110 protein-coding genes (2 of these 110 cut by a window edge) are annotated in these 113,250 nt (G+C 65.0%); 70 read left to right on the top strand and 40 right to left on the bottom strand.

All coding sequences use genetic code 11. The annotated features are described in order from the left end of the window. The 3 genes from ACPTTF_RS30550 to ACPTTF_RS30540 all read left to right on the top strand — a co-directional run. Window positions 1–161 carry the 3' portion of a CsbD family protein gene (locus ACPTTF_RS30550; RefSeq protein ID WP_166954979.1) on the top strand. 31 nt of this gene lie to the left of the window's left edge, so 161 of the gene's 192 nt are visible here — the last part of the coding sequence; its start codon lies beyond the left edge, outside the window; its stop codon occupies window positions 159–161. Window positions 162–589: 428 nt separating this feature from the next. Continuing rightward, window positions 590–1,741: a branched-chain amino acid ABC transporter substrate-binding protein gene (locus ACPTTF_RS30545; RefSeq protein WP_423369431.1), complete on the top strand. Its 1,152-nt coding sequence runs from the start codon at window positions 590–592 to the stop codon at window positions 1,739–1,741. Between the two features lie 195 nt (window positions 1,742–1,936). Then, window positions 1,937–3,109, top strand: coding sequence for an NAD(P)/FAD-dependent oxidoreductase (locus ACPTTF_RS30540; RefSeq protein ID WP_423369430.1), 1,173 nt, complete (start codon window positions 1,937–1,939; stop codon window positions 3,107–3,109). 90 nt (window positions 3,110–3,199) lie between these two features. Here the strand turns inward: ACPTTF_RS30540 and ACPTTF_RS30535 are convergent, their stop codons facing one another. Then, window positions 3,200–4,381, bottom strand: a complete 1,182-nt coding sequence (locus tag ACPTTF_RS30535) for a serine hydrolase domain-containing protein (RefSeq protein WP_423369429.1) — start codon at window positions 4,379–4,381, stop codon at window positions 3,200–3,202. Window positions 4,382–4,716: 335 nt separating this feature from the next. Here ACPTTF_RS30535 and ACPTTF_RS30530 point away from each other — a divergent pair, with 335 nt between their 5' ends. Together ACPTTF_RS30530 and ACPTTF_RS30525 are read left to right on the top strand one after the other, a co-directional pair. Then, window positions 4,717–5,844 (top strand): aminotransferase class V-fold PLP-dependent enzyme, encoded by a 1,128-nt coding sequence (locus ACPTTF_RS30530; RefSeq protein WP_423369428.1) that lies wholly within the window; start codon window positions 4,717–4,719, stop codon window positions 5,842–5,844. Window positions 5,845–6,112: 268 nt separating this feature from the next. Beyond that, window positions 6,113–6,424, top strand: coding sequence for a GNAT family N-acetyltransferase (locus tag ACPTTF_RS30525; protein WP_423369427.1), 312 nt, complete (start codon window positions 6,113–6,115; stop codon window positions 6,422–6,424). 61 nt (window positions 6,425–6,485) lie between these two features. On the opposite strand, the gene ACPTTF_RS30520 is transcribed toward ACPTTF_RS30525, so the two are convergent. Together ACPTTF_RS30520 and ACPTTF_RS30515 are read right to left on the bottom strand one after the other, a co-directional pair. Beyond that, window positions 6,486–8,216, bottom strand: coding sequence for an ABC-F family ATP-binding cassette domain-containing protein (locus tag ACPTTF_RS30520; RefSeq protein ID WP_423369426.1), 1,731 nt, complete (start codon window positions 8,214–8,216; stop codon window positions 6,486–6,488). 114 nt (window positions 8,217–8,330) lie between these two features. Further along, on the bottom strand, window positions 8,331–8,657 hold the full coding sequence (locus ACPTTF_RS30515; RefSeq protein WP_423391194.1) for a hypothetical protein: 327 nt from the start codon (window positions 8,655–8,657) through the stop codon (window positions 8,331–8,333). 31 nt (window positions 8,658–8,688) lie between these two features. On the opposite strand from ACPTTF_RS30515, the gene ACPTTF_RS30510 reads away from it, so the two are divergent. Continuing rightward, window positions 8,689–8,895 (top strand): hypothetical protein, encoded by a 207-nt coding sequence (locus ACPTTF_RS30510; protein ID WP_423391193.1) that lies wholly within the window; start codon window positions 8,689–8,691, stop codon window positions 8,893–8,895. A 197-nt stretch (window positions 8,896–9,092) separates the two neighbouring features. On the opposite strand, the gene ACPTTF_RS30505 is transcribed toward ACPTTF_RS30510, so the two are convergent. The 3 genes from ACPTTF_RS30505 to ACPTTF_RS30495 form a co-directional block, all read right to left on the bottom strand. Then, the gene (locus ACPTTF_RS30505) at window positions 9,093–9,842 is read right to left on the bottom strand and encodes a hypothetical protein (protein WP_423369424.1); all 750 of its coding nucleotides are present in this window, start codon (window positions 9,840–9,842) and stop codon (window positions 9,093–9,095) included. Window positions 9,843–10,121: 279 nt separating this feature from the next. Further along, window positions 10,122–10,379 (bottom strand): PAAR domain-containing protein, encoded by a 258-nt coding sequence (locus ACPTTF_RS30500; protein ID WP_166954963.1) that lies wholly within the window; start codon window positions 10,377–10,379, stop codon window positions 10,122–10,124. A 9-nt stretch (window positions 10,380–10,388) separates the two neighbouring features. Continuing rightward, window positions 10,389–11,843 carry a virulence factor gene (locus ACPTTF_RS30495; RefSeq protein WP_423369423.1) on the bottom strand — a complete coding sequence of 485 codons (1,455 nt, stop codon included), beginning with the start codon at window positions 11,841–11,843 and terminating at the stop codon, window positions 10,389–10,391. A gap of 382 nt (window positions 11,844–12,225) precedes the next feature. Between ACPTTF_RS30495 and ACPTTF_RS30490 the strand changes: the two genes are divergently transcribed. The 4 genes from ACPTTF_RS30490 to ACPTTF_RS30475 are packed head-to-tail and all read left to right on the top strand — an operon-like array spanning window position 12,226 to window position 18,596. Further along, the gene (locus tag ACPTTF_RS30490; RefSeq protein WP_423369422.1) at window positions 12,226–14,730 is read left to right on the top strand and encodes a type VI secretion system Vgr family protein; all 2,505 of its coding nucleotides are present in this window, start codon (window positions 12,226–12,228) and stop codon (window positions 14,728–14,730) included. Between the two features lie 60 nt (window positions 14,731–14,790). Then, the gene (locus tag ACPTTF_RS30485) at window positions 14,791–17,733 is read left to right on the top strand and encodes a pesticin C-terminus-like muramidase (RefSeq protein ID WP_423369421.1); all 2,943 of its coding nucleotides are present in this window, start codon (window positions 14,791–14,793) and stop codon (window positions 17,731–17,733) included. A 5-nt stretch (window positions 17,734–17,738) separates the two neighbouring features. Continuing rightward, complete coding sequence (locus tag ACPTTF_RS30480; protein ID WP_423369420.1) at window positions 17,739–18,311, top strand: lysozyme inhibitor LprI family protein; 573 nt, start codon at window positions 17,739–17,741, stop codon at window positions 18,309–18,311. A gap of 33 nt (window positions 18,312–18,344) precedes the next feature. Next, complete coding sequence (locus ACPTTF_RS30475) at window positions 18,345–18,596, top strand: PAAR domain-containing protein (RefSeq protein WP_423369419.1); 252 nt, start codon at window positions 18,345–18,347, stop codon at window positions 18,594–18,596. A gap of 724 nt (window positions 18,597–19,320) precedes the next feature. Here the strand turns inward: ACPTTF_RS30475 and ACPTTF_RS30470 are convergent. Then, a complete protein-coding gene (locus tag ACPTTF_RS30470; RefSeq protein WP_423369418.1) occupies window positions 19,321–19,779 on the bottom strand; it encodes a GNAT family N-acetyltransferase in 459 nt (152 codons plus the stop codon). Window positions 19,780–20,033: 254 nt separating this feature from the next. Between ACPTTF_RS30470 and ACPTTF_RS30465 the strand changes: the two genes are divergently transcribed. The 11 genes from ACPTTF_RS30465 to ACPTTF_RS30415 all read left to right on the top strand — a co-directional run bounded on the left by ACPTTF_RS30465 (window position 20,034) and on the right by ACPTTF_RS30415 (window position 29,003). Further along, a complete protein-coding gene (locus tag ACPTTF_RS30465; protein WP_423369417.1) occupies window positions 20,034–20,912 on the top strand; it encodes a helix-turn-helix domain-containing protein in 879 nt (292 codons plus the stop codon). Window positions 20,913–20,999: 87 nt separating this feature from the next. Beyond that, window positions 21,000–21,914, top strand: a complete 915-nt coding sequence (locus ACPTTF_RS30460) for an alpha/beta hydrolase (protein WP_423369416.1) — start codon at window positions 21,000–21,002, stop codon at window positions 21,912–21,914. A 423-nt stretch (window positions 21,915–22,337) separates the two neighbouring features. Then, window positions 22,338–22,724: a hypothetical protein gene (locus ACPTTF_RS30455; RefSeq protein WP_423369415.1), complete on the top strand. Its 387-nt coding sequence runs from the start codon at window positions 22,338–22,340 to the stop codon at window positions 22,722–22,724. Window positions 22,725–23,015: 291 nt separating this feature from the next. Further along, window positions 23,016–23,390, top strand: coding sequence for a VOC family protein (locus ACPTTF_RS30450; RefSeq protein WP_423369414.1), 375 nt, complete (start codon window positions 23,016–23,018; stop codon window positions 23,388–23,390). A gap of 115 nt (window positions 23,391–23,505) precedes the next feature. Beyond that, a complete protein-coding gene (locus ACPTTF_RS30445; protein ID WP_423369413.1) occupies window positions 23,506–23,733 on the top strand; it encodes a hypothetical protein in 228 nt (75 codons plus the stop codon). A 135-nt stretch (window positions 23,734–23,868) separates the two neighbouring features. Further along, the gene (locus ACPTTF_RS30440) at window positions 23,869–24,423 is read left to right on the top strand and encodes a hypothetical protein (protein WP_423369412.1); all 555 of its coding nucleotides are present in this window, start codon (window positions 23,869–23,871) and stop codon (window positions 24,421–24,423) included. A gap of 151 nt (window positions 24,424–24,574) precedes the next feature. Then, window positions 24,575–25,018 carry a hypothetical protein gene (locus tag ACPTTF_RS30435; protein ID WP_166954939.1) on the top strand — a complete coding sequence of 148 codons (444 nt, stop codon included), beginning with the start codon at window positions 24,575–24,577 and terminating at the stop codon, window positions 25,016–25,018. Window positions 25,019–25,078: 60 nt separating this feature from the next. Beyond that, window positions 25,079–25,621, top strand: coding sequence for a GNAT family N-acetyltransferase (locus ACPTTF_RS30430; RefSeq protein ID WP_423369411.1), 543 nt, complete (start codon window positions 25,079–25,081; stop codon window positions 25,619–25,621). Between the two features lie 67 nt (window positions 25,622–25,688). Then, a complete protein-coding gene (locus ACPTTF_RS30425) occupies window positions 25,689–26,156 on the top strand; it encodes a hypothetical protein (RefSeq protein WP_423369410.1) in 468 nt (155 codons plus the stop codon). Between the two features lie 169 nt (window positions 26,157–26,325). Further along, complete coding sequence (locus ACPTTF_RS30420; protein ID WP_423369912.1) at window positions 26,326–28,218, top strand: SAM-dependent methyltransferase; 1,893 nt, start codon at window positions 26,326–26,328, stop codon at window positions 28,216–28,218. A 107-nt stretch (window positions 28,219–28,325) separates the two neighbouring features. Next, window positions 28,326–29,003 (top strand): hypothetical protein, encoded by a 678-nt coding sequence (locus tag ACPTTF_RS30415; protein ID WP_423369409.1) that lies wholly within the window; start codon window positions 28,326–28,328, stop codon window positions 29,001–29,003. Between the two features lie 86 nt (window positions 29,004–29,089). Here the strand turns inward: ACPTTF_RS30415 and ACPTTF_RS30410 are convergent, their stop codons facing one another. Further along, on the bottom strand, window positions 29,090–30,061 hold the full coding sequence (locus ACPTTF_RS30410; protein WP_423369408.1) for a LysR substrate-binding domain-containing protein: 972 nt from the start codon (window positions 30,059–30,061) through the stop codon (window positions 29,090–29,092). A gap of 136 nt (window positions 30,062–30,197) precedes the next feature. On the opposite strand from ACPTTF_RS30410, the gene ACPTTF_RS30405 reads away from it, so the two are divergent. From ACPTTF_RS30405 to ACPTTF_RS30395, 3 genes are all read left to right on the top strand, one after another. Further along, the gene (locus ACPTTF_RS30405; RefSeq protein ID WP_166954929.1) at window positions 30,198–32,498 is read left to right on the top strand and encodes an NADP-dependent malic enzyme; all 2,301 of its coding nucleotides are present in this window, start codon (window positions 30,198–30,200) and stop codon (window positions 32,496–32,498) included. Window positions 32,499–33,035: 537 nt separating this feature from the next. Next, window positions 33,036–33,416 (top strand): hypothetical protein, encoded by a 381-nt coding sequence (locus tag ACPTTF_RS30400; protein WP_423369407.1) that lies wholly within the window; start codon window positions 33,036–33,038, stop codon window positions 33,414–33,416. Between the two features lie 536 nt (window positions 33,417–33,952). Then, entirely contained in the window at window positions 33,953–34,855 is a 903-nt protein-coding gene (locus ACPTTF_RS30395; protein WP_423369406.1) for a hypothetical protein, read from the top strand. Window positions 34,856–34,894: 39 nt separating this feature from the next. Here the strand turns inward: ACPTTF_RS30395 and ACPTTF_RS30390 are convergent, their stop codons facing one another. Further along, a complete protein-coding gene (locus tag ACPTTF_RS30390; protein WP_423369405.1) occupies window positions 34,895–36,589 on the bottom strand; it encodes an NfrA family protein in 1,695 nt (564 codons plus the stop codon). After that, the gene (locus ACPTTF_RS30385; RefSeq protein WP_423391192.1) at window positions 36,586–38,544 is read right to left on the bottom strand and encodes a glycosyl transferase family protein; all 1,959 of its coding nucleotides are present in this window, start codon (window positions 38,542–38,544) and stop codon (window positions 36,586–36,588) included. Before ACPTTF_RS30385 ends, ACPTTF_RS30390 begins: the two co-directional genes overlap by 4 nt. A gap of 974 nt (window positions 38,545–39,518) precedes the next feature. On the opposite strand from ACPTTF_RS30385, the gene ACPTTF_RS30380 reads away from it, so the two are divergent. The 7 genes from ACPTTF_RS30380 to ACPTTF_RS30350 all read left to right on the top strand — a co-directional run bounded on the left by ACPTTF_RS30380 (window position 39,519) and on the right by ACPTTF_RS30350 (window position 45,056). Next, window positions 39,519–39,815, top strand: coding sequence for a hypothetical protein (locus tag ACPTTF_RS30380; RefSeq protein ID WP_166954919.1), 297 nt, complete (start codon window positions 39,519–39,521; stop codon window positions 39,813–39,815). 12 nt (window positions 39,816–39,827) lie between these two features. Continuing rightward, window positions 39,828–41,468, top strand: coding sequence for a DUF2334 domain-containing protein (locus tag ACPTTF_RS30375; protein WP_423369403.1), 1,641 nt, complete (start codon window positions 39,828–39,830; stop codon window positions 41,466–41,468). A gap of 106 nt (window positions 41,469–41,574) precedes the next feature. Next, complete coding sequence (locus ACPTTF_RS30370) at window positions 41,575–42,540, top strand: hypothetical protein (protein WP_423369402.1); 966 nt, start codon at window positions 41,575–41,577, stop codon at window positions 42,538–42,540. Window positions 42,541–42,853: 313 nt separating this feature from the next. Further along, entirely contained in the window at window positions 42,854–44,053 is a 1,200-nt protein-coding gene (locus tag ACPTTF_RS30365) for a PLP-dependent aminotransferase family protein (RefSeq protein WP_423369401.1), read from the top strand. Between the two features lie 12 nt (window positions 44,054–44,065). Beyond that, complete coding sequence (locus tag ACPTTF_RS30360; protein ID WP_423369400.1) at window positions 44,066–44,257, top strand: hypothetical protein; 192 nt, start codon at window positions 44,066–44,068, stop codon at window positions 44,255–44,257. 95 nt (window positions 44,258–44,352) lie between these two features. Next, window positions 44,353–44,949 (top strand): pyridoxamine 5'-phosphate oxidase family protein, encoded by a 597-nt coding sequence (locus tag ACPTTF_RS30355; protein ID WP_423369399.1) that lies wholly within the window; start codon window positions 44,353–44,355, stop codon window positions 44,947–44,949. Then, complete coding sequence (locus ACPTTF_RS30350) at window positions 44,934–45,056, top strand: hypothetical protein (RefSeq protein WP_407062412.1); 123 nt, start codon at window positions 44,934–44,936, stop codon at window positions 45,054–45,056. The genes ACPTTF_RS30355 and ACPTTF_RS30350 overlap by 16 nt, the downstream gene beginning before the upstream one ends. A 41-nt stretch (window positions 45,057–45,097) precedes the next feature. Here the strand turns inward: ACPTTF_RS30350 and ACPTTF_RS30345 are convergent, their stop codons facing one another. Together ACPTTF_RS30345 and gcvA are read right to left on the bottom strand one after the other, a co-directional pair. After that, complete coding sequence (locus ACPTTF_RS30345) at window positions 45,098–45,379, bottom strand: hypothetical protein (protein WP_423369398.1); 282 nt, start codon at window positions 45,377–45,379, stop codon at window positions 45,098–45,100. Window positions 45,380–45,450: 71 nt separating this feature from the next. After that, window positions 45,451–46,383, bottom strand: coding sequence for a transcriptional regulator GcvA (gene gcvA / locus ACPTTF_RS30340; RefSeq protein WP_423369397.1), 933 nt, complete (start codon window positions 46,381–46,383; stop codon window positions 45,451–45,453). 134 nt (window positions 46,384–46,517) lie between these two features. Between gcvA and ACPTTF_RS30335 the strand changes: the two genes are divergently transcribed. Further along, complete coding sequence (locus tag ACPTTF_RS30335) at window positions 46,518–47,222, top strand: SDR family oxidoreductase (RefSeq protein WP_059732361.1); 705 nt, start codon at window positions 46,518–46,520, stop codon at window positions 47,220–47,222. A gap of 203 nt (window positions 47,223–47,425) precedes the next feature. Next, entirely contained in the window at window positions 47,426–48,703 is a 1,278-nt protein-coding gene (locus ACPTTF_RS30330; RefSeq protein ID WP_423369396.1) for an epoxide hydrolase family protein, read from the top strand. A gap of 75 nt (window positions 48,704–48,778) precedes the next feature. Here ACPTTF_RS30330 and ACPTTF_RS30325 read toward each other — a convergent pair whose 3' ends face one another. Next, window positions 48,779–49,120, bottom strand: a complete 342-nt coding sequence (locus ACPTTF_RS30325) for an NIPSNAP family protein (RefSeq protein ID WP_423369395.1) — start codon at window positions 49,118–49,120, stop codon at window positions 48,779–48,781. A gap of 59 nt (window positions 49,121–49,179) precedes the next feature. Then, window positions 49,180–50,154, bottom strand: a complete 975-nt coding sequence (locus tag ACPTTF_RS30320; protein WP_423369394.1) for an alpha/beta fold hydrolase — start codon at window positions 50,152–50,154, stop codon at window positions 49,180–49,182. 158 nt (window positions 50,155–50,312) lie between these two features. Between ACPTTF_RS30320 and ACPTTF_RS30315 the strand changes: the two genes are divergently transcribed. The 6 genes from ACPTTF_RS30315 to ACPTTF_RS30290 all read left to right on the top strand — a co-directional run bounded on the left by ACPTTF_RS30315 (window position 50,313) and on the right by ACPTTF_RS30290 (window position 56,489). Next, the gene (locus tag ACPTTF_RS30315) at window positions 50,313–50,600 is read left to right on the top strand and encodes a hypothetical protein (protein ID WP_423391191.1); all 288 of its coding nucleotides are present in this window, start codon (window positions 50,313–50,315) and stop codon (window positions 50,598–50,600) included. A gap of 249 nt (window positions 50,601–50,849) precedes the next feature. Beyond that, window positions 50,850–51,659 carry an enoyl-ACP reductase FabI gene (gene fabI, locus ACPTTF_RS30310; RefSeq protein ID WP_423369392.1) on the top strand — a complete coding sequence of 270 codons (810 nt, stop codon included), beginning with the start codon at window positions 50,850–50,852 and terminating at the stop codon, window positions 51,657–51,659. Between the two features lie 61 nt (window positions 51,660–51,720). Continuing rightward, on the top strand, window positions 51,721–54,069 hold the full coding sequence (locus tag ACPTTF_RS30305) for a DUF3141 domain-containing protein (RefSeq protein WP_423369391.1): 2,349 nt from the start codon (window positions 51,721–51,723) through the stop codon (window positions 54,067–54,069). Window positions 54,070–54,088: 19 nt separating this feature from the next. After that, window positions 54,089–55,027 (top strand): phosphate acetyltransferase, encoded by a 939-nt coding sequence (locus ACPTTF_RS30300; protein ID WP_423369390.1) that lies wholly within the window; start codon window positions 54,089–54,091, stop codon window positions 55,025–55,027. Window positions 55,028–55,031: 4 nt separating this feature from the next. Continuing rightward, entirely contained in the window at window positions 55,032–56,210 is a 1,179-nt protein-coding gene (locus tag ACPTTF_RS30295; protein WP_423369389.1) for an acetate/propionate family kinase, read from the top strand. A gap of 24 nt (window positions 56,211–56,234) precedes the next feature. Continuing rightward, entirely contained in the window at window positions 56,235–56,489 is a 255-nt protein-coding gene (locus ACPTTF_RS30290; RefSeq protein WP_166954888.1) for an RNA-binding protein, read from the top strand. Between the two features lie 229 nt (window positions 56,490–56,718). On the opposite strand, the gene ACPTTF_RS30285 is transcribed toward ACPTTF_RS30290, so the two are convergent. Next, window positions 56,719–57,114 carry a hypothetical protein gene (locus tag ACPTTF_RS30285; RefSeq protein WP_423369388.1) on the bottom strand — a complete coding sequence of 132 codons (396 nt, stop codon included), beginning with the start codon at window positions 57,112–57,114 and terminating at the stop codon, window positions 56,719–56,721. Between the two features lie 349 nt (window positions 57,115–57,463). On the opposite strand from ACPTTF_RS30285, the gene ACPTTF_RS30280 reads away from it, so the two are divergent. The 4 genes from ACPTTF_RS30280 (at window position 57,464) to ACPTTF_RS30265 (ending at window position 60,576) form a co-directional block, all read left to right on the top strand. Then, entirely contained in the window at window positions 57,464–58,507 is a 1,044-nt protein-coding gene (locus ACPTTF_RS30280) for an alpha/beta fold hydrolase (RefSeq protein WP_423369387.1), read from the top strand. Beyond that, the gene (locus ACPTTF_RS30275) at window positions 58,507–59,061 is read left to right on the top strand and encodes a cytochrome P460 family protein (protein WP_423369386.1); all 555 of its coding nucleotides are present in this window, start codon (window positions 58,507–58,509) and stop codon (window positions 59,059–59,061) included. The genes ACPTTF_RS30280 and ACPTTF_RS30275 overlap by 1 nt, the downstream gene beginning before the upstream one ends. A 313-nt stretch (window positions 59,062–59,374) precedes the next feature. Continuing rightward, window positions 59,375–59,701 (top strand): DUF4148 domain-containing protein, encoded by a 327-nt coding sequence (locus ACPTTF_RS30270; RefSeq protein WP_423369385.1) that lies wholly within the window; start codon window positions 59,375–59,377, stop codon window positions 59,699–59,701. 83 nt (window positions 59,702–59,784) lie between these two features. Beyond that, window positions 59,785–60,576: an alpha/beta fold hydrolase gene (locus ACPTTF_RS30265; RefSeq protein WP_423369384.1), complete on the top strand. Its 792-nt coding sequence runs from the start codon at window positions 59,785–59,787 to the stop codon at window positions 60,574–60,576. Between the two features lie 57 nt (window positions 60,577–60,633). On the opposite strand, the gene ACPTTF_RS30260 is transcribed toward ACPTTF_RS30265, so the two are convergent. Genes ACPTTF_RS30260 through ACPTTF_RS30250 form a run of 3 tightly spaced genes read right to left on the bottom strand, consistent with a single transcriptional unit; the run spans window position 60,634 to window position 62,567 of the window. Next, window positions 60,634–61,242, bottom strand: a complete 609-nt coding sequence (locus tag ACPTTF_RS30260; RefSeq protein ID WP_423369383.1) for a disulfide bond formation protein B — start codon at window positions 61,240–61,242, stop codon at window positions 60,634–60,636. A gap of 11 nt (window positions 61,243–61,253) precedes the next feature. Beyond that, the gene (locus ACPTTF_RS30255; RefSeq protein ID WP_423369382.1) at window positions 61,254–61,430 is read right to left on the bottom strand and encodes a DUF5993 family protein; all 177 of its coding nucleotides are present in this window, start codon (window positions 61,428–61,430) and stop codon (window positions 61,254–61,256) included. Between the two features lie 12 nt (window positions 61,431–61,442). Further along, on the bottom strand, window positions 61,443–62,567 hold the full coding sequence (locus tag ACPTTF_RS30250; protein WP_423369911.1) for a TDT family transporter: 1,125 nt from the start codon (window positions 62,565–62,567) through the stop codon (window positions 61,443–61,445). A gap of 106 nt (window positions 62,568–62,673) precedes the next feature. On the opposite strand from ACPTTF_RS30250, the gene ACPTTF_RS30245 reads away from it, so the two are divergent. Beyond that, entirely contained in the window at window positions 62,674–63,567 is an 894-nt protein-coding gene (locus ACPTTF_RS30245) for a LysR family transcriptional regulator (protein ID WP_423369381.1), read from the top strand. Window positions 63,568–63,653: 86 nt separating this feature from the next. Here ACPTTF_RS30245 and ACPTTF_RS30240 read toward each other — a convergent pair whose 3' ends face one another. Further along, window positions 63,654–63,905 (bottom strand): DUF4148 domain-containing protein, encoded by a 252-nt coding sequence (locus ACPTTF_RS30240; protein WP_423369380.1) that lies wholly within the window; start codon window positions 63,903–63,905, stop codon window positions 63,654–63,656. A 697-nt stretch (window positions 63,906–64,602) separates the two neighbouring features. Here ACPTTF_RS30240 and ACPTTF_RS30235 point away from each other — a divergent pair. The 5 genes from ACPTTF_RS30235 (at window position 64,603) to ACPTTF_RS30215 (ending at window position 69,316) form a co-directional block, all read left to right on the top strand. Beyond that, complete coding sequence (locus tag ACPTTF_RS30235; protein WP_166954869.1) at window positions 64,603–65,073, top strand: rhodanese-like domain-containing protein; 471 nt, start codon at window positions 64,603–64,605, stop codon at window positions 65,071–65,073. Window positions 65,074–65,101: 28 nt separating this feature from the next. Further along, window positions 65,102–66,040 carry a serine O-acetyltransferase EpsC gene (gene epsC, locus ACPTTF_RS30230; RefSeq protein ID WP_166954867.1) on the top strand — a complete coding sequence of 313 codons (939 nt, stop codon included), beginning with the start codon at window positions 65,102–65,104 and terminating at the stop codon, window positions 66,038–66,040. An 8-nt stretch (window positions 66,041–66,048) separates the two neighbouring features. After that, window positions 66,049–66,270, top strand: coding sequence for a helix-turn-helix domain-containing protein (locus tag ACPTTF_RS30225; protein WP_011356215.1), 222 nt, complete (start codon window positions 66,049–66,051; stop codon window positions 66,268–66,270). A gap of 138 nt (window positions 66,271–66,408) precedes the next feature. Next, a complete protein-coding gene (locus tag ACPTTF_RS30220; RefSeq protein ID WP_006479760.1) occupies window positions 66,409–67,341 on the top strand; it encodes a family 2A encapsulin nanocompartment shell protein in 933 nt (310 codons plus the stop codon). Beyond that, entirely contained in the window at window positions 67,316–69,316 is a 2,001-nt protein-coding gene (locus ACPTTF_RS30215; RefSeq protein ID WP_423369379.1) for a family 2A encapsulin nanocompartment cargo protein cysteine desulfurase, read from the top strand. Before ACPTTF_RS30220 ends, ACPTTF_RS30215 begins: the two co-directional genes overlap by 26 nt. Before the next feature lie 57 nt (window positions 69,317–69,373). Here the strand turns inward: ACPTTF_RS30215 and ACPTTF_RS30210 are convergent, their stop codons facing one another. The 9 genes from ACPTTF_RS30210 to ACPTTF_RS30170 form a co-directional block, all read right to left on the bottom strand. Further along, window positions 69,374–70,267, bottom strand: coding sequence for an acetylglutamate kinase (locus tag ACPTTF_RS30210; RefSeq protein WP_423369378.1), 894 nt, complete (start codon window positions 70,265–70,267; stop codon window positions 69,374–69,376). 48 nt (window positions 70,268–70,315) lie between these two features. Next, complete coding sequence (locus ACPTTF_RS30205; protein ID WP_423369377.1) at window positions 70,316–70,837, bottom strand: PTS sugar transporter subunit IIA; 522 nt, start codon at window positions 70,835–70,837, stop codon at window positions 70,316–70,318. A gap of 132 nt (window positions 70,838–70,969) precedes the next feature. Next, window positions 70,970–71,188, bottom strand: coding sequence for a hypothetical protein (locus tag ACPTTF_RS30200; protein ID WP_423369376.1), 219 nt, complete (start codon window positions 71,186–71,188; stop codon window positions 70,970–70,972). 58 nt (window positions 71,189–71,246) lie between these two features. Then, window positions 71,247–71,618 (bottom strand): DUF6697 family protein, encoded by a 372-nt coding sequence (locus ACPTTF_RS30195; protein WP_043178447.1) that lies wholly within the window; start codon window positions 71,616–71,618, stop codon window positions 71,247–71,249. Between the two features lie 544 nt (window positions 71,619–72,162). After that, entirely contained in the window at window positions 72,163–73,455 is a 1,293-nt protein-coding gene (locus tag ACPTTF_RS30190; RefSeq protein ID WP_423369375.1) for a hypothetical protein, read from the bottom strand. A gap of 46 nt (window positions 73,456–73,501) precedes the next feature. Further along, a complete protein-coding gene (locus ACPTTF_RS30185) occupies window positions 73,502–74,116 on the bottom strand; it encodes a LysE family translocator (protein WP_423369374.1) in 615 nt (204 codons plus the stop codon). Window positions 74,117–74,318: 202 nt separating this feature from the next. Beyond that, the gene (gene groL, locus ACPTTF_RS30180; RefSeq protein WP_166954854.1) at window positions 74,319–75,959 is read right to left on the bottom strand and encodes a chaperonin GroEL; all 1,641 of its coding nucleotides are present in this window, start codon (window positions 75,957–75,959) and stop codon (window positions 74,319–74,321) included. A 12-nt stretch (window positions 75,960–75,971) separates the two neighbouring features. Further along, a complete protein-coding gene (groES, locus tag ACPTTF_RS30175) occupies window positions 75,972–76,262 on the bottom strand; it encodes a co-chaperone GroES (protein WP_048248265.1) in 291 nt (96 codons plus the stop codon). 142 nt (window positions 76,263–76,404) lie between these two features. Continuing rightward, the gene (locus tag ACPTTF_RS30170) at window positions 76,405–77,688 is read right to left on the bottom strand and encodes a lipase family protein (protein WP_423369373.1); all 1,284 of its coding nucleotides are present in this window, start codon (window positions 77,686–77,688) and stop codon (window positions 76,405–76,407) included. Window positions 77,689–78,068: 380 nt separating this feature from the next. On the opposite strand from ACPTTF_RS30170, the gene ACPTTF_RS30165 reads away from it, so the two are divergent. After that, window positions 78,069–78,749, top strand: a complete 681-nt coding sequence (locus ACPTTF_RS30165; RefSeq protein ID WP_423369372.1) for a class II aldolase/adducin family protein — start codon at window positions 78,069–78,071, stop codon at window positions 78,747–78,749. 130 nt (window positions 78,750–78,879) lie between these two features. Further along, the gene (locus ACPTTF_RS30160; protein WP_423369371.1) at window positions 78,880–80,007 is read left to right on the top strand and encodes a sigma-54 interaction domain-containing protein; all 1,128 of its coding nucleotides are present in this window, start codon (window positions 78,880–78,882) and stop codon (window positions 80,005–80,007) included. On the opposite strand, the gene ACPTTF_RS30155 is transcribed toward ACPTTF_RS30160, so the two are convergent. From ACPTTF_RS30155 to ACPTTF_RS30140, 4 genes are read right to left on the bottom strand one after another with little or no spacing between them, the layout of a single operon-like run. Then, window positions 79,998–80,786, bottom strand: a complete 789-nt coding sequence (locus ACPTTF_RS30155; protein WP_423369370.1) for an ABC transporter permease — start codon at window positions 80,784–80,786, stop codon at window positions 79,998–80,000. The two genes, ACPTTF_RS30160 and ACPTTF_RS30155, sit on opposite strands and share 10 nt — an antisense overlap. A gap of 15 nt (window positions 80,787–80,801) precedes the next feature. Beyond that, complete coding sequence (locus ACPTTF_RS30150) at window positions 80,802–81,617, bottom strand: ABC transporter permease (protein ID WP_423369369.1); 816 nt, start codon at window positions 81,615–81,617, stop codon at window positions 80,802–80,804. Further along, a complete protein-coding gene (locus tag ACPTTF_RS30145; protein ID WP_423369368.1) occupies window positions 81,617–82,723 on the bottom strand; it encodes a PhnD/SsuA/transferrin family substrate-binding protein in 1,107 nt (368 codons plus the stop codon). Before ACPTTF_RS30145 ends, ACPTTF_RS30150 begins: the two co-directional genes overlap by 1 nt. A 43-nt stretch (window positions 82,724–82,766) precedes the next feature. After that, complete coding sequence (locus ACPTTF_RS30140; RefSeq protein ID WP_166954840.1) at window positions 82,767–83,843, bottom strand: ABC transporter substrate-binding protein; 1,077 nt, start codon at window positions 83,841–83,843, stop codon at window positions 82,767–82,769. A 466-nt stretch (window positions 83,844–84,309) separates the two neighbouring features. On the opposite strand from ACPTTF_RS30140, the gene ACPTTF_RS30135 reads away from it, so the two are divergent. The 8 genes from ACPTTF_RS30135 (at window position 84,310) to ACPTTF_RS30100 (ending at window position 93,518) form a co-directional block, all read left to right on the top strand. Beyond that, a complete protein-coding gene (locus ACPTTF_RS30135) occupies window positions 84,310–85,482 on the top strand; it encodes an LLM class flavin-dependent oxidoreductase (protein ID WP_423369367.1) in 1,173 nt (390 codons plus the stop codon). A 44-nt stretch (window positions 85,483–85,526) separates the two neighbouring features. Beyond that, complete coding sequence (locus ACPTTF_RS30130; RefSeq protein ID WP_423369366.1) at window positions 85,527–86,573, top strand: ABC transporter substrate-binding protein; 1,047 nt, start codon at window positions 85,527–85,529, stop codon at window positions 86,571–86,573. Between the two features lie 33 nt (window positions 86,574–86,606). After that, the gene (locus tag ACPTTF_RS30125) at window positions 86,607–87,422 is read left to right on the top strand and encodes an energy transducer TonB (RefSeq protein ID WP_423369365.1); all 816 of its coding nucleotides are present in this window, start codon (window positions 86,607–86,609) and stop codon (window positions 87,420–87,422) included. 41 nt (window positions 87,423–87,463) lie between these two features. Further along, on the top strand, window positions 87,464–88,180 hold the full coding sequence (locus tag ACPTTF_RS30120; RefSeq protein WP_166954832.1) for a MotA/TolQ/ExbB proton channel family protein: 717 nt from the start codon (window positions 87,464–87,466) through the stop codon (window positions 88,178–88,180). Further along, window positions 88,180–88,590 (top strand): ExbD/TolR family protein, encoded by a 411-nt coding sequence (locus ACPTTF_RS30115; protein ID WP_423369364.1) that lies wholly within the window; start codon window positions 88,180–88,182, stop codon window positions 88,588–88,590. Before ACPTTF_RS30120 ends, ACPTTF_RS30115 begins: the two co-directional genes overlap by 1 nt. A gap of 34 nt (window positions 88,591–88,624) precedes the next feature. Next, on the top strand, window positions 88,625–89,701 hold the full coding sequence (locus tag ACPTTF_RS30110) for an ABC transporter substrate-binding protein (protein ID WP_423369363.1): 1,077 nt from the start codon (window positions 88,625–88,627) through the stop codon (window positions 89,699–89,701). Beyond that, entirely contained in the window at window positions 89,698–90,993 is a 1,296-nt protein-coding gene (locus ACPTTF_RS30105; protein WP_423369362.1) for an MFS transporter, read from the top strand. Before ACPTTF_RS30110 ends, ACPTTF_RS30105 begins: the two co-directional genes overlap by 4 nt. A gap of 212 nt (window positions 90,994–91,205) precedes the next feature. Next, complete coding sequence (locus ACPTTF_RS30100; RefSeq protein ID WP_423369361.1) at window positions 91,206–93,518, top strand: TonB-dependent receptor; 2,313 nt, start codon at window positions 91,206–91,208, stop codon at window positions 93,516–93,518. A gap of 61 nt (window positions 93,519–93,579) precedes the next feature. Here the strand turns inward: ACPTTF_RS30100 and ACPTTF_RS30095 are convergent, their stop codons facing one another. Then, window positions 93,580–94,539, bottom strand: coding sequence for a LysR substrate-binding domain-containing protein (locus tag ACPTTF_RS30095; protein WP_423369360.1), 960 nt, complete (start codon window positions 94,537–94,539; stop codon window positions 93,580–93,582). A gap of 184 nt (window positions 94,540–94,723) precedes the next feature. Here ACPTTF_RS30095 and ACPTTF_RS30090 point away from each other — a divergent pair, with 184 nt between their 5' ends. Genes ACPTTF_RS30090 through ACPTTF_RS30080 form a run of 3 tightly spaced genes read left to right on the top strand, consistent with a single transcriptional unit; the run spans window position 94,724 to window position 97,953 of the window. Then, window positions 94,724–95,857, top strand: coding sequence for a M20 aminoacylase family protein (locus tag ACPTTF_RS30090; RefSeq protein ID WP_423369910.1), 1,134 nt, complete (start codon window positions 94,724–94,726; stop codon window positions 95,855–95,857). Between the two features lie 50 nt (window positions 95,858–95,907). Then, the gene (locus ACPTTF_RS30085; RefSeq protein WP_166954820.1) at window positions 95,908–96,705 is read left to right on the top strand and encodes an ABC transporter substrate-binding protein; all 798 of its coding nucleotides are present in this window, start codon (window positions 95,908–95,910) and stop codon (window positions 96,703–96,705) included. 51 nt (window positions 96,706–96,756) lie between these two features. Then, window positions 96,757–97,953, top strand: coding sequence for a porin (locus tag ACPTTF_RS30080; protein ID WP_423369359.1), 1,197 nt, complete (start codon window positions 96,757–96,759; stop codon window positions 97,951–97,953). A 50-nt stretch (window positions 97,954–98,003) separates the two neighbouring features. Here ACPTTF_RS30080 and ACPTTF_RS30075 read toward each other — a convergent pair whose 3' ends face one another. Continuing rightward, window positions 98,004–99,023 carry a zinc-dependent alcohol dehydrogenase family protein gene (locus ACPTTF_RS30075; protein WP_423369358.1) on the bottom strand — a complete coding sequence of 340 codons (1,020 nt, stop codon included), beginning with the start codon at window positions 99,021–99,023 and terminating at the stop codon, window positions 98,004–98,006. Window positions 99,024–99,149: 126 nt separating this feature from the next. On the opposite strand from ACPTTF_RS30075, the gene ACPTTF_RS30070 reads away from it, so the two are divergent. Next, window positions 99,150–100,061 carry a LysR family transcriptional regulator gene (locus ACPTTF_RS30070; protein ID WP_423369357.1) on the top strand — a complete coding sequence of 304 codons (912 nt, stop codon included), beginning with the start codon at window positions 99,150–99,152 and terminating at the stop codon, window positions 100,059–100,061. 20 nt (window positions 100,062–100,081) lie between these two features. Here the strand turns inward: ACPTTF_RS30070 and csgH are convergent, their stop codons facing one another. From csgH to ACPTTF_RS30040, 6 genes are all read right to left on the bottom strand, one after another. Next, complete coding sequence (gene csgH / locus ACPTTF_RS30065; RefSeq protein WP_423369356.1) at window positions 100,082–100,402, bottom strand: curli-like amyloid fiber formation chaperone CsgH; 321 nt, start codon at window positions 100,400–100,402, stop codon at window positions 100,082–100,084. Window positions 100,403–100,473: 71 nt separating this feature from the next. After that, on the bottom strand, window positions 100,474–101,847 hold the full coding sequence (locus ACPTTF_RS30060; RefSeq protein WP_423369355.1) for a hypothetical protein: 1,374 nt from the start codon (window positions 101,845–101,847) through the stop codon (window positions 100,474–100,476). A gap of 130 nt (window positions 101,848–101,977) precedes the next feature. Continuing rightward, window positions 101,978–102,517, bottom strand: a complete 540-nt coding sequence (locus ACPTTF_RS30055) for a hypothetical protein (protein WP_423369354.1) — start codon at window positions 102,515–102,517, stop codon at window positions 101,978–101,980. Window positions 102,518–102,549: 32 nt separating this feature from the next. Beyond that, window positions 102,550–103,488 carry a CsgG/HfaB family protein gene (locus ACPTTF_RS30050; protein ID WP_208101883.1) on the bottom strand — a complete coding sequence of 313 codons (939 nt, stop codon included), beginning with the start codon at window positions 103,486–103,488 and terminating at the stop codon, window positions 102,550–102,552. A 25-nt stretch (window positions 103,489–103,513) separates the two neighbouring features. Then, window positions 103,514–103,951, bottom strand: a complete 438-nt coding sequence (locus ACPTTF_RS30045; RefSeq protein ID WP_423369353.1) for a curli assembly protein CsgF — start codon at window positions 103,949–103,951, stop codon at window positions 103,514–103,516. 31 nt (window positions 103,952–103,982) lie between these two features. After that, window positions 103,983–104,549, bottom strand: coding sequence for a CsgE family curli-type amyloid fiber assembly protein (locus ACPTTF_RS30040; RefSeq protein ID WP_423369352.1), 567 nt, complete (start codon window positions 104,547–104,549; stop codon window positions 103,983–103,985). Window positions 104,550–105,048: 499 nt separating this feature from the next. Between ACPTTF_RS30040 and ACPTTF_RS30035 the strand changes: the two genes are divergently transcribed. The 7 genes from ACPTTF_RS30035 to ACPTTF_RS30005 form a co-directional block, all read left to right on the top strand. After that, window positions 105,049–105,768: an SDR family oxidoreductase gene (locus tag ACPTTF_RS30035; protein ID WP_423369351.1), complete on the top strand. Its 720-nt coding sequence runs from the start codon at window positions 105,049–105,051 to the stop codon at window positions 105,766–105,768. A gap of 201 nt (window positions 105,769–105,969) precedes the next feature. Further along, a complete protein-coding gene (locus tag ACPTTF_RS30030) occupies window positions 105,970–107,928 on the top strand; it encodes an arylsulfatase (RefSeq protein WP_423369350.1) in 1,959 nt (652 codons plus the stop codon). 224 nt (window positions 107,929–108,152) lie between these two features. After that, window positions 108,153–109,202 carry a formylglycine-generating enzyme family protein gene (locus ACPTTF_RS30025; protein WP_423369349.1) on the top strand — a complete coding sequence of 350 codons (1,050 nt, stop codon included), beginning with the start codon at window positions 108,153–108,155 and terminating at the stop codon, window positions 109,200–109,202. Further along, window positions 109,199–110,026: a MetQ/NlpA family lipoprotein gene (locus ACPTTF_RS30020; protein ID WP_423369348.1), complete on the top strand. Its 828-nt coding sequence runs from the start codon at window positions 109,199–109,201 to the stop codon at window positions 110,024–110,026. Before ACPTTF_RS30025 ends, ACPTTF_RS30020 begins: the two co-directional genes overlap by 4 nt. Continuing rightward, on the top strand, window positions 110,020–111,006 hold the full coding sequence (locus ACPTTF_RS30015) for a flagellin N-methylase (RefSeq protein WP_423369347.1): 987 nt from the start codon (window positions 110,020–110,022) through the stop codon (window positions 111,004–111,006). The genes ACPTTF_RS30020 and ACPTTF_RS30015 overlap by 7 nt, the downstream gene beginning before the upstream one ends. A 65-nt stretch (window positions 111,007–111,071) precedes the next feature. Then, window positions 111,072–111,398, top strand: a complete 327-nt coding sequence (locus tag ACPTTF_RS30010; protein ID WP_046549265.1) for an antibiotic biosynthesis monooxygenase family protein — start codon at window positions 111,072–111,074, stop codon at window positions 111,396–111,398. 197 nt (window positions 111,399–111,595) lie between these two features. After that, a protein-coding gene (locus ACPTTF_RS30005) for a hypothetical protein (RefSeq protein ID WP_423369346.1) crosses the window boundary here: on the top strand, window positions 111,596–113,250 show its 5' portion. The gene runs 46 nt beyond the window's last position; the window shows 1,655 of its 1,701 coding nt (coding positions 1–1,655); the start codon lies at window positions 111,596–111,598; its stop codon lies beyond the right edge, outside the window.

Here is a 113,250-nt window from a genome sequence, read left to right as displayed (position 1 = left end):
AGCAGGTCAAGGGTTCGGTCAAGGAAGCGCTCGGCAAGGTGACGGGCGACCGCAAGACGGAAGCGGAAGGTGTCGCCGAACAGCAGGCCGGCAAGCTTCAGGAGAAGGCCGGCGAGGCGGCTGATGCGGTGCGCAAGCAGACGGGCACCGATCGGCACTGACCGATGACGCGGCGCCGCGGGCGTCGCGGCTGTCGCGACGGCCGGCCGGGCCGTCATCGCAACGATGATGCGCCGCCGGCATGACCACGACCGGCCTTGATGGGCGGGCGCCGGCGCGGTATTCCTCGGCAACGATTTGCCCGCGGCCCACCGATGCGCGGGCCGCGGGCCGGCCGCGAACGCGGAACTTGATGACAAATCCTCACTACATAGTTCCGATATTTCGTTTGCTGCACGGGTATTGGCTGCCCACAATCCATTCACCTCTTTCGCGATGAAAGGCTCTTCGGAGACGGAGCCGCGGCGATCGATCGGCCGGTAGGGACGTTGCATGACGCCCCGGTGGCGGACGACATGACCGGCACGCGAGAGGTTGCCGACGCGCGGCAGTCGCGCGTTGCATCCCGGCCCCCAGAACAAGGATTGTCATGACGTTCCGCATTCGTTCGCTTTCCGGCGTCGCATTGACCGCCGCGATCCTCGCGCTCCAGACGGGCGCGGCTCACGCGCAGGAGACGGTCGTCAAGGTCGGCGTGGCCGGCCCGCTGACGGGCGGTGGCGCCGCGTACGGCAAGGACATCGAGAACGGCGTGCGCATGGCGGTCGACGAAGCGAATGCCGCGCATACGACGGTGGGCGGCAAGCCCGTGAAGTTCGTCGTTGCGTCGCAGGACGACCAGAGCGATCCGCGCACCGGCGTGCAGGCCGCGCAGCAACTCGCCGACGCGCAGGTGGCCGTCGTGATCGGCCACTTCAATTCGGGCACGACGTTGCCCGCGTCGAAGATCTACGCGAAGGCCGGCATTCCGATGATCACGCCGTCGGCGACCAATCCCGACATCACGCGCGCCGGGCTCGGCACCGTGTACCGCGTGATCGCGACCGATACGCAGAACGCCGGCAACGCAGGCGCCTATGCGGCGAGCGTGACCAAGGCGAAGCGCATCGCGATCATCGACGACCGCACCGCGTTCGGCCAGGGCGAAGCCGACGAATTCGAGAAGTCCGTGAAGGCGAACGGCGGCACGGTCGTCGCGCGCGAATTCACGAACGACAAGGCGGTGGACTTCAGTGCGCAGCTCACGAAGATCAAGAGCACCAACGCCGATCTCGTGTTCTTCGGCGGCCTCGACGCGCAGGCCGCGATGCTCGTGAAGCGCATGCGCCAGCTCGGCATCCGTGCGCAGTTCCTCGCGGGCGGCGGCGTGATGAACGCGAACTTCATCAAGCTGGCCGGCAATGCGGCGGAAGGCGCGGCCGTGTGGGAATACGGGCAGCCGCTGTCGCGTCTCGCGAAGGGCAAGCAGTTCGAAACGAAATTCAAGCAGAAGTACGGCATCGACATGCTCGCGTATGCGCCGTTCGCGTACGACGCGACGTGGATCGCGATCAACGCGATGCAGAAGGCGAACTCGACGAAGCCGGCCGATTTCAACGGCGCGCTGAAGGGCACGCGCTACGACGGCATCACGGGCACGATCGCGTTCACGAACACGGGCGACCTGAAGAACCCGAGCTCGACGCTGTATGAGGTGAAGAACGCCGCGTGGCAGCCCGTCACGACGAAATCGGCGGATTGAACGCAACAGGCGCGCGCGGACTTTCGCGGCGCTGCCGGACGTGCTGAAATGCCATCAGCGATCGGTTGCGATCGCGGCGCACGCCGGTGTTGCAGCCGCACGAGTCTGCCCGCGCGACGCCGCGTGCGACGCGGCACGAACAACCCACGGGCGTGGCCGGCTGGCCGCGCCCACCATGTGCAACTGGAGTCAGTCGTGAGTTCTCAAGTCGTCATCGTCGGCGGTGGTGTGATCGGCAGCTCGATCGCCTATTTCCTGCGCGCCACCGATCCCACGGTATCCGTGACCGTGATCGAGCGCGACCCCACCTATGCGAGATCGTCGTCGGCGTTGTCGGCCGCGTCGATTCGCCAGCAGTTCTCGACGCCGCTGTCGATCGAGATGTCGCTGTTCGGCATCGACTTCCTGCGCACGATCGGCGAACGGCTCGAAGTGGACGGCCATCAGCCGTCGATCGACCTGCACGAAGGCGGCTACCTGTTCCTCGCGACGCCGGCCGGCGATGCGACGCTGCGCGAGAACCATGCGCTGCAGACGAGCCTCGGCGCGGATATCCGGTTGATGGACCGCGATGCGCTGCGCGCGAAGTTTCCGTGGCTGAACGTCGACGATCTCGTGTCGGGCGCGTATGGCGTGAGCGGCGAAGGCTGGTTCGACGGCTACGGGCTCGTGCAGGCATTGCGCAAGAAGGCGCAGGCGCTGGGTGCGCGCTATGTGTCGTCCGATGTGAAGGCGGTGGTGCGCGAAGGCCGCAAGGTCACGCAGGTGGTCACGGCCGACGGCGAACACTATGCGTGCGACACGCTCGTCAACGCGGCAGGCGCGTGGGCCCGCACGCTGTCGTCGATGATGGGCATCGACATTCCTGTTTATGCGCGGCGCCGCAGCATCTTCAACGTGTCGTCGCCGGCCCGGCTCACGGATTGCCCGCTGCTGATCGACCCGACCGGCGTGTATTTCCGGCCGGAAGGGCGGACGTACATTTGCGGGACGTCGCCGAGCCCGGATCGCGACCCGGACGACCTGCCGCTCGACGAAGTCGACCACGACCTGTTCGACGAGGTGATCTGGCCGACGCTCGCGAACCGCGTGCCGGAGTTCGAGGCGCTGCGCGTGGAGAACTGCTGGTCCGGATACTACGAGTACAACGTGTTCGACCACAACGCGATCATCGGCTATCACCCGGAACTCGATAACGTCGTGTTCGCAAACGGCTACAGCGGCCACGGGCTGCAGCAAGGGCCGGCGACGGGGCGCGGGGTCAGTGAACTCATTCTGGGCGGGCGTTACGACACGCTCGACCTGTCGACGCTCGGCTGGGCGCGCGTGCTGGAAAACCGGCCGATCGTCGAAAAGAACGTCGTGTAGCGCGGCGTACCCCGCCCGGTGTGGTGGGCGGGATTCTCCTTGTGTCTCAACTCATTGGCCCGACTGTGTCGGGCTCTTTTTTTGCGCGTGTCAGCCGACGCCGTAAACCGCGTCGCGCAGATCCACCGTGTACTGGCCGTTCATCCCTTCGTAAAGCGTGTTCGACAGCGATACGACGGTGAGCCCGCGTGCGCGGTCGACGAACCACGAATGCCCGTACACGCCTCCCCAGCGCCAGGTGCCCACGGATTCCGGCGATGCCGCCGCGTGCGGGTCGCGCAACACGGAAAACCCGATCCCGAAACCCGTGCCGGGCAGGTCGGGCAACTCGAGGTTGCCGGTGTGGACGCGGCCCATCTCGTCGACCAGGTCGGCCGGCAGCAGCGTGCCGCCGCCCGCCCGCAGCGTGTCCAGCACATTCAGCACGTCACCGGCAGTGCCGACCATGCCGGCGCCGCCCGATGCGAAGGCGTTCGCGTCGAGCGCGCGCGACGGCGAGTACGTCACGCCGACGGAGCCCTCGAAGATGGGCACGGCTTCGTTTTCGGCAAGCCGGTGCGGTTGCGGCGTGTCATTGACGTAGGGCGTCGCGAGCCGCGCGGAGTCGCGTGCGACGAATCCCGTGTCGCGCGTGCCGAGCGGGTGGAGCACGAGCGTATCGATTGCGTCGGCGAGCGGCAGTCCGCTGACCGCCTCGATCAGCGCGCCGACCACGTCGATGGAGAGCGAATAGTTCCAGCCGGTTCCCGGCGCGTACTGCAGCGGTACGCTCGCGATCCTGCGCACGTTTTCGGCGAGCGTGATCGAGGCGGCATCGAGCCCGTCGGAGACGCCCGCGCGTGCATAGGCGCCCGTCGCGTCGGCTTCCGCGAAGCGATAGCCGAGGCCGGCGGTATGCGTGAGCAGGTGACGCACCCTGATCACCGGCACGCTGCCGTCACGCAGCGCCGGGCGGAACTCGGGCAGCCAGCGCGTGACGTCGTCGTCGAGCGACAGCTTCTGCTGGGCGACGAGCGCCATCGCGGCTGCGGCTACGATCGGCTTCGTCACCGACGCGAGCCTGAACAGCGTGTCCTCGCGCATCGGCGTGTGCGCTTCGCGGTCGGCGAACCCGGCCGCGCGGCGATAGACGAGTTCGCCGTCGCGTGCGACCAGGACGACCGCGCCGACGAGGCGGTGCGTTTCGAGTTGACGGGACAGTACCGCGTCGACGCGCCCGGCGAGTGCGGGATCGGTCGACGGCTGCTGTGATGATGCGCGGTTGGGGATCATCGAGGACTCTGTCGTGAAGGGGGAGCCGACATGTTAGGCGGCGCACGCGGAAAGCGCCGTTAATCCACACATGGAACAGGGCTTCGTGCGCCGCACCGACCGGCGCTGACGGCCACGGGGCGGGGGATTCAGCCGGGGGCCACGGCAGCCCCGTTGCGGCGCACCACGTCGGGCCTGCGCCGGTTAGCTGACAAAATATGCCCCAAGCGGCGCGCGGCGTTCGTTAGAATCTGCTGTCGTCGAGGAAATAACGCAATTGCATTGGTGCAGGGCGGTATCGCGTCACGGACACTGCTTGCCCAGAATCCATCGTTCATCTTTCACCGGAGGCGAGCATGCCTGGTTTACTTCCCGATGTTGACCGCGAGGGGCTCCTCGAATATTCGGTGGTGTACACCGATCGCTCGGTCAACCATATGTCGCAACGCTTTCAGGGCGTCATGCGCGACATCTCCGGCACGCTGAAAAAAGTCTACAACGCGAAGTCGGTCGTGATCGTTCCGGGCAGCGGGACGTTCGGCATGGAAGCCGTCGCGCGGCAGTTTGCAACGAACAAGAAGTGCCTCGTCATCCGCAACGGCTGGTTCAGTTTCCGCTGGTCGCAGATTTTCGACATGGGCAGCATTCCGTCCGAGACGACGGTGCTGAAGGCGCGCCCGGTCGAAGCGGGACGGCAGGCCGCGTATGCGCCGGCCCCGATCGACGAAGTGGTCGCCGCGATCAAGGAACACAAGCCGGATCTGGTCTTTGCGCCGCATGTCGAAACCGCGTCCGGGATGATGCTGCCCGATGGGTATCTGCGCGCGGTGGCCGACGCCGTGCATGCCGTCGGCGGCATGTTCGTGCTGGATTGCATCGCGTCCGGCACGGTGTGGGTCGACATGCAGGCGAGTGGCGTCGATATCCTGATCAGCGCGCCGCAGAAGGGCTGGAGCGCGTCGCCGTGCTGCGCAATGGTCATGTTGAGCCCGCTCGCCCGCGAACGCATCGATGCGACGACCAGCACCAGCTTCGCGTGCGATCTCCGCAAGTGGCTGCAGATCATGGAGGCTTATGAGGGCGGCGGGTTCGCGTACCACGCGACGATGCCCACGGACAGCCTCACGACGCTGCGCGACGTGATGAAGGAAACCGAGGCATACGGCTTCGACAAGGTGAAAGCGGAGCAGCTCGAGCTCGGCAATCGCATTCGTGCGCTGCTGGCCGACAAGGGCTTCCGGAGCGTGGCGGCTGAGGGCTTCGAGGCACCGGGTGTCGTGGTCTGCTATACGGATGACGACGGGATTCGATCGGGGAAGAAGTTCGCCGACGTCGGCTTGCAGATCGCGGCCGGCGTGCCGCTGCAATGCGACGAGCCGGAGGATTTCAAGACCTTCCGTTTGGGCTTGTTCGGGCTGGACAAGCTGCATGATGTCGACGGTGCGGTTGCACGGTTCGCCGACGCGCTGGAGCGGGTTCTTTAAGACGCTTTGCGGATTGGGTGGGGCAGTGGGCTGTGGGTGGCTGCACCTGTGGCCCGCCGCCTCGCGCTGTTCATGGTCTTGTTTGATGCGCACTCGGGTTCCGGGCTCGACGTGCTCATGCGCAGCGGGGTCGATCCATCTGCCTGTACCGCTAACCTGAAAGGCTCGCATGGCATACATCGTTCGACAGGAAGTCCCGTCGGTATCCGCATACATCGACATTCGTCTCGCCGCAGGGTTGAGCAGGAAGTCGGAGCAGGCCGCGACGATGGGGTTGAAGAACGGGCTCTTCAGCGTCGTGGCCTACTGCGACAGTGTCCCGGTCGGAATTGGCCGGGTCATCGGCGACGGCGGCTGCTTCTTCGAGATCGTGGATATCGCGGTGTTGCCCGCTCACCAGAAGAAAGGCGTGGGCGACCTGATCATGCGGGCGCTGATGCGCTACGTTCACGAGAATGCGCCGCCGACCGCGTATGTCAGCCTGATGGCGGATCACGGGACACCGAAGTTCTACGAACGCTACGGTTTTCAGCCGTCGTTGCTGCCGGAGAAGGCGGGGATGTTTTTGCGGATTGCGTAGCGCGTGGGTGGCCGATGTGAGTTGGTAGATGTGCTGGTGCACGATCTACCAACGCCAGTTCTCAGAAAGGCCCGAGCGCTTGCTCCAACTGCGACATCTCTTCACGCCACTTCTGCTGCAAGTTTGGCTTTTGGTGTTTCTTTTTGCGTGCGAGGTCCGTTTCCAGCAAGGCGTCCAGTTCGCACCAACGCTGCCATTGCGCTTCCGCTTCGCTCTGGGGCGAATGCGTGCCGTGATCAGTCACACCTGCTGGCTCGGGTTCAGGCGCGGATACCTCTTCGCGAGCAACATACAAAAGTCGGTACGCGCTCTCGGCATCCGGCCACTCCTGCAAGCGCCCGTCATGGATCGCCCAGAAACGATTGCAACTGTGCTCGATCAACTCGCGATCGTGCGAGACAAGAATGAAGCCGCCGGCAAACGTGGCAAGAGCCTCGGCAAGTTCGCGCTTGCCGGCCATGTCGAGGTGATTGGTCGGCTCATCCAGCCATAGCAGGTGATAGCTGGCCATCGACAGTGCCAGAAACAGCAGACGTGCGCGCTCACCACCGCTCAACGTGGCGACGGTCTGGTTGTGCCGCGGATAAGCGAAGCCCGCCGCGATCAACGCTTGCCGTCGTTCTCTGTCGCCAACCCGCACAAACTCGGACAGTGCGTCGGATAGCGTAGCGCTGTCGGGCAGTTGCTGCAGCGATTGATCGTAGTACGCGATGTTTGCCAACGGATGAAAGCGCCACCCGGCGCGTGCTTCTCCCTGCCGTACATCGCTCCAGCACTGACGCAACAACGATGATTTGCCCGTACCGTTGCTGCCAAGTAGCGCGACCTTGTCGCCTGGGCGCAACCACAGGTTATCGATCTGAAACAGCGGCGGTTGCTCGGGCCGGGCAAACACCTGCAGACCTTCGAAAGCAAGCAAGTTATCGGCCTCCAGCTTGCTACCCGCCAGTTTCAGACGCCAGGGGCTGCCGTGGCTCACGAACGTTTGTTCTTCCTTGAGTTTGTCGACACGCTTTTGCATTGAGCGCGCCTGCCGCAGCAGCTTTTCATTGTCATGCTCACGGCCCCAGATGGCGATGCGTTTGCTGCTGACGGCGAGCCGGTCAATTTCCTTTTGTTCGGCGGCACGGCGCACCTGCGCCGCCGCGTCGGCATCGGCGAGGGCGACCAACGCGTTGCTGCATGGCATGTCGAAGCTGTACACGCGCTGATCGCGCAGAATCCAGCTTTTTTCGCTCAGTTTGTCCAGCAGTCGCGCGTCGTGCGACACGAGGATGAGGCCGCCCTGCCAGCGTTGCAGGAAATCCTCCAGCCACAGCAACGACGGCAGATCCAGATGGTTGCTCGGCTCGTCCAGGAGCAGCAGGTTGGGCTCGAGCAACACGGCACGCCCGAGTAGCAAGCGCGTGTGCTGGCCGCCGCTGAGGTTGGCCACCGTAGTGTTCGCCGCTGCGGATAAGTCCAGGTCATGCAGCAGACTGTCGACACGCCAGTGTTGTGCGGACAGTGTATCCACGACTTCCAGCAGTGCTTCACGTGCCGTCAGTCCCGCCAGCCGCGCCGGCAGGTGCTGCTCCACGTGCTGAAGGCGGCATTGCCCGCTGTAGTGAACGTTGCCCGCGCTCAGTTCGCGGGCACCAGCGAGTACGCCAAGCAGACTGCTTTTGCCGCAGCCGTTATGGCCAATAAGGCCGATACGGTCGCCGAGTTCTACAGTAAGGGAAAGATCCTGGAACAGCGGGCCTTGGCTGGTTTCCAGTTGCACAGAAAGTGCGGAGATCAGGGTCGTCATACCTAGCTCTTGTCTTTTTGGGGGACGTGTTTGTCCCTGTCAACAGGAGCGCTGGCGACAACAAAGAGTCGAGAAAGAACTCGAGAATGTAGCGTGAACTTTGCTCTGACCGGGTTATCGCAGCGCGATGGAACTCAGGCAGGAGCGGGTCGATGTGCTGAAGAAATGCACCAACATCACTTGGCGCGCAAGCAGAACCATATTTACCTCCTTTTTTAAAAGAAGTTGAATAGGCTTGAAAGTATATAGCAATGCAGCGTTCTTTACGGAGGTCACTGAAAGGGGGCCGAGCGAGGAGTGGCCGCCTTTCTGAGGGTAGTGCAGGATGATCTGCTTCGTTTCAACGCGCTGATCCGGATTGTCTATCTCGCGTACTTCGTGTGGGGCGAGGCCGCGGCGGGCGGCGATGTCGTGCCTTGCCGCCGCGCTAGACGCCTGCATCAAGCGGATCGGGCAGGATTACCCTTGCCTGTTGCTTGACCAGGAGCAGCGGGTGATCGAGCGCGTGCTGGTGCTGCACGACGCACAACCGGCGGCCGTGCCCGGATTTCGCTACCTGGAGGCCAGGGAGCAGCTGCAGCGCTTCATTGTGAGAGTGAACGGCCTTCGCCGATTCCGACCGCCGCAGCCGGTTGGCAAGGACACACCAAAGGGCGGGGGAGGTATTGGTCAAGGCTGACGAGATAATCTTTCATCTCGTGACCGCCCCGTTCTACAAGGCCCAGAAGCGACCGCGTGCGATACATGACCGGTGCCGACAGGTGCGAACGGTACTTTGTGACCCATAGGAGACCGTCGCCTTTCCGTATTGCTGTCACTTTCGATCTACTGCTGGCCGGCACGCGCTGCGGCGTAACAACGCGTGCCCCGTCGCCTTCAAAGCTCTACTTCACGAACTGCTGCCTGGAAAAGAAATTCGTCACGCGTGACCAAGAACAAACCGGGTGTGCCCGATCCAAGCACGTGCAGAGGCTCTAACTTGGCAACCTGTTTCCAGAATTCTTCGGTGTACTTGTCATTGACGTTGAGCGGGCTAAAACCTAAACGATTCACGAAGTTTGAATGGGATTCAAACTTGATAAGCCTATCGTACACATACCACTCATCAAAGCCTGGCATCGGAAGCCGCGATACCGCCTTGACTAATGGACTGACCGCGAGTTCGCCGAATTTTGACCATCCCGCCGTGAATTCCTCATCGGTCGGCGTATATGGTCCGCTGTCACAACTTGCAATTGCAATATATCGCCCGAGCACTAATTCCGGACAACGTAGAACTATGTCCTCGATAGCCCCGTCAGTCCCTTCGTTCCATTCGACAATCCGATAACCGGCACGTTCGCCTGTTCGCGTTACTCTCTCCCCACCCTCGTCCGTCAGATTATCGATCATCTTTTCTAGTAATGCCCGCACATGTGCTGCCGCTTCTTCGCGCGTACCCTCGAAGTCCAACCTACTAGCGCCATTTCCGAATCGACAATCGGTTGCATCCTGCACGACTTCGTAGCCGAATATGAATGTTCCGTCGTTGCGCTGATATACGTGAAACCCAACGTCGTACGTCAGGTCGTGCGCATTTTGTCGCACATACTGAAACGTCTGACCATATCCGGCCTCAAGTTTCATCTGGTTGTCCCCATTTGACAGCAATTGAGACTTACGATCTGGATTTCCGCGCCGGGCCATCGACGGACCGGCACGGCCATTGTCAACGATCTAGGCGTTGACGTCGACCGACCGCTTCTGGCCGATTAGCGACACCGACTTCGCAAGACTGCAAACGTCTTGCGAAGTCGACTGGATCGCCTCATAGGTTGAGTTTTCGCCGGTCCGAAGAGACCCGCGATTTCCATGAAGCGCTGCCATGAAGCAGCGGTAGATCAGGCGGCGTCATGTCACTAGCGCTCATGGTCGCCCGGACGTAGACAGGCTGGAAAACAGGACTGCACCGCATGAGGTCTTGTGGCCGTCGAGCGCGGCGTTGGCCCCGTCGACTTTGAGGTTCGCATCACCCTCTGCAATGACGACTTCACCGTGCTCGGGACAGATGCAACGGTCGCCGATACGACCAACCGCACGCCCCATGACCTTGCTGTTCGGCGCGCCGGTTTCCACGGTTCCGCCGTGACTATGCCGATCGCCTACTCGAATCACGCCGCGCATACTGCTTCCTCAATACGAATAGCCTTGCCCGCGCCAATCGGGATAGTCGCCGTCGAATCGCTTGCCCCACCATGGCAGATACGCATCCCCTTCGCCGCCTGCCCGGAACCAGTTGCGGTCGGGATCGATCGCCGTCAATTTGCTAGGCGGCTTCACGACGACCGCCACTGGGTGGTCGGAGGCGGTCGTGCCCGCCACTAGTGTGTTGCCACCCAGGTGATTGGCCCGGCCGATCGCCAGAACCACGTCGGTGAGCGCGGACCCGGTGCCCATGTCGCCGAGCACCGCGGCCGTATTGAAGGTCTGCTTCACGTGGTCGTATTCCGGGAGCGTTTCGGTCAACGACTGGGACAGTGAGGCGAGGCGAGCCGATGCCGCGTCGCTGCCATGACCAGCGTCGTGCACGATGAACTTGAGGTCGGTGACACCGATCCCCGCATTTTTTGCGGCCTGCTTGATCGTTGCCTTCCACGCTTGCACTGAGCGTGGCTCGCGCACTTTTGCTTCGAATGCCTTCGTGTCGCCCGTCGCCGGTCGGCCGATCCATGCGAGCGGTTCACGTTGGGTCTTGAAGTCCGGCCCGGTCAGGATCATCAGGACCATGTTCTCGTTCATCTGCTCGTCGTTGGGCGGGAAGCTCGGTGCGTCCCAGTTCATCACCCAGACGCTTTTGTCAGGATGCGCACGCAGATAGTCGAGCGCATGGGTCAGGGAAGTGAAGCCAGTGTTTGGGCCGCCTTGGGTGACACGAACGTCCGGTGGCGTGTTGTCACTCCACAAATCAGTGAACTCGGCGTTTCCGATTTCGAACTCGCTGATTATCTGGTCTCGGAGATAGTCCGTCGACGCCTTCGCTTTCAGTCTGCTCGGTAGTGCCGCCTCGACATGAATGCCTGCAACCTCTCTCCATTTCTTCTTGTTCTCCGGCTTGACCGTATAAAAATAGTCCGGGTTCATGACGTACTTCTCACCAAAAAGCGGAGTGAGCGTCTCGATATATTTGTGATAGAAGCCCTCAAACGTTTCTTCGCCATGGACTCCGTACGCGATCCCAGCAACCGGTTGAAGTGTCGTAAAACTCTTCGGATCGGTGCGGACCATGTCGTCGTTTTTGTTCGGCTTCACCAGCCCCATGGTCCACAGCACTTGCCATTCGGTCGGGTAGTCGCGCCGTTGTAACGGGTTGAGCCAAACGAGTCCGACCACTTGCGCCATGAAGGGCTTGTCGGACGGAATTGCCGCTCCCGCGCTGACTTCCGGCGCAGCTGTCACCACCTGGGGCGCACGGCTCTTCCACCAGGCGGTTGTAAACGCCAGGACCATCGCGGCAACCAACAACGGCAGCAGGATAAGACGCTTCATCAAGGATTCCGATGTGAGTGTTTCGGTGCGCAACGCACTCGCCGGGTGCCACAACAGCAGAACCACGCCCGCCGTAACAATAAAGGCGAGCACAGCTATCATCAATCTTTTCGGCCATGTAAGGCTTGCGGGAGGCTAACTGTGGATTGGCACAGAAATCGAAACAATCCATCTCAGTGATAGAAATAAGTGAGGTGGATATTCTTTCAAAATCAATTCAATAAATTAGCGAATGTAATTTTGTGCCGCCCCGGTTCGAGGAGAGGCTAATGTAAAACATCGTTATCTTGAGGCGGCGTAGAATCGGCCTTTTGATAAGATGAATCGTTGAGTCCGTATCACTCAACGAACCGAATTCCGCCAACGCCTGAAGGCCGAGCCAGCTGCCGAGAGATTGAGCCTTCTCCTGTTGACGTGATACCAATTCGCCGCCGGCCGTTATTCGGCGGCTATTTTTTGTTTGCACATGGCACGGGGTTGCTCGATGGTTTCTGATCTGTTGAACAAGGCGCTGCGTGCGCAATACGTGCAATTGGGACGGATCGTCCGACTTGATACGCCACTTGGCGAAAACCGCTTGGTCCCACTCTATGTTCGAGGTCGCGCATGTCTTGGACGGGACTTCGAATTTACGATCGACGCAACCTCGACGCAGCTTGAATCGATTCAGGCCAAGGCGCTGATCCGGCAGTCCGTGACGCTGTGGATTCGCCAGGTTGACGGAAGTGAAATGCCGATTCACGGCTATGTGACAGCGTTCAGTCGCCTGGGAGGGGATGGAGCCAATACCTATTACCAGCTCCGATTTAACTCGTATCTCGCCCTGCTTCGGCTTGGTAGCGACCGGCGCGACTGGATCGAGACGCCCGCGCAGCAAACGGTGTCGGACGTGCTCGGAAAGTATCCGCAGGCGGCTGGTAACTTCACGTGGCAACTACGCCAAGCATTGCGCTCGTATTCCCAGCGTGTGCAATGGGAATCCGACTGGAACTACGTCCATCGCACGTTTGAAGAGCTCGGCGTGTTTCCGCGTTTCGATGTGGCGGAGGACGGGAAGTCACACAAGGTCGTCATCATGGATGATCTGTTCTCAGTCCCCGAACTGAGGCACAAGACCATTTCGTTCAGCCGCTCGGTGCAAGACGAGGAATTCGACGGGCTCTGCGAGTGGGTTGATTCACAGGAAATTCAGTCGGCTGAACTCGATACGGGAACTTTCGATTATAAGCACCCTGACCTCCCCAAACATGTCACCATGCCGGGGCTCGATCTGGACGATGTCCCTGGCTTGGGCGAACGGTACGAATACACCGGCTCGCATACATGGTCCGACCACGATATGGGCGAAAGTCAGGCGAACTATATTACAGAGGGGTGGCGCTCGCGTGCGCAGCGCTTCTACGGCGTAGGTGCATTACGTTGCGCCTGGCCGGGTCGCTATGGCGTGCTGACGGGGCACCCTGTGCACGATGCGCAATCGGAGGCGGATCGCGAAATGGCGATTCTTTCCGTGAATTGGCTGATTCAGAACAACGTACCTGGGCTTGAGAACCTGATGCGTTTTCGCAAGAGCCTTCGTGCAGAGGTCGAGCAAGCACGTGCTACGGGTGTAGGTTCAGCTGTGCGGCATGACGACGGTGGTGTAGGTTTTTTCCACGTCGAGATCGAAGCTCAACGACGCAGTGTTGCCTTTCGCAGCCCGTTCGAACACAAGAAGCCTGTCATGCAGATGCAGACCGGCATCGTCGGAGGGCCGGACGAAGAGGAAATCTATACGGACGACATGCTTCGCGCAAAAATTCGGCTGACATCTGATCGGCTTAACGATGGCGACCAGAACGTGTCTGCGTGGATACGCGCGGCCATGCCGGATGCGGGCTACAAACGCGGTGGCATGTTCCCGCTGCGCAAGAACGACGAATGCTTGATCGGCTTCATCAACGGCGATTGCGATCGCCCCGTGATCCTTTCCAGGATGCACGGCGGGAAAAGCATGCCTGAATGGCACACGCATGGCCTGACCTCGGGCTTGTTGTCACGCGAGTACGGTGGCGATGGCTACAACCAACTCATGATGGACGACGCCACTGGTCAAAATCGTGTGCATTTGTACTCGACCAGCTATAGCAGCCACCTTCATCTGGGCTACCTAATCCAGCACTCTGGGAATACACGTGGTGCGTTTATCGGCCACGGATTCGACCTCAAGTCACTAGCCTATGGTGCTGTGAGGGCTGAACAAGGTCTCTACGTCTCGACGCAACCCGCCTCCACGCAACCACTGAGTACGGGACCAGCGTCTGAACAGCTTACCCGCGCTGAAGCGATGCTGGAGACGACTTCGAAGGCGAGCGAGACGAACCGGGCGCAAAGCCAACAAAGCGGCCGCGATGCGCTAAAAGCCTTCACCGACGCCACGCAGCAAGCGGTGGCCGGCACAAGCAAGGGCGGCCGTACGGCAGGTGGCGGCACCGGCAACGCGAACGGTTTCGCGAAGCCGATCATGCTGCTGTCGAGTCCGGAAGGGATCGCCGCGTCGACTCAAGGGTCAGCCCACATCACGGCAAACAAGCAAACCAATATGGTTGCCGGGGAGGACATCAATCTTGCCGCCGGCCGGGCTTTGCTCGCCAGCGTACTGGAACAGATCAGCCTGTTTGCGCAAAAGCTTGGTGTGAAAATTTACGCTGCAGGTGGGCCGATTGATCTTCAAGCGCAGAATGATTCGATGAGCCTGGCCGCCTCGCAGGATGTGAAGATCACGGCAGGGAAGAAGATGTACTTGTCAGCTGACGAGATATGGATTGGCGCGAACGGCTCATATATCAAGTTGACGGCGAACATGATTGAGAACGCAACGTCGGGGCAAATTTTGGAAAAATGCGCGAATTGGGAAAAATCCGGTGCCGCAAGTGGGTCGCTCCAGAATCCGCTTCATTCCTCGCCGGTATCGGCAGACGGCGGGCGTTTTACGGTGTTCTCTGGGTAAGAACCCCGGTAGAGCAGACATCGACAAAAAAATCTTGAAACCGAATCCGAGTCGGGAAATATGAGCAAGACAGCCCCCAAAAAGAAGCACCATCCGCCGGCCGCGCCGCATCCGGCACCGAAGCCTGCCGAGCCCACAGATACCCAACTGACTTGGGCGTATCCGTTCACGCCAGTGGGCAAGAATGACGCCGCTGACCCAATGACCTACTTCGCGGCGCTGGCGAAGTGCGAGAACGGGTTCTATCCGCTGGGCGTCAGCGGGATGTGGCATGGAGGCGTGCATTTCGCCGACGGCAGCGCGGAGATGTTGAAGCAGGACGCTGGTGTCCGTGCCATCGCGGACGGCAAGATCGTTGCGTACAGGCTGAACAAGGAGTACGAGGAAACGACATATCCAAACAATGCTGGTTTGGCGCACTACTCGACCGGCTTTGTATTGGTTCGGCATGAACTGAAATTGCCACCAGTACCGCCGAAGCCGGCTCCGAAGCAACCAGAGAAGCCCGCATCGGCGCCGGCATCCGCCCCAGCATCGGCCCCTACCGCCACGCCTCCGACATCTACCCCCGCCGATGGCACACCGCCCAGCGGCAAACCGGCAAACGACAAGCCCCTCGTGTTCTTCAGCTTGTACATGCACACGATGGATTGGAAGACCTATCAGAAGGCGATCGAGCAGGCCAAATCCAATCCGAAGCCTGATCCGTCGCTTCCCGCTCCGATGTCGTATTGGGAAGGCGACCGCTACTATCGTGTTGGTGCGAAGGCGAAAGACACACAAACCGTTGACAATCCGAAGGCGCCAGCGCAGCCGCCTTCCGCACCTGGCGATTCGGCTGGCAATCTACCTAATCAGAACGCCAATGGAGACGAGCCGTCGTCTGCAAGTAGCGATCAAGATATGGGGCCGCCGGTTCTAGCGAAAGGGTTGCACATTCGAGAGCAGCCTGACGGCAAGAGTAAGCTTCTCGGTCTGTTACCGACCGGGGCCGAAGTGATTGCAGGTGAAAGCGATCCCGCACACAAGGACTGGATAAAGATCAAGGCGATTAAATCCGGGACGATTCTGCCTGCGGTTGTTGGCAAACCGGTATCCCCTCAAGCGCCTTGGAGCTACCTTTTCAAGGGGGAGTTGGATGCGGTTGTAGATCCGACGCCGCTTGATGCGGTCGTCATCCTAAAGGAACCGCAGAAAGTTAATGCTGGCGACGTCCTCGCTCATGTTGGTCAGTATCAGTGGCCAATGAAGGCAAGTCCGATACCACCCCAGCCGAACTTTCCTATGTTGCACCTCGAAGTGTTTGCCGGTTCGGATTTCAAGGACTTCATCGAGAAAAGCCGCGCTCGCGCGAAAGAACTGAACGAAGACAACAAGTCACTTCTTGAAATCGAGCCCGGGGCCCAACTGGTGACTGACATCCCAGAGCCGGATCAGAGGCTGACCCAAGCTGGGTTGAAGCTTGTACCGATCGGTGATGCGAAGGGTTCGCGCTGGATTAAGGTGCAGCCTAAGAGCGTGACCAATGTGCCCGCCAAGGGTAAGCAGAAGGCCAAGCAGACGTTCGCGGACGTTGGCAAACCGTTGTGGGTCGAAAGTCGTCTGGCGAACACGATCAGCACGGCCAATGTTCCGGGATGGCAAAACTTCCCGCTGCAAGTTTCTAAGGCAACCGGCCCGGGCGCGGACTTCCGGGACGTGTTGCGCCGTCCCGAACTTGACAAGCTCGGCGAGGGTAATGTTGCGGTCGACGACAAGGGCCATCATTGGTGGAACATCACGATCGGTTCGAAGGACGGCTCCGGCCTGACTGGCTGGGTGTGCGAAACCGATCACCCACACGTACAGCTTCGCAGTCCTTGGGAATGGCCAGGTTTCGAATTGGTCGATAACGGCAGCGTTAGCCCCTCCGATATGTTCAAGCGCCATATCCATACGACCGAGCAGTATATGGCGGATGAGGAAGGGACGGAGTTTCTGGGAGACGCTGTGAAGGTCAACGCAGGCGAACTCATTACAAAGATTGAAAAGGCGATCGATACGAACCATGACGGGAAGGTGTCGGCGCAGGAGCTGAAACACGCGCTGGAAACGCGGTGGATGGCCGAAGCACTGTCGCATCTTGTGGTGCGCAACGAAACCGAATGGGGCGGCGGTCTGGGCAAGTGGGAAGAACTCACTCCGCTCATGCAGAAGCAGACTGAGATGTGGAAGACGGAGCTTGATCGGCTCGCGAAGCTTCAGTGGTGGGAACAAATCACGGGTGTCGATGGCTTCCCTAGTGATCTTTCGCCTTGGCACCTCCATCCGATTGGGCTGATCGGAAATTTCATGGTTTGTAGCGCAAAATGTAAAACTAACGTGCTGGATTTTCCCACCACGGAGGGAATGTTCTACGCGTCTCAAGAAGGTTTCCATCTTATTCTCGATACGGAAGGGTATGGTGAAATTCCGTACGTTCCAAAGAATAGTGAATCCAGTGGAGTAACGTTTGGCTACGGCTATGACTTGGGGCAACAAAGCGAAGCAATGGTTCGCAGTGATTTGGATGGATTCTATACAGAGGATGAGATTACAAGGCTACTAACCGCACTCGGAAAACGTGGGGACGCAGCACGGAAATTTATTCCATCTTTCACCGATATAAAAATAACTGAGCCGAAGGCGCTTGAGATGGCCAAGAGGGTTAAGAAGCGTTACTCTCAATTTACGGTTGATGCATTTCCGGGTGTTACGAAACTACATCCTCATTGTCAAGGGGCGCTGCTCAGCTTGGTTTATAATCGCGGGGCTCAACTTGAAGACAAACCAGGGCAAAAGTCACGCATTCACATGAGAAACATTCGCGCCGCTATTGAGAATAAGAACCTCCCGGAAGTTCCAGTGCAGTTACGTGCCATGAAAGTACTGTGGGAAGGAACTGGGAACGACGGGCTACTCACGCGGCGGGAGAAGGAGGCAGTTCTTTTCGAGAAAGGTATGACTTGTGACTGTTGGAGATGATTGTGATGAAGAATGTTGCTTTTCTTGTACTGATGCTTATTTCGAGTGTGGCCTTTTCGAAGGTTGTCTGCAATGGCCAAACCAACGCAGAGTTAACTGATTGCGCACAAAAAAATTATGAGGATGCGGATAAAGTATTAAACAAGAATTATAGCGAATTTATAAAAAAGGTTGCTCCTACGGAGAAGCAAAATCTCATCGAAACTCAAAGGGCATGGGTCGCGTATAAGGAGAAATATTGCGATGCAGCGTTTAATTCCACCGCTCCGGGAGCGGAGGCCTCTATAGACAAATGGGCCTGCTTGACGTCGGCGACAGAGGTGCGAACAAATGAAATTCGCTACTTGGAATCATCTATTGGGATGGATGATTTCAGGCGGTCGCTGTCCGTCATGGCGAATCTTTACGAAGGCGGAGATATCACCAAAGTAATGTCGAGGCTGATAAAAAACACACCGGACGGGAGCAATCCAAATTGGATGAAATATGTGGATCTGAATTGCAAGATGAGCGCCGCGAAGTTGCAGGAAGACCGCAACACGTGTGTGGCTAGACTTAATTTCTTTAAAAACTGGTGATTTTGTGCCTCATTTACTCTGAGCACGCGACAGATGATCAATTTGATTCGAATCGGTGACGACACCGATCACGGTGGCAAAGTTGAAACAGGGTCCGCAACCATGCGTTTTGACGGCCGCTATGTCTCTCGTAAGGGGGATCGAGTGTCGTGTCCGCAGCACCCCGATGTGTCGCCTAACGTCATAGAGGAAGGCGATTCTTCGATGACGGACGGCGGTATCCCGATTGCCCGGCATGGGCATCGGGCGACATGTGGATGTCACCTCATCTCGAGCCTGATCTGAAAGTGTTGCGCTGTCGGGGCGATCCCGTGCACGACGAGTGCGCACTGGATGCGATCGCCATGATGAGACCGCCGCGTGGCCAGCTCAGGTCAGGTGGCAGGGCGTTGCGACGCCGGTACGATCTTACTTAGGACAGCGGCTGCGGCGTGGGCCGAGCTGAATGTACCGATCGCCGTGCCTGGTCAGCTCGATAGCTCGATGGCTCGTGCTGCCCTTCGAGATCAGGAGGGGCGCTTGGGTCGGATTCCGTCACCCACTCGCGATGTAGCCTGACGGCCGCAACCGGCGAGTCGACGACGGAATGGAGAGACGTTCCATCCCATAGCTCGACGGTGTACTTGTCGCGCACGCGACAGATACCAATCGTCCAACCGCTGCGGTGCGAATAACCGTAATCGCTGACCACTGTCCACCCCAACGCAACCATCTGTCGCGCTGCTCGAGCATCGGCGCCGTGGTCATGCTCGCCCCCCGGGGGGCGGGTCAGGTGTGCGAGCACGCTGCCGCGCTTGTACATCGGCTACGCGAAGGTTTCACGATTCTATAAATCACGGTCATGTGTGTAAGCAAGATCCGGCCGGTCGTCGCGTCTGTCGCGTCAATCGAGCGAGGTTCCGACGCCACTACGCCGCGCATGGCCAATTCGCCCCGTCGTTTCCAACTCCGAGCAATCCGTCAATCATCGCCGATGCCGGACAGGCGATGCGAGCCATGCGGACGGAATCTACCGCGTCAAGCAATACAAAACATCAGGACACCCTTCCTCGTTCCTGCTTCCGTCGCTGTATGCGATGGCAACGAACCCATGCTGCTCATAAAACGCGGCAGCATCGCGATTCATCTGGAACGTATAGAGCTGGAGCTTGCCAACCGTCTGCGACTTCACCGATTCCAGGAGGGAAGAACCAATCCCTTGCCGTTTGAATTCGGGGCACACATACAACTGGTCGAGCCATGCCACACCGTCGGTGACAACGTGTGCGGCCATGCCAACTATGCGATCGTCGTGCACGGCAACGGTCACGTCGCCGGAAGGGACAAGTATGTTGGCAACCCAATCGCGGACGGCGGCTTCGGAGTGTGCGAGCGGCGCGTAGGATGCCAGCGCGTTGCGCGACCGTAGATAGACATCAGCCACCTCTGCGGCATCGGCCGCAATCGCTCGACGCAAGACTAAAGGCATGTATCCGCCGCTCCAAAATCATCAAAGAGTGCACAACGATAGCAGCACGGAATCGAACTTCCAAGGTTGCACAGCACGCTGCTGAAACAGGCGAGATCGGAAGTGCAGCGCTCCGTATCGAGTTTGCGGTACAGCGAATGGGCGTTGAGACCGGGTTACCGATTCGCTGCTTCGTTCCGGGATTCCGGGGCCCCGACATTCCCGTATCATCTGTCCGATTCACCGGGATCGCACGACCTGACGATTCCGCACCCATGAAAGGACGAGCAATGAAGGTCGAAGGGCGCGGCCGCGGTAAAGCAATCGGACACGACGCGGCAGATCCGAAGCGTGCCGGTATCGCACCCGTCACCAAGAGCACCGACCCGCGCGACTACCAGAATGCACCCGGTATCGCGGCCGTCATGCCGAAAGCATTTCCCGACGGCTTCGTCGTCGCGGAGCATCGGCACACGCGTGCACAACTCGTCTACACCACGACAGGCATCGCCGAAGTCATCGCCTGCCAGTCGCTCTGGATGATCCCGCCTCATCGCGCACTCTGGATTCCGCCCGACCTGCCGCACGCGATGCGCGCACACGGGCAACTCGAAATGCGCACCGCCTACGTCGACCCGCGAGCATACCGATCCGCATACCCGGATCAACCGAGCCTGGTCAACGTTTCGCCGCTGCTGCGTGAGTTGATCGTGCGCGCATCGTCTTTTCCGGTCGAGGTCGATCCCGACGGACGCGACGATCTCGTCATCCAGCTGATGCTGGCCGAAATCGAGTGGTCCCCCGAGCAACCCTTGCGGCTGCCGTCCGGGCAGGACCGGCGTCTTGCGCGAGTCTGCGACGCGATGCTGGCGAATCCGGCCGATCAGCGAACGCTGACGGAATGGGCCGATGCAGTCGGTGCGTCGAGCCGGACACTGGCCCGGCTGTTCACTGCCGAAACCGGGCTGTCGTTCAGCCAGTGGCGCCAACAGGCGAGGATCTCGGCCGCGCGCCCGCTGCTGGCATCGGGACGCTCCGTGATCGCCGTCGCGGCCGACCTCGGCTACGAAACCACGAGCGCCTTCTCGACCGTGTTTCGCCGGTTTGCCGGCATGACGCCCAGCGCGTACGCGAAACTGTCCGATTCCGCGTAGCAAACGTCTTTCCCGCAAACGCGGAGCGCGGCGCGCGCGCTTATCGTGTCGGTCATCGAATCCACTGACCGAACGAGGCAAGCCGACATGACGCGACACGACATCGAATTCCTCTCCGAATCCGCCACGCTGCGAGGCTGGTACTACGAGCCGGCGCAGCGCATCGCCGGTACGGAAGCGTATCCGGCCATCGTGATGGCGCACGGCTTCTCCGGTGTGAAGGAACAATACCTGGACCGCTACGCCGAGGTGTTCGCCGCCGGCGGTTTTGGCGTGCTGCTCTACGATCACCGGAATTTCGGCGCGAGCGACGGGTACCCGCGCCAGGAGATCGACCCCGTGCAACAGAAGCGCGGCTATCGCGATGCGATCAGCTACCTGCTCACACGCCCGGACGTCGACGCCGCACGCATCGGCATCTGGGGCACCAGTTATAGCGGCGGCCACGTGCTCGAAGTCGCGGCCATCGACCGGCGTGTCAAATGCGTGGTGTCGCAGGTGCCGACGATCAGCGGGTATCAGTCGGCATTGCGCCGCACGCGTGCCGATCTGGTGCCCGCGACGCTGGCCCGCTTCGATGAAGATCGCAGACAGCGATTCGCGGGCGGCCTGCCGGCGATGTTGCCGGCAGTCAGTGCCGACCCCGAGACAGCCTGTGCGATGGCCGGCGCGGATGCGTACCGGTTCTTCACCGAGTCGGCGGCGCGGTGTGCGCCGAACTGGAAAAACGAAGTGACGCTGCGCAGCGCCGAGATGTCGCGCGAGAACGAGCCGGGCCAGTATGTGGATCGCATCTCGCCAACCCCGTTGCTGATGATCGTGGCCGACCAGGACCTGTTGACGCCAACCGACCTGTGCCTGAAGGCGTGGGAAAGCGCGCTGGAGCCGAAGCGCTTGCTCCAGATCAAGGGCGGACATTTCACGCCGTATATCGAGCATTTCGACGAAACCAGCCAGGCGGCGGTGGCGTGGTTCACGCTGCATCTGTCCGGCGCGCGCTGACCTGACTTGTTGCAGCGCGGGCGCGCGGTGTCTACGGCTTGCGTTAGTGGCGACACTGCCGGCTTCGACGGCGATTGCGTTTGCGGGGAAAGCGGCAGGCGGAGGCGCGACTGCTTTCATCCACCTGCCCGAAGCAACGCCAGTGAACGGAACGCCGGGCCGTTGCACGGGCTCGCGGACGATGTGTCACCACTTGCCCGCACACGATGGCGGCCGACGCTTCGTTATATGGAGTAATAGCTGTAATTTGGCCTGAAATGTTCTTTGCGGCGACTCGGGCTAGACTGGTCCCGCCTTGATACCCCCCCAAGGTGTTGTGTGTTCTCGGCTTGGCCCGCGCTCAGGTGCGGGCCAACTTTTTCGGGCGGGCGCCACCGGCGGCCGAACGATCGCCGACCGGATGCACATTGGAGGAAACATAGCGTGACAGACCGCCCGACAGTCCGCGATGCCGGTTCGCTCGTGCGGATCGCCGCGTTGAGCGCGGCGACGGCAGCCGCGATGGTGTCCGCCGTGCCGGCGGCATTCGCGCAAGCCAGTGAGCCCGTGACGAGCAGCGTGTTCGTGCACCGTTCGTACGATACGGGCAATAGCGCGATCAACGAGAACTTCCAGTACATCGCGCATCCGCCAATACGGCCGGTTGCCGCGAGCGCGCCCCCGGTCGCGCATGGCGCGCACCGCGGCCGCCGCGGACAAGCGGGCACCACGAATTCGGCGGGCGCAACCGGCGGCGGGTCGAACAGCGCGGCCGTTCCGCTCCCGACCATGCCGACGGATGCGTCGCCCGGCGCCCCCGTTTCGCAATAGCGATCTCTTTACGAACCCTTTCAGGCAAGCCTGGCGATCGACGATCGGTCGCAATGTCGTGCGCGATCGTTGGTTATCGCCCGGATCATGATGACGTCAGGCAGCACGGTGTGACCGCTCGATGAGGGGTGAGCGGGATTCTCCTTGTATCTCGCTCGTTGGCCCGACTGTGTCGGGCTTTTTTTGTTCGAGAGCGGGCAGGTGTGCCGTCGACGGCCGCATGTGGCAACATCGCGATGATTTGCGCATCAGATCCGGGTGCCGGCCGGCCCATCCATCCGCGGGGGAGTCATGTTTGACCATGTCAAATTCGGCGTGAGCGACTATGCCGCCAGCAAGACGTTTTTCCTCAACGCGCTCGAACCGCTTGGCGTAGTGGTGGTGGGGGAGGGCGAGCCGTCGTACGGCATCGAGATGTCTCCGCCGGGCAAGCCCTCGTTGTGCCTGTTCCAGACGACGGAGAAACCGGCGCATCTTCACATCGCGTTCGTGGCCGACAACCGCCAGCAAGTCGATGCGTTCCATCGCGCGGCGCTGGCGGCAGGCGGGAAGGACAATGGCGCGCCGGGGCTGCGGCCGCACTATCACGCGAACTACTACGCGGCGTTTGTCATCGGGCCGGATGGGCACAATATCGAGGTGGTGTGTCATCAGGCGCAGGCGTGATTCCCTGTCGAGCAGCATGGGGCGGCGAGGTCACGCGTTGATGGACGGCGGTCGACCGATGCCTTCGAATCGATGAGCGAACGCATGCTTCATACGAGCTACGGAGTTTTCTGCGATGAGTGACATCGCCATTGACATACCTTTTCCCGTCATCGCGATTATCCTGGGGGCCATCTACTGGCCCGTGACGCTTTGCGTTGGCGCTGTCGCGTTATATGTCGGCGCGACTCGTCTGCGCGGTATCGGGCGCGTTGCGTGCGTCGTCATTGCACTCCTGTTCATCGTTGATGCCGGCGCGGGGATCTATAAGTCTCTCCGGCAGGGTGTGAGTGCTTCGCACTAGCGCACGGCGTGCGAGGCGTTTTCGGCTTGGGTGTGCAGATACGTCGGACAGCGAGCGATCAGGAGCAGGCGCCGGGTTGGTCAACCAGTAGCGGAAAGGCAGCGTAGAAGAATGACGAGAAATCGCGGTGCAGGAATGCACGCTGACAGCGGTGCGGGCATGTTTTCCTTGCGGGTACGGGCCGTACTTTTGCGGGCGGTTTTATTGATCCCCTTGGCATACAACTGCCAGGCCCACGGCGAAGAGCCGGTGCCGAAGAACATCACGCCGGCAAGCTCCGGATATAAAACGGAGATCTTCAATCTTGTCGACCCGGACGGAAATCAATCCGGCACGGCGATCGGCCGGACGGTATCGACCGCGTTCGACAACTTCCTGAATCTGGCCGGCCAGGATTCGAAAACGCTTCGAAAGCGCTTGCTGAGCGGCCCCGCGACGGAAGGGACACGCTGGCAAATCGGTGAGTTTCGCGAATGGCTTTATCACCTTTGCCAGGCACACCAGTGCAACGTGACGAACGTCGCCCTGCTTTACGATGAGCAGTCGCACCGCACGGCCGGGCGGCTGCTGTACCGCTGCGAGCCGAAGTGGCTCGGGAATCCGAGCGCTGCGGAAAGAGCGCTGATCGAGCGTGAATATCCCGTCAAGATCGACCCGGACGACGCTCGAATCTTTTGCAGGAAGCCGTGACCGGCGGCTGACGGTGGGGCCGTGACCGTACCTGTGGCGATTGCGGATGGACTACACTCGGCCGACACTCGCTGCGGCGTGAAATCGACCAGCCGCGAATACGATACGAACACATTCCGGGGCGGGGGCCGCTGGCTTCCTGAAAGAGACGATGCCAATCAGCAAATTGAAGGCCATGCCGGCGTTTCGCGCCGACGCACCGCTGCAGATCCGTCACGCTATCGCGCTCTTCACGATTGTCTGGCTCATCGAGGCCGGATTCGCCGTCTGGCTCACGATGCTGGGTTTCGACCAGGCTGGCGAAGTACCCGCGGCGAAAGCAGTGCTCATGCGTCAAGGTGCTGCGTTCGTCGGGATAGTCCAGGCTTTCTGGCTTTTGCTGAACGCCAGCCTGATCGTGGGCCTCTGCCAGCGACAAAAGCTGGCGCGGACGCTGGAACTGGCGCTCACGATCGTCACGACGATGGCCCTTATCGTGGCGGGGCTCCCTTTCAGGCTGAGCCTGATCGAAGTGGGCTTTTTCGCCAATGCGATCGCAACCGTGCTCATTTTCACGGGCCCGTGTACGCGCTGGTTCCAGGCTGTCGCTTCATAAGCGCGCCGCGCCATCGGCTTACTGAGCGAGTGCCTGCTGTCGAACATGCGATTTGGCGGGATGGCGGCTTTCGAGCCGCGACGTGAAGACTCCACGGAGAAACGGGCGGTGACCTCGAAAAGCATCCGCAGGGCAACGGCAGACGACGTACCGGTGCTGACGCAGATCCGGAATGATGCACACGCGAAGAAGCTCACGTACGGCGACCACATGTGGGGCAAGGAAGGCGATGGATTTTCCGAACGGTGGGTACGGAGCAACGTCGCTGAAAAGGACGTGTATGTCGTCGAGCTGGACGGCACGTTGGCCGGAACGTTCTCGCTCGGCTTCGACGAGGACAAGCACTGGGGGCCGCAGGAGCCGATCGCCGGTTACGTGCACGGGCTTTGCGTGCGGCAAGGCTTCAACGGGCTCGGGCTCGGCGGCTTCATGCTCGACTGGTGCGCTCGCAAGGTGAGCAGCGTGAACCGGCGTTTTGTTCGGCTCGATTGCGCCGTTGAAAACGTGACGCTCTGCGCTTACTACGAGTCGCTTGGCTTTGTTCGCGTCGGGTTGAAATCGGACGGGATTGTCTGGTCGCTGTACGAGAAACCGGCTGGCTAGCTTTCAACTGGAACCCCGGTCAATTCACCCGGACGCTTCAACCCACCGCTGTACCTCGAGAACACGCATGCGAGCCGAACTGCGCGACCCCGTCGACCACGACAAGCTTCGACACCTGCTGCCGCTGACGCGCGCCGTATTTCAACTGCACGAGAACGGACGCGAATACGCAGCGGAGTTGCAGCAGATTGCCCGATTGCTGGGTGACGACGTCGATCAAGTCGATGTGCTTGGCGCGTTCGGCTCGACGAGTGCCGACGGATTCGCGAAGCAACTGGCAATAGACTGGCAAACCCTCCCGACCGATCTGTCGGAGCCCGAGCTTCTGGAATTGCTTGACGCCGTATGTGCGTGTCGCGGCGACCAGGCGCTGATGGATTACTGGGTTCGATGTCTGTCGGTCAACACCGGCGATGCCCGCATTTCGGACCTCATCTTCTGGCCCGAAGCCTACTTCGGCACCGGATACGACGGGCGGGAGCTTTCTCCGGCCGAGATGCTGGAGGTGGTTCTCCGCAAGTGGCGCACGGAATGAAGCCGGCGATGTCCATCGTCGAAAGCTCCGCAACCGACATTCGCGACGCGGATCGCGCGAAGACCTGGAAGATTGTTCCGACGCCCCGCAACCGCCCGCCCCCCCTTCGATTTCCCTTGCCCCTGACGCTACGTCAGCTTTTATGGTCGACACCGACGACTGGGAAACTATGCGACTGAAAATCGGCGATCTGGCGAAGAAGGCGGGGCTGAGCGTTCGGGCCTTGCATCACTACGATGCAATCGGGCTGCTGTCGCCATCGCAGCGCACGGACGGCGGCGCGCGCCTGTATGGGCGGGACGACCTCATCCGGCTGCATCGGATCGAGGCGCTGAAACGCTTCGGGTATTCGCTGCCGGACATCAAGGCAAGCCTCGACGGCCAACTGGCCGGCTCACCGCTTCAGCTTCTGCAGCGCCAGATCGCCGAACTCGATGCGCAGGCATCGCGCGCGCAGCGCCTCAGTCGTCACCTGCAATACATCGTGGACATGATCGCCGCCGGTGACGAAACCACGGCGACCGACTGGCTGAACGCTCTGGAGCTGATGAACATGATCCAAAAACACCTTGATGACGACGAGCTCGATGCGTTGCTGGCATCCGGGCCGGATACGATCGCGCCGACGGATCCGTCGTGGGCCGCGCTGATCGAAGACGTTCGCGTTGCCCGGCAGCAGGCACTGCCGGCCGACAGCGAGGCCGCCCAGGCACTGGCGTGGCGCTGGATCCGGTTCGTCGTCCGGATGACCCGCAACGACCCGACGCTCGCGACCAAGCTGATGATGATGCAGCTCGACGAGCCGCGCGCCGCGCAAATCGTCGGCATCACGGCGGAGATGCTGGCATGGATCGACGAAGCGTTCACGCACGCGCGCTGCGCGCTGCTTGCGAAGTACCTCGATCCGACCCAGGCCGACGAAGTGCGGCGGCGCCAGTTCGCCACCATCAAGCATCGGGCGTGGCCGGCGCTGGTGGTCGAACTGAGAGCGCACATGGATGCGGGCGTCGACGCCGGCGCCGCACCGGTGCAGGCTATCGTCAAGCGCTGGCAGCAGCTGTTTCTCGACAGCTTCTGCGGCGACGACGCAGCGCTGGAGGCACGTGTGCGCGATGCGATGATGCGCGAACCGGATCTGCAACTGGGCATCGGCCTCGACGATGCGATGCTGGCCTATCTGAACCGGGCGCATGTCGTCGGCCACGACACGACACCGGTGAACGCCGGGCCCAAGCCGAGTGCGTTGATGGTGGCAACGCAGCGGGCCGCGCACCAGTTGCTCGATCGGCCGCTGGTGCTCGACGATCCGGTCGCGCTGACCGTCCTCGGCGCGGCCGAGGCGCAGGCCTTGCGCGACAACCTCGACAAGTACCGCCAGCCAATGACGGTGGGCATGCGCAGCACGGTGGTCGTACGCAGCCGGCTTGCCGACGACGTCTGGACCGACGCGATCGAACGCGGCATCCGCCAGTACGTGGTGCTGGGCGCGGGGCTCGATACCAGTGCATACCGGCGGCCCGATGCGCCGGGGCGCGTGTTCGAGGTCGACCTGCCGGCGACGCAGGCGTGGAAGCAGGCGCGTTTGCGCGAGGCGGGCATGCCGGTGCCGCCGTCGCTGCAATTTGTGCCGGTCGATTTCGAGCAAGTCGGTCTCGGCGAAGGGCTGGCGCGCGCCGGTTTCGATGCCGATGCGCCGGCGCTGTTCAGTTGGCTTGGTGTGACGATGTATCTCGACGAGGCCGCGGTCATCGAGACGCTGCGCTTCATCGCCGGCTGTGCCAAAGGCAGCGAGGTCCTGCTCGAATACGTGATCCCGCTGCCGAGCCTGCCGCCGATCATGCGCATCGCGATGGAGCAGATGTTGGCGCGATTCGCCGAGCGTGGCGAACCGTGGAAGAGCTTCTTCGAACCTGCCGAGCTGACCGAGCGGCTGGCCGCGCTGGGCTTCAGCAGCAGCAACACGTGGACGCCGGACGCGTTGAACCGGCGCTATCTCTCGAACCGCGCCGACGGTCTGCATATCGGCGCGTCTCCGGGGCGTCTGGTTCTGGCCACCGTCTGAGGGGACTGGCCGGCGCGCATCGCCAACCGCGCCCGTTCATTCGACAGAAGCGGCCGGATCATCGACAATTCGCGACTATCAAAAACGTGAGAGAAGGGGGCAGGTGCATGCGCAAGGTCTTCAAGTCGCTCGGAGTGATCTTGAGCATTTCCGTCGCCGGCATCGCGGGTGCCCAGGCCGCATCCGGCGAACCGGCATTCCCGCGCTTCACTCAGGCCGAGGGCCGGCAGGATTCAGACGGGCTCCCGCTGTCCGGCGTGAAACTCTGTGTGCTCCCCGACCGTGCGCCGTGCTTCGAGATGCCGCCCGTGCCGCTTCCCAATTCGTCGAAGGAGCTTTACCAGTTCGGACTGATGCCGCGCTCCGAACGGTTGCCGATTGCGGCGGGCGGCTCCTGGGTTTTCTTCTCGGGGATGTTTTCGGGTGGCGGCAGCGGGATGCTGGAGCGCGTGGCGATATTGCGTTACGGCGCGAACGGCAAGATCGAGAACCTGATGCCGGAAGTCACTCAAACGGAGTCCGCTGATCGCGCGATGTGGAAGGTGCCGGACGTGTCGCCCTATCCGGTGTTCGTTCGGGCGGACTTCGTGTGGGCCGACGACGAGGATCATTTCGCCAGGCACTTTTTCATTGTCGACGCGTGGGCGTTCGATCCCGCCATCGGGCAGTACCGGAAGCGGTTTTCCTACCGCACCGCGAAGCGCTATGACCGCGGCGAGGGCTCGGATCATGTGCTGAGCGCCGAGCGTGCGGACATTCTGCGTCGCCTCGCCGCCAGCAAGTAGCCCGGGGCGCGTGCGCCGAACTCCGGTCGAAACGCCCGTCGGTTGCCGGCGGGGGCGAGCGGCCGTTCAGGTCGCCTCCCGCAGCCTTATCGCTGCGCGTCCCCGTAAGTCTCCCGGCATACCTCGCGCAACGCGTCGACGAGCAGATCCCGCGCGGGCGAGCGCGAATCGGCAGCGCGGGTAAACAGCGCGATGGGCGGGAGCGTCCAGACCAGCGAGTACGGCACGATCGCCACGCCGGCGATCCGCACCAGTTCTTCCGCGATATCGGCGGGCACGATCGATACGGCCTCGTCGCTCGACGCGATCATCTCGCCGATCAGCTTGGACGAGTAACTTTCGACGATCGGAACGGGCGGCGGGATGCCGGCCGACAGGAACAGGTCGGTGACCTGTTCCCGCATCGGCGTATGCGGTGCGCCGAGAATCCAGTCGAGCGCGTGCAGCTTGTGCCAGTCCAGTGCGGTGCGGGCCAGTTTCGCGGCAAGACGCCGGCTCGCGATCATGCGCGGCTGCTGCTGGTACAGCACTTCGAAGGAGACCTGGCCCAGGTCGATCGCCGACGACGCCCGCCCGATCACGATGTCGACGCTGTGATCCTTGAGCTGCAGCAGGAGCTGATCGCTGGTGCCTTCGTGAATCGTCACGGTCAGGCGCCGTTCCATGCGCGCCTGCAGCCGCTTGAGCGCCGCCGACAGCATCTGCCCGGAAATGAACGGAATCACGCCGATGTGCAGGTGGGCCGCATGCCCGGCGGCGACGGCCTCCATTTCGCGGGCGAGGTGGTCGAGATCCTTGATCATCGCCTTCGCCCGCTCGAGCACGACCGCGCCGAGCGCGGTGGGCCGCATGCCGCGCGACGAGCGCTCGAAGAGCGGCGTGCCGAACATGCTCTCCAGCTCGGACAGCGCGTTCGTCACGGCCGGCTGGCTGCTGGCCATGTGCTCCGCGACGCGCGTCAGCGACCCGTGCTGCTGGATCTGCAGCAACAGCACCAGGTGCCGCATTTTCAGGCGGGCGCCTAGCCGCCTGACCACGTCGTTCGCGTCAAAAGTCATTGACTAGTCACGTATTCATCATGAAAAAGTGATGGACCGATATTAAAACAGAATCATCACCTTATGGCGGATCCCTAGAATCACCTTCATGGATCGCGCCGGGACTGGCCTGGCGCCCGTGCCCGGATCGAAAAACATGAAACAGACTGAGACACAGCAGCAGGCAGCGTTCGACTATCACGAATTTCCGACCCCGGGGAAGATCTCGGTTGTCGCCAGCAAGCCGCTCGTGACCCAGCGCGATCTCGCGCTGGCCTACACGCCGGGCGTGGCGGGTGTGTGCGAGGCGATCGCCGCCGATCCGCTGCAGGCGCACCGTTTCACGAGCCGCGGCAATCTGGTGGGCGTGATCACGAACGGCACGGCCGTGCTGGGTCTGGGCAACATCGGCCCGCTCGCGTCCAAGCCGGTCATGGAAGGCAAGGCCGTGCTGTTCAAGAAGTTCGCGGGGATCGACGTCTTCGACATCGAGATCAACGAAACCGACCCGGACAAGCTGGTCGACATCATCGCGGGCCTCGAGCCGACCTTCGGCGGCATCAACCTCGAGGACATCAAGGCGCCCGAGTGCTTCACGGTCGAGCAGAAGCTGCGCGAACGCATGAAGATTCCCGTCTTCCATGACGACCAGCACGGCACCGCCATCACCGTCTCCGCCGCGTTCATCAACGGGCTGAAGGTCGTCGGGAAGTCGATTTCGGAAGTGAAGGTCGTGACGTCGGGGGCCGGGGCCGCCGCGCTGGCCTGCCTGGACCTGCTGGTCGACCTCGGGCTGCCGGTCGAAAACGTGTGGGTGACGGACATCGAAGGCGTCGTCTATCGCGGGCGCACCGCGCTGATGGACCCGGCCAAGGCGCGCTTTGCGCAGGAAACCGATGCGCGCAAGCTGGCCGAAGTCATCGGCGGCGCGGACGTGTTCCTGGGCCTGTCGGTCGGCGGCATCCTGAGTGCCGACATGCTGAAGGCGATGGCGCCGCGCCCGCTGATTCTCGCGCTGGCCAATCCCACGCCGGAAATCTTCCCGGAGCTGGCGCACGCGACGCGCGACGACGTCGTGATTGCGACCGGCCGCTCGGACTACCCGAACCAGGTCAACAACGTTCTCTGCTTCCCGTACATCTTCCGCGGCGCGCTGGACGTGGGCGCGACGACGATCACCCGCGAAATGGAGATCGCCGCGGTTCACGCGATCGCGGGGCTGGCCGAGGAGGAGCAGAACGAAGTCGTCGCGGCGGCCTATGGCGCGTACGACGTGGCATTCGGCGCGCAATACCTGATTCCGAAGCCGTTCGACCCGCGCCTGATCGTCCGGATCGCGCCGGCCGTGGCCAAGGCGGCGATGGACGGCGGCGTGGCGAAGCGCCCGCTGACGGATCTCGACGCGTATGTCGAGCAACTGCAGCAATTCGTCTACCACTCCGGCGCATTCATGAAGCCGCTGTTCGCGACGGCGCGCCGGCTGGTGCGTGACGGCGGCAAGGCACGGATCGTCTTTACCGAAGGCGAGGACGAGCGCGTGCTCCGCGCGGTGCAGGTGATCGTCGACGAGAAGCTGGCGCGTCCGATCCTGGTCGGGCGCCCGGAGGTGCTGCTGGCGCGCATCGAGCGCTTCGGCTTGCGGATCCGGCTCGGCCAGGATGTCGAGGTGACGAACCCCGAGTATGACGAGCGGTTCCCGCAGTACTGGACGAAGTACTGGGAACTGCGCTGCCGGGACGGCATCTCGAAGGAAATGGCGCGGGTCGAGATGCGGCGCCGCCTGACGCTGATCGGCGCGATGATGGTGCGGCTCGGCGATGCGGACGGGATGATTTGCGGGACGGTTGGCGAGTATCACAACCACCTGCGGTTCGTCGACGAGGTGATCGGGAAGAAGCCGGGCGCGTCCACGTATGCGGCGATGAACATCCTGTTGCTCGATCAGCGGACGGTCGCGCTGGTGGATACGCACGTCAACGACAATCCCGATGCGGAGCAGATCGCGGAATTCACGATTGCCGCGGCGCGTCAGATGGAATGGCTGAACCTGACGCCGAAGGCGGCGTTGCTGTCGCGGTCGAACTTCGGGTCGGGGAGTGCGGCTTCGGGGGTGAAGATGCGTCGGGCGCTGGAGATTGTCCGGGAGCAGGCGCCGGATATCGAGGCGGACGGTGAGATGCACGGCGACTGTGCGCTCGACGAGGGCTTGCGGTCGAAGCTTCTGCCGATGTCGCCGCTGAAGGGGGCGGCCAACCTGCTCGTTTGCCCGAACGTGGATGCGGGGAATATCGCGTACAACCTGCTCAAGACGGAAGCGGGCAGCAATGTGGCGGTGGGGCCGTTCCTGTTGGGCGTCAACGCGCCGGTGAATATTCTGACGTCCAGTGCGACGGTGCGGCGGATCGTGAATATGGCGGCGTTGACGGTGATTGAGGCGAATCGGAACACGTCTGCCTGAGCGGAAACCGGAAGGGGTGAATTCACCGGGCGTGGTGTGGTTCGGGGGTATTCGCCTCTTCAGCTGTTGATTCGAATGGGGTGTAACGCTCATGGTGTGAGTCGAAACGGTGTTCGGATTCGTCTGGGCGGTCAAATGAGAATGAGCATCCGCGAAAGACACCAGACTTCGATGCGCCATCTGGGCGATTTCGTTGATTCGCTGCATCGGCGGGTTGAATCCGCAGGCCAAAGCCGTGCTTTACGCCAGGCAGTCGAAAAGGACGGCTTGACTTGTCTGGACTCGACCGGTCGAGGATTGACGGAAACGCATCGGTTCGCGTTGACGCATCGAAGATGCGCGCAGAAGGTGCCGACCGAAGTCGATGCAATGCGGATGAACGCTCTATGATCGAGCGGTATGGCATCCTGCTGCCTTTGAGCGGGAGTCGCGTGTCGGGCCGGGGTGGCCGCAAACGCGACCACGTGAAGTTCCGAGTCGCCCGCCGAACCAGCCTGACTCCAACAGACTTTCCGCAGCGAACGGCTGCTTGCACCGATGCGTCAGATACCATTTATTGCCTTTGCGCTCTCGGCCCTCGTGCCCGGCCTGCTGTGGTCGTATATCACCGACGATCCCTGGTCGCTCAAATATTCCATTCCAATCGCCTGCTTCGGCACGGCAGTATTCGCAATTCCACAATATCTGCTGGTAGTGAAATACTGGCGCGTTTCCGTGATTTCGTCGTGTCTGTGTGGCGGTATTACCGGATTGTTGACGTGGATTGCCACCTATCTGATTTACACCTCCATCTGGGATGACGATCTTTTCAAAGCCGGTTTGTCGGCCGTTTTGGGATTCCTGGCGTTCGTATGCCTGGGGCCAGTGGCGGGATTTGTGTTCTGGCTAATGCATCGTTGGCAACGATCCGGAGGTTGAATCCACGTCCGGTCTCAACCCGTGTCGGCGCGCCGTGCGAGATGCGTGCACAGCACGTGCGGAGCGCGGTGAGGCGTGCGTGCTTCCCGGGCACGAGCTGGGCCGCTGTTTCCGGATTCGTGGCGGTATCCGGTGTCGCTGGCGGTTCCTTTCGCGGTGCTGCGCTCGTCAGTCGAGGCGGCCGCCACCCGCTTCGGACGTCCGCAATCGTTTGCACACAGCCTGCCACCCGGCCATCGGCTTTACCCTGAGACGCACCCACTGCGTCCCCGCGCCAACCTCCCGCTCCGATGGTGCAGCGCATTTAATCAGTATTTCGTAACAATTGACCGTTGAGACGCCCCGGCGCACCCGCATTGGATAACAATCCTAACTAAGTTTTGGGGCTCGATACTTCGCGTATCGTCCGATAATTATCTTTTATTTTCGTCTAAAATCGCGCTTCCTCTTACTTTTTAACGGAAAGCGTTTTGAAAGGACTGACGAAAAATCTCTCGCGCACGGCCATTGCCGCATGCGTCGCTTATGCCGGGCTCATGCCTTTATCCCGGCCCGCCGAAGCCCAGGTCGAACCTCTGAAGAATCCCGTCTACGGCGTGACCCTCGACGACCTGACCAAGCTGGACGCCATCATCGCGTCGCTGCAGAACCTGCCGTACAAGCCCACCGTGCGTGTCGTGTTCGATCCGGGTACGTCGGCCGCCGACTACTACGCGCCTCTGCTGCGCCTGCACGCCGTCGCGTACGTGATGGGCGAGGTTTACGATTCTTACTATTTCCCGACGGATCTCGCCACGTACAAGGCAAGAACGCAGGAACTGGTGTCGCAGTTGAAGAACACTGTCGACGTCTGGGAGATCGCGAACGAAATCAACGGCGAATGGCTGCGTAACGACCCGAGCGGCACGAACACCGTGGTCAACTCGGAAGAGCAGCAGATCGGCCAGATGGTTGCCGCGGCCAACACGATCGTGAAATCGAACGGCGGCAAGACGGCCATCACGCTGTACTACAACGACGACAGCAAGGGCAACAACTGCTGGGAGAAGCCGGTGGATTACTGGAAGACGTGGCCGACCACCTTCCTGTCCTCGACGGTCCGCCAGCAGGCCGACTACGCCCTGTTCAGCTACTACCCGTATCAGGATTGCCCGGGGCTGAATCCGACGTGGAAGAACGATTTCGCGGCGCTGGAAAGCATCTTCCCGAACGCGAAGGTCGGCTTCGGCGAAATCGGCACCTCGGATACGTCCGCGCCGGCGTCGGTGCAGCAGAACCTGATCAAGACGTACTACCCGATGGTCAACAGCATGACCGATCCGCGTTTCATCGGCGGGTTCTTCTGGTGGTACTACGCCGAACAAATGGTCCCGTATTCGACGAGCCCGTATTTCCAGCTGTTGCGTCAGACGATCATCACGCTCAAGTCGCCCAACTAAGCGATTGAGCCATCCAGGAACAAGCGTCAGCGTCGCTGGTTAGAACCACAATGTCGCGCGCACCACGAGACCACGTGCGCGTGCCGCTGACGTCAATCCGAACCGGTATTGCACCGTGACATCCAGATAGCTTGCCGGCGCGCTATATTGGCCTTCGCGAAACCAGTACCGCACCTGGATGCCGGGCCCGGCGCCGATCGCCGTCTTGTCCGGCTGCCGATTGTCGTGATCGCCGGCCACCGCGGCGTGCGGGTAGACGGTCAGCCGATCGCTGATCATCGGCAAACGCCAGGTGTGCCCGTAACGCAACTCCGAATAAATGATGTATCGACCCGCGCTGATGAAGTACGCGCCTTCGACATACGCCTGCCAACTGCGCCAGCTCGGTTCGGTCACCTGCAGGTCGGTCCCCGCTTCCGACGAATAACCCAGGCGCATCAGCCAGTCCGTCATCGACAGGCTGCCGACGTGGAACAGCCGCTCGGCGGTCAGCACGACGTTCTGGTCGGGCAGCGGCTTGTAGCGCGCGCCCACCGAACCCTGCACGGTCGGCATGCCGGTCACGTTGCCCGTCCCGTCGTAGGCCGTGCCGTATCCGCGCACGAAGAACTGGAAGATGCGACCGTTCTGATAGCCGATCTTCGGCGGCTGCCAATACACTTCGATACCCGGCTGCAACACGCTGATGGTGCCTTGCGGGCCGAACGCGGCCGACTGGTACGGCGCGCTCAGCACGAACCCCCAGCTGCGCTGCAACTGCTCGACTTCGCGCTTGTAGCCGAACTTGTGCTGCGCATCGAAGGTGTGTTCGTTTTCATCGGCGTCGAGGCTGTGCTCGAACAGATCGATGGACTCGTCGTTCAACCCGATCCGCTTGGCGGCATAGCCCGCGTCCGCGTAGTTCATCGCGTTGCCGGCACCGCCGGCGAATCCTTCCTTGAATGCGTCGAGCGCCTCGCGATCCTTGTGGTCGCGCAGGAGGTCGTAGGCCTCCTGCAACTTCTGTTGCGCGGTATTGTCCACCGGCGCCTGAGCGGGCGGGTCTTCCTGCCGCGCCTGCGCCGCGATCGACACGGCCATGTTGCGCTCGCCATCGGTCGTCGCATCGCCGGCCGCCAGGTCCGCCATGCGGATCGCGGTATCGCGGTCGCCTGCCTGCAGGCTCAGCTGCGCGACACGCAACTGGATCACGGCCGATTTTTCATCGGCCAGCGGTGCCAGCGCAATGCCGGCCTCATGCGGAAGCTTTGCCGCGAGCGCGCTGTCCGCCCAGGCGAGACGCAGGTTGCGCTGCTGGTCCTTGCTCCATTTCCCGGTTGCGACGGCGGCGGAGAAATCGCTGCAGGCGACGTCGTAGCGCATCTGCCGCTGCGCGAGGTAGCCATGCTGCGCGCGTACCGCCGCACTCTTCGGAAAACGAACGATCAGCGATTCCACCATCGCGTCCGCTTCGTCGACCTTGCCTTCCCGTCTGTATACGTCGACGAGCAGCAGCCCGAGCTGTTCGCTACCGGGTTGAATCTTGATGGCGCGTGATGCATACACTTCCGCGAGGGGCAGGTCGCCGGCATTGATGGCCTTGTAGGCGCTGTCGGCGAGCCGATAGGCTTTGGGCGTCAGTGGCTGGGCGGCGGATGCCGGCGCCTGCCAGGCGAGCGACACGGCGATCGCCAGTGCGCTCAACCGTGCGCAGCGCTTGAGGCCGGCCGCGATCGGGAATCTCGAATGCTTCATGCCTGTTCTCCCGACGGTTTTGTCGCGGCGGAGCCCTGCTGCGCCGCCGGGTCGCCGTCGCGCATGCGTGCGAGTTCGACGAAGCGCGAGTGCCGGGAGAGCTCGGCGGCAATCTCCGCATCGCAGGCGATGAAGTAGGCCACATTCGATCGGGCACCGCGTCGCACGACATCCTGTTCGTCCGGCGTGAGCGGCCGCCCGACCGCAACGTTCAACGTGCCGTCGTCCGCAGTCGAAAACGGGACGGCGCGGTATGCGTACTGCAGCTCGAATGCCAGCGAATCCGCGAAGTGGCCCACCGCGACGTTGCCGAGGCTCACCCGGGGCAGCTCGGCTTGCTCGGCGATCGCATCCGCCAGCGATTCGGAGGAGATCGCGCAGCCTTCGACCAGCAGTTCACCCAGCCGCTTGCCGCAGGTCAGTTGCTTCTCGAGGCTCACTTGCAATTGCTCCAGCGTGACCACGCCCCAGCCGACCAGGATCTCGCCGACTTTCAGGCGCGCCTTCCCGAGGGCTTCGTTCGACAGGTAGGTATGGCTGGTCTTGTCCCAGGCGATGGGCTTGCCGGTCACCAGGTGGCCGATATAGATGCGCCACGCGCGGCAAACCGCGTAGAAATTGATCAGGTTATTGACGAACATCCGCGGAATCGACAGCAGCCCCTGGGTCGGGCCGTTCAGCTTGCTGACGAAATGGAAACGCTGCCCGGCGCGCGCGAACAGCATGGCGGTGTTGATCCACAGCAGCGGCGTGACCCAGTGGCCCACCATGACGAGCGAGGTGCCATCCGGGATCACATGACCGGATCGCTGAAGCGCGCCGAGCAACAGGAAGTTGATCAGCACGCCATAGGCGACGACCGAAAACAGCGAGGTCACGATGCCCTTGCGATCGTGGAAGAACATGTATCGGGTGAGAAGATTGCCCTTCCAGCCGAGTTGTTCCCAGCCCTGAAAGGCAATGCCGAGGATCCAGCGCGTGCGCTGTCGGTACGCGGTACGAAATGTTTTCGGAAAATACTCGCGCGTGGCCAGCAGGTTTCGATTGACGGCGCCGCTATCTGCGCGTCGGTCCGGTGCATCGCGCGGGACTCCCGTCAGTGGAATGCACGCAAAGGTTTCCTTCATCCCCAGGTCTCTCAACCGGAAGCTGAAGTCATAATCCTCGGTCAGCGAACTGGTGTTGAACGGCGAGCCGTTGCGTTCCTTCATCGCGGCTTCGATCGAGCGCCTGCTGTAGCACGACGCAACGCCCGCACCCGGGACGATGCCGGTCAGGCGGGCCCGCACCGGCAGGTCCTTCTGGTGTGTTTCGCTGAAGTCGTCCAGGTAGCATCCGGCGACGAACTCGTTCCATTTCCGCGGCAAGGACAGTACGGGAAGCTGGACCAGGTCGCTATTCGCCACCGCGTGGTTCAGGTACTTGAGTTCGACTGGATGAATGACATCCTCGCAGTCGTGCATGATGACGCCCGCGAATTGAATGTGGTGGACCGCTTCATAGCGCAGGATGGCTTCGACGATCCAGTTCAGGCAGTCCGCCTTGCAGGTCGGACCGTCGTTCATGACGGTCGCGCGCGTGACCCTGCCCGGGTATCTGCGGACCATCCGTTCGACCTCGGTCGTGGTCTCGACATCGTTGTGATAGGTGCCGACGAAGATAACGTATCGCTCGTACTCGAGGGTCGCCAAGGTGTTTTCGATCATCTTGGCGATCACGTCGTATTCCTTCCAGGCCGGCACCATCAGCGCCAGATGCTGTTCTTCCAGCGCGCGCAGCATGCCGATATCGATCGTTTGCGATTTTTCACGGCGCAGGAGGCGCCGGATTTCAAATGACCAATAACAGGCGTCCAGCGTGAGGTCATCCAGTGTGCTCACCAGGATGACGATTGCGGTCATAATGGCGACAAGGTTAAGCGCATATAAATATGCACTCCAAATCATGTTATCCATCATTTGTTCCGCTCTTTTATCTTGTATTTGATTATTTCCCCTCGTACCGACGCAAGACGAAACTTTCCCCGTCCTCGTCGCCCCCGTCACGTCCACTCGGTGGCTTGCGCCATGCGAATGCCTGCCGCTCAAAAAAACCTGCAGCACGCGATTCTTCGCGATGGGGCCACGGTGCATCGCGAACGATGCAACGTGTTCAGTGGATGACTTTTTGACAGCCCGTGTCCTGCTTGCTTGCCTGCCTCCGTCCCTGCATTCTCAATTGCCTGCAACCGCTCTCCATCCGGCGCACGCGCAGCGACCCCGCGCACCGACTTCGCAACACACAGCTGATGTAGCAAGTCGTGCGCCATCGTTGTGCGACCCTTGACCTTGCAGGCGTTGCGGGGCGCCGCACAGGATCGGCTCACCGAATTCGAGCCAAATGTTTCAGTGCTGAAACACGCGCTCGATCGACCGGATGACACATCGTTTTCAGACCCTCTGCCGGGCCGCGTTTGCCGCCCTGGGGAGATCGTCATGCGATTGCAGCGGTGGCAGGCTGGATGAATCGGCGTTGAACCGGAATGCCTGCGCCTCGGTCGTCATTGCACATGCATGTCACCCGCGGCGATTGCCGCGTCACGCTCTGCGAAGTACGGCGATTAACTGGTTTTCCCTGAATCGTACGAACAGGCTTCACGCGTTTGTCCGATTTAATTCGTGACACCGCCGCGTTGCATGGCTGAAACGTTTTATCGACGCAATTTTGAGCTGCGCCAAGGCGTCAATTTCGCCCCCTTGGCGCTATGCCCATTTGCGACGGATGGTACGGTTCTAGCTTGAAAGTAAAACCATCTCCTCCCGGATTTATTTGTCTGGTTTCAATTGCGCAGCAAAAATTCACGACATAGCGCCCCGATTCCGGATGGTGATTCGTCGTACTCGTTTCGCTAACGAGATGAACTTATTTTGCATATCAAAGGATGAAAATCATGCCTTCGCATCGCAAGCAATCTTTTCGAAACGGGTTGAGCACTGCCGGGTCACTCGTCGCATTGATCACCACGCTCGTCTTCGCCGTCGGCGTTCAGGATGCGAATGCGCAGGCGACAGGCAATGCTTCCGTCATGAAGATCAAGCCGCCACCGCTGCCGAACGGCTCGGCCCAGGTCAACGTGAAGGCGGGGATGTCGGACGAGGATTGGGACAAGGCGTACAAGGAAACGGGGCGGCCGAAATTCAGCAAGAAGTCCGTCAAGAAAACCAATGGCAATGTGGAACGTGACTAGGGAGAAACGGCCATGAAAAAGATCTTGCTCGTCATCGCCCTGCTTGCGGGACTCGCGCAAATGACATTGCCGGTCACCGCGCACGCGCAGACCACCACCGCCCATACGCTCGTGCTGTACGACAATCCGGCGAATGACCCGTATTCGAAGCTGGGCCTGATGTACAGCATCATGCTGAGAAACCTGCTTGGCCATTTCAACGCGACGATCGATCTGGTTCCGATCCAGAACTACACGTCCGGCATGGTCGGGAGCCACGACGTCACGTTCTATATCGGCGACTACTACAACAACCCGATTCCGACGGCGTTCATGAGCGACGTGATGACCACCACGAAGACCGTGGTCTGGTTCAAGTACAACCTGTGGCAACTGGCATGGAACACGGCCTACACGTTCAACCAGACCTTCGGGTTCAGCTTTCTCGGCCTCGCGGGGATGAACGCGACGCCTTCGGCGAGCAATCCGAATCCGGGCTTTTACGACACGGTCACGTACAAGAACCTGTCGATGGTCAAGTATTACTCGTATAACGCGTCGACCGGCGTCATCAGCGCGGATCCGGATGTCGGACTGACCCAGATCAATACCACGAAGGCGCAAGCGCTCGTCACCATCAAGAACAGCCAGAGCGGGGCAACCACGCCCTACGTCGTGCGCTCGGGCAACTTCTGGTACTTCGCGGACATGCCGTTTTCCTACATCGGCCCGACGGATCGTTACCTCGTGATTTGCGACATCCTGCATGACATCCTGCAGACCAATGCACCGGTGAATCACCGTGCGCTCGTCCGCCTGGAGGATCTCGACGCGTATACGACGACGAGTTCGATGCAGCAACTGACGAACTACATGTACTCGAAGAAGATTCCGTTCACGATGGCAACCATCCCGTTGTATACGGACCCGAACGGCTATTACAACGGCGGCGTGCCGGAGACGATCCATCTGGCACAGGCAACCGGCCTCAAGAGTGCGCTGAACTATGCCATCGCACGCGGCGGCTCGATCGTGATGCACGGTTATACGCACCAGTACGATTCGACGCCGAATCTGCAGAATGCAGTGAGCGGCAGCGACTACGAGTTCTGGTTTGCGGTACAGAACCGGCCGGTTGATGAGGACTCCATCCCGTGGGCGGAAGGCAGAATGGCCGATGGCCTGCTCGAGTTCACGACCAACGGCTACAAGGTCGTCGGCTGGGCCGCGCCGCAGTACCAGATGTCGCCGGCGGCTTCGTCAGCGACAGCCCTCACGTTCCCGACCACGTTCCAGCGGGCCGTGTACTACACGTCGGCCAAACCGCAACTCGGCACGGGTGCCGCCAACCAGGACTTTTCGGCCGGGCAGTTTTTCCCGTACATCATCAACTCCGATTACTACGGGCAGCGGATCGTTCCGGAGAACCTGGGCAGCGTGCAGTACAACATCTGCAATATCGACCCGTTCTCGTGCATCACGTACACGTGGCAGCAAATCGTGACCAATGCCCAGTATGGTCTGGCGGTGCGGGACGGTTTCGCGTCGTTCTTCTTCCATCCGTACTGGCTTGAACCGGATCTCGGATTGCCGGCGTTCCAGGACTTCCAGAGCATGATTACCGGCATTACGAATCTCGGCTACAAGTTCGTAGACGGCACGACGGCCAAGTGACGCGCGCATAGCGGCAGCCCCGTGCGACCCGCATCGGCAACGCGGGTCGCACGTTTTCGTTTGATCGGCTACGATGACGCGCAGGCATGCTTCCGGGGAGCCAGCGATGACCACGTACGCGATCCCGGCCTGGCGCAGGATTCAACAGCGTGTGGGCCGGTTTCGGCTCGCAGCGCGACCGGGCCCGCTCGCCGCCGCGCCGCGTTCGCCCCGGGCGGCGACGCTCGCGGCGATCGGCGCATCGCTCGTCGTGGCCGCCTGCAGCTGGACCGCGCACGATGTGCACGCGGACGGCATCGTCTGGCAGGTGGACAACTCGACGACGAATCCGGTCGGCAGCTGGCAGATGCTCGGCATTCACGATCTGCTGATTCAATGGACCGTCGTCGACGATACCGCGTTCATCGCCAATACCCCCATCCAGCCTGCCGCGCACCTTCCCGACTGGGAACGTATCAGTCGTGAGCCCTGGGCCAGGAATGTCATCCTGGGGCTGGCTGGCTACCAGGACGAAAAACGGGCGCGCACCCATCTGTCGACGCTCGCCGACCAGTCGCTGGAAGTGGCGCGCGCACCGGTCCCGCTGCATGTCACCGGCTACTACTTCCCGGTCGAGATCGATCCGACCTGGCAGGACGCGCCGAAGCTCGCCGCTATTTTGCAGCGGCTGCCGAGGCCGCTCTGGGTGAGCGTGTACGACCAGACCAACATCGGCGGAAAGGCGCTCGCGGACTGGCTCGCGGCGTGGCTGCCTGCGGACGTCGGCGTGTTCTTCCAGGACGGCTGCGGCGTGTATGCCCGCGAGCCGTATGTCGCGCGCAGCTACCTCGACGAGCTGGTTTCAAGATTGGGCAAACGACGCGTGCGGGTCATCGCCGAGGCGTTCCGGCCTGCCGAGCGCGGCGGGTTCCGTTCAGCCAGCGCCGACGAGTTGGGCAAGCAACTGCTGGCGTATCGCGGCTATACGGTCTACCTGTTCGACGGTCCGCACTATATGTCGGACGACCTCACGCGCGCGCTCTCGACGTGGAAGCCCAAGCCGCCGGCCGAGCCTGCGGGCACGGCGCACTGATTCGGTCCGGTCCCGGCCAAGCGGGGCGGGCAAGGTGCGCGTGTGGCGAAACAATCGGGCGGATTGGCTTTCCGGCGGCGCAGCGTGCCCGGAACCCGGTGTCGGCGCGCCGGCGTACCAGCCGTTTCGCTTCTCCCGCCCAAGCCCCATTTGATGACCAAACCGCAAGACCTAGTGCATAGATATCGTTTGCCGCGGCCTTAATGACTATCGACAATCGTGGCTCGATTTCACCGCCGTGGCGCCAGAAGCGCCGCGGTGGCCGGTACCTGGCGGCTATCCCGGCCGTCCGCGCCATCCAGCTCACGACGACATGTACGCGTTCACTCCCTCATTCCAGAATCCCGCCGGCTCGCCGATCCGCGAACTGTTCAAGTACCTGTCCGAACCGGGCATGATTTCCTTCGCGGGCGGCTATCCGGCCAGCGACCTGTTCGACGTCGACGGCCTGAACGCAGCCGCCGAGCGCGCGTACGCGCAGCCCGTGCGCTGCCTGCAGTACGGCCCGACCGACGGCCTCGCCGAACTGAAGCAGCAACTGATCGCGCTGATGGCGCGTCGCGGTGTGACGTGCACGGCGGCCGAACTGCTCGTCACGACCGGTTCGCAGCAGGGCCTCGACCTGTTGCTGCGCGTGATGGTGTCGCCCGGCGACGTCGTGCTGACCGAGCAGCCGGCCTATCCGGCGACGCTGCAGGCGATGCGTCTGCAGCAGGCGCGCATCGTGACGATTCCGGTCGACGGCGCGGGGCTCGACGTCGATCGTCTCGGCGAACAGCTCGCGTCCGGCGCGATCGCGCAGCCGAAGCTGCTCTACACGGTCCCGACCTTCGCGAACCCGACGGGCGCGACGCTCACGCGCGAGCGTCGGCTGAAGCTGCTGCGTCTCGCGGTGCAATACCGCTTCCTGATCGTCGAGGATGATCCGTACGGAGACCTGCGTTTCGCGGGCGAAGCCGTGCCGTCGATGCTTGCACTCGCCGATGAAGTGGACGGCGCGCGCGACTGGATCGTGCATTTCGCGAGCCTGTCGAAGATCGTCGCGCCGGGGTTGCGCGTGGGCTGGACGATCGCGCCGGCCGAGATCGCGCGGCGCTGCGTGATCGCGAAGCAGACGGTCGATCTGTGCAGCACGCCGTGGACGCAGGCGGCCGCCGCCGAATATCTGGCCGACGGCGCGCTCGAACGCCATCTGCCACGTATCACCGCCGCCTACCAGCGCAAATGCGCTGCGATGTGCGACGCGTTGCGCGACGGCCTGGGCGATGCGATCGAATTCCATCGTCCCGAAGGCGGGATGTTCGTGTGGGCGCGAATCGGCGCGGTGTCGTCGGACGTGCTGCTGCAACAGGCGATCGCAAACAAGATCGTGTTCGTGCCGGGCAAGGCGTTTTTCGCGGACAACGTCGACGCGGCATCGCTGCGCCTGTCGTTTGCCGCGCCGGACGTCGACGCGATCCGGGAAGGCGTCGCACGCCTCGTGCGTGCGTATGGTGCGGCACTGGCCGCGTAAGGAGACATCAACGTGAATATCACCGTCAACGACACCGTATCGATGGGCGCAGCGCCGGGCACGGGCGATAACCGGCCTGTTGCACACCGGTCGTCGCAGATCAGCGCAGGGCCGCAGTATGTGGCCGACGTGCTCGGCCGCTTCGGCGCAGAGCCGGCGGCCGACCTCGGCGACGCGGCACCGGTCGTACTCGGCTACAACTGAGCCGCACGGCGACGGCCGGCGCGCCGCACGCGTGCCGTTGCCGCCACAAGCGGTTAAGCTTGCGCGATCGCAACACGCACGATCGCCGCTCCGTCATGTCCGACTCAACTTCCGAATCGCTCGCGCAAACGTACGAGCGCCTCTGGTCCTGCCTCGAATCCGGTGTGAGTGCGCAGCGTTCGCCGTTCACGATGCTGCAGGCCGCGACCCTCGGTGTCGACGGCGCGCCGAAAGTGCGCACGATCGTCTTGCGTCAGGCGAGTCGTGCCGATCGTGTGCTGTCGTTTCATACCGATGCACGCTCGGAGAAGGTCGCGGAGCTGCGCCGCGATCCGCGCATCGCGCTCGTCGCCAACGATCTCGATGCGCTCGTGCAGATTCGCGTGGAGGGCGTTGCGTCGATCTGCGACGACGAAGCGCAACGCCGCGCGATCTGGCAATCGAGCCGTCCGCATACGCTGCTGCTGTATCGCGCACCGTTGCCGCCGGGTACGCCGGTCGAGTCGCCTGAAGCCGCGCATGTATCGGCGAGCCAGCGCGCAAATCCCACCGACGACGGTTATGAAAACTTCTGCCTGCTGCACGTGAGCGTGACGCGCATCGACTGGCTCGAACTCGCGCGGGCCGGCCATCGTCGCGCGGTGTTCGACCTGCGCGAAGGCGGTTATGAAGGCCGGTGGATCGCGCCCTGAGGAGCGTGACGCGCATCGACTGGCTCGAACTCGCGCGGGCCGGCCATCGTCGCGCGGTGTTCGACCTGCACGAGGGCGGTTATGAAGGCCGGTGGATCGCGCCCTGAGCGTGCCGTGCTCGCGGGCCGACTCACCGTGACGTCATCCTTCACGAGCCGCGTTCGACGTGACGGGCCAATGCCGCGGCGAGGTACTGTTCCCCGTCATCGATCGACGCGACTATCGCGGTCGCCATGACTTCTCCCCAGAACGGCAGGCGCCACTGCGGGTCGTGGTGATGCCCCAGGACGACGGCCCGATACAGGCCGTCGGGTCGTCGGGCAATCAGCGTGACCAGATGCCGATCGACGAGGTGCGTTTCGGCAACGGGCATCTCGCCGGGCATCAGCACGCCTGTCCAGATGCCGCGGTACTTTTCTTCCCATCCCATCGGATCATCTCCTCGCGGCATATCACCCGTTGCAGGGCAGTCCGCCGGCCGCCCGGGATCGCGCCTGGCGCCTATGCGTCGTTTCCCGCGCCGCGGCTGTCCGGTGAATCGGGCGGCCGCCTGTCCGACGCCACCTGCGCGGTCATCCACTCGCGCATCACGACGATGGCATCGTCATCGCGCCGCTCGGCCGGATACACGAGATAGAACCCCATCGACAGCGGGAACGCGAAATCGAACGGTTTGCACAGCCGGCCGGCGGCGATGTCGCGCTCGACGAGCGGATCGGTGGCGAGCGCGATGCCCTGACCGGCGACGGCCGCGTCGATCGCGAGCGACGTCTGGTTGAAGCGCAGCCCCTTGTGCGGATCGAGGTCGACAGGCTCCGGCATCGCGGCGAGGAACTCGGGCCACAGGTCGTGCGCGTCGTGCAGCAGCACGTGGCCCGCCAGCGCGCGCGGCGACGCAGGCGCGGCCAGCAGCGCGGGGCTGCACACGGCACACACGTCGAGCGGGAACAGCGCGTGCGTGGCGAGATGCTTGCCGAACGGCGGCTTGCCGTAACGGATCGCGAGATCGACACCGTCGTGGCGGAACGTCGCGATCTGCGGGTCGGCGATCACACGCACGTCGTAGTCGGGATGCGCGTCGGTGAACTGCGCGAGCCGCGGGATCAGCCATTTCGACGCGAACGATGGCGTCGTGCTGATGGTCAGCGCAGCGCGTCGCTTCACGAGCTTGTCGGTCGCGTCGGCGATCGCGTGCAGTGCGCGCTGGACATCGGAGAAATACGCGGCGCCGTCGTGCGTCAGCGCGAGGCCGCGCGGCAGGCGTTCGAACAGCTTCAGGCCGAGCACGTCCTCGAGGTGGCGCACCTGCTGCGCGACGGCGCCCTGCGTGACGCCGATCTCGTCGGCGGCGGCACGAAAATTGAGGTGCCGCGCGGACACTTCGAACGCACGAAGCGCGTTCAGCGGCGGCAGGCGGGAGGGGCGAGGCGGCATCGTCAGGCTGTAGAAAAACTATCGGCTGGAGGCAGAAATACTGGTTCGACAGTCGTTATCGATGCGCCTACATTACCACCATGGCGGGCCGAACGGCGGCTGCGCGGCGGCAGGATTCGAATGAGGAGCAGATCGTGACTGTAGAAAAAGTGGCGTTGATCACGGCGGCGGGCAAGGGCATGGGCGCGGCGATCGCGCGCGAACTGGCGGCGACGGGCTATCGCGTCGCGCTGATGTCGCCGTCGGGCAGCGCGGTGGCGCTCGGCGAGGAACTGGGCGGGTTCGGCATCCAGGGCTCGGTGACGGAAGAGGCCGATATCGACCGACTCGTGCAGGAGACGCTCGCGCGCTACGGTCGCATCGATGCGGTCGTGAACAACACCGGGCATCCGCCGAAGGGCGAGCTGCTGGCGATCACCGACGACAACTGGCACGCGGGGCTCGACCTGATCCTGCTGAACGTGGTGCGCGTGATGCGCCGAGTGACGCCGATCTTCCAGAAGCAGGGCGGCGGCGCGGTGGTCAACATCTCGAGCTTCGCGGCGGACGCACCCGAGCAGCCGATGCCCGTTTCGTCGGCACTGCGCGCGGCGCTGAGCGCGTGGACGCGTCTTTACGCGGAACGGTATGCGGCCGAGCACATCCGGATGAACGCGGTGCTGCCGGGCTTCATCGACAGCTGGCCGGAAACGCCGGAGATCGTCGCACGCATTCCGGCCGGCCGCTTCGGCAAGACCGGCGAGATCGCGAAGACGGTCGCGTTCCTGCTGTCCGACGGCGCGGGCTACATCACGGGGCAGAACATTCGCGTCGACGGCGCGATCGTCAAGGCACTCTGAGCGTCGCGCGGGCGAGCGGCCGCACCGGCCGGGACGCTCGCCGCGCACCCGCTACAAACGCGTACAAACCAGACAAATCCGGGATACATCAGACCTTTCAAATGGGCGACGCCGCGTGAGCCGGGCGCGCCGGATTGAAAGCGAAGGCGCGGCCCCGCGCGCGGCATGTTCACTTTCCACTTCACGAAAGGAGATGCCGAACGATGTCTTCCACACCGTTTTCCCCGATGCGTCGCCACCTGCTTGCCACGTCCGTGGCCGCCGGGGTCTCTGCGATGCTGCCCACGGCGCTGCATGCCGCGACCGGCGCGAGCGGCATACGCCCGTTCACCGCGCACATTCCCGATGAAGCCGTCGCCGACCTGCGCCGCCGTATCGCGGCCACACGCTGGCCGGGTCGCGAGACCGCCGCCGACGAATCGCAGGGTGTGCGGCTGGCGCGCATGCAGACGCTGCTGCGCTACTGGGGCACCGATTACGACTGGCGCAAGGGCGAGGCGCGCCTGAACGGCTTCCCGATGTTCATCACGGAAATCGACGGGCTCGACATTCATTTCATCCACGTGCGCTCGCGGCACGAGAACGCGATGCCGATGATCATGACGCACGGCTGGCCCGGTTCGATCTTCGAGCTGCTGAAGGCGATCGGCCCGCTGACCGACCCGACCGCGCACGGCGCGAGCGCCGACGATGCGTTCCATGTCGTCGTGCCGTCGTTGCCGGGCTTCGGCTTCTCGGGCCGGCCGACGCAGACCGGCTGGGGTTCCGACCACATCGCGCGCGCGTGGGGCGAACTGATGGCGCGCCTCGGCTATACGCGCTTCGTGTCGCAGGGCGGCGACTGCGGCTCGGTGATCTCGCACCGGATGGCGATGCAGCGCGTGCAGGGCCTGGCCGGGATTCACGTGAACATGCCGGCAACGGTGCCGCCGGATATCGCGACACTGCTCGCGACCGATGCGCCCGCGCCGGCGTCGCTGTCGCCGAAGGAGAAGGCCGCGTACGAGAAGCTCGCGACCTTCTATCGCGACAACTGCGGCTACTCGGCGATGATGGTCACGCGCCCGCAGACGGTCGGCTATGCGCTGGCCGATTCGCCGTCGGGGCAGGCTGCATGGATGGTCGACAAGATCTCGCAATGGACCTACAGCGGCGGCGTGCCCGAACGCTCGATTCCGCGCGACGAGATTCTCGACGACATCTCGCTGTACTGGCTGACGAACACCGCGACGTCCGCCGCGCAGATCTACTGGGAGGATCACTCGAACAACTTCAACGCGGTGGATATCGCGTTGCCGGCCGCGATCACGGTGTTTCCGGGGGAGATCTATCAAGCGCCGCGCAGTTGGGCCGAGCGCAGTTATCACAACCTGATCTACTTCAACGAAGTCGACAGGGGCGGGCACTTCGCGGCATGGGAGGAGCCGGAGTTGTTTGCGCGTGAAGTGCGGGCGGGGTTCAGGCCGTTGCGGCGCGGGTAAGCGGCGGAATGGCGAACGCGGGCCGGCGGTGATGCGGGCCGTGTTCGCCGTCATGTCGTCACGTGCGGCCGCCCGTTACGACGGATTGAGCGTGCGCAGGCTTTCGACGGCGTCGTCGGTCATCCTCAGCAACGTGTTGAGGTACGTCTCGATGTGCACGACGAGCGCCGGGCGTGGACCTTCACGCCATTCCGTCGAGTGGTAGAACGCCGCCTGTTCCGTCTCCAGCGACTCGCGATCGGCATAGGCCCGCACCAGACAATAGCGCTCTTCTTCGTGATCGGAAGGGCCGTAATACACGACGTCCATTCCGTGCGCACGGATCATGGGAACGGCAAGCTGGTGCATGGCCTGATGAAATGCGTGCGACGTTCCCGGCTTCAGGCGGTAGGTGCGAATTTCCAGCAACCGGTTCATGTGGCGTCTCCTTCGCGTTCCTCATCGATCGGACGCACCGATCCTGATTCACGCCTGATTCACGCCGACTCGTGCCGATGCCGGCGCAGCACGCCGTCGAGCCATGCATCGATATCCTCGTGAACGAGGTCCCGGTCATGATCGTTCAATATCTCGTGCCGGTCGCCGGGGTAGAACCGGTAGGCCAGCGCCAGGTGCCCGTGGCGCATGTATCGGGTAATGAGCGACTGGATCGAAAGCGTGTTTTCGCCGACCGGGTCGCGGGTTCCGGCGATCACCAGGATCGGCAGGTCCACCGGAATGCGCGATTCGTGTTCGGGAACCCACAGGCTGTGGAAGCCTTCGAGCACCGAGTACAACATGCTGTTGGAAAATGGCTTGCCGCAGAGTTCGTCGTCGAGAAAGCGCTGTATCTCTGCCGGGTCTGCCGTCATCCATTCGCAGCCCGTCGACGGTTGCGCGTGATGCACGAACGGTGCGTTGAATGCGTGCAGCACCGCGCCGAACAGTGTCGCGGGCTGGTTGCCTTCGGCGGAATGGGCCACGGTCCTGAGCTTTTCCAGCGTGTCGCCGTCGACGCCGGGCAATGCGCCCATCGTGCCGCACAGCACCGCGCCCGTGAGAAGGTCGCCGTGGTTCTGGATGTGCGATTGCGTGAGCGCGGAGCCCATGCTGTGACCGAACGCAATCAACGGCAGGCCGGGATACTGCGTGCGGATCAAGCGGGACAGCTGCGCAATGTCGCTCGTCATGTCGGACCACGCGGTGAGCCCGGCTTGCCCGAGCGCCGTGACGCCGGCGGTGTGGCCGTGTCCGCGCAGGTCGAGTGCGAACACGACGTAGTTTCGCGCGACCAGATAGCGGGCGAGCCCGTCGTAGCGGCCGCCATGTTCGCAGACTCCGTGCGTGATCTGCACGGCCGCTCGCGGGCCCTCGCTCGCCGTCGGCATCCATTTCCGCAGAAAGATCCTGGCGCCGTCCACATCCGACGGGAATGACGATGCTTCGTAACGGCAATCGGTCGATGTGCTCATATCGGGGCTCCGTTTTACGTTTTTTGCGTGGAGAAGCGGGCGATCGTATGCGTGTCGCGCGTTTTCACGATGATCGTGAAATGACGGCGCCGCTCGCGCGAAAACGAGCGGGGCGGCTCGTCCCGGGCGAGCATATCAGGAACATGGGCCGGAGAATAATGAAGCCGTTGATTGGCGAGTGTTGGTGGGTAATTGGCGTTAAAAGCAGGTGTTTTGCGTCGTGGATCGGTGAAATTGTTATCGACGAGGGTCTGCTGATGCGCGCCTGGTCGCGTTCGACACCGGCGTGCAGTTCGTGGGGTACGACGTCGCGGTGCTCGGCGATGACTTCAATGGCCATCGTGCAACTGCGTGAATTCAGCACGGTTTCGTTATCTGCTGCCGACGTCGTCCGTCAATTGATCGTTTTACAGCGGAAACAGCACGGCACTTCCGTTCACGATTGAATGACATTTCGATGAAGAAAATCCATCCTGGAAGAAACATTCCATCGTAATTATCTGATTGCAAAGTGATTTTGATAAAAATCAAAAATATATCGAACGAATGCCCTGACGTAGGGAAACCCTCAATACAATGATCCGCAACTGCACATTAGTGCGACCTGATCATTCTGTTGATTGGCTCGCGGCAAAAAAGTAAATCGGCCTTTTCACAGTTTCGCCCAGTGAAAAAATACGACACGAGGTTTCGCGATGACGAATGACGACGTGCGCGAGTCACGCATGCCCGGCAATGGCATTCGCCCGCTTGAAGGCCAAAGAGGCATCGTCGTCGGATTGGCGAACGAGCAGAGCATCGCCTGGGGATGTGCGCGCGCATTTCACGCAGCGGGTGCCGAGCTGGCCGTGACCTGGCAATCCGACCGGGCGTTGCCGTACGTCGAGCCGCTGCTGGAACAGCTGAAGCCGACGATCGCGATGCCGCTCGACGTGAGCCGCACCGACCAGATGCGCGAAGTGTTCGACGCGATCGGCGAGCAGTGGGGCGGCCTCGATTTTCTGTTGCATGCCGTTGCCTATGCACCCAGGGCCGATCTGCACGGGCGGGTCGTCGACAGTTCGCCGGAAGGGTTCGCGCTCGCGATGGATACCTCCTGCCACTCGTTCATCAGGATGGCGAAACTTGCCGAGCCGTTGATGACGTCCGGCGGAAGCCTGATGGCGATGACCTATATCGGGGCCGACCAGGTCATCGCGGAGTACGGCGTGATGGGCCCGGTCAAGGCGGCGCTGGAGGCCACCGTTCGATACCTCGCTGTCGAACTGGGGCCGGCCGGCATTCGCGTACATGCGGTTTCGCCCGGCGCATTGCCCACGCGGGCGGCATCCGGGTTGCCGAATTTCGATCACCTGCTTGACGACACCGCCCGGCGTGCGCCATTGCGCCGGGCGCTCGACATCGACGACGTCGGCGCGCTGTGCACCTTTCTCGCCAGCGATGCCGCACGCGCGATGACCGGCGGAATTCACTACATCGACGCGGGGATGCACGTGTTCGGCTGACACGAGGCGGCCGCACCCGGAATGCGTCGAGATTGACCTTGCCCCTCTGGAGAACAGTGTTATGGATGCTGCCACGCAACTGGCGCGCAGTCATGAGATCGCCACGGAGATTGTCCACGTCCTGCAAAAGCGCACGCAGCACGCGCTGGAGCAGTACGGGAAACGATTGGGCGAAGCACTCGACGGCAGCGACAGCCCCGGCCACGACCCGGCCGCCGCCCCCTTTGCCATGCCATTCTCGCCACTGGGCGCATGGCATTACGCGGTCGACGCCGCACAGCGCTCGCTGCTGTTCTGGGACACGCTGCGCGAGCGCGGCACGCAATATGTCGAGCGCATGGCCGAGGGGCTCAAGCCGGTGCTGCATTTCGACTACGACGTCGTGCTCGACGGCAGGCAGTTCGCACGGCCCGTCAATTACGCGCTCGTTCACATCCAGCCGCCGGATGGCGTGATCGTCGATGCCGCCAAGCGGCCATACCTGATCATCGATCCGCGCGCGGGACACGGCCCCGGTATCGGCGGCTTCAAGGACGATTCGCAAGTCGGCGTGGCGTTGCGCGCGGGGCACCCCGTGTATTTCGTCGTGTTCTTCCAGGAGCCCGAGCCCGGCCAGACGTTGCTCGACGTGTGTGCCGCGGAACAGGTATTCGTCCGGAAAGTGCGGGAACTGCATCCGGACAGCCTCAAGCCGGCCGTCGTCGGCAACTGCCAGGGCGGCTGGGCCGCGATGATGCTCGCGAGCTCGTCGGCGGACGATACGGGGCCGATCGTCATCAACGGCGCCCCGATGTCGTACTGGAGCGGCGCGTGGAGCGAGGGGCCCGGCGACAATCCGATGCGCTATGCCGGCGGCCTGCTCGGCGGCACCTGGCTCGCGTCGTTCTCGTCGGACCTGGGCAACGGCAAGTTCGACGGCGCCTATCTCGTGCAGAACTTCGAGAACCTGAACCCGGCGAACACGTTGTGGGACAAGTATTACCACGTGTATGACCACATCGACACCGAGCCGCCGCGCTTCCTCGAGTTCGAGCGCTGGTGGGGCGGCTACTACCTGATGAACCGCGAAGAGATCGAATGGATCACGCGCAACCTGTTCATCGGCAACAAGCTCTGGTCCGGCGAGGTGAAAGACGGGTCGGGCAAGGCGTTCGACCTGCGCGAGATCCGCTCGCCGATCATCCTGTTCGCGTCGATGGGCGACAACATCACGCCGCCGCAGCAGGCGTTCAACTGGGTCGCGGACATCTACGGCAGCACGGAGGAGATCAAGTCGCGCGGGCAGGTCATCATCGGGTTGATGGAAGAGGACGTGGGGCATCTCGGCATCTTCGTGTCGGGCAAGGTCGCGAAGAAGGAGCACGCACAGATCGTCAGCGTGCTCGATGCCGTCGAAACGCTGCCACCCGGCCTCTATGCGATGTCGATCGAGGAGGTGACGGGCACCGACGGGAAGGTCGAGTATGAAGTTGCCTTCACCGAGCACCGTCTCGAAGAGATCGCGCAGCATTTCAACCGCTTCGGGCGCAAGGACGAACATGCGTTCGAGGCCGTCGCCGAGCTGTCCGAATTCACGCAGCGCGCGTATGAACTGTTCATGCAGCCATACGTGCAGCAGGCATCGAACGAGACCACGGCGCAGCTGTTGCGCGACTTTCATCCGCTGCGCTTCCAGCGCTGGGCGTTTTCGGACCTGAATCCCTGGCTTCGCTGGCTGAAGCCGGCCGCCAGCACGATCAGGGCCCATCGCCAGCCGGCCGACGATATCGAGCCGTGGCGCAAGCTCGAACGCCGTGGCTCGGATATCGTCAGTGCGTCGCTCGATTGTTTCCGTGCGATGCGCGATGCAAGCATCGAGTCGCTGTTCTTCACGATGTATACCCAGCCCTTCATGCTGCATCTCGCGGAGCAGTATCACGACCGTCCCGCTGCTTCGCCGGTGGCGACGGACCCGCGCGACCTGCCGTTCGTGAAGGAGGCGCTCGCGTCGATCGACCGGGGTGGCTACACCGAAGCGGTAGCGCGCGCAGCGTTCCTGCTCGAGCGCAGCGGCGAACCGTTTCCGCTGGCGAAGCTTGCGACCGAGCGTGAACTCGCCGAAACCTACGCCGAGTACCTGCCGGACCTGCCGCCCGACCAGTGGCGGCGCATCTATGGCGAGCAAGAGATCATCGCGACTTACGAGCCGCAACGGGCCGTCGCCACGCTGCCGACGCTGCTTGCCCGGCCGGAGGACCGCCAGCGGTTGCTGACGTTGCTGGACAAGCTGCTGGGCGATGCGCGCGTGCAAAGTGCGTCGGTGAGCGAGCAACAGTGGGCGGCCCTGCAACGCATTCGCGCGGTATTGGGCGCGCCGCCTGCCACGCTGCCGGCCAAGGGGCCGCTGGCGGCACCCGAACGCGTGCAGTGACGGACAGCGAGGAACCGCAATGGAAACCCGACACGAGAAATATCACCGCCTCATCGAACACTGCCAGACGCTGGCGCCGATGCCGACAGCCGTCGCGCATCCGTGCGATCGAAGCTCGCTCGAGGGGGCGCTGGAGGCGGCGCGCAAGGGGCTGATCGAACCGATCCTGGTCGGCCCGCGTGCACGTATCGAAGCGACCGCCGCGGAGTTCGGGCTGTCGATCGCCGATCATGAGATCGTCGATGCTCCGTACAGCGAAGCGTCGGCAGCGGCGGCGGTGCGACTCGTTCGCGACGGCCGGGCGTCCGCACTGATGAAGGGCAGCCTTCATACCGACGAACTCATGGCCGAAGTGGTGCGGCACGATGCCGGGTTGCGCACGGGCCGGCGCATCAGCCATTGCTTCGTGATGGACGTGCCCGCGCACGCCGACCCGCTGATCGTGACCGACGCGGCGATCAATATCGCGCCGACGCTCGAGGAAAAGGTCGACATCCTGCAGAACGCGATCGATCTGGCGCATGCGCTGGCGTTTCCGCAGGTCCGCGTGGCGATCCTCTCGGCGATGGAGACGGTCAACCCGAAAGTGCCGTCGACGCTCGAAGCCGCCGCGCTGTGCAAGATGGTGGATCGGCGGCAGATTACCGGCGCGCTCGTCGACGGCCCCCTTGCGCTCGACAACGCGATCGATCCCGAGGCTGCGCGCATCAAGCAGATCGATTCGCCGGTGGCCGGGCATGCGAACGTGCTGATGGTGCCGGACCTCGAATCGGGCAACATGCTCGCCAAGAGCCTGTCGTTCCTGGCCGGCGCGGACGCGGCGGGGATCGTGCTCGGCGCGCGCGTGCCCGTCATCCTGACGAGTCGCGCCGATTCGTTGATCACCCGGCTGGCTTCCTGCGCGGTCGCGATGCTCGTCGCGAACGTGCAGCGCGAAGCGGCCACGCGCGCGGGGTAACGCCATGGCAGACGTGATTCTGGTGTTGAATGCCGGCTCGTCGAGCATCAAGTTTTCCGCATTCGACGTGCAGGGCGACACGCTCGGGCTGATCGTGCACGGTCAGGTCGACGGCCTGTACACGGCCACGGCGCACTTCAGCGCCGTCGACCATCACGCGGAGCGGCACGAGCGGCAATGGGCCGGCGGCGATACGTTCGGCCATCAGGAAGGGCTCGCGCAGATCGCCGCGTTCCTGGAGGATCATCAGGAAGGGCACCGTCTCGCGGCGGTGGGCCATCGCGTGGTGCACGGCGGGCAGCGTTTCAGCGGCCCGGTGCGCGTCACGCCGGAGATCGTGGCCGAACTGGAAAAACTCACCCCGCTCGCGCCGTTGCATCAACCGCACAACCTGACGCCCATTCGTATCCTCGAAACGGTGCAGCCCGGCATCGAGCAGGTGGCCTGCTTCGACACGGCGTTCCACAGCACGCAGCCCGCGGTGACCCAGGCGTTCGCGCTGCCCGCGTCGATCACCAGCCGGGGCGTGCGCCGCTACGGCTTCCATGGGCTCTCGTACGAGTACATCGCGAGCGTGCTGCCCGACGTCGCGCCGCAGGCGGCGCGCGGGCGCACGGTCGTCGCCCACCTCGGCAACGGCGCGAGCATGTGTGCGCTGGTGGCAGGCAAGAGCGTCGCGAGCACGATGGGGTTCACGGCGCTCGACGGGCTGCCGATGGGCACGCGTTGCGGCAACCTGGATCCGGGTGTCGTGATCTTCCTGATGGAAGAACTCGGGATGGACGTGCGCGCCGTCGAGGATCTGCTTTATCGGCGTTCCGGGTTGCTCGGGGTGTCCGGCCTGTCGAGCGACATGCGCACGCTGCTCGCGAGCGACGACCCACACGCGCGCTTCGCCATCGAGCTGTACATCGACCGCATCGCGCGCGAACTCGGTTCGCTTGCCGCCGCGATGGAGGGAATCGACGCCGTCGTGTTCACGGCGGGGATCGGCGAGCACGCAGCGGCGATACGCGAAGGGGTGATGCGCCGTGCCGCGTGGCTCGGCGTCGAGATCGATATCGATGCGAACAGCACGGGCGGGCCGCTGCTCACGACGACATCGAGCCGCGTACCGGCGTGGGTGATCCCGACCAACGAAGAACTGATGATTGCGCAACATACGCACCGGCTGATCCGGTGACGGACGAACAGGAAAGAAACCCTCATGGCCGAACTATTGCTGGTCAATGTCGAAGAACACGCACGCGACGACGAGGTCGGTGCGTTCCTGACGCGGCATGGATTCCCGCTGTTCGATGCGATCGAGCGCGTGCCGGCCGGGATCGGCAACCCCATCGCGCTGCTCCGGTTCAACACGCTGTCGTCGGTGGCGCTCTACACGCTGCGCGCGCGGATCGATCACATCTCGTGGCGGGGCCGCTCGATTCGTGCGCATATCCTGCCGGACCGGAAGGACTGAATCGCTTCGTGCAGCTGCGTGGTTCGAGTGGTGAATGCGGGCCGGCTGTCGTGCGGCCTGCGTTCGTTGGTGGGGCGCGGCGGTTTCACGCATCCACGCTGTTTCCGGTCTGCGTCTGGTAATGCAGCCGCGACGATATGCGCGGCCTTCTTGCCTTCTTGCCTTCCAGCCTTCCAGCGTTCGAGCCTTCCAGCCTTCCTGCATGACGCTTGCGCGTCGGAGTCAGCGCTTAGATGATCCGGCATGTACCGTGTACGCCCCTCAGCCACGTGAGAAGTGTCATCGCGGCATAGACACACAGCAGCGCAATCAAAAACCGACGCCACGTTACCTTGAAGCGCTGAAACCGCCGGATGGCCGCGGCGAGCGCGATGCAGGCTACCAGTCCGACCGGCAAGACATTCCCGTAGTCCCTGAAGGCGGCAAAAACGAAAGCCGCCGTGAACATCATGACCCAGACCACGGCACCGCCAAGGGTATCGCAGTAGGCGGTGGAGTATCCGGAGAACCACGCGAACAACAACGCAGCAAGTCCGAACACGGTCAGGATGGTCGCGAGCCAGAGCGGCGGTCGCTTCGAGCCCGCCTGTTGTACGGGAGCGTTTTGTTCGTTGGTATCGGTCAAGTCGGTCACCTGCAATCGAGTGGGTTGTCTGGGCAAGCGGCGTAGTATCGCCGCGTTTCAGTGCCGAAGCGAGAGGCCGTGCAGGGCCACGCAACCGCCGAGGCATGTCGGCGCGTGGCACGCGGCCCGCTGCGAACCCGCATTTCCCGCCCGATTTTTGAATCGTCGTGTGTCGTGTTCGCACACAGATACGTTGGGATACAAAGCCTCCGGAGGGCTCGGGTATAAAACCGGTGAAGCGATTCACACGGCGGCGCGGTGCCATGCGCCGCCGCTGCGAACGGTGATACCCGTCTGCCCGCACGTGCCGCGGGCCCCTTCCTTAGCGATCGACACTGGAGAACGAGTCATGCCTGAAACCGTGAACACCCGCCGCCGCCTGATCCTGGGTACGACGCTGGCGAGCCTGAGCCTCGCCGACCTCGGATTCAGCGCCCTGGCGCACGCGCAGTCGGCACCCGATGCAACGCCTGCGAAGCGCACGGCCGGCGTTGCGTCGCTGGGCACGATCCACCAGATCGACGCGGGTGTGCTCAACGTCGGGTATGCGGACCTCGGGCCGAAGGACGGCCCCGTCGTGTTCCTGCTGCACGGCTGGCCGTACGACATCTACAGCTATGCGGAAGTCGCGCCGCTGCTCGTCTCGGCCGGTTATCGCGTGATCGTGCCTTACCTGCGCGGCTACGGATCGACGACGTTCCGCTCGGCCGACACGGTGCGCAACGGTCAGCAGGCCGTGACGGCCGTCGACATCGTCGCGCTGATGGATGCGCTGAAGATCGACCGCGCGGTATTCGGCGGCTACGACTGGGGGGCGCGCACGGCCGACATCATCGCGGCGCTGTGGCCGCAGCGCGTGAAGGCGCTGGTATCGGTGAGCGGCTACCTGATCGGCAGCCAGGAGGCGAACCGCAAGCCGCTGCCGCCGCAGGCCGAATTCCAGTGGTGGTACCAGTTCTACTTCACGACCGAGCGTGGCGCGCTGGGCTATGCGACGAACCGCGATGCGTTCAACAAGCTGATCTGGCAGCTCGCATCGCCGAAATGGCAATTCTCCGACGAAACCTACGCGCGCACGGCCGCGTCGTTCCAGAACCCCGATCACGTAGCCGTCGTGATCCACAACTATCGCTGGCGTCTCGGGCTCGCGAAGGGCGAGGCGCAATACGACGACATCGAGCGGCGCCTTGCGGCCGGCCCGGCGATTTCCGTGCCGACGATCACGATGGAGGGCGACGCGAACGGCGCGCCGCATCCGGAACCGGCCGCGTACGCGAAGAAGTTTACGGGCAAGTACCAGCACCGGACGATCACCGGAGGGATCGGCCACAACCTGCCGCAGGAAGCGCCGCAGGCGTTCGCGGACGCGATCCTGCAAGTGGAGCACCAGTGATGCGGGCACGCATGGGTAGGGTGCGTCGCGGCGCGTGTCGTGGGTGCGTCGCGGGCGTGCTGCTGGCCGGTGCGTTGTCGGCGAGCAGCACGCCCGCATTTGCGGAGCAGCCGAAGCCTGCCACTGCCGCCGCGTCCGCCGCGTCGCCGATCTACGGTGTGACGATCCCGCCCGGTTACCGGAAGTGGGAAATGGTCGCGCCGGCCGAGGAGGCCGCGCCGCTCGACGAGCTGCGCGTGGTGCTCGGCAACCCCGTCGCGATCCGGGCGCTCGAACAGGCGACGCTGCCGTTTCCGGACGGCACGATCCTGGTGAAGCTCGCGTACAAGCGCAAGCAGTCCGACGAGCTCCCGACGGCGACGGTGCCGGGCCAGGCGACGACCGTGCAGGTGATGGTGAAGGACTCGCGCCGCTATGCGTCGACGGGCGGCTGGGGCTTCGGGCGTTTCATCAACGGCGTGCCAGCCGATATCGGTCAGCATCAGACGTGCTTTGCATGCCACCAGGCGCGGGTGAAGAACCACGACTACGTGTTCACGCGGCTTGCGCCGTAACGTACCCGGTTCGATGTGTTCGATGTGTTCGATTGAAAAGGCGTGCCGCGCGTGGCACGCCTTTTTTCATGGTGGGTGTGGTTTCGGGGAGCAGGTCGGCAGACCGGGCTGTGAACGATGCGGTAGCCGGGTTTGTATCGCACTGTATCTGCGGCCGTTCCTGAAAAACTGGCATGCAGAAAGCACCGGTTTCGGAAACATCGCAGATACGTGCGCGGGTTCTACTGTCGACATGCAGGACACGTTCGATGCCAGACGATCTGGATCGGATGCCGAATGATCGGCCGACCTGCTTCCTTCCAGGAGAACCCTCATGAAAGCCGCTCGAATCCTCGTCGTTGCCGTCCTCGCCGCCATCCCCGCCTTGTCGTTTGCCGATACCGGCCACGGCCTCACGCGTGCCGACGTGCGCGCCGAACTCGTCCGTCTGGAACAGGCCGGCTACAACCCGGCACGCAGCGAGCCGCATTACCCGGAAGACATTGCCGCCGCGCTGCAGGTCGCGCGTTCCGACCAGAACGGCCCGTCGAAGTCGCAAGACGACAACGTGGCCGACGCATCGACGCCCGCCGCCCATCACGGTGCAGCGCAAGCGCACACCACGCCGAACGCTTACGACGACCTGTACGCGCATTCGTGATCCGGTGCCGCGCCTGCCGCGTGTGCGGGCGCAGCCGTTACCGCAGCACTTTCAAACAACACAACAAAGCAAGGAGCAACACGATGGCCGGTTCGATGAAACGCGTTCTGGTGTCCGCCGCAGTGATCGGTGGGCTGTTCGGTGCGGTCGCGGTGCAGGCTGCGCCGAAGGACGACCTGAAGGGCACGAACGTCGTGCTCGTGCACGGCGCTTTCGCCGACGGGTCGAGCTGGAACCGCGTGATTCCGCTGCTCGAGGCGCGCGGGCTGCACGTGGTGTCGGTGCAGAATCCGTTGAGCTCGCTCGCCGACGATGCAGCCGCGACAAAGCGCACGATCGACGCGCAGCAGGGGCCGGTCGTGCTGGTCGGCCATTCGTGGGCCGGCGTCGTGATCAGCGATGCAGGCAACGACGACAAGGTGAAGTCGCTCGTGTACGTCGCCGCGTTCGCGCCCGACAACGGCCAGTCGATCGCGGACGTCACGCAAGGGCTGCCGGCACCCGCATGGGCCGGTGAGCTGCGCAAGGACGCGGGTGGTTTCGCCACGCTGTCGGACAAGGCGATCGCGCAGGATTTCGCGCCGGACCTGCCGCCCGCACAGCAGCGCGTCGTCGCGGCGACCCAGGGGCCGTGGTATGGCGGTTGCATTTCGGAGAAGGTCACGCAAGCCGCGTGGCATGTGAAGCCGTCGACGTTCGTCGTCGCGACGCAGGACCGGATGATCGATCCGACGCTGCAGGAAACGATGGCGAAGCGGATCGGCGCGACGGTCACGCGCGTGAACGGCAGCCATGTGTCGATGCTGAGCCAGCCGAAGGCCGTGGCCGATGCGATCATCGCGGCCGCGGAGCGCGCGAAGCAGGATACGCAGTAAGCGAGTGCCGCGCCGCTGGCGTGTGGCGATGCCGACACCAGCGGCGGCACCCGACCCTCATTGACGACAGTTCGTCGAACCAGGTCCGGCGAGGGTTTCCGGATCGCCGCAGTACAGCAGATGATAGTGCTGCGGATCGCTGTAGAGTGCGTGGAAACCCGTTTCGACGAACACGGATGCCAGGTTCCCGATCACCAGGGCCGCGAACAGCCAGACCGCGAGCCTGACGAACGGCGACTGCCTCGCTTCGCCGGGTCGCGCCGCACCGATCTGGATCTCCTGCAGGCGCGCCTGGAAGGCGAGCATCAGCACGCAATAGATGATGCTGGCGGTCAGCGCGAGATAGGACGCGGTGTACATGTGCATTCCCAGAATCGCACCGCCATACGGCGGCGTGCCGGGCAACACGTGCAGGAACATCTGCATCAACCCGATCAGGCTGCCGACCAGGGCGCCGACCGCGCTCAACGCATAGTTGGCGGGCGCAGGATCGCGGTTCCACACGTTCAACAGCAGTCCCGCGCCCACCAGCATGAACGCGATCCGCTGGAGATTGCAGAGCGAGCACGGCAGTTCACCATGCGCCAGCTGAAAATAGAACGCGACGAGCAGCACCGCATTGACGCCGTACAGTGCCAACAAATCGATCAGGCGATTGGCTTTCATTTTTTGACCTCTTACCAGGAGCCGTAGGTGGCGAACTGCGGAAGGTGATGCGATCCGTGATGGATGGCCCAAGCCGCAACCAGCAGCGTGGTCAACCACCAGGTCGCACCGGCTGCCCTGTTGCGCCCGAACAGGGACAACAGGAGCGCCACGGTGGCGGACAGGAATGGAATGAATCCGATGAACATGATCTACCTCGATTAATTTGAAATCGTCGCCAGGCAAGGTGCATGGAACAGGCCGCCGCGCATCATTCCCCGGCAGGTCCGCACGATCACGATGGCCCACAATCCGCCGAGCAACATCGCGAGCGCCGTGCCGAATACGGCGAAGCCGCCAAAACCGGTCACGTGGTACAGGCTCAGCGACGCGGCGGTATACACACCGAGCGGAAACGTGAAACCCCACCAGCCGAGATTGAACGGCAGTCCTTCGCGGCAATAGCGGATCGTGAAGAGCACCGCGCAGGCCAGCCACCAGAGACCGGCGCTCCAGAGCAGGAGCGCGCCGGCAATGCCGACGTCCCGCGCCAGCATCGCCACGCTGGCCAGCGGTGTCCCGGCGAACGCAGCGGGCGCGGCCTGACCGAGCGTCAGCAGACCGAGCGCGCCGGTACCGATCGGGCCGAGCGTCAGCCAGCTCGATGCGCCGAGGTCGCGGTGCGGCAACTTGTGGATGACGAGCCGGAAGAACACGATCGTCAGGATCGCGAATGCGAGCGGTACCGAGATCGCCCACAGCACGTACCCCGCGCCGATCAGCAGACGGGCCTGCGCGCCGACGAAATGCGGCGCGAGGGTGGCCGCGCCCGACGCCGCCACTTCCGGTGCCACGATCGGCAGCAGCAGGACCGCGGTCACGCGCTCGAACGCATGTCCCTGCTCGGTGAACATCATGAACGGCACGCCGATCGCGACGACGACCGACAGCAGCGCATCGACGCACCACAACGTGTACGCGAGCGCATTGGCCTCGGCATGCCCGCCCGCGAACAGGACGATGCCGTTGATGATCGGCACGAGGCCCATCGGCACCGCGCCGAGAAACATCGACTGGACCGGGTGGTGCAGCAGCGGCCGGATCGTTTCGGGAAACCGGACCGCGCGGCCGATCAACATCGCCGAAAACGCGAGATACAGCACGATGTCGATGGCCCACAACGCCGACGCCAGCGCATGCTGTCCGCCGAATTGCACGGGCAGGGCGACGAGCACCAGCGATACGATGCCGTTGCCCATCGTCACCGCGAACCAGTTCGGCGTGAATTGCCTGATGCTCCCGGACAGGCCACGCGGCGCGTGTGCCGTCAAATTCATCTTGCTCATGGGATGCTCCCGTGTCGAGAAACCGTATGACTGGATTCTAGGGAGCGGCTTTGTATAATAAAAATACATCGTTTCGATACTTCATATATCACCGTTATATATGTCGATGAACTTCACCCACCTGGCCGCGTTCTACGCGGTCGTCGAAACCGGCAGTGTCACGGCGGCGTCGGAACGGCTGCACGTCAGTCAGCCCGCGCTGACACGCGAGATTCGGGAGCTCGAGGAACGGCTGGGCGCGACGCTGTTCGACCGCATGCCGCGCGGCATGCGGCCCACCGAAGCGGGCAGGCTCCTTGCGGAATACGCCGCGCAGATTTTTTCGCTGGCCGATCTGGCGGAGGCGGCGGTCGGGGAGTTCGCCGGCCTCGCGAGAGGTCAGCTGGGCATCGGTTCGAGCAGGACGATCGGCGTCTATCTGCTACCGGCCGTGCTGAATGAATTCCGCACGCGCTATCCGGGCATCACGGTCGATCTCAGGATTTCGAACAGCGAGGACATCGAGAACGCCGTCCTCGCAAGCGAATGCCAGATCGGCATGATCGAAGGGCCTTACGACACCACGGCATTCGATGCCGCCGTCATCGGCCGGGACGCACTGATCGCGGTCACTGCACCGGCTCACCCGCTGGCCCGCAAACGTCAACTCACCGCCGATGCAATCGGACAAGCGGAGCTGGTCATGCGCGAACCCGGTTCGGGAACGCGAACGGTCGTCGAGCAAGCCTATGCGCAGCGGGGTTTGACGTTGGCGCCGAAGCTCTCGGTCGGCAGCGCCGAAGCGATCAAGCAGCTGCTGCGGCTCGGCAATGCGATCGCGTGGGTGTCGCGAAGCACCGTGATCGAAGAACTCTCGTCCGGCGTGCTCGTACAACTGCCCGTCAAGGACCTCAAGATCGAGCGCAATCTCTCGATGATCTGGCGAAAGGGCGGGAGTTTGAGTCCGAGCGCGCGCGCGTTTCGCGAGCTCGCCACCGGCTCGTTCAAGCGCGCACGTTGACCGTTGGTCGCCGCGCCCGAGTCGAGTCGCTACGCATGTAGCGTTCCGACTCGGCGTATCGCGGCGCGTGGCGCCCGCGCCCAGTGTCAACGACCGGCCTGGACCGTGCCGTGCTGCTGCGCGGCGGCCTGCGCCGCGACCCTCGCTTCGGCCGCCTGGATGTCGTCCGGATAGTGCGGATCGTCGCCTGCCGCGGGCTGGTAGCCTGCCTGCTCGAGGCGCACCAGGTCGGCAATCACATCGGCACGGGTCAAGGGCGTCGAGGTCGTTTGCGCGAAGCCCGCGGTGGCACTGGTCAGCGTGGCGGCAGCCAGCGCGAAAGCAATGAGCGATTTCATGTTCTTCTCCTGAGAGCGTAAGGAATGGACGCCCATGTAAACGGGCGCCGCGATCGCAGGCGGAGCGACCATCGTGAATGAAACGCCGGCAGAGAGCCGGAATTTTACGTCGGTATCCTCAATAAAATAAGGTGATGAGCGAACCGTACGGAATCCGTCGCGGGTGCGGAGATCGAACCGTTGACGCGTTGATCGCTTCGCCTGTCTGGAACCCCGTCAATCGTGCCGACGGGGCAAGGTCGATATCCTGGGGCCGGGGCTCGTAGATGAAAAATATATCGTTGGTATGAATTCGATGTGTTCCTGATATAGGAACGCCGATGCGAGCCATGCGTTCGGCTTGGGCTTCCATCACGACGAGCCGTCCGGCGCGTCGACAGGCTTCCACCTGTTCCAGCCTTTCGCGTCGGGGTATCGGCACCTGGCGCGCGCCTCGTTGTACCCGGCCCCCCTTCCTGACTCCCGCGCGATCGTTTCCATGCCGGGCTGTCGCGCGACGAATTGCACCAATCCACCCGATAGCGCACAACCGCGATAGCAATTCATCCGGTGCTGATTAGGAAATGAATTTTTATTGGTTCTGCGTCCCGGCAGGCACTCGCATAGTGGTGCTGACGGCTATAGACAGCACCCAAGCTGCAACGGCCGCATTCCCGGTGTCTTTGATCATACGAATCAGCGAAAACAAGGAAGTGTCATGACGGTTGCATTGGAAGAACGAACCGCTGCGCAACAGGCGCTCGAAGACGCGCGCGCAACCGCTGCAGCGGCCGGCACGCCCTATGCGGGCGGCGTCGCGCCGGAAGCCGCGTGGGCGCTGTTCTCGTCCGGCGATGCGCTGCTGGTGGATGTCCGCACCGCCGAGGAGCGGAAATTCGTCGGCCACGTGCCGGAATCGCTGCACGTGCCGTGGGCGACCGGCACGAGCCTGACGCGCAACCCGCGCTTCGTGCGCGAACTGGAAGCGAAGACGGGCAAGGCGGCCGTCGTGCTGCTGTTGTGCCGTAGCGGCAACCGCTCGGCGCAGGCGGCCGAGGCCGCGACGAAGGGTGGCTTCACGCAGGTATTCAACGTGCTCGAAGGGTTCGAGGGCGACCTCGACGAACGGCAGCATCGCGGCGTCGGCAACGGCTGGCGCTTTCGCGGCCTGCCGTGGGCGCAGGACTGATTCACGGCCGAGACAGGGAGAAAGCAGCATGGCCGCATTCGACATCGACGACATCGTTCAATCGCTGCAGACGGTGCGCCGCGCATGGCGCGAGAAGCAGCGGCGCTCGCTCGAACCGGGCGGGCGCGACCTGCCGGCGCGCGAAGCGCTCGCGCAGATCATCGGCGCGCTGAAGGGCGTGCTGTTCCCGATGCGGCTCGGGCCGCCCGAGCTGCGCCAGGAGAGCGAGAACTTCCACGTGGCCCATGCGCTCGACGCGGCACTGAACGCGCTGCTCGCGCAGGTGAAGCTGGAATTGCGCTACGCGGCGCGGCAGCGCAATGCCGACGGGCCGGTCGATCATGTCGACGAGGTTGCGTCGACGGCCGTGCAGGCGTTTGCCGCGCGCCTGCCCGAGATCCGCCGGCTGCTCGACAGCGACGTGCTGGCCGCGTTCCACGGCGATCCGGCGGCCGGCAGCGTCGACGAGGTGCTGCTGTGCTATCCGGGCATCCTCGCGATGATCCACCACCGGCTCGCACACGAGCTGTACGGGCTCGGCCTGCCGCTGCTCGCGCGGATCATCGCCGAACAGGCGCACGCGGAGACGGGCATCGACATCCATCCGGGCGCGCGCATCGGCGCGGGCTTCTTCATCGACCACGGTACCGGCGTCGTGATCGGCGAGACGGCGATCATCGGCGAGCGCGTGCGCGTGTACCAGGCCGTCACGCTCGGTGCGAAGCGCTTTCCGCGCGATGCGGCCGGCCATCTGGAGAAAGGGCTCGCACGCCACCCGATTGTCGAGGACGACGTGGTGATCTATGCGGGCGCCACGATCCTCGGCCGCGTGACGATCGGGCGTGGCGCGGTGATCGGCGGCAACGTGTGGCTCACGCAGGACGTGCCGGCCGGCGCGAACATCACGCAGGCGGTGCTGCGCAGCGAAGCGAATGCCGCGCCGCGCGCGGCGGCGCGTGTCGCCTAGGAGGCGCGATGAGCGACCTCATCCATCACTTCGGCGCCAACGTGCGCAAGCTGCGCGAAGCGCGCACGTGGTCGCAGGAGCAACTGGCCGAGCACGCGGGGCTGAACCGTTCGTATGTCGGCGAGATCGAGCGCGGCGAGGCGATCGCGTCGATCGTCACGGCCGACAAGATCGCGCGCGCATTCGACGTGTCGATCTCGACGCTGCTGCCGGGCGCGTACGTCACCTGAGGTCGCCCGGTTTCGTTTCCCTTTCGGTTGCACGCGACGTGACGGCTATAGCATGTTGAGCCGGCAGGGGCGTGCTTCCGATAATCACCCAGCGTCATAAGCAATCCCGTTTTTCATCTTAAGAACCCGGAGCCCCACATGTCGACCGTTGCAAGCGGCACGGCCGCGCTGAGCGATCACGCCGCCCGCCAACTAGCGAACGCTACCAAGACCGTCCCCCAGCTTTCCACGATCACGCCGCGCTGGCTGACCCATCTGCTGCAATGGGTGCCGGTCGAGGCCGGCATCTATCGCCTGAACCAGGTGAAGAACCCGGAAGCCGTGCGTGCCGCGTGCACGCAGCTCGAGGACGAAAGCGTGCTGCCGCAGACCTTCGTGCCGTACGAGGAACAACCGCGCGAGTATTTCCTGAACGCGGTGAGCACGGTGCTCGACGTGCATACGCGGATCTCCGATCTTTACAGCAGTCCTCACGACCAGATCAAGGAACAGCTGCGCCTGACGATCGAGACGATCAAGGAGCTGCAGGAAAGCCAGCTGATCAACAACCCCGACTACGGGCTGCTCGCGAACGTGACCGACGAACAGCGGATCTTCCCGCTGACGGGCGCGCCGACGCCGGACGATCTCGACGAACTGCTGACCAAGGTGTGGAAGGAGCCTGCGTTCTTCCTCACGCACCCGCTCGCGATCGCCGCGTTCGGCCGCGAATGCACGCGGCGCGGTGTGCCGCCGCCGACGGTCAGCCTGTTCGGCTCGCAGTTCCTCACGTGGCGCGGCATTCCGCTGATCCCGTCGGACAAGGTGCCGGTCGCGGACGGCAAGACCAAGATCCTGCTGCTGCGCGTCGGCGACAAGCGCCAGGGTGTCGTCGGCCTCTATCAGCCGGGCGTCGCGGGCGAGCAGGGCCCGGGCCTGTCGGTGCGCTTCATGGGGATCAACAACCAGGCGATCGCGTCGTACCTGATCTCGCTGTATTGCTCGCTCGCGGTCCATTCGCCGGATGCGCTGGCTGTCCTCGATGACGTCGAAATCGCCAAGTTCCATGACTATCCCGACACCTACCGTTAATCCCGGCCTGGCCGGCGGCGACGCGCACGCGCTGCCGCACGCGCCGTTGCCGGCAGGGTTGCCCGACCCGGCAACGCTCGCACGGCTCGCGTCCGAGTTCTTCGCGACGCCGCCCGGGCAGGCCACCGCGCCCGGGTTGTCGGCGGGCAGCGGTGCGGTCGGCGGCGTGCCGTCTGCCTTGCCGGCCGCCGCGCCGATCCTGGCGTCGGTGAGCAATCCGGTCCCGGGCGGCTCGCCGCTCGCGGGGCCGGGCGGTGCGGGCACCGGCGTGCCCGGTCTCGCGCTCCCGCAAGGGAAAGTGCCCGGCGCGAACCTCGCGCCGTCCGCGCCGACCCACGTGCTGTCGCTCGGCAACCGCGCACCGGCGCTTGCGCCGCATGCGGCCGCGCAGAACGGGCTGCCCGACAACGCCGTGTCGATCGCACCCGCGCTCGAACCGCGCGTCGGCGGCGCGGCGCTCGGTGTGCCGCAGGTGAATGCGCCGGCGCCGGAAGGTGCGGCGAAGGCCTCGCCGTACTACTTCACCGACGGTTCGCTGCAGGGCTGGCAGGCGACACCGCAGGACATCGTCGTGCCGTCCAACGGTCTCGCGTCGCCGGAAGCGTTCGGGCTGCCGGGCGACGATGCGCTGCGCGAACTGCTCGCCGTGCATCGCGACGTGCCGGTGTCGCGTGCATCGGGCTCGGACGTGCCGCGTTACTTCATCGACGATACGCACGCAGCCGAACCGCAAGGTCAGTTGCATCGCGGCGCACATCCGCCGTTCGACGTGAACGCGATCCGCCGCGATTTCCCGATCCTGCAGGAGCGCGTGAACGGCAAGCAGCTCGTGTGGTTCGACAACGCGGCGACGACGCACAAGCCGCAGGCCGTGATCGACCGTCTCGCCTACTTCTACGCACACGAGAACTCGAACATTCACCGCGCGGCACATGCGTTGGCCGGCCGCGCGACGGATGCGTACGAGCATGCGCGGGAAACGGTGCAGCGCTTCATCGGCGCATCGTCGCCGGATGAGATCGTGTTCGTGCGCGGCACGACCGAGGCGATCAACCTGATCGCGAAGTCGTGGGGCGTACAGAACGTCGGTGAAGGCGACGAGATCATCGTGTCAAACCTCGAGCATCACGCGAACATCGTGCCGTGGCAGCAGCTTGCCGCGCAGAAAGGCGCGAAGCTGCGCGTGATTCCGGTCGACGATTCGGGGCAGGTGCTGCTCGACGAATACCGGAAGCTGCTCAACGACCGCACGAAGATCGTGTCCGTCACGCAGGTGTCGAACGCGCTCGGCACGGTCGTGCCGGTGAAGGAGATCGTCGACCTTGCGCATCGCGCGGGCGCGAAGGCGCTCGTCGACGGCGCACAGTCGATTTCGCACATGCGCGTGGACGTGCAGGCGCTCGATGCGGATTTCTTCGTGTTCTCCGGGCACAAGATCTACGGGCCGACCGGGATCGGCGTCGTGTACGGCAAGCGCGCGATCCTCGACGACATGCCGCCCTGGCAGGGCGGCGGCAACATGATCGCGGACGTGACGTTCGAGCGCACCGTGTTTCAGCCGCCGCCCAATCGCTTCGAGGCCGGCACCGGCAACATTGCCGATGCGGTGGGGCTGGGCGCCGCGCTCGACTACGTGAGCCGGGTCGGCATCGAGAACATCGCGCGCTACGAGCACGACCTGCTCGCGTATGCAACGAGCGTGCTCGCGCCGGTGCCGGGCGTGCGCCTGGTCGGCACCGCGCGCGACAAGGCGAGCGTGCTGTCGTTCGTGCTGAAGGGCTATGAGACCGAGGAAGTCGGGCAGGCGCTGAACGAAGAGGGCATCGCGGTGCGCTCGGGGCATCACTGCGCACAGCCGATCCTGCGGCGTTTCGGGCTCGAGGCAACGGTGCGGCCGTCGCTCGCGTTCTACAACACGTGCGACGAGGTCGATGCGCTGGTGAGCGTCGTGCGGCGGCTGGCGACGCGTCGTTGATGTTGCATGCTTGCGGCGGCCTTTTCGGGTCGCCGCAAGCGCTTTCCTGCTACCCGGTCAGAAACGCACCACCTGTTTCTGTTCGACGCTGAAACCGTCACGCAGCACGCTGGCCGAATCCGCGAAGTAGCGGCGGGTTTCCGACAGCAGGTCGGTGTTGCCGCGACGGCAGAACACGACACCCGATCCTTCCTCCGTCAGCAGTTCGTCGATCAGCGATTCGGGTTGCCCGATATCGGCGAGATGGACGTTCTGCACGCCGTGCGCGAGCGCATCGAGCGCGTCCCGCACGCAGGGCGCCGCAGCGGCGGCCGGATGCTCGGCAAGCCATTGCTCGAGTTCCGTGATGCCGTAGAGGCCGGCGAGCTCGCCGAGTTCGCGCAGCAGCGTGCCTTCGACCATCATCACCAGCGTCACGGCGCCCGTGCGCTGCGCGAAGAGGCTGCCGAGCCGTTCCGCGCGCAGCAGGTGATCGTGGCCTGCGTCGTCCGGAGCGACCGGCATCACGACGGGCACCAGTCCGTTTTCGAGAAACGCGTTCAGCGCGGTGCCGTCGAACCGGGCGACCGTGCCCGTGTCGGTGCGGTCGGAATCCGCGCTTGCCACCAGCAGGCCGCCATCGTGACCGTCAATGCCGATCGCCTTGGCGCCGTGACTGCCGATCAGGCGCACCAGTTCATGATTGACGCCCGCCATCGCCGCGTGCACGGCGTGGATCGATTGCGAACCGGACGCGGCCGGACCACCCTGGACGACGATCGGTCGAACGCCGGTGAGTGCGAGCAGCGCGACATCCTGCGCGAATGCCTGACGGGCGCGCACATCGCCAGCGGCGCCGCCATCGACGATGACGACGGTCTGCCCGTGCAGGGCCTGCATGAACGGCAGCGAGCGCGCGAGGCCGGCTACGCGCCGTGACGTCTGAGTGGGACTTTCAGGGTCTGGGAACATGGGAGTCCGAATGGATGAAGGGAGTGCCTGTTGCCGCACGGTGCGGCATCAATGCGTGCGTTGCATCAACTGGTGAATCTCGGCCGGCGTCAGCGCGTCGCGCGATGCCTGCCGGAACGGGCGTTCGCTGAAACACCGCGCCGCGTCGGCGAGCAGTTCAAGGTGCGCGCGATCGTCCTCTTTCGGCAGGACCAGCACGATGAATTCACGCACGGGCTTGCGGTCCGGCGCGTTGAAGATGAACGGATACTGCGCGCGAACGAACAACGCGACGGCCGAGCGGAGGCCGTCGACGCGCGCATGCGGAATCGCGACGCCCTGGCCGAGGCCGGTCGAGCCGAGTTGCTCGCGCTTCGTCAGTTCGGTCCTGATCCGTTCCGCGGATACCCCACTGCCGCGCTCGATAGTTCGCGCGACGAGGTCGAACAACTGGATCGCGCTTTCGACGGGCACGTCGAGCAGGATGTTGTCCGGCGGGCAGGCGTCGGCCAGCCGTGCCGCGAACGGTGCACCGCCGCGTCGGTAGGGAAGGTCGGGTTGGCCGCCAGCGGCGGCCTGCTGCGTTTGCATGCGGATCTCTCCGTGTCGGGATGACAGGGAAATCCTAGACAAAACCGCGTAAAGACGGTGTCAGATACGCGGGGGCCCGGTATTAAAATTGTGTATCGATCGCCGATGGAACCGAGCCCGATACGCACCGCCTCAGGTGCCCGACAGCACGAACGGCAGCGTCGTCAGCAGAAACACCGAAATGCCGACGACCGGCGCGCCGAACGCGATCGCCGCGAACGCCACCGCGGCGCTGGCCAGCACGAGCGTCCTCGACACCCGTCGGTGCCGGTCGTGTGCAGCCGCCCTGTCATCGCGGATTGCATCGGTCCGCGCACCGATCACGTGTTTCCAGAACGTCAGGCCAAGCATGATTGCTCCTGTATGAAAGATGACCGGGACGAGGCGCGCGAGGCGCCCGCCAGGCGGGTCAGCAGCGCTTGAGCTTGAGCACGCGCGAGATCTGCCCGGACGTGAAGCTGCTGTTGCGCACGTAAGGCGCGCAGTCGAGCGGTGCGGTGAGCGATTCGCTGACGACGTACTGGCCGACGAAGCGGTACGCGTCGGTTGCCATGCGGATGAACACCGGAATGGCATCGCGTTGCGCGGCGAGCGTCCTGCCGGCCGCCCGCGCGGATGCGCTACCGTCGCAGAGGATCACGTCGGGCGCATGCGGGTTGAGGTCCGTGCGCAGGCAGGCGGCCACGACCTTGCCGTTCTTCGTCGGCAGGAACGCCTGCTTGCTGCCGCCGCACGCGGTGTGGATGAATTCGCGGGTGTACTGCTTGTCGATCTCGAACATGATCGGGCTCCGGTATCGGGAACTTCCGTTGGTTAAATCAGGTATGCAAAATAAACTGGATGAGATCGGCATGCGGGACGCAGGCATGCCAATCGATCGTTGCCGCGGCGGCGGATCGATGGCGCGTCGTGATACGGGAGTTTCCGCGTGAACGCGCTCGCATTGCGCGATGCGCGGCTAACGCATCGACGTCGTGTTCAAGCGTGCACGGGAAGGACTACGACGCGCACCGTCCGCCTGCTGGCAGGACGGTGGCTCGGGAAAAGAGAGACGCAGGCGTCCTGCCTGTCAGGCAGAAAAGCAACTCGGAGGGCGAGGACTTCGGATGCGCATGGTGCGTACTCGGTGATGGATTGCGAACACATTCTAGTGAACGCACGCGCGGCTGCAAGTAAAAAGGTCGTAAAGGTTGCGCGGCCGGTGTGGGACGATGCTGCGTGCTGCGTGCTGCGTGCTGCGTGCTGCGTGCTGCGTGCTGCGTGCTGCGTGCTGCGTGCTGCGTGCTGCGTGCTGCGTGCTGCGCACTACGTGCTATGGGCAAGGGCTACGTGCACTGCCAGAGATGCGCGCTGGTGCGGCACGGCGCGCACCAGAACGTGTAGTTCGCGCCGCCGCTGCCCCACAGCCATTCGCCGCCGTCCGTTTGCGGAAGGTGGGAATCGAGCTGCATGACGAATGACATCTTGCGGCCGCAATCCGGACAGTCGGGATACCACGCGGACTGTACCCACGACGGTGCGCCGCCGACACGGCTCAGGTTCTGTCGGTCGTTCGATTCGCCCCAGTCCTGCCGCGTCCAGCGTGCCGGTGCGGCGAAGAGGGCAACGTCTGCCTCCACGAATGCGGCGGCCGGATACTCCGGCTGGATCGCGCTGTCGCGTTGCTGGGACGGGTGCGCACACGCGTTGCCCGCATCGTCGTGCCGGTGGAACAGCGGGCCGTCGCTCTCCCAGCCGACGCACGACAGGCAGGTGTCGAACGACAAGGGCGTCGTGCTGTCGATGCCTGCTTCAACAGGGTGCGGCAGCCGCAACAACCGATGCAGCGGCTCGTGACACAGGCCGCATCGATGCGTCGACACGCCGCCGAAGCGCGCGCCCGATCGATGCGCCTCGCCGGCATGCCAGGTTGGATGATGCGCGTGAATCTCGCGTTTCCACTTCGGCATCTCGCGGAGTCTCGGCGCGCGCAGTGTCACGCCGAAGTCGATATGCAGCGGCGATTCGCCATGCAACGCGCGCAACGTGTCGTGTTCCTGCGCATAGCCGGCGGACATGAGCCGGTTGGCGCATTTCCCGGGATCGTCCGGAAATAACCGGGCTGCGGCGTCGCGAATGGCTGCCGGGTGTCGCGAATGCAGCAGTGCGATGGCGCGTTCGTGCGCCGCGTCGTCGCGGGAGGGGGCGTCCGCAAGCCGGCCACGCCATGCTTCGACCGTCGCCGGATCGAGCATCCGCCACGCGTTTTCCTCGTAGTACACGCGCGGCGACCGCTTCGTGGTGGCGACGTCGAGGAACACGTCCCAGTGACCGGAAAATACCTGCGGCGTCTGCATCACCGCGCTCGACAACACGCTCGCGAGTCGCTCGTTCCATGCGCCGTTGCGGACGTTTTGCCACGCTTTGGCGGCGACGTTCGCGAAAGCGGTGTCGTCCATCAGGTCGAGCGCGGCGTCGAGGAAGGTCGTATGCGACAGCTCTCGATCGAACGAAGCGATCACGAGGTCGGCGAGCGCCGCCGGGTCGTCGCGCCGCAGGGCCAGCATCTGCGACATCGGATCGTTGCCGGTCCAGCCGAGGCGTTCGTAGTCGTCGAGTATGGTTTGTGCAGTCGGCATGGCGGGGAACGGTGAAGGTTCGACGAGTGAGCGGAAGCCGGGTGGATCAACGCCCGGCGAGCATCCGCCCGCCGACGCCCATCAGCAGCAGACCGGCCGCGGTATCGAGCACGGCCTTGCGACGCACCAGCAGCGCGCGCACCGACGGGTGCGATGCGAGCAGCGCCATCGTGCAGTACCACGCGGCCGATATCGCAACCGACAGCGTGACGACCGCGAGGTCGAGCCATGCCGGTGCATGGGCCGGCACCATCAGCGCGAAGATGCTCCCGTAGAACGCGACCGATTTCGGATTCGTCATGCTGACGACGTAGCCCTTTTTCGCGGCGTGCCAGTCGGACGCGGCGGCCGGTGCGGCGGCGGGCAACGGCTTGCGCGCGGTCAGGATCATTTTCAGGCCGAGCCAGATCAGGTAGGCGGCGCCCGCCAGTCGCAACGCCGTGTGCACCCATGCGACATGCGTGACCAGCAGGCTGAGCCCGGCGATCGCGATGGCCGCCCAGGTGCCGGACGCGGCAGACAGGCCAAGGCCGGTCATCACGCCGGCGCGGCGTGACGCGACCGCGGTGGACGTCACGATCACGAAGTTCGGGCCGGGGCTGGCGACACTCAGCAAAAGGACGCCGGCGAGCGGCAGCAAGGTGTTGATGGTGGTCGACATGGCGCGGACGGTAGGGCGGCGAGACGGGCGTTCATCTTACCCGAGCGCGCCGGCAGGCCGGCACACCGCCCGGTTTCGCCGATCCCATGCAAAAAACGCGTGACGACTTTCGTCGCCACGCGTTGCCTGCGTCTTGCAGTGCATGCACGGGGCCGTGCACGCCCGCCGCGCATGCCGGCGAACCGGCACACGCGACACGCCGTCAGAAATCGAACCCGGGCCCACCCGCGCCCGGGCCGCCCGGCGCTGCCGCCGGTGCCGCATCCTTCGGCGCTTCGAACACGGTGGCATCGGTCGTCAGCAGCAGCCCCGCGACCGACGCCGCGTTCTGCAGTGCCGTGCGCGTGACCTTGGTCGGGTCGAGCACGCCCGACTCGACGAGGTCGCCGTATTCGCCCGTCTGCGCGTTGTACCCGAAGTTGCCCGAGCCTTCGGCCACCTTCGCGACGACGACGCTCGCTTCCTCGCCTGCGTTCGCGACGATCTGGCGCAGCGGTTCCTCGAGCGCGCGCAGCACGATCTTGATGCCCGCGTTCTGGTCGGCGTTCACGCCCTGCAGTTCGCGGATCGCCTGCCGCACGCGGATCAGCGCGACACCGCCGCCCGGCACGATGCCTTCCTCGACGGCCGCGCGCGTGGCGTGCAGCGCGTCGTCGACGCGGTCCTTCTTTTCCTTCACTTCGATCTCGGTGGCACCGCCGACCTTGATGACCGCCACACCGCCCGCGAGCTTCGCGACGCGTTCCTGCAGTTTCTCGCGGTCGTAGTCCGACGTCGCTTCCTCGATCTGCACGCGGATCTGCTTCACGCGCGCCTCGATGTTCTTCGCATCGCCCGCGCCGTCGATCACGGTCGTGTTTTCCTTGCCGACCTCGATGCGCTTCGCCTGGCCGAGTTCAGCCAGCGTCGCCTTTTCGAGCGTCAGGCCCGTTTCCTCGGCGATCACCTGCCCGCCGGTCAGGATCGCGATGTCTTCGAGCAGTGCCTTGCGGCGGTCGCCGAAGCCCGGCGCCTTCACGGCCACCGTCTTCAGGATCCCGCGGATGTTGTTGACGACCAGCGTCGCGAGCGCTTCGCCTTCGACATCTTCCGCGATGATCAGCAGCGGCCGGCCCGATTTCGCGACCTGTTCGAGCACCGGCAGCAGGTCGCGGATGTTCGAGATCTTCTTGTCGTGCAGCAGGATGTACGGGCTTTCGATCTCGGCGATCTGCTTGTCGGGATTGTTGATGAAGTACGGCGACAGGTAGCCGCGATCGAACTGCAGCCCCTCGACGACATCGAGCTCGTCCGCGAGCGACTTGCCGTCCTCGACGGTAATCACGCCTTCCTTGCCGACGCGGTCGATCGCTTCCGCGATGCGCTGGCCGATCGACTCCTCGCCGTTTGCGGAGATCGTCGCGACCTGCGCGATTTCCTTGCTCGTGGTGGTCGGCCGGCTGATCTTCTTCAGCTCTTCGACGGCCGCGGCGACGGCCTTGTCGATGCCGCGCTTCAGGTCGAGCGGATTGAGCCCGGCCGCGACGTACTTCTGGCCTTCGCGGACGATCGCCTGCGCGAGCACGGTGGCCGTCGTGGTACCGTCGCCGGCCGCATCGCTGGTGCGCGACGCGACTTCCTTCACGAGCTGCGCGCCGATGTTCTGCAGCTTGTCGGCGAGTTCGATTTCCTTCGCGACCGACACACCGTCCTTCGTGACGACCGGTGCGCCGAAGCTGCGTTCGAGCACGACGTTGCGGCCCTTCGGCCCGAGCGTGACCTTCACTGCGTTCGCGAGAATGTTCACGCCTTCCGTCAGCTTCGCACGTGCGACGTCGCTGAAAATGATTTCCTTCGCTGCCATGATTGCGCTCCGTTATTGATTGACGACTGCGACGATGTCTTCCTCGCGCAGCACGAGAAACTCGTTGCCGTCCACCTTGACGGCCTGGCCCGCGTACTTGCCGAACAGCACGCGCTCGCCGACCTGCAGGTCGAGCACGATGCGCTGGCCGTCCGCATCCTTGCGGCCGGGGCCGACGGCGATCACTTCACCCTGGTCGGGCTTTTCCGCGGCGCTGTCGGGGATCACGATGCCCGACGCGGTGGTGGTTTCCTGGTCGAGTCGCTTCACGATCACGCGGTCGTGCAAGGGGCGTAGGCTCATTTGTTCGTCCTGTGCTGATCTGTCGAAATTGGCTGGCACTCTTTGGAAGAGAGTGCTGACGAGTATAAAAATGCGCGGCGGCGCGATCCAATAACGGATTCGGAAATGCATTCGCGCCGTCGTGCAAAGCGCGTGGCGCCCGCTACTGCGACACAGCCTGCTGCGCGGCGGGCGTGCAGACCGGGCGGATCGTCTCGCCGGCGAGCACGCGCTTCACGAACGGGATCGAATCGGCGAGCGACGCGTTCACGGTGCCGTTGTGTTCGCGGCCCGCGTACAGGTGCGCTTCGACCGTCGTGCCGGCCGCGCATGCATCCTTCGCGAGCGCGAGTTCGAGCGGCGCGAGCCCGTCGTCCGCGCCCGCGCCGATGAAGACGGGCGTGGCGATCTTCAGCGTCGGGTACGTCAGGTACGCGTCCCACCACGCCTTCAGCCGTGCATCGCCGCCGGGCTTCACGGTGTTCGCGTGCGTGAGGTGCGCGAGCGCGGCATCGTCCTCGAGCGACGCGAGGCAACTGGTGCGCGCCTGTTCGAGGATCGGCAGCGCCTGGTCGGTCAGCACTTCGTCCGCACGCAGCGACGGGTCGATCTGCTGCGCGGACAGCACCGAGTAAAACTGGTACGCGAGCGTCGGGTCGACGCGCTCGGGATCGCGCCGGTACGCACTGTCGAACTTCGGCAGCGACGCGAGCGTGGCGGGCGATGCGTTGTAGATCGTTCCGGTGGCAACGGTCGCGCGGATCGCGAGTTCGGGCGCATAGGCGCTCGCGTAGCCGGCCGCCGCGAACACGGCCGAGCCGCCTTGCGACTGGCCGACGAGCACAACCTCGTTCGCGAGGCCCGGCACGCCGCCGAGCACCGCGCGCACGCTGTCGAGCAGCGTGTAGCTGTTCGAGCGGTTGTTGAGCTGCGGATTCGGGCCCGGCGTGCCGAGCCCCTGATAATCGGTCGCGACGACCGCGAACCCCTGCTGAAGCCATGCGTTCAGGTAGCGCACGTCGCGATACGAGCGGCCAAACCACGACGGCGCGCAGATATCGGCCATCCCGAACGTGCCGTGCGCCCACGCGACGATCGGCCAGCCGCCGGCGGGTGGCGTGCCGCGCGGCACGAACAGCGCACCCGACACGGCGATCGGCGTGTGGCCGCCGACACCGTCGGTCGACGCATAGAGGATGCGCAGCTGGCGCCCGGCGCTCGCGAGCCCGAGCGTCGCGGGTAGCGGCTCGGTGCGCAGCAGCACGCCGGGCGTCGCCGGAATGTCGCGGTCCCATGTGTAGAACGCGGACACGCGGCCGTCGCCCTGCAGCGGGTCGGGTGCGGGAACGCGGCCGGGCGAAGCCGCGTATGAAAGGAACGACGATACGGCGAGTGCCGAAGCCAGCAGCGTGCGCGCGGCGCAGCCGCGCAAGGGGAGGAGCGTCATGGTCGGATGGAGGTCGATGAGATCGGATCGGATGCGCCGGACATTGCACGGCGCGGGCCGATCACGACGCAAGTTTCGAACCAGCGCAGCCGTTGCGTGTGCGGCGCGCGGTGCGACGGGGCGTTGTGTCGTACGGCGTGTGCTGCATGCAGGCACCGGCTGTGCGTCGCGCAGCAATCCGGGCCGGCGGGCTGTTGCTCCCGCAACAGCAGCATGTGCATGGCTCGTGCCGCACGCGGTGTGCCCGGTGCGCACGCACCGTGGCGCGGGCGTTCGATGCGGGCGTGCGCGGCTGGCACGATTGCTGCTGATCCGGTCGGCGTGCGTCGCGGCGTCGCGACGCGATCCTCTCTGTTCACCCGATCAAGGAAACCGTTCTCATGTCCGTCACCTCAACCATCGACAGCGGCGAACTCGTGGCATTCGTCGAGCGCGCCACGCGCGAGTTCACGCAGGCCGCGCGCGTGCTGAAGGACACGCGCACGCTGTCCGCGACCAACACGTTCCAGGCGTTCCAGCGCGTGCCGGGCACCGAGCTCGTCGTCGCGCTGTCGGCGCTGAGCCCGTGGGCCGCGTCGCAGGAGATCCAGCCGGTGGTCGTGACGTTCGACGGCGACGTGCTGCATGGCGATGCGCGCGCGGGCGGCAACGGGCCGCGCTATGCGGACGTGTTCCGCGAGGTGCCGGACGTCGGTGTCGTGATCCACGTGCACGGCCCGTACCTCGGCGCATGGGCGAGCGCGCATCGCCCGCTGCCGATCCGCTATGCGCCGGCCGCGCGCTACACGCGCGCCCGCGAGATCCCGGTGTATGTCGATCGCCGTCCCGGCGAGCCGCGTTTCATCGTCGACACGATCCGCCGCGACTCCGAAGTACCGGCGATCATCGAGGCGAATGGCGGCGCGACCTTCTGGGGCACCTCGATCCTCGACGTGTCGAAGTACATCCTGATCCTCGAGGAAGCCGCGTATTTCCAGGCGCTCGCGGAGCCGCTCGGCGGCTCGCTCGAGTTCGGGCCGGGCGCGCTCGAACAGCAATGGAAGATGACCGGTCTCGCGTGACCTCGGGTGACTTCGCGCGGCGGCCGGCGCAATCCGGCCGTCGTCATACCGATAGCTCGATGAATTGGTTCGTGGCCGGCGCGCGTCTTGCTATCGTCGAACCTTCCCCGTTCAACACGCCGGTCGTGCCATGGCCATCTTCAGTTTGCCGGACCCGACTTCGCATGCGATCACGATCCGTGCGAAGGCGCTGACGTTCGACGATCCCAAGTCGCGCGTACTGCTCGAGCGCATCCAGCTCGTCGCGCCAAGCGACGCGACCGTGCTCGTCACCGGCGAGAGCGGCACCGGCAAGGAGCTGATCGCACGCCTCGTGCATTCGCTGAGCGAGCGCCACGACGGCCCGTTCGTTGCGGTCAACTGCGGTGCGTTCTCCGAGACGCTGATCGAAAGCGAGCTGTTCGGCCACGAACGCGGCGCGTTTACCGGCGCGATCAACAGCCAGCCCGGCTGGTTCGAATCCGCGAATCGCGGCACGCTGTTTCTGGATGAAGTGGGCGACCTGCCGCTGTCCGCGCAGGTCAAGCTGCTGCGCGTGCTGCAGGAGCGCGAAGTGACGCCGGTCGGCTCGCGCAAGACCGTGAAGATCGACGTACGGCTCGTCGCGGCGACCAACGTGAATCTCGAGGCTGCGGTGCGCGCGGGCAATTTCCGCGAGGATCTTTATTACCGGCTCAACGTCGTGAAGCTGAGCCTGTTGCCGCTGCGCGAGCGGCCCGGCGACATCGCGCCGCTGATCGAGCACTTCATCGACACCTATGCGAAGCGGCTGCGCGTCGCCGCGCCGACGCTCACGGACGCCGCGCGCGCACGGCTGCATGCGCACGCGTGGCCGGGCAATATCCGCGAACTCGAGAACGTGATCCACCACGCGGTGCTGATCTGCGCGGGTGGCGCGATCGATGTGGGCGACCTGCAGTTCTCCGCGCTGTCGCTCGCGCCCGAGGCCGGCGACCCGCGCGCCTCGGCGGCGGCCCCGCCGCGCCGGGCGCGCGACGTGGCCGAGGCGACCGATGCGCTGCGCCATGCGGTGATCGAGCTGCTGGATCTCGGCACGCCGGCGCTCTGGCAGCACATCGAGGACACTGTCTACCGCAGCGTGTTCGACTACAGCGAACACAACCAGCTGCGCATGTCGCGCCTGCTCGACCAGTCGCGCAACATCGTGCGCGCGCGGCTCGCGCAGCTCGGCATCCTGAAGCCGCGCGACGCGGGTGATGGAGGCGACGCCGACGCGCGGCTGCGCCGTCAGGCGTGATCGCGCCAGCGCAGCGCGCGCTGCGCGATCCGCTCGCATAGCGCACTCATGCCGACAGCGAGCGCCGTCACCCCCAGCACGCACACCAGCAACACGTCGGCGCGCGCGCCGGCCTGCGCGTTCTGCATCAGGCTGCCGACACCCGCACCCGCGTTGAACAGCAGCTCGCTGCTGGTCGCCGTGATCCAGGCGAACGGCACGGCTTGTAGCACGCCCGCGAACAGGTCGGGCAGCGCGCCGGGAATCAGCACGTCGCGCCACAGGCCGATGTGCGTCAGGCGATACGACTGCGCGAGTTCGACATAGCGCGGATCGACGCGGCGCAGCCCGTCGAAGCTCGCGGTGGTCATCGGGTAAAACGCGGCGAGCGCGATGATGAGCACCTTCGCGAATTCGCCGCTGCCGGCCCACAAACTCAGCAGCGGAATCAACCCGAGCAGCGGCACGTAGCGCAGTGCCTGGAACGCCGGCTCGCCGAGCTTGCGCGCGAGCGTCGAGCGTGCCATTGCCGCGCCGAACACGAGCCCGAACACGACGCCCGCCGCCAGGCCGAGCGTCGTGCGGCGCAGGCTCGCGCCGAGATCGGTGGCGAGTTCGCCGCTGCGGGCGAGTTCGACGAGTGCGGCGCCGACCTGCTGCAACGGCACGAACGCGTATTGATGGGCCGCGTCGCCGGAGGACGCGTATTGCCATGCGGCCAGCAACAGGGCCGGCACGACGAGGCCGCGTGCGCGGCGGCGCAGCGCGACGAACGAGAGGGGGCGCGTAGCGAGGGTCATTCGAAGCCTGTCCGTTCAGCGCGCGGGCGTCTGCCAGCGCAATGCGTAGCGTTGCACGAGCGCGATCGACCGGTCGATCGCGAAGCCGATCAGCCCGATCACCGCGACGTCGATGAGCACCACGTCGAGCCGCAGCATCTGCCGTGCGAGTTCCATCATCTGGCCGATCCCGCTGTCGGCGCTGAGCAGCTCGACCGCGACGAGCGCGAGCCACGCGCGTGCGAGCGCGATCCGCACGCCGGTCAGTAGCGGCGGCAACGCGGCCGGCAGCAGCACGTCGCGCAGCAGCGCGAAGCGGCCGAGCCCGTAGTGGCGCGCCATCTCGACGAGATCGCGCGGCGCGTCATGCACGCCCGTGTACGCGGCCAGCGCAACCGGGAAGAACACGGCCTTGCCGACGACGACGAGCTTCAGCGGCTCGTCGACGCCGATCAGCAGGATCAGCAGCGGAATCAGCGTGAGCGTCGGCACCTGCCGCAGCAGGTCGAAGGTCGGCCGCAGGTAGTCGGAGAACAGCCGGCTGCGCGCCAGCAGGATGCCGAACGCGGCCCCGCCCGTCGCGCCGATCGCGAACCCGAGCGCGAGGCGATGCAGCGTGATCAGCAGGTTGTCGCGCAGTTCGCCGGTGTCGAGCAGGGTGCGCAGCGTCGCCGCGAGCCGTTCGGGCGGCACGACGAGCTGCGGCGGGAACCAGCGCTGCGCGCTCGCGAGCCACCACAGCGTGACGAACGCGACGGGCGTGGCCCACCACAGCGCCAGCCCGCCGAAGCGGGCCACGCCGGGCAGGCGGGCTGCGCGGGCGCCGTTCGATGCGAGGGCGTGCACCGGCATCAGCGGCTCGCGACGCGCGCCGCATCGGCGCGCCAGTAGCCGTCGAGCCCGAGCTGCTTGAGCGCGGTCGCGACGAACGTCGGCGCGAGCAGCGCATTCACGTCGACCGGCGTGGACGTCAGGCCGGCCTGGCGGCTATACGCGACGACGTCGCGATAGTGACCGGTCAGCGCGGGCGTGAAGAGCGGCGTCCATTGCTCTTTCCACGGTGTCGCCTCGTCCGCGTATTCGCGGCGCACGACGCTTTCCGGCTGGCCGGACGCGCTCAGGATCTTCACGTACGCGTCGCGGTTCTGCGGCTGCGAGATCCAGTGCGCGGCACGCACGTAGGCCGTCGCGACGAGCTGCGTGATGTCGGGGTAGCGTCGCACGAAATCGTCGGACGCCCACAGTTCAGCGCGCATCTTCCAGTCGTCGGGCGCGGTCTTGGTCGACCAGATGATCTTGCCGACGTGCTTGTCGACGAGCGAATACGCGTCGGACAGCGTGAAGAAGCCGTCGACCCGGCCGGCCGCGACGGCCGCTGCACCGGCCTGCGGATCGAGGTTGTAGATCCTGAAGTCGGACAGCTTCAGCCCGTTCTCCGCGAGCAGCTTGCTGAACGTGACTTCCCACGGCCGGCCGCGATTGAGCGCGATGCGCTTGCCTTTCAGGTCGACGATCGATTTCGCGGTCGAGCCGGCCGGCACGACGAGATACGTGTTGCTGCCGACCCCGCCCGGCACGATCAGGCGCGTATGCGTGCCCGACGCGTTGACGACGACCGACGGCAGGTCGCCGTAGCCCGCGAAGTCGATGCTGCCGTTCGTGAACGCCTCGTTGACGAGCGTGCCGACCGCCGCGGTCGATACGGGCACCCATTGCAGCGTCACGTGCCGCGCGGCGAGCGCTTTCTCGAGCGACTTGTCGGCGTCGATCAGCGCGGATGCGCCCGCGTATTGCGTCTTGCCGCCGCTCGAATACGCGACGACGGCGATTCGCACCACCTTGGGCGCATCGTCCGCGTGCGCGGCCGGTGCGGCGAGCGATGCCGCGGCAAACGGCAGCGCGGCGAACAGCGCACGCAGCGGGCGGCGCAGCGAGGCGAGGGAGAGCGTGTGTTTCATGATGGTCCGGAGCAGTGGGCGGAAAGGGGGCTGACGCGGCGGCTCACGCGCGTTTCTGCCGCGACGGCCGCAGCACGTCGGCGAGCGGGCGCGGGTCGATCCAGTCGGCGACGTCGAAGTCGGCTTCCAGAAACCCCCGCTCGTGCAGGAACGTCTTGAAGTCGTCGAGCGCGGCGACCGATTCGTCGTCGAGGTTGACGCCGAGGTGCCGGTGCAGCTGGTTGCCGTACGCGGCGCGGACCCAGTCGATCGACGACGCGGTTTCGCCGGCCACGTAGTGCGCGGTTTCGTCGGGATGCGTGCCGGCCCATTCACCGGCCGCGACCACGAGCTTCAGGAAGCCGGCGACGATGTCCGGATGGTTCGCGAGCACGTCCGCGTTGACGGTCAGCGGGCGCGGCGTGCCGTTGTTGTTGCGGATCGAGCGCTCCGGATGAAAGCCGATGTCGATCACGACGTGCGCGCCGATCAGCTGCGCGATCTCGAGGCCGGTCGAGCCCTTCACGTAGATCGCGTCGACTTCGCCGCGCAGCAGCGCGCCGGCTTCGGCCGCGTACAGCGCGCGGCTCGAGAAGCCGTGCGGCGACGCGAACAGGTCCGCCGCGCGCGCCGGCCCGACGGCCTGCAGCGTGCGCGCCTGCACGTCGACGAGTTCGACGTCGCGCGTGGTCAGCCCGTCGAGGCTCAGCGCATTGACGAAGCCGCGCAGCGCCGACGCGCGAAAGATGTCGATGCGATCGTCGGGGCGGCTCGGGATCGCGATGCGGCGCCCGCGCAAGGCCTTCACCGTGCGGATGCCCGAGTCGGGCCGCGCGAGGATCAACTGCGACTCGTCGACCCACGACAGCCCGATCACGCGCGTATTCGCGCCGTTCGAGCGCGCCCACATCGCGGGGATGCTGCCGCCCTGGCGAAACGACTGCGTCAGCGTGTGGTCGCTGATCGACGACACGTCGTGCCGCGTGGCGCCGCGCGGCGAGCGGATCGCGACGCCGTCGGCCGACGTCTCGCCGTTGAGCCAGCCGAGATGCACGGCGATGCCGAGCGGGGTCGGCACGGGCGATCGGGCGTACCAGAACGGCTGCTGCTTGTCCGATGACGAATCGGGCCTGTCTGTCATGTGTGAGATTCCCTCTCTGCGTAAGCATGGTCGATGCGCGGTCGCGCACGGTGTCGCACGGCGTCGGTGCCGCCCGCGCGGGCCGGTCAACGTTGCAAGTTCCGGGCCAGTGAACGGAAACGGCGCGGCCGCGCGCGGCACGGGCGTCGCGCGGGAGGGGCGCTGCATGTGCCGATGCATGGCCTGTTGCGTCAGCAACAGTCGCGTCGGCCGCTGTTGCGCGCGCAGCAGCGATGCGGCCGGTGCAGCAGCGCGGCACAGGCCTGTCGCGATCGCGCCGGCTGCGGTCAGGCGGGTGCGATCCGATTGCCGCCGACGCCCGGTGTGCAAGGCGTCGCGCACGTTCGCGGGCCGCCGTGCACGCGCCGCGGCGAGCGGGTTGGCACACCGCGTGCTTTACAGCGCAGCACACGCGCGGCACGCCGATGCCGCACGCAATCCGAATGGCCCGACCAGGAGAACCCCGATGGCTGTTGAATTTCTGTGGCGCCTGCCGATGCACGGCGACGGCCGGCGCGCACACGACCTGCATACGCGCGGCGAATGGAACCGCCAGCGCGCGTCGCGCGTCGCGCCGAAAGTCGACGACGACGCGTTCGGCTACATCGACTATCTGTCGCAGGTCGCGCGCGCGGCCGATATCGCCGGCTTCCACGGCGCACTGATCCCGATCTTCCGCTTCACCGAGGAGCCGTGGGTCGTGGCGGCCGCGCTGGCGCGCGAGACGCGCCGGCTGCGGCTCCTGATCGCGCTGCAGCCGCATTTCGTGCATCCCGTCTACGCGGCGCAGATGGCCGCGAGCCTGCAGCGGGTCAGCCGTGGCCGCGTGGAGTGGAACGTCGTCACGGGCGGCGGCGGCCCCGACCAGCGCGCGTACGGCGACTTCATCGATCACGACAGCCGCTATGCGCGCACCGACGAATTCCTCGACGTCGTGAAGGGCGTCGCGGCCGGCGAGCCGTTCACGTTCGACGGCCGCTTCTACCGTGTCGAAGGCGGTGGCCTGCTGCCGCCGTTGAGCGGCCAGAAGCCGCCGCGCCTCTACCTGGCCGGCGCGAGCGATGCCGCGCTCGCGGTCGCCGCGAAGCATGGCGACGTGCACCTGAGCTGGGGTGAGCCGCTCGCGAAACAGAAGGAGGTGATCGATGCGGCCCGCCGCGCGCTCGATCGCCAGAACGCCGAGCGCGACCTGCGCTTCGGCATACGCATCGACATCCTGGCGCGCGAGACCGAGGAGCAGGCATGGGCCGAGTTGCGGCAGATGTTCGCGACGGTGGGCGACGCGACGCGCAACGGCTTCGGCGGGCGCGGCGAGTCGTCGGAATCGGTCGGTGCGAAACGCCAGTTCGCGCTGCACCAGGGCAACACGCAACACTTCGACGACCTGATCGTCGGCCCGAACCTGTGGGCCGGGATGTCGCAGATTCGCGGCGGCCCCGGTTGCGTGATCGTCGGCAGCCACGAGCAGGTGGCCGAGCGGCTCGCGGAATACGTCGACATCGGCGTCTCGACGTTCATCCTCGCGAGCAACCCGCATCTCGAGGAAGCGTACCGCGTGGGCGAGGAAGTGCTGCCGCTCGTCGACGGCGCGCTGAACGCGCGCGGCACGCAGGCGGCGCTGCGCGTGGCCGGCGCATGAGCGCCACGGCTTTTCCCCGCATTCCAACCCCAAGGACATTCACCATGACGACACTCGCTGCGCAGGCCACGGCCCGCGACGCACTCTGGTACACGCGCTGCCCGGTGCCGACCGCGCTCGGCATCGCCGTGCACCGCGGCTGGTTCGACGAGGAGTTCGGGCCGGACGGCATCGCGCTGCAGTCGCTGCAGGAGACGGCCGACGCCGGCAAGCGCGAATCGCATTTCGATCACAGCCTCCCGCACTCGTTCCGGCAGGGCGGCAACATTCCCGCGCTGTGGGCGCGAGCCCGCGGCGCCGATACGCGCGTGATCGGCCTGTCGTGGACCAACGAATTCCAGGCGATCGTCACGCTGCCCGAGCGCGGCATCCGCACCGTGCGCGATCTGCGCGGACGGCGGCTCGGGTTGCCGCGCCATCCGATCAGCATCGACTTCTGGCGCGCAGCCGCGCTGAAAGGCTTCCTGAGCGCACTCGAACTGGAAGGGCTCGGGCACGGCGACGCCGAATGGGTCGACCTGCCCGACGAACGCGAACGCCTCACCGGGCCTGCCTCGTTCACGCGCGGCCCGCACGAGTACGGGCTCGAGATCGCGGCGCTGGTGCGCGGCGAGGTCGACGCGGTGTTCGTGAAAGGGGTCGAGGGGCTCGAAACCGTGCACCTGATCGACGCGCAGGTCGTCATCGATCTCGGCGCGCACCCCGATCCGCTCGTGCGGATCGGCAACGGCACGCCGCGCACGCTGACCGTCGACCGCGCACTGATCGACGCACGCCCCGATCTCGTGAGCCGCTTCCTGTCGGTCGTGGTGGGCGCGGGCGATTGGGCCGCGCGTCATCCGGCCGAGACGGTGGCCTATATCGGCCGCGAAACGCGTGCGTCCGACGAGTGGGTGCGTTATGCGTACGGCGCGGACGTGCACCGCCATCTGGAGACGGGGCTCGCGCAGACGTCGATCGACGGGCTGGTCGCGTTCAAGGATTTCCTCGTCGAGTGGGGTTTTCTCGAGCAGGATTTCGATGCGCGCGCATGGATCGACCCGGCGCCGTTCACGCGCATCGACCGGCAACGCCATGCGTGGGTCGCGTAGCGCGCCGCGGCGCGTCATTGCAAGGAGTCGAGCATGACAGGTCTGACGATCGAATACGGGGTGCCGCCGGCGCGCCGGCATGCGGCGCGCGCGGCGCCGCGCACGGGCGCGGACGTGGGCGCTGCGGCAGGCGTTGCATGGCCGCAGTCGGCTTCGCCCGCCGCACGGCCGGATGCGCGCACGGCGAAGGCGGGCCGGTGGCGTGTCACGGGTGCGATTGCGCTCGCTATCGCGGCGCTGCATGCGGGCGTCGCGCTGCTGGCCGCGCGCACACCGGCCGCGCCGCCCGTGCAGCCGCCGCGGCCGCTGCCGATGACGGTCGAACTGACGCGTCCACCCGAACCGTTGCCGCAGGCCGCGCATCCGCCACCACCGGCGGTGCCGCCGAAACCGCTGAAGCAGGCGCCGACCCCGCCGAAGCTGCCGAAGCCGAGTGCGGCCGTCGCGCATCCGGCGCCTGCGCAGGCTGCCGCGCCGCAAGCAACACGCGAGGCGGCACCCGCAACGGCGGCACCGGCCGCCGCCACGCAAGCCGCGCCGGCTCCCGCACCCGCCGCACCCGTGCGCGAAACCGCGCCGATCGGCGACGCGGCCTACCTGCGCAACCCGGCGCCCGACTATCCGGCGTTCGCGCAGGACCAGGGCTGGGAAGGGCGTGTCGTGCTGCGCGTGCACGTGCTCGCGAACGGCACGCCCGATTCCGTCGACGTCCGCACGAGCAGCGGCCGCCGCATGCTCGACAACGCGGCGGTGGCCGCCGTGAAGCGCTGGACGTTCGTGCCCGCGAAGCGCGGCGACGAAGCGGTCGACGGCTGGGTCAACGTGCCGATCGATTTCAAGCTGGGCTGACCCGCCGGGCGGCCCGCCCCATTTTTCAAGGAACTCACATCATGAACGGTATCCCGACCACCTTCATCGTCCAGGGCGCGCTCTGGCTGCTCGTCCTCTTCTCCGTCGTCACGTGGACGCTGATCGTCGTGAAGGCGATCCAGAGCCTGCGCGCGAGCGCGCGCAACCGGCGTTACGTCAGTGCATTCTGGGCCGCGAACAGTTTCCACGAGGCGGCCGCGCTCGACGGCGCGAACAGCCCGGTGGGCGAACTCGCGGCGACGGGCTTCGACGCGCTGCGGCGCGCCGACGAGAGCAGCGCGCACGATCTCGAACACAGCTGGAGCCGCCACGACCTGCTCGAACGCCATCTGCGCCAGGAGATCCACAACGCACGCCGGCGCGCGGAAGCGGGGCTCGCGGTGCTCGCGTCGATCGGCAGCACCGCGCCGTTCGTCGGCCTGTTCGGCACCGTGTTCGGCATCATCCATGCGTTGACCGCGATCACGCACAGCGCATCGGCGAGCATCGACGTCGTCGCCGGGCCGATCGGCGAGGCACTGGTCGCGACCGGGATCGGCATCGCGGTCGCCGTGCCGGCCGTGCTCGCGTACAACTTCTTCGTGCGTCGCGTGAAGGCCGCGTCGGCCGACCTCGATGCCTTTGCGACCGATTTCGTCACGCTCGCGCAGAAGGCCGGTTTCCGCGTGCCGGCCGCCGCCGCCGCGCCCGCGCCGGCACGCCGTGCCGGCGACAGCCGTCAGGAGGCGTTCGCATAATGGCCTTCTCGTCCTCTTCCGACAACGACGACGTGCTCAGTGAAATCAACATCACGCCGCTCGTCGACGTGATGCTCGTGCTGCTCGTCGCGTTCATCGTCACGGCGCCGCTGCTCAACAACGCGGTGCACGTGAGCCTGCCGAACACCGTCGCCACGGCGCCGGCCGATCGCAAGCCGAACGTCACCGTGAGCGTCGACGACAAGGGCGTCGTGTATCTCGACAAGCGCGTAGTCGCACTCGCCGCGGTGCCGGCCGAGCTGGCCGCGCTGAAGGCCGGCCGGCCCGACGTCGCGCTCGACCTGCAGGCCGACGAGCACGTGCCGTACGGCACCGTCGCGAAGCTGATGGCCGCGATCGAGCATGCGGGCATCACGCGGCTGTCGGTGCTCACCGCGCCGCGCGGCTGATGCGCGGTTCACGACTCCTTTTCCGAACGCATCCATGAGCATCACGGCTTCCCCTAACGTCCAGTCGATCTGGTACACGCGCTGTCCGGTGCCGACGCCGCTCGGCATCGCCGCGCATCTCGGCTGGCTCGACAGCGAATTCGCCGGCGACGGCATCACCGTGCGCGCGCTGCAGGAGAGCCAGCACGCGGCGCTGCATCACGCGCACGTCGATCACTCGCTCGACAACGCGTTCCGGCAGGGCGGCAGCATTCCCGCGCTGTGGGCGCGCGCATCCGGCGCCGATACGCGGGTGATCGCGCTGACCTGGGTCGACGAGGCGCAGGCGATCGTCGCGTTGCCGGAAACCGGCCTGAAGCGGCCGAGGGACCTGCGCGGGCGCCGCATCGGGCTGCCGCGCCGCGACGGCGAGCGCATCGACATCTTCCGTGCCGCGGCGCTGCGCGGTTTCGTCAGTGCGCTGTCGCTCGACGGGCTCGGCCCCGCCGACGTCGAATGGGTCGACGTGCCCGCGTCGAACCTGCGCGCGCCCGTGTCGACGCCGGTGACGCGCGACGCGGCCTTCAGCCATCCCGCGAGCCTGTCGAGCCGGCGGCTCTATGCGGCCGAAGCGGCCGCGCTCGTGCGCGGCGAGGTCGACGCGATCTACGTGAAGGGTTCGCTCGGGCTCGAAACCGCGCACCTGATCGGCGCGCAGCCGGTCGTCGACATCGGCTTTCATCCCGATCCGCAGATCCGCATCAACAATGGCTCGCCACGGCCGCTGACCGTCAATGCATCGACGCTCGAACGACACCCCGACATCGTTCGCCGCTTCCTCGCGCGCGTGACCGATGTCGAAGGCTGGGCGCGCGAGCACGAGCAGGAGGTGCTCGGCTATCTCGGCCGCGAGACGGGATCGGGCCATGACTGGCTGCGGCTCGCGTACGGCGCCGACGTGCACCGGCGGCTGCGCACGGATCTCGACGAAGCGTCGATTGCCGCGCTCGACGATTTCAAGCGCTTCCTCGTCGAATGGCGGTTCCTGCCTGACGACTTCGACGTGCGCGCGTGGATCGACCGGCGCGCGCTCGACGGCATCGCACCGCCGCCTCGCGACGCCGCGCGGTGAGCGCGCCGGCACGCGTTGCCGACGCATGGCGGCGCGAGCGCTTCACCGGCGGCTTCATGCTGCTGGCGCTCGCGAGCGGTACGACGATCAGCATGGCGCAGCTCGCGACGACGCTGTATGCGCTCGCGCTCGGCGTCGACAGTGCGCGGCTCGGCATCATTGCCGCGATGGAGCCGCTCGGCATCGCGCTGATGACGTTGCCGGCCGGGCTGCTCGTCGTGCGCTACGGCGCGCGGCGCGTGTACTTCGTCGCGAGCATGGGGCCGATGCTGCTCAATCTCGTCGTGCCGTATACCGGCGCATGGCCGCTGATCGCGCTCACGCAAGTGCTGATCGGGCTGTGCATCCCGTTCCGGATCGTGTCCATCAACGGCGTGTTTCTCGCGCGTCTTGCGCAGATCGGCCTCGCGCGTGCCGGCTGGTACCGTGCGGCGATGTCGGTCGGTACCGGCATGGTCGGGCCGTGGCTCGCGAGCTGGCTGATCGGCGCGCATGGCCCGGTCGCGACGTTCTGCGCGGCGTCGGCGAGCTTCGCGGGCATGGCGCTGTTCAGCCGGACGTTGCTTGGGGACTCGGTGCCTGCACCTGCACCTGCACCCGCACCCGCACCCGCACCTGCACCTGCACCTGCACCTGCACCCGCACCCGCACCCGCGCTTGCACCGCGCGGCGCCCGCCCCGAAACCGGCGGCCTGCGCGCCTTGCTGGCGCTTGCATGGAGCCCCGACGTGCGTGAGCAACTCGCGCTGGAAGCCGTGAACAGTGCGACCCGTTCGCTCGCCGGCGCGTATACGGTGGTGCTCGCGATCCAGTCGCTCGGGCTGTCCCAGGCGCACGCCGTTGCGCTGCTGACGCTGCAGGGCGTGGTCGCGGTGGTCGCGCTGTTCGGGCTCGGAGATGTCGCGCAGCGGATGACCGCACGCCGTTGCCACGGGTTCAGCCTTGCCGGCGGCGTGGCCGGGTTGCTCGCGCTCGGGCTCGCCCATGACGCATGGAGCGTCGGCGCGGGACTCGCCGCACTGTGCGCAGGCTCGTCGCTGCTGCATCTCGTCAACATGCAGCGCCTCGGCCGTCACCCGGCGGACAAGAGCCAGGTGTCGAGCCTCTACAACCTCGCGTCGATGACGGGCGCGTTCTGCGGCCCGCTGGCCGGCAGTGCGCTCGTGCCGCTCGTCGGGTTGCAGGCCGTGTTTCTGTGCTGGCTGCCCGTCGTCGTGCTGGTTGCGTTCGCGCTGCGCGTCGCACATGGGCGGCACGACGCGTCGCGGCCCGCGACTGCAAAGCTCTCCTGACGACCGTCGGATCGGGTGTGGTGCGATCCGGCGGTGTTGCGTGACAAGCAGTTTGCTTCCCTTCACAGATGCGCATGCAGCAACACGCGCACCACGCACATGCCGGAAGCCCCGTGCGACGGGCTTCTCGATGCTGGCATCCGAATTGCAACAGGGAACCCGTGCGTCGCGCACGCACGTGCGTTCAACCGATCAAACAGGATGACTCATCGATGTTCAGGAAAAAACTAATCGTCACCGCGCTGGGGGGACTGCTGACGGGCGGGGCCGTATCGTTGCCCGCGTGGGCGGAAGAGGGCGCGGCGACGGCGGCACCGGACGCGAAGCCGGCACAGCCGGGCACGGACGAGGCAGCCGTGGCTGCACCGAAGGCGGCCCGTGCGAACCGTGGCACGGCCATACGCGAAACGAACCTCGGCACGGTGACCGTGACCGCGCGCCGGCGCAAGGAGAGCATCCAGGACGTGCCGGTTGCGGTGAGCGCGTTGAGCGGCGACGCGATCAAGAACAACGAGCTGCGCGTGATCAACGACGTGACGAAGTACGTGCCGAACTTTACCGGGCAATCGACCGAGGGCCGCGAGCGGCCGCGCTGGTTCCTGCGCGGCGTTGGAAGCAACGATCCGTCGGACCTGTCGCTGAGCCCGATCGGCGTGTACTTCGACGACGTGTACATCAACAGCGTGTTCGGGCAGGGCTTCCCGCTGTTCGACCTCGATCGCATCGAAGTGCTGCGCGGCCCGCAGGGCACGCTGTGGGGCAAGAATACCGTCGGCGGCGCGCTCAGCATCACGTCGCAGAAGCCGACCTTCGACGTGAGCGGCTACGGCAAGCTCGGGCTCGGCCAGTACAACAGCCGGCTCGCGGAGGCCGCGATCGGCGGGCCGATCGGCAAGAACGACGTGCTGGCCGCGCGCGTGTCGGTGTATCACGAGAACGCCGACAGCTTCTTCACGAATACGGTGCAGCAAGGGCGCTTCGGCGGCTTCCACGACAACGCGGTGCGCTTCCAGGTGCTCGCCGTGCCCACGTCGGATACCGACTTCCTGTTCAACATCCACGGCCGCAACTACACGGGCGGCGGCAATGCGTGGCACGCGCAAGGCGCGGGGCCGGGCGGCGCGAACCAGTTCGGCTTCGTCGGGTCGAGCGATCCGTACACGGTGTCGCTCAACGCGCCGTCGAGCGATCACATCTCGACCTGGGGCACGTCGCTCACCGCGCACTGGCGCATCAACCCGGCGGTCACGCTGACGTCGATCACCGCGTTCGAAGGGCTGCACCGCTGGTACCAGGACGACGAGGACTATTCGGCGTTCGACGCCGCACGTTCGCACGATCGCCTGTCGAGCCGCCAGTTCTCGCAGGAATTCCGGCTCGAATCGCCGCAGAACGACCGGCTGAGCTGGCTCGTCGGCACGCACCTGTTCACCGAGCAACTGGCCGAGCAGGGCGCCGGCGGCGGCCTGCCGGGCTCGCCGTCGCCCGCGTTCTACCACCTGACCGACCTCACGCAGCACACGCAGAGCGCGGCGATCTTCGGTAGCGTGAAGTACCGGTTTACCGACCGCTTCAACGTGACGGGCGGGCTGCGTTACACGATCGAGCGCAAGAACATCAACCTGACCGGCCTGCAGGACACCGGCAACGTGACGTTCAGCAATCCGGGCAGCTGGTGGGATCCGTCGTCGGTGTCGTCGCCGCTGGCGGTCAGCGCGCGGCAGAACCAGACGAACACCTGGCGTGCGCCGACCTGGGACCTCACGCCCGAATACGCGCTCAGCAGCAACGTACGTGCATATTTCCGCTATGCGCGCGGCTTCCGTTCGGGCGGTTACAACGGCAACGCGTATACGCAGAGTACGGTGTCGACCGTATCGCCGGAGTACCTGACCGATTACGAGGTCGGCATCAAGAGCGAATGGTTCGACAAGCGGCTGATCGTCAACGCGAGCGTGTTCCACTACGACTATCGCGACATCCAGGTGTTCGCGCTCGCGCCGAACCCGTTCGGCGGCCCGCCGGTGTCGACGCTGTCGAATGCGGGGCAGGGGCGCGCGGACGGCTTCGAGCTGGAGTTGAAGGCGCAGCCGGTCAACAGCCTCTACCTGTTCGCGAACCTCGGGATGCTGAACACGCGCTACACGGAGTTTCGCTATGTGCCGGCCGCCGTCGGCAACTCGTTCGCGCGCGCACCGCATACGACGCTCAACGCGGGCTTCGACTATCGCGTGCCGGTGTCGTTCGGCACGCTGACGGCCGGCGGCGACGTGAACTACCGCAGCCGCGAATACTTCAGCGCGACCCGGCAGACGATGCCGCAGCTCTGGCAGGGCGGCTACACGGTGCTGAACGCGCACGTTTCCTACACGACGCCGAACCAGAAGTACATCGTGACGGGCTACGTGACGAACCTGACCAACAAGGTCTACAAGAAGCTCGAGCTGTTGCCGTCGTATGGCGCGTATCCGGTGCTGTACGGCGATCCGCGCACGGTCGGGATCACGCTGACGGCGAAGATCTGACGGGCAGCACGAGCACGAGACGCAGGCGGCGACGCGGTGGCCCGCCCGCGTTTGCCGCGCGTCAGATCAGCAGCGACAGTGTCCTGAACAGCGCGAGATCCGCCTTGCGTGCCGATCGCGCATGGCGGCGGATCACGTGCAGCAGGCAGTCGATGAAGCAGCGCGCCGCGTCGCTCAGCGTGCTGCTGCGCCGCGTGACGATCCCTAGGTCGCGCGGCTCGAAGGTCTCCTTCAGCCGCAACGCGCGCATCCGTTCGCCGAACGGCGGCACGGCCGCGAGGATCGTCGGGCACCACGTGCACATGTCGGCCTGTTCGAGCATCGTCTGCAGCATCGCCACCGACTGCGCGCGGACGATGCGCCGCTCGTCGATTTCGGCACCGTGGCGCGTGAACAGGTAGTCGACGAGCGCGGCCTGCCCGTCGGCCGCGAAATTCAGCACCCAGTCGTTCTCGAGCAGGTCATGGATCGACCGCGCGTGTTCGCGCGGATGGCCGGCGCGCACCATCACCGAGGTCTCGTAGCGCAGCATCGGCTCGAACGCGAATTCCTGCGTGCCGCCCGGTTGCACGTGCCCGAGTGCGAAATCCATGCTGCCGTCGCGCAACAGCGGCTGCGCGACGGCCATCAGCGCTTCGTAGAGTTCGAGGCGCACGTCGGGCATCCGCTCGCGAAAGCGCAGCACGGCTTCCGCCAGGAACGTCATCGTGAGCCACGGTGTCACGCCGACGCTCAGCCGGCCCTCGACGCGGCCGCGCATGCGTTCGAGATCGCTCTGCGCGTGTTCGAGCTGCTTCAGCACGAGCTTCGCGTGCGTGAGCAGCGTCTTGCCGTATTCCGTGAATCCGATCCCCTCCGGCGCGCGCACGAGCAGCGGCAGGCGCTCGCCGGCCTCCAGTTCGCGCAGCGCGCGCGTGACGGCCGCCTGCGACAGCCCGAGCGTGCGCGCCGCGCCGCGGATGCTCCCGGCCTCCGCGCTCGCGACGAGCGCCTGCAGCTGATGCAGCTTGATCGTACCCATGGGGCGATACCCGACAACGAAAGGTTGTCATCATAACGAAACCGCGGCTGTTCGCCGGTTTTTTCGCTGCCTACGATGCGGCCACGATCGGTCATTCGGGCGATCGGCAACCGGCGTGCATCGAGGAGAATCGGGGTTGAACCACAAACCTGTCCATACGGAAATGGCGGCCATCGAGACGGAGATGATCGCGCTGCGGCGCCGGCTGCACGCGCACCCGGAGCTCGGCTTCGCGGAACATGCGACGAGTGACCTCGTGGCCGACTGCCTGACAACGTGGGGTTATCGGGTGACGCGCGGGCTCGGCGGCACGGGCGTGGTCGGCACGTTGACGCGAGGCGCCGGGAAACGGCTCGGGCTGCGCGCGGACATGGACGCACTGCCGATCCGCGAGGCGACCGGGCTGCCGTATGCGAGCCGGTGCGACGGCGTAATGCATGCGTGCGGCCACGATGGCCATACGGCGATGCTGCTGGCGGCGGCGCGGTGCCTGGCCGAGCGCGCCCGCTTCACGGGCGCGCTGAACCTGATTTTCCAGCCGGCCGAGGAAGGGCTCGGCGGCGCGAAGCGGATGATCGACGACGGGCTGTTCGAGCGGTTTCCGTGCGATGCGGTGTTCGCGATGCACAACGTGCCGGGCCTGCCGGCCGGCGTGCTCGGTTTCTGCGACGGCCCGGCGATGGCATCCGCCGACGAAGTGCGGGTGCGCGTGACCGGGCGCGGCGGGCATGGCGCGGCCCCGCATACGACGATCGATCCGGTGGTCGTCTGCGCGTCGATCGTGATGGCGCTGCAGACCGTCGTGTCGCGCAACGTGAACCCGCAGGACCTGGCGATCGTGACGGCCGGCTCGATCCATGCGGGCACCGCTTCGAACGTGATCCCGCCGCACGCGGATCTCGCGCTCAGCGTGCGTGCGCTGTCGCCGGACGTGCGCGCGCTGCTCGAACGGCGAATTCGCGAGATCGTGCACGGGCAGGCCGCGAGCTACGGCGCGACGGCCGAGATCGATTACCGGCACGAGTACCCGGTGCTGGTCAATCACGTGGCGGAAACCGCGTTTGCGCGTGATGTCGCCCGCGAATGGGGCGGCGATGGCGCGCTGATCCCGCATCTGCGGCCGATCGCGGCGAGCGAGGACTTCGCGTTCATGCTGAACGCCTGCCCCGGCAGCTACCTGTCGATCGGCAACGGCGACGGCAATGGCGAAGGCGCCGCCGGATGCGGGCTCCACCATCCCGGCTACGACTTCAACGACGCGTGCCTCGCCACCGGCGCGAGCTACTGGATTGCGCTGGCGGAGCGCTACCTCGCGTGACGTGCCCGCCTGATTTTGACTGACGATTCACACAAGGAAGGAGACTGGCAATGAAGCAGTGGAAACAGTGGAAACGGATGGCGGCGCTCGCGATGGCGCTGGCGGCAGGGGCGGCGCATGCGGGCGACTGGGCGGGCAAGGAGATTCGCCTAGCGGTCGATCCGACTTACCCGCCGCTCGAATACAAGCTGCCCGACGGCACGCTGACGGGCTTCGGGATCGACATCACGAACGCGTTGTGCGCGGAGCTGCATGCGCGCTGCGTGTGGGTCGAGTCGAGTTTCGACGGGATGATTCCGGGGCTGCTCGCGCGCAAGTTCGACGTCATCGCGTCGTCGATGACGATCACGCCGAAGCGGCAGCAGCAGATCGCGTTCACGAACCGGATCTCGAATGCGCCCGCGCGCCTCGTCGCGCGCAAGGGTTCGCCGCTGCTGCCGACGGCCGACGCGCTGAAGGGCAAGCGGGTGGGTGTCGAGCAGGGCTCCGCGCAGGCCGACTATGCGATCGCGAACTGGCAGCCGGCCGGCGTGCAGATCGTGTCGTACCCGAACCAGGACCAGGTCTACGCGGATCTCGTGACGGGCCGGCTCGACGCGGCGTTCCAGGCATCGATCGCGGCGAGCGACGGTTTCCTGAAGAAGCCGCAGGGCAAGGATTTCACGTTCGTCGGCGCGGCGATCGACGACGTGAAGTTCTTCGGGCAGGGCGACGGGCTCGGGCTGCGCAAGCAGGACAACGACCTGCGCGACGCGTTCAACCGCGCGCTCGCGACGATCCTCGCGAACGGCACGTACCAGCGGATCAACCGGAAATACTTCGACTTCGACATCTACGGCGGGAAGTAAGCGGCGACGCCCCGCATGGGGCGATAACGACAATATAAATAAGGAGGACGGATGAACTGGAGATGGATTTTCGTCGCGATGCCGGCACTGTGCGCCGCGCCCGCGCCCGCGCCCGCGTTCGCGCAAGGCAGTGTCACGCTGTACGGCCTCGTCGATGCGGGCATCGACTACACGAACAATGTCGGCGGCCACGGCGCCTGGCAGATGGCGAGCGGCTTCGCGCAGGGCAGCCGCTGGGGGCTGAAGGGCAGCGAGGATCTGGGGGGCGGCTACAGCGCGCTGTTCCAGCTCGAGAACGGCTTCAACGTGAACAGCGGCACGCTCGCGCAGGGCGGCCGCATGTTCGGGCGGCAGGCGTACGTCGGCCTCGGCAGTACGCGTTTCGGCACGCTGACGCTCGGCCGGCAATACGACGCGGTGGTCGACTATCTCGCGCCGACGACCGCGAACGGCAGTTGGGGCGTCTATCCGTTCTCGCATCCGCTCGACAACGACAACACCGGCAATACGTTTCGGGTGAACAACACGGTCAAGTATGCGAGCCCGGATTTCGCCGGCTTCTCGTTCGGCGGCACGTACAGCTTCAGCAACGACACGGGCTTCGCGAACAACCGGCAGTGGAGCGTCGGCGCGCAGTACGAGCAGGGCGGGTGGCTCGTCGGCGCGGCCTTCCTGAATGCGGACAACCCGGGGGCGACGTCGGGCGGCGCGATCGCGGGTTCGGGATCGGTCGGCGCCGATGCGAACTTCGCGTCGGCGCGGCTACGGATTTTCGGCGCGGGCATCAACTACACGGCGGGGCCCGCGACCGTCGGGTTCGCGTACACGAACAGCAACGTCACGCGGCCGACCGCGAACGTCGGCTACCTGTTCGGCGACGAAACGATCGAGCCCGTGACCGGCCCGCTTGCAGGCGGCACGGTGACGTCGATCAAGTACCAGAACTTCGAGGTGAACGGCAAATACCAGTTCACGCCCGCGCTGTTCGTCGGGGCACAGTACGTGTACACGACGGTGCGCTATGACGCGACCACAGGCACCGCGAAGCCGAAGATCCATTCGCTGGGGCTGATGGCCGACTACACGCTGTCGAAGCGCACGGACGTGTACCTGATGGGCGCGTACCAGCGGATCGCGGGCGACGCGACGGGCTCGTCGCTCGATCAGGCGTATGTTCCCGGCGCGGCGGACCTGTCGTCGACATCGAAGCAGCTGATGGTTCACGCGGGGATCCGTCACAGGTTCTGACGGAGCGAGGCGGCGGGCCAGGCTGCCCGCTGCCCGTCACCTCGACGCGTCTACTGCGCGACGCGAATCACGACCTTGCCGAAGTGTTGCCCCGACTGCAGGTACGCATACGCCTGCGGCGCTTCGTCGAAGCCGAACACGCGATCGACCACCGGCTTGATCCGCTTCGCGTCGACGAGGCGCACGACGTCGTCGAGCATCGCGCGGCTGCCGACCATGATGCCGTGCAGCTGCCGGATCCCGCCGATCAGCGACAGCAGCCCGAGTTCGGGGCCGCCGAAGCTGCTGAGGCCGCCGATCACCGACACGATGCCGCCCATCTTCGTCGCGGCGACCGAGCGCGGCAGCGTATCCTTTCCGCCGACTTCGACGACCAGGTCCGCCCCTGCGCCGCCCGTGAGCCGCAGCACTTCGTGTTGCCATTCGGGCGTGGCGCGATAGTTGATGGTTGCGTCCGCACCGAGTGCGCGGGCGCGTTCGAGCTTTGCATCGCTCGACGACGTGACGATGGTGCGCAGCCCCGCGGCATGCGCGAGCTGCAGCGCGATGATCGACACACCGCCCGTGCCGAGCAGCACGACGGTGGCGCCCGGCCCCAGGCCGCCGTCGACGAACAGCGCGTTCCATGCGGTGATGCCCGCGCACGACAGCGTTGCCGCCTCGTCGTAGTTCAGATGCGCGGGAATCGCGACCAGCGCGGCTTCGTCGGACACGAACTGTTCGGCCAGCACGCCGTCGAATTGCGCGCCGGGCGCCCCCGAGACTTTCTGCGGCGTCGGCGGCCCGTCGATCCAGTTCGGGAGGTAGGTGTTGATCACGCGATCGCCGCGCTTGAAGCGCGTGACGTCGCGGCCGGTTTCGATGACTTCGCCGGCGCCGTCGGCAACCGGAATCTGCGCTTCCTTGTCGATGCCGAGATAGTCGTCGCGCGCGAACATCAGGTCGCGATAGTTCAGGCCGGCCGAATGGATCTTCACGACGACGTCGGTCGGCCCGACCGCGCGCCGTGTCGCGTCGATGCGCCGAAGCCCGGCCACGCCGTCGCCCGGTTTCACTTGCCATGCGTGCATGTCGACTCCTTTTCGAGATAGAGCGGCTTATCATAGTGTTGCGCATGGGGACGCATTGACGAGAATTTGGCCGATAACTGTCGCCCGTGTGGACACAAACCTGTTGATCTACCGGAGCGAAATGGCATGGACGAGCGGCTGAGAGGCGTTGCCGAATTTGTCGACGTGGTGGAGTCGGGCAGCTTCGCGGCGGCCGCGCTGCGGCTCGGCGTCACGCGCTCGGCCGTCGCGAAAGTCGTCGCGCGGCTCGAACGCCGTCTCGGCACCCGGCTCCTGCAGCGCACGACACGCCAGCTCGGCCTGACCGACGAAGGGCTCGTCTATTACGAACAGTGCCGGCGGCTGCTCGCCGAACTCGGCGAGACGGAGGCCGCGCTCGATGCGGGGCAGCGCGAGCCGGCGGGGCGGCTGCGCGTCAGCGTACCGGTGCTGTTCGGGCGGCAATGCGTGGCGCCCCTCATGCGGCGCCTCGTGGAGCGTCATCCGAGGCTCGAAATCGACGTGTCGTTCAGCGATCGTGTGGCCGACCTGGTGAACGATGGTTTCGACATTGCAGTGCGCATCGGCGGGCTTGCCGATACGAGCGCGCTCGTCGGCCGCAAGCTCGGCGTGCAGCGCATGGGCATCTGCGCGTCGCCCGCGTATCTCGAGCGTCATGGCCGGCCGGCGGGGCTCGACGAACTCGCGTCGCACGTCGGCATCGCCTATTCGCGCGGCGGGCAACCGACGCCGTGGCGGGTCGTCGGCGCGAACGGCGCGGTGCACGACCATCGCCCGGCCGGCCGCCTGCGGCTCGACGACCTGCAGGCGATCGCCGATGCGGCCGCCGCGGGCGCGGGCCTCGCGTGGCTGCCATGCTGGCTGATGGCGCCTTACCTGCGCGACGGCCGCCTCGTGCTCGTGCTGGACAGCAACAGCGTATCGGGCGCCGAAGTGTTCGCGGTGCGGCCGGCCTCGCGCCAGGTGCCGTCGAAGGTGCGTGTCGTCATCGATGCGCTCGTCGACGAGATACCGCGCATGCTGGCGTCGGATGGTTGAGGCGGGCGCGCCGCGCCGTATCAATCCGATGCACGCTGCGGATTGCAGTCCACCGAATACTCCGCGTGCTCGCTACCCACGTGCAGAACCAGCGTCGCCGTGCAGATATCGCTCGACTCGACGCTCAGCCGCAGCGTCGCGAGCGGCTGATCCTCGCCGCTCGCGAGCCGCGATTCGCCGGAGCGCGTCAGCGAGGCCGAGCCTGCGCCGCCGGTCTTTGTGATGCGCAGGCTGTACGACACGTCGACCGGCGCGGCCGCCCGCACGTGCGGCACGATATTCACGCCGCCGGCACTGGCGGCGATGTCGAAATAGGCGCTGAGATCGTGAATGCCAACCATGATCGTCCCCTGTCGAATGAAAAAAAGGCCGAACGGGCATCCGTCCGGCCTTTCCGTTACGCCGGCGGTACTTAGTGCTGCTTGACCGAGACGGTGTTGTTGAAGCCGCTCTGGTTGATGCTCGCGTAGTTCCCGTTGCCTTGCTGCGACAGCGTGGCGTTGTTGTTGAAGCCGATCTGCGTCACGTAGCCGAGGTTGCCCGTACCCGACACCTGCGTCGCGTTGATGATGTTGTCGCTGCCGGCCTGCGAGAGATTCAGCACGTCGTCCGCGCCCGTCTGCGTTGCATTCGCGTAGTTGCCGATGCTCAGCGTCTGGTCCACCTTCACCAGCGAATACGACGCGGATTGCGTCACGTTCGCCTGGTTGCCGCCGGAGCTCTGCGTGACGGTAGCCGTCGAGCCGATCGAACCGTCCTGCAGGATCGTCGCCTTGTTGTTCGCGGCGGTCTGCGTGACGGCCGCGTTGTTGCCGAGGCCGAACTGCTGCGTGATCGTCGCGGTGTTCGATGCGGCCGACTGCTTGATCGTCGCGGTATCGCCGAACTCGAACGTCTGGTTGACGGTTGCCTTGTTGCCGTCCGACGATTGCGTGATCGAGGTCGTGTTGGCGAGTGCCGCGAGCTGGTTCACCGTCGCGCTGTTGCCGTTCACGCCGCCCGATTGCGAGATCGTCGTCTGGTTGTTGCTGCCGTACGACGACGTCACGTTGGCGGTCTCGGTGCCGCTCTGGGTCGTCGTGACCTTGTCGCCGAACTCGGCGAACTGCGAGACGTTCGCGTTGGTCGTGCCGCCCGTTTGCGTGATCGACGTCGCGTTGCCGCCGCCCCAGGTCGTCTGGACATTCGCGGTGCCGCTGTTGCCCGTCTGCGTGATGCCGACGGTGTTGCCGTAGGTGTCGGCCTGCGTGACGGTCGCCTTGTTGAACGACGCGCCCTGGCTCGGCGAGCCCTGGTTGATCGTCACGGTGTTCGAGCCGCCGCCCTGCTGCGAGATCGACGCGGTGTCGATGTAGCTGTACTGGTTGATCGTGTTGACGTCGTATTGCGGGCCGCCCGTGTACGCCGACGTCGTCTGCGTGATGGTCGCCGAGAAATCGCCGCCGCCGGATTGCGTCACGTAGTTCTTCTCGTGCGACGTGCCCGTCTGTGTCACGTTCACGCTCGAATACGGCTGCGCCCACCAGGAGTTCTGGTTGATCACGGTCGTATCGTCGGTACCGCCCTGGGTCGTCACGTTGGCGACGAACCCGTAGCGGGGATCGTTACCGAACGCCGATTGGTTGATCGTCACCGAATCCCCGGTCGTTGCCGTCTGTTCGACGGATGCCGAGTTGTAGTTGCCGGTTTGCCCGATGTTCACGGTGTTACCCGACGAATCGGCCTGTGCGGCGGCCGATGCGAGCATCAGCACGGCGATTGCGATTGCAGACTTGGTCACCTTCATTTGTTGCTCCTGATTCGAAAGAAAATTCGCCGGAAAAGTCGGTCTTTACCGGCACCCCCGCCATTTGAGGACGCTCTCACGCCTCACCCCTTGCACCACCTCAAGCACGGCACTTGCACCTGCGTAACCGTTACCGCGTCAGCACCGTGGCGCGCGCACCGTTGCCGGTCTGAATCACCTGGATGCCGGTGTTCGAGCCGCCCTGCACGATGTTCACCGCGTTGTTGCTGCCGTTCTGCGTGACGCGCGCCGACAGCGACGTGCCGACCTGCGTCGAATCGACCGAATTGCCGACGCCGTTCTGCTGCACCTGCAGCGTGTTGCCGTTGCCGCGCTGCGTCGCGTTCAGCGTGTTGCCGAAGCCGGCCTGCGAAGCCGCGACCCAGTTCTGCGCACCCGTCTGCCGCGTGACGATCGAATTGCCGTCGCCGGCTTGCCAGACCAGCGCACCGTTGTGGCCCGCCTGGTCCAGCGACGCGGCATTGCCGGCGCCGCTTTGCTGGAGCGCGACGATGTTGCCGCTGTAGTCGAATGCCGGTTCGGGCGGGCCGAGATCGCTGAGCGGCACGGGTGCCCCCGACGCAGCCTGCATGGCCGCTGCTGTCGCCACGGTCGCGAGCACCCGCCGCATCACGCGGGCGCGCCCGTTCCGATCACGCTGTCGATTCATGATGTTTTCTCCGCTGGCCGGCCTGATGCCGGTTAATGAGTGGACGCACCCGGACGATCGATCTTTTGCGGGTCGTACGCGGTGTTGGCGTCCTCCATGTCCTGCGCGTATTGCCGGTCTTCCTGCAGATACCGCTGCATCGTCGGGTCGTACCAGTCCTGGTCGTTCTTCAGCGACCAGGTCTGGTTCGCGACACCCTGGACGATCAGGTGCGTGAGCGCCGATTCGATCGCTTCGTTCACGCAGATCTGCGCGGGTTCGTTACGGGTCAGCCCGGCTTCCGCCTGCAGCAGGTCCTTGAAGCCGACGAAGCGATAGACGCCCGTGTCGACCTGATACGAGTAGACGGTCTTGGTCGTCGAGACGCTGTTGAGCACCTGGCCCGTGCGGATGTCGATCGCGCGCAGGTTGACGGTGACCTGGTCGATCCGGTATTGCGTCGAGCCGCTGATCCCGAGGTACGCGACGCCGGCCCCGCCGGTGCGGACGTTCGTGTCGTAGCCGACGATGCCGCCTTCGAGCACGATGTTCGCCGGCATGAGCGGCGCCATCGCATCGTTCTGCGCCTTCTTCGCATCCGCGCCGTCGGTGGCGCGCATGATCTTGCGTTCGGTCAGCAGATCCTGCAGGTTCTCGCGTTCCACCGGCGTGAACCAGCCGGAGTCGCGCATCGCCTTGACCAGGAACGACGCGCCGCCCTGCGTGACCTGCGACGAAAAGGAGCTGTCCGGCGACGCCTTGTACTGCCCGGTCAGGTCGCGAAAGCCGTAGACGGCTGCGACGATCTTGCCCTTCGGCGGCGGGAGATGCGTGAGGTCGCGCGTGGTGCGCGTCGGCGGTGTCAGCGTGGCATTGCTCAACGCCGGCATCGGCCGCGTGACGCAGCCGACCAGCGACAGCAGCAGCACCGTGCCCGTTGCGATCCGTGTCATCCCCGTGTTGAAGCGTGCCCGTTCAGCGTTTTTTCTCATGATTCGCTCAGTCGTTTTTTTTGATTTATTGGCCGTTGCTGACGATGAAGGTCGAAGTCGCGCCCGTCGTCTTGTCGGTGGTCGTCACTTGCAGGTTGCCGTTGCCGGCCGCACTCACGACGATCGTGAAATTGCCCGTGCTGATCGTCCCCGGCTTGAGGTCGCCGTTGGTGCCGACGATCGAGTTCGTCACCGAGCTGGCGACGCGCGACAGGATCGCCTGTTGCAGCTGCGCATTGAACTGGTCGAGGGACGACGTGGACGTCGGCGACGAATAGGCAGACAGCGACGGATCCGTGTGCTTGTTTTGCGCATTGGCTTCGTTGAGCAGATTGGGGCCGTTTGCCGGGTTGCCGCCGAAGTTCGGGTTGTTCGGTTGATAAACCAGCGTCGACGGCCACGCATAGGGCGAAACCGCGGTCATCGCGATCAGCGCGATCCAGCTCAATCTGTTGCGATTCATTTTCCGTAACCCCTTGTTTTCGATTAATCGACTAAATCTCGTCTTTCGCCAGATCCGAATCGGGAAACAGCAAATTCGACAGATCGTCCTGAATGACGGTTTGAAAGGAAATGTTGGCGGCGTTTTCGGCGACGGCCTTGACGTTGGCCCGCGCGATCGGCAGGAAGGTCTGGAATACGCGCTTCTGCTGGAACTCGACCCAGATCAGGCTGCCGTAACGCCCGGACGGGCGTTCGTGAATGGCGACCATGTAGCGCTCGCTCAGCGGGATTTCCGACCACGTCTGCGAGAAGTAGGTATAGAAATCGCGGCCGGCGAGCGTCACGGCATCGGTCGTCACCGTGCCGCCGAGCTGATCTTCCGGAAGGGCGTTGCGCGCGGCCGCTTTGGCGCCGGCCGGCGCGGCGCCAGCCGCCGGCTTCGCGACGGCCGGGCCCGCGCCGGGCGCGGGCCTGGGCGCTTCAAGGACGCGTTCGGCGTTCAGCAGCGTCGAAGGCGGCGCAATCGGATGCCCGCCGTTCGCCGCGGCGGAAGGCGGCGCGTCGACGGTGTCCTGGGCCTGCGCGCGTGCCGTCGCGAACAGCGACAGGCACGTCATGGCCCCCCAGGCAAATCGCCAGCCAGCGCTCGATACCATTTCCCCGACCCCGGATTCATTTTTACGAAATAGGGCGCCGCCCGATTTTTCGGGTTATTCGTTCCTGGTCGAACGCGGCACATGGTGGGGGGAGTCAGCAAGAGGCGTGCCTGTCGCCGTTTCAAACGGTTTTTATTTTTAAGTGGTTATTCGTCTTATTTTTCAACTACATATTTTTTTCACGTAAAACGTTTGCGGGTGCGATATTCATTAACAAGCTTTCTTTTGTATACCGCGAATTACGATTTAATCAGACGATAATCAGTTCAAATTGTAATTTTGAAATTCCCGGCGATGCGGATGCGCGGCAAACGTAACGTGTTGCTACGGACACGCCCGTAACGACACGACGTAACGTCCGTTACGCACGTAGAATCGTCCGACGAAAGCACGGGTTCCGGGCCTCCACCCCGGAAACATCTCTCCACGCTATTCAAGTGAACGGACTTCGGGAGCACGCATGTCATCTCGCACCTATCTCGTCACCGGCGCTTCGCGCGGCATCGGCCTCGCGATCAGCACCTTGCTCGCACGGCGCGGCCATCGCGTCATCGGCCTCGCGCGACATGCGCAGGGCGTCGACTTTCCCGGCGAATTGCACGCGTGCGATCTCGCCGACATCGAACAGACAGCGGCAACCCTTGTCCGCATCGGCGAGCAGCATGCTGTCGACGGCATCGTGAACAACGCGGGCATCGTATTGCCGCAACCGCTCGGGGCGATCGATTTCCAGTCGCTGCAGAGCGTGTTCGATCTCAACGTGCGGGCCGCGATCCAGGTCACGCAGCACTTTGCGGAGGCGATGAAGGCGCGTGGCCACGGGCGCATCGTCAACATCTGCAGCCGCGCGATTTTCGGCAGTCTCGATCGCACCGCGTATTCCGCCGCGAAGAGTGCGCTCGTCGGTTGCACGCGCACGTGGGCGCTCGAACTGGCGGACCATGGCGTGACCGTCAACGCGGTCGCGCCGGGGCCGATCGAGACGGAACTGTTCCGGCAGACGCGGCCCGTCGGCAGCGAGGCCGAGCGCAAGGTGCTCGCGACGATTCCCGCACGCCGGCTCGGCACACCCGACGATGTGGCGGCTGCGATCGCGTTCTTCCTGTCGGACGAGGCCGGCTTCGTCACGGGGCAGGTGCTGGCCGTGGACGGCGGCGGCAGCCTCGGCGGGCGCAGCTGACGCACGACGCGCAGTCGCGAGAGGCGCGGCGGCGGCCGGTTTCGGCGCGCATCGCGAGCGCGCGCATACGGGTGCGCTGATGGCGGGCATCCGGCTTGCGCGCATATTCCGCCGCCCCGTTAGCATGTGACGAATCGGACTTTGGGTGCCGCGCGCGCGACGCTAAGATCGCCGATCCCGTAGATCGAGCGTTCCAGAACAATGAAAAAGTCCGCTGCGCCGTTGCATGCTTTTCGTTTCCGTGTCGTCTGCGCCGCGATTGCCGGTGCGCTGTCGCTTGCATCGTGCGGCGGCGTCGACAGCGATGCGCCGTCGTCACAGGCCAGCACCACGCCGCCGCTGGCGGCGAAACGCCCGAACATCCTGTACATCATGGCCGACGATCTCGGCTATTCCGACATCCATGCATTCGGCGGCGAGATCAACACGCCGAACCTCGACGCGCTCGTCGCGTCGGGCCGCATCCTGTCGAACCATCACACGGGCACCGTCTGCGCGATCACACGCGCGATGCTGGTGTCCGGCACCGATCACCATCTCGTCGGCGAAGGCACGATGGGGGTACCGACCGACGAACGGCGCGGGCTGCCCGGCTACGAGGGCTACCTGAACGATCGTGCGCTGTCGTTCGCACAACTATTGAAGGACGCCGGTTACCACACGTACATCGCAGGCAAGTGGCATATCGGCTCGGGAATCGTCGGCAGCACGACGGGCAGCGGGCAGACACCCGACCAGTGGGGTTTCGAGCGCAGCTACGTGCTGCTCGGCGGCGCGGCGACGAACCACTTCGCGCACGAGCCGGCCGGCTCGTCGAACTACACGGAAGACGGCCGTTACGTGCAGCCTGGCCAGCCCGGGCAGCCGGGCGGTGCGGGCGGCAGCCCGGCCGTGTTCTATTCGACCGATTTCTATACGCAGAAGCTGATTTCGTACATCGATTCGAACCAGCGCGACGGCAAGCCGTTCTTCGCGTATGCGGCCTACACGTCGCCGCACTGGCCGCTGCAGGTGCCCGACCCATGGCTGCACAAGTACGCGGGCGTGTACGACGCCGGCTACGACGCGATCCGCAACGCGCGGATCGCGCGTCAGAAGGCGCTCGGCCTGATCCCCGCCGATTTCAAGCCGTTCGACGGCCTGCCTGAAACGACGGCCGCGTCGCCCGCGACCGCGAACAACGGCACGGCCGGCGCGAAATACATCAGCGCGGTGCATTCGGCCGCCGACGGCTACAGCGACTACGGCCCCGGCAAGGTCGACAAGCTGTGGTCGAGCCTGTCGCCGGCCGAGCGCCGTGCGCAGGCGCGCTACATGGAGATCTACGCGGGGATGGTCGAGAACCTCGACTACAACATCGGACGCCTGATCCAGCACCTGAAGGACATCGGCGAATACGACAACACGTTCATCATGTTCCAGTCGGACAACGGCGCGGAAGGCTGGCCGATCGACGGCGGCGCGGACCCGACGGCGACCGACACCGCGAACGGACAGGCTCCGGTCTACTCGACCCTCGGCACCGACAACGGCAAGCAGAACGCGCAGCGCCTGCAGTACGGGCTGCGCTGGGCCGAGGTGAGCGCGTCGCCGTTCCGGCTCACGAAGGGGTATTCGGCCGAAGGCGGCGTATCGACGCCGACGATCGTGCGCCTGCCGGGCCAGTCGCAGCAGTTGCCGACGCTGCGCGCGTTCACGCACGTGACCGACAACACGGCGACGTTCCTCGCGGTCGCGGGCGTCACGCCGCCGTCGCAGCCGGCGCCGCCGCTCGTCAACACGCTGACGGGCGTCGACCAGAACAAGGGCAAGGTGATCTACAACAACCGCTACGTGTATCCGGTCACCGGCCAGTCGCTGCTGCCGGTGCTCACGGGGTCGGCGACGGGCGAGGTGCATACGACGCCGTTCGGCGACGAAGCGTACGGGCGCGCCTACCTGCGCAGCGCCGACGGCCGCTGGAAGGCACTGTGGACCGAGCCGCCGCTCGGGCCGCCCGACGGTCACTGGCAGCTTTACGACCTCGCGTCGGATCGCGGCGAGACGACCGACGTATCGGCGCAGAACCCGTCGGTGATCAGCACGCTCGTCGATCAGTGGAAGACTTACATGAGCAACGTCGGCGGTGTCGAACCGCTGCGTCCGCGCGGGTATTACTGAGGCTGTTGCTTCGCTGCAGGCTTCCCGAGGGGATTTTCTTCGGGGCGTCCCGCAAGGGGGCTTCCTCCGGGGCACCCCCAAGGGACTTCCTTCGGGGCGTCCTCCAAGGGGACTTCCTCCGGGGTATCCCCCCAAGGGGACTTCCTTCGGGGCGTCCCCCAAGGGGACTTCCTTCGGGGCGTAAAACCTGGGGTGGCCAGGCGTTTTCTTGAAAGGATCACACGATGCGGTTCCGGTTCTGGACGATCGGCGCGGCGCTTGCCGCCACGCTGTTCGCCGCCGCGTTCGCGGCCGGCTATGCGAATCCCGTCGCCCCGGCGGGCGGCGCATTCGACGACGCGAATCGTGGCCGCGTGCTCGCGCCGCTCGGCTCGGAGCAACAGTGCGAGCGCTATTCGGGGCTGCCGGCAAAGTGGCGCGACGACCCGAAGGCCGGGATGGTGCACCTGCGCGGCGGCGCGTTCGTGTTCGGCAGCACGCGCGGCTATGCGGACGAGCGTCCGGTCGGCGACGGCCGCACGCACGTCGGTGGGTTCTGGATCGACCAGACCGACGTGACGATCGCGCAGTTCGCCGCGTTCGTGCAGGCGACCGGCTATGTCACCGAGGCCGAGCAGCAGGGTGGGGCGGCGGTGTTCCATGTGCCGACGCGCGACGAGATGAACGCGCGCGATCTGGCGTGGTGGTCCTGGGTGAAGGGGGCGTCGTGGCGTCATCCTCGCGGGCCGGGCAGCGGCGTCGACGGGATCGGCAACCTGCCCGCCACGCTCGTCACGCAGCGCGATGCGCTCGCGTATGCACGGTGGCTCGGCCGTGACCTGCCGACCGAAGCCGAATGGGAATACGCGGGCAAGGCCGGCCGCGACGACGCGTCGCTCGACGCGGCGCCGCGCGACGCGCAGGGCAAGCCGGCCGCGAACTACTGGCAGGGCGTGTTCCCGGTGCTCGACACGGCCGAGGATGGCCATGCGGGGCTCGCGCCCGTCGGCTGCTACGCGGCGAACGGGTTCCGGCTCTACGACATGATCGGCAATGCATGGGAGTGGACGAAGGACGCGTACACGGGCCCGCACCAGTCGCATACGAACGGCGACACGGCGGCCGTCGCGCCGCCGACGCGTCGGCACGATACGCCGATGGTCATCAAGGGCGGCTCGTTCCTGTGCTCGCGCGACTACTGCGTGCGCTATCGCGCGTCGTCACGCGAACAGCAGGAAGCCGATCTCGGCGCGTCGCATATCGGGTTTCGCACGATTCTGAGGGATGCATCATGAAGCGCGTCGTGAACTACCTGGGCGCGTGGCTGATGGTTGCTTGCGGGCTCGTTCATCCGGCTTCGACGATTGCCGCCGAATCGACTGCAGCGACCGCACCGACTGCTACGACCGTACGCGTCGGCGTGACGCGCGGCGTGCATGCGCAGATCCTTGACGAAGTGAAGCGGGTCGCCGCGTCGCGAGGGTTAGGCATCGACGTCGTCGAATTCGACGATGCGTCGCGCATCGATGCCGCGCTTGCCGACGGCCGGATCGACGCAGCCAGCTTCGAGGATGCGCAACAGCTTGCCACGACGCGTGCGCAGAAGCGCTACGCACTGGCCGATATCGCGCCGACCGTCACGCTGCCGATGGCGTTCTATTCACGCAAGCTGAAGAACCTGAACGAACTGCAGCCCGGTGCGACGATCGCGATTCCCGCCGATCCGCGCGGGATGGCGCGCGCGCTCGTGCTGCTGCAGAACGACACGCTGGTAACGCTGCGCGAGCAGGCCGGCCTGCACGCGACGCTGCGCGACGTGACCGGCAACCGGCTCGGGCTGAAGCTCGTCGCGCTGCGCCGCGAGCGCCTTTACGCGGCGCTCGACAAGGTTGCGTTCGTCGCGATCGACAGCGACGATGCCGCGCGTGCCGGGCTGCAACCCGCGCGCGACAGCATCAGCATCGAGGATGCGCGCTCGCCGTACGCCAACGTGCTGACGGTGCGCGACGCCGATCGCGCGAAACCGTGGGTGACGCAACTCGTCGCCGCGTATCACTCGGACGACGTCGCGCGCTTCATCCTCACGCGCTACCAGGATTCGGTGCGGCGGCCGTGGTAGACACCTACCTGCTCGCGTGCAACGCATGCGGACGCTGCTGCAACAGCCCGCCGACGCTGTCGTTGCGCGAACTGTTCCGGCATCGGCATCGCTTCGTCGGCGCGCTGACGATCCGTCGCGTGCCCAAGCGGCGGATCGGCGAGCGCTGGCGCGCGGGCGGCCGAGAGCACGGGCTCGATGCGGACGACGTCGCGGCTGCCGATGCGCTGGCGGAGCGGTTGTTTCATCGCCCCGGCGGCGTGGGGAGCGAATGGATCGCGCTGACGCTGCAGGGCTACGACTACCCGTCGCTCGGCCGTTGCGCGGCACTGGCCGACGACGGCCGCTGCAGCGTGCATGCCGACAAGCCGTCGATCTGCGGCGCGGTGCCGCTCGATCCGATGCTGCCCGACCGGTTGCAGTCCCGTGTGCTGGCTGCGCGGCGCGACGATGCCGCATGGCTTGGCGCGAACTGCATTGTCGAAACGGCGAGCACGTCATCTTCCGTTGCATCTTCATTCCCGATTCCGCTGGTGACGGCCGGACAGGTCGCGGACCGCTCGGCGCTCGATGCGTATCGCGATGCGCTCGTGTTCGAGCGCGCGGTGTGGCGCGATGCGGTGTTCGCATCTTTGAACGGCGGCGGGCAGGACGTGCGTCATGCGTTGTCGCGGCTTGCGCCCGGCGGCTACCTGACCGTGTCGATCGTGCCTGTCCTGCTGGCTGTCGCATCGGTATCCGCGCAATGCCGCGCGCTGTGCCTCGACTTCATCGACGCTCAGCGCGCATTGATCGACGCCAACATCGAAGCGGCACTCGCGCGCCGGCATGCCGGCGACCGGCCCGCGACGCGCGAATTGCGCGGTTTCGGGGAGGCGCTCGAACGCGCACGGCACGCGCTGGCCGCGATGCCGGCACCCGCGGCCGGCATGCGTGAAGACGCCCCGCGCATCGACGCGTGGCTCGCTGGCCGGTCCGGCGTCGATCCGCTCGCCGCGTGACGATCGCGGCACGCCGCACGTGTCTTACAATCGGCGCTCTTTCAATCGCTTTCGATGGAGCGGGCATGTACGCGTCGACCTTCATTTTCCGTGCCGGGCAATACGACGACGAATTCCACCGGCTCGACCGGCAGATCGCCGACATGGCGCGCGCGACGCCCGGCTATCTCGGCGAGGAGACGTGGGAGAACGCCGAATCGGGGCTGATCCAGAACGTCTACTACTGGGAGTCGGAGGCGGCGCTGCAGCAATTGATGCAGCACCCGGCGCATCTCGAGGCAAAAACGAAGCAGGCACGCTGGCTGGACGGCTATCGCGTCGTGATTTCGAAGGTGCTGCGCGAGTACGGCGACGGCAAGCTGATGCAGCCGCATGCAGGGCAATCCGCATGAATGGCTGTCTGATTCATTTCTTTCGCATTACGGATAAATAACAACGCGCCGCACCCGGCGCCCCGTGTTTGCACGCGGGTTGCCACGGCGTCGCGTGCAATCAATTCTTCATCAAGCATGGCTAAGGTGGCGGGGCTTCACGTCGTCAGTCTGTCCACCAACAACGTCCTCACTCGATGTCGTACGGAGCCTTGTCCATGCCGAATTTCGCCTTGTCCGCGAAGCGCCGCCGCGCGCTGCGCGATCGTACCGTTCCTGCCGTCGCACTGACGCTGATTGCCGCGAGCATCGGCGTGCAGGCCGCCCCGCATGACAACGACGGCGACAGCCGTTTTGAGCCGGGTTTCGTGCCGGGCTTCCTGGTCCTCAGCCGCAGCGTGTACGACAACGTGTCGGGCAACGTCCAGCCCGGCGCGATCCTGCCGCCGAACTGCGCGAAGACCACCGGCGGCTGCGGCACGGCTGCCGGCGCGCCGAACGACGGTACCTATCCGTACGTGTGGAACAACGACCGCTACGACGGCAGCTTCGGCCTCACGTCGCGCATCTTCCTCGACCAGATCACGCCGGCCGGCGGTGTCGTCGGCACGCTCGAAGTGCCGAACAGCCTGCAGAAAGGCTTCGCGCACGACCAGATGGTGACGAGCTTCAGCTCGAAGTCGGAACTCGGCCTGCACCTGTCGCTCGACGGCAGCTATCTGACGTTCATGGGTTACGTCGCGCCGGTCAACGCGATCGACGTGTCGAACTCGAACACGCCGCTTGCCGTCGATACGACGAACCCGGACGGGCAGAACTTCTATCGCGTGATCGCGCGCGTCGATCGCCACGGGCACTTCCGCTTTACCGAGACGAATGCATACAGCGGCAACAACGGCCGCGCGGCGATCCTGAACAATCGCGACGGCCATGAGGTCTACTACACGTCGGGCAACGCCGGCAACGGCTCGAACCCGCAGCCGGACAACGTGATCCTCGGCGCGGGCGCGCAGCTCATCGACGGCGCGAAGCACCACGAAGCGCAGCAGGATCCGGGCGTGCCGACGCCGCTCGCGAGCTTCTCGGTCACGGAACTCGGCGCGAAGGCCGACAAGATCGGCAAGGACGACAACTTCCGCGGCATCGCGGTGCACGACAACGTCGTGTACTACACGAAGGGCAGCGGCGGCAACGGCGTGAATACCGTGTACTTCGTCGATACGACCGGCACCGCGTGCCCGTCGGGCGTCGGCGTGCCGTCGCCGAAGGCCGTGCTGCCGACGGCGCCGCTCGCGTACAACGCGGCCACGCTGCAGACGGCCGGCCTGCCGAACAACATGTGCGTGCTGGCCGGCTTCCCGACTACGCCGAACAAGACCGCTTCGACGCTCTCCTACCCGTTCGGGATGTGGTTCGCCGACGCGAACACGCTGTACGTCGCGGATGAAGGCGACGGCTACACGGGTGGCGCGGACCTGTACACGCATGCGGCCGCGCAGACGACGGCGGGCCTGCAGAAGTGGGTCTACGACGCGGGCACGAAGCAGTGGAAGCTCGCGTACACGTTGCAGAGCGGGTTGAATCTCGGTCAGCCGTATTCGGTCGCAGGCTACCCGGCGGGCAACAATTCGGCGACGGGCCTGCCGTGGGCACCGGCGACGGCCGGCCTGCGCAACCTGACGGGCCGCGTCGAACGCGACGGCACGGTGACGATCTGGGCGGTGACGTCGACGGTCAGCGGCAACGGCGATGTCGGTGCCGATCCGAACCGGCTGGTTGCGGTGCGTGACGTGCTGAAGAACACGAGCGCGACGACGGCGGCACACGAGCAGTTCGCCGTGCTGCGGACTGCGAAGTTTGCGGAAGTGTTGCG

The sequence above is a fragment of the Burkholderia crassaminum genome (assembly GCF_964265005.1).
Taxonomy (GTDB): Bacteria; Pseudomonadota; Gammaproteobacteria; order Burkholderiales; family Burkholderiaceae; genus Burkholderia.
The sequence above is the reverse complement of the archived record's forward strand: the minus strand, read 5'-3'. Positions and strand labels throughout refer to the sequence as shown.

Coding starts and splice junctions, on each gene's coding strand:
- ACPTTF_RS30545 (WP_423369431.1), top strand. CDS start 590: ATGACGTTCCGCATTCGTTCGCTTTCCGGCGTCGCATTGACCGCCGCG.
- ACPTTF_RS30535 (WP_423369429.1), bottom strand. CDS start 4,381: ATGATCCCCAACCGCGCATCATCACAGCAGCCGTCGACCGATCCCGCA.
- ACPTTF_RS30530 (WP_423369428.1), top strand. CDS start 4,717: ATGCCTGGTTTACTTCCCGATGTTGACCGCGAGGGGCTCCTCGAATAT.
- ACPTTF_RS30525 (WP_423369427.1), top strand. CDS start 6,113: ATGGGGTTGAAGAACGGGCTCTTCAGCGTCGTGGCCTACTGCGACAGT.
- ACPTTF_RS30520 (WP_423369426.1), bottom strand. CDS start 8,216: ATGACGACCCTGATCTCCGCACTTTCTGTGCAACTGGAAACCAGCCAA.
- ACPTTF_RS30515 (WP_423391194.1), bottom strand. CDS start 8,657: ATGCAGGCGTCTAGCGCGGCGGCAAGGCACGACATCGCCGCCCGCCGC.
- ACPTTF_RS30505 (WP_423369424.1), bottom strand. CDS start 9,842: ATGAAACTTGAGGCCGGATATGGTCAGACGTTTCAGTATGTGCGACAA.
- ACPTTF_RS30500 (WP_166954963.1), bottom strand. CDS start 10,379: ATGCGCGGCGTGATTCGAGTAGGCGATCGGCATAGTCACGGCGGAACC.
- ACPTTF_RS30495 (WP_423369423.1), bottom strand. CDS start 11,843: ATGATAGCTGTGCTCGCCTTTATTGTTACGGCGGGCGTGGTTCTGCTG.
- ACPTTF_RS30490 (WP_423369422.1), top strand. CDS start 12,226: ATGGTTTCTGATCTGTTGAACAAGGCGCTGCGTGCGCAATACGTGCAA.
- ACPTTF_RS30485 (WP_423369421.1), top strand. CDS start 14,791: ATGAGCAAGACAGCCCCCAAAAAGAAGCACCATCCGCCGGCCGCGCCG.
- ACPTTF_RS30480 (WP_423369420.1), top strand. CDS start 17,739: ATGAAGAATGTTGCTTTTCTTGTACTGATGCTTATTTCGAGTGTGGCC.
- ACPTTF_RS30475 (WP_423369419.1), top strand. CDS start 18,345: ATGATCAATTTGATTCGAATCGGTGACGACACCGATCACGGTGGCAAA.
- ACPTTF_RS30470 (WP_423369418.1), bottom strand. CDS start 19,779: ATGCCTTTAGTCTTGCGTCGAGCGATTGCGGCCGATGCCGCAGAGGTG.
- ACPTTF_RS30465 (WP_423369417.1), top strand. CDS start 20,034: ATGAAAGGACGAGCAATGAAGGTCGAAGGGCGCGGCCGCGGTAAAGCA.
- ACPTTF_RS30460 (WP_423369416.1), top strand. CDS start 21,000: ATGACGCGACACGACATCGAATTCCTCTCCGAATCCGCCACGCTGCGA.
- ACPTTF_RS30450 (WP_423369414.1), top strand. CDS start 23,016: ATGTTTGACCATGTCAAATTCGGCGTGAGCGACTATGCCGCCAGCAAG.
- ACPTTF_RS30445 (WP_423369413.1), top strand. CDS start 23,506: ATGAGTGACATCGCCATTGACATACCTTTTCCCGTCATCGCGATTATC.
- ACPTTF_RS30440 (WP_423369412.1), top strand. CDS start 23,869: ATGCACGCTGACAGCGGTGCGGGCATGTTTTCCTTGCGGGTACGGGCC.
- ACPTTF_RS30435 (WP_166954939.1), top strand. CDS start 24,575: ATGCCAATCAGCAAATTGAAGGCCATGCCGGCGTTTCGCGCCGACGCA.
- ACPTTF_RS30430 (WP_423369411.1), top strand. CDS start 25,079: ATGGCGGCTTTCGAGCCGCGACGTGAAGACTCCACGGAGAAACGGGCG.
- ACPTTF_RS30425 (WP_423369410.1), top strand. CDS start 25,689: ATGCGAGCCGAACTGCGCGACCCCGTCGACCACGACAAGCTTCGACAC.
- ACPTTF_RS30420 (WP_423369912.1), top strand. CDS start 26,326: ATGCGACTGAAAATCGGCGATCTGGCGAAGAAGGCGGGGCTGAGCGTT.
- ACPTTF_RS30415 (WP_423369409.1), top strand. CDS start 28,326: ATGCGCAAGGTCTTCAAGTCGCTCGGAGTGATCTTGAGCATTTCCGTC.
- ACPTTF_RS30410 (WP_423369408.1), bottom strand. CDS start 30,061: ATGACTTTTGACGCGAACGACGTGGTCAGGCGGCTAGGCGCCCGCCTG.
- ACPTTF_RS30405 (WP_166954929.1), top strand. CDS start 30,198: ATGAAACAGACTGAGACACAGCAGCAGGCAGCGTTCGACTATCACGAA.
- ACPTTF_RS30400 (WP_423369407.1), top strand. CDS start 33,036: ATGCGTCAGATACCATTTATTGCCTTTGCGCTCTCGGCCCTCGTGCCC.
- ACPTTF_RS30395 (WP_423369406.1), top strand. CDS start 33,953: ATGCCTTTATCCCGGCCCGCCGAAGCCCAGGTCGAACCTCTGAAGAAT.
- ACPTTF_RS30390 (WP_423369405.1), bottom strand. CDS start 36,589: ATGAAGCATTCGAGATTCCCGATCGCGGCCGGCCTCAAGCGCTGCGCA.
- ACPTTF_RS30385 (WP_423391192.1), bottom strand. CDS start 38,544: ATGGATAACATGATTTGGAGTGCATATTTATATGCGCTTAACCTTGTC.
- ACPTTF_RS30380 (WP_166954919.1), top strand. CDS start 39,519: ATGCCTTCGCATCGCAAGCAATCTTTTCGAAACGGGTTGAGCACTGCC.
- ACPTTF_RS30375 (WP_423369403.1), top strand. CDS start 39,828: ATGAAAAAGATCTTGCTCGTCATCGCCCTGCTTGCGGGACTCGCGCAA.
- ACPTTF_RS30370 (WP_423369402.1), top strand. CDS start 41,575: ATGACCACGTACGCGATCCCGGCCTGGCGCAGGATTCAACAGCGTGTG.
- ACPTTF_RS30365 (WP_423369401.1), top strand. CDS start 42,854: ATGTACGCGTTCACTCCCTCATTCCAGAATCCCGCCGGCTCGCCGATC.
- ACPTTF_RS30355 (WP_423369399.1), top strand. CDS start 44,353: ATGTCCGACTCAACTTCCGAATCGCTCGCGCAAACGTACGAGCGCCTC.
- ACPTTF_RS30345 (WP_423369398.1), bottom strand. CDS start 45,379: ATGGGATGGGAAGAAAAGTACCGCGGCATCTGGACAGGCGTGCTGATG.
- gcvA (WP_423369397.1), bottom strand. CDS start 46,383: ATGCCGCCTCGCCCCTCCCGCCTGCCGCCGCTGAACGCGCTTCGTGCG.
- ACPTTF_RS30330 (WP_423369396.1), top strand. CDS start 47,426: ATGTCTTCCACACCGTTTTCCCCGATGCGTCGCCACCTGCTTGCCACG.
- ACPTTF_RS30325 (WP_423369395.1), bottom strand. CDS start 49,120: ATGAACCGGTTGCTGGAAATTCGCACCTACCGCCTGAAGCCGGGAACG.
- ACPTTF_RS30320 (WP_423369394.1), bottom strand. CDS start 50,154: ATGAGCACATCGACCGATTGCCGTTACGAAGCATCGTCATTCCCGTCG.
- ACPTTF_RS30315 (WP_423391191.1), top strand. CDS start 50,313: ATGAAGCCGTTGATTGGCGAGTGTTGGTGGGTAATTGGCGTTAAAAGC.
- fabI (WP_423369392.1), top strand. CDS start 50,850: ATGACGAATGACGACGTGCGCGAGTCACGCATGCCCGGCAATGGCATT.
- ACPTTF_RS30305 (WP_423369391.1), top strand. CDS start 51,721: ATGGATGCTGCCACGCAACTGGCGCGCAGTCATGAGATCGCCACGGAG.
- ACPTTF_RS30300 (WP_423369390.1), top strand. CDS start 54,089: ATGGAAACCCGACACGAGAAATATCACCGCCTCATCGAACACTGCCAG.
- ACPTTF_RS30295 (WP_423369389.1), top strand. CDS start 55,032: ATGGCAGACGTGATTCTGGTGTTGAATGCCGGCTCGTCGAGCATCAAG.
- ACPTTF_RS30290 (WP_166954888.1), top strand. CDS start 56,235: ATGGCCGAACTATTGCTGGTCAATGTCGAAGAACACGCACGCGACGAC.
- ACPTTF_RS30280 (WP_423369387.1), top strand. CDS start 57,464: ATGCCTGAAACCGTGAACACCCGCCGCCGCCTGATCCTGGGTACGACG.
- ACPTTF_RS30275 (WP_423369386.1), top strand. CDS start 58,507: ATGCGGGCACGCATGGGTAGGGTGCGTCGCGGCGCGTGTCGTGGGTGC.
- ACPTTF_RS30270 (WP_423369385.1), top strand. CDS start 59,375: ATGAAAGCCGCTCGAATCCTCGTCGTTGCCGTCCTCGCCGCCATCCCC.
- ACPTTF_RS30265 (WP_423369384.1), top strand. CDS start 59,785: ATGGCCGGTTCGATGAAACGCGTTCTGGTGTCCGCCGCAGTGATCGGT.
- ACPTTF_RS30260 (WP_423369383.1), bottom strand. CDS start 61,242: ATGAAAGCCAATCGCCTGATCGATTTGTTGGCACTGTACGGCGTCAAT.
- ACPTTF_RS30255 (WP_423369382.1), bottom strand. CDS start 61,430: ATGTTCATCGGATTCATTCCATTCCTGTCCGCCACCGTGGCGCTCCTG.
- ACPTTF_RS30250 (WP_423369911.1), bottom strand. CDS start 62,567: ATGAGCAAGATGAATTTGACGGCACACGCGCCGCGTGGCCTGTCCGGG.
- ACPTTF_RS30245 (WP_423369381.1), top strand. CDS start 62,674: ATGAACTTCACCCACCTGGCCGCGTTCTACGCGGTCGTCGAAACCGGC.
- ACPTTF_RS30240 (WP_423369380.1), bottom strand. CDS start 63,905: ATGAAATCGCTCATTGCTTTCGCGCTGGCTGCCGCCACGCTGACCAGT.
- ACPTTF_RS30235 (WP_166954869.1), top strand. CDS start 64,603: ATGACGGTTGCATTGGAAGAACGAACCGCTGCGCAACAGGCGCTCGAA.
- epsC (WP_166954867.1), top strand. CDS start 65,102: ATGGCCGCATTCGACATCGACGACATCGTTCAATCGCTGCAGACGGTG.
- ACPTTF_RS30225 (WP_011356215.1), top strand. CDS start 66,049: ATGAGCGACCTCATCCATCACTTCGGCGCCAACGTGCGCAAGCTGCGC.
- ACPTTF_RS30220 (WP_006479760.1), top strand. CDS start 66,409: ATGTCGACCGTTGCAAGCGGCACGGCCGCGCTGAGCGATCACGCCGCC.
- ACPTTF_RS30215 (WP_423369379.1), top strand. CDS start 67,316: ATGACTATCCCGACACCTACCGTTAATCCCGGCCTGGCCGGCGGCGAC.
- ACPTTF_RS30210 (WP_423369378.1), bottom strand. CDS start 70,267: ATGTTCCCAGACCCTGAAAGTCCCACTCAGACGTCACGGCGCGTAGCC.
- ACPTTF_RS30205 (WP_423369377.1), bottom strand. CDS start 70,837: ATGCAAACGCAGCAGGCCGCCGCTGGCGGCCAACCCGACCTTCCCTAC.
- ACPTTF_RS30200 (WP_423369376.1), bottom strand. CDS start 71,188: ATGCTTGGCCTGACGTTCTGGAAACACGTGATCGGTGCGCGGACCGAT.
- ACPTTF_RS30195 (WP_043178447.1), bottom strand. CDS start 71,618: ATGTTCGAGATCGACAAGCAGTACACCCGCGAATTCATCCACACCGCG.
- ACPTTF_RS30190 (WP_423369375.1), bottom strand. CDS start 73,455: ATGCCGACTGCACAAACCATACTCGACGACTACGAACGCCTCGGCTGG.
- ACPTTF_RS30185 (WP_423369374.1), bottom strand. CDS start 74,116: ATGTCGACCACCATCAACACCTTGCTGCCGCTCGCCGGCGTCCTTTTG.
- groL (WP_166954854.1), bottom strand. CDS start 75,959: ATGGCAGCGAAGGAAATCATTTTCAGCGACGTCGCACGTGCGAAGCTG.
- groES (WP_048248265.1), bottom strand. CDS start 76,262: ATGAGCCTACGCCCCTTGCACGACCGCGTGATCGTGAAGCGACTCGAC.
- ACPTTF_RS30170 (WP_423369373.1), bottom strand. CDS start 77,688: ATGACGCTCCTCCCCTTGCGCGGCTGCGCCGCGCGCACGCTGCTGGCT.
- ACPTTF_RS30165 (WP_423369372.1), top strand. CDS start 78,069: ATGTCCGTCACCTCAACCATCGACAGCGGCGAACTCGTGGCATTCGTC.
- ACPTTF_RS30160 (WP_423369371.1), top strand. CDS start 78,880: ATGGCCATCTTCAGTTTGCCGGACCCGACTTCGCATGCGATCACGATC.
- ACPTTF_RS30155 (WP_423369370.1), bottom strand. CDS start 80,786: ATGACCCTCGCTACGCGCCCCCTCTCGTTCGTCGCGCTGCGCCGCCGC.
- ACPTTF_RS30150 (WP_423369369.1), bottom strand. CDS start 81,617: ATGCCGGTGCACGCCCTCGCATCGAACGGCGCCCGCGCAGCCCGCCTG.
- ACPTTF_RS30145 (WP_423369368.1), bottom strand. CDS start 82,723: ATGAAACACACGCTCTCCCTCGCCTCGCTGCGCCGCCCGCTGCGTGCG.
- ACPTTF_RS30140 (WP_166954840.1), bottom strand. CDS start 83,843: ATGACAGACAGGCCCGATTCGTCATCGGACAAGCAGCAGCCGTTCTGG.
- ACPTTF_RS30135 (WP_423369367.1), top strand. CDS start 84,310: ATGGCTGTTGAATTTCTGTGGCGCCTGCCGATGCACGGCGACGGCCGG.
- ACPTTF_RS30130 (WP_423369366.1), top strand. CDS start 85,527: ATGACGACACTCGCTGCGCAGGCCACGGCCCGCGACGCACTCTGGTAC.
- ACPTTF_RS30125 (WP_423369365.1), top strand. CDS start 86,607: ATGACAGGTCTGACGATCGAATACGGGGTGCCGCCGGCGCGCCGGCAT.
- ACPTTF_RS30120 (WP_166954832.1), top strand. CDS start 87,464: ATGAACGGTATCCCGACCACCTTCATCGTCCAGGGCGCGCTCTGGCTG.
- ACPTTF_RS30115 (WP_423369364.1), top strand. CDS start 88,180: ATGGCCTTCTCGTCCTCTTCCGACAACGACGACGTGCTCAGTGAAATC.
- ACPTTF_RS30110 (WP_423369363.1), top strand. CDS start 88,625: ATGAGCATCACGGCTTCCCCTAACGTCCAGTCGATCTGGTACACGCGC.
- ACPTTF_RS30100 (WP_423369361.1), top strand. CDS start 91,206: ATGTTCAGGAAAAAACTAATCGTCACCGCGCTGGGGGGACTGCTGACG.
- ACPTTF_RS30095 (WP_423369360.1), bottom strand. CDS start 94,539: ATGGGTACGATCAAGCTGCATCAGCTGCAGGCGCTCGTCGCGAGCGCG.
- ACPTTF_RS30090 (WP_423369910.1), top strand. CDS start 94,724: ATGATCGCGCTGCGGCGCCGGCTGCACGCGCACCCGGAGCTCGGCTTC.
- ACPTTF_RS30085 (WP_166954820.1), top strand. CDS start 95,908: ATGAAGCAGTGGAAACAGTGGAAACGGATGGCGGCGCTCGCGATGGCG.
- ACPTTF_RS30080 (WP_423369359.1), top strand. CDS start 96,757: ATGAACTGGAGATGGATTTTCGTCGCGATGCCGGCACTGTGCGCCGCG.
- ACPTTF_RS30075 (WP_423369358.1), bottom strand. CDS start 99,023: ATGCACGCATGGCAAGTGAAACCGGGCGACGGCGTGGCCGGGCTTCGG.
- ACPTTF_RS30070 (WP_423369357.1), top strand. CDS start 99,150: ATGGACGAGCGGCTGAGAGGCGTTGCCGAATTTGTCGACGTGGTGGAG.
- csgH (WP_423369356.1), bottom strand. CDS start 100,402: ATGGTTGGCATTCACGATCTCAGCGCCTATTTCGACATCGCCGCCAGT.
- ACPTTF_RS30060 (WP_423369355.1), bottom strand. CDS start 101,847: ATGAAGGTGACCAAGTCTGCAATCGCAATCGCCGTGCTGATGCTCGCA.
- ACPTTF_RS30055 (WP_423369354.1), bottom strand. CDS start 102,517: ATGAATCGACAGCGTGATCGGAACGGGCGCGCCCGCGTGATGCGGCGG.
- ACPTTF_RS30050 (WP_208101883.1), bottom strand. CDS start 103,488: ATGAGAAAAAACGCTGAACGGGCACGCTTCAACACGGGGATGACACGG.
- ACPTTF_RS30045 (WP_423369353.1), bottom strand. CDS start 103,951: ATGAATCGCAACAGATTGAGCTGGATCGCGCTGATCGCGATGACCGCG.
- ACPTTF_RS30040 (WP_423369352.1), bottom strand. CDS start 104,549: ATGACGTGCCTGTCGCTGTTCGCGACGGCACGCGCGCAGGCCCAGGAC.
- ACPTTF_RS30035 (WP_423369351.1), top strand. CDS start 105,049: ATGTCATCTCGCACCTATCTCGTCACCGGCGCTTCGCGCGGCATCGGC.
- ACPTTF_RS30030 (WP_423369350.1), top strand. CDS start 105,970: ATGAAAAAGTCCGCTGCGCCGTTGCATGCTTTTCGTTTCCGTGTCGTC.
- ACPTTF_RS30025 (WP_423369349.1), top strand. CDS start 108,153: ATGCGGTTCCGGTTCTGGACGATCGGCGCGGCGCTTGCCGCCACGCTG.
- ACPTTF_RS30020 (WP_423369348.1), top strand. CDS start 109,199: ATGAAGCGCGTCGTGAACTACCTGGGCGCGTGGCTGATGGTTGCTTGC.
- ACPTTF_RS30010 (WP_046549265.1), top strand. CDS start 111,072: ATGTACGCGTCGACCTTCATTTTCCGTGCCGGGCAATACGACGACGAA.